This window comes from Dyadobacter sp. CY343, assembly GCF_021390335.1.
In the GTDB taxonomy this organism is placed as follows: Bacteria; Bacteroidota; Bacteroidia; order Cytophagales; family Spirosomataceae; genus Dyadobacter.
The window spans coordinates 115343-230685 of sequence record NZ_JAJUXK010000003.1 but is presented as its reverse complement, the minus strand read 5'-3'; the positions used below and the strand labels follow the sequence as shown (position 1 = coordinate 230685).

Sequence of the window (115343 nt, the reverse complement as noted above, 5' to 3'; positions counted from 1 at the left end):
CCGAAAATATTTCCGAATACACGGTAGGCTGTATTTGTATTCTTGCTTTCCCGCGCTAATGCAGCCGGGTTATCTGCGGTAAAAGTAAGGGCCGGATGGTTCATCAGATAGCTTCCGTCCGGATTGTAAACGGGCAGGATCGAAGGAAACTGCAGGGCGGCCATCGTAACAAGGCCCGCACTGCCCAGGTCACCATCTGTGCGCGACTGGTTAGTAACAGTACGGTTGACCGTGAGGCTGTTACCCACCTTGATTTTGTTGGTAAGCTTCCGGTCCAGGTTCACTCGGAAGGAGTAGCGATCAAAGTCCGAGTTGGTAACGATACCTTCCTGTTTATAATAGCCGCCTGAAAGCGCGTATTGCGTTTTGTCATCACCTCCACTCATCGAAAGCTGGTAGTTGTAGGTCGGTGCGCTGCGGAAAATCTCTTCCTGCCAGTCGGTACCCTCGCCGAATGCCTGGACTTGCTGGGGCGTATAAACCGGATTGCGTCCTTCATTGGTATTGGCATCGTTCACAAACTGTGCATATTCCCGTGCATTCAGTACAGGATACTTGCGACGGACTGTTTGCACACCATAGAAAGCATCCAGCGTAACTGTCGATCTGCCTGCTTTCCCTCTTTTTGTAGTGATAATAACCACACCATTTGCCCCTCTTGAACCATAAATGGCCGTAGAAGAGGCATCTTTTAAAATCGTCATCGACTCAATGTCGCTCGGGTTGAGCGTACTCAGCACGTTGAAGTTCGAGCCGCTGTTGGACACGTCATTTTTAAATGGGATACCATCGATCACATAAAGCGGCTCATTGTCACCCTGGATCGAGTTTCCTCCGCGTATACGGATAGTCGTTGCACCGCCTGGTGCGCCTGAATTTTGCGTGATCTGCACCCCGGCTGCCCGCCCCTGCAAAGCCTGGTCCATGGAAGTCACCGCTACTTTCTTGATCTCGTCGACCGGAATGGTCGATACTGAGCCGGTGAGATCACTTTTCTTTACCTGACCATAACCCACGACCACCACTTCCTGAAGGGACTGATCTTCCGGTGCCATACTTACATCGATTGCACTCTGACTGCCCACAGGCACTTCTTTGGTCACATAACCCACGAAACTGAGCACCAGTACCGCATCGTCGCTTTCAACATTCAGTTGAAAAGCGCCTTCCACATTGGTCGTTGTGCCGGTTTGCGTGCCTTTAATCACGACGCTTACGCCAGGTAGCGGTTGATTGTTTTCATCCGATATTTTCCCTGAAACCTGCCTTTTAACGCCTTTTGGCTCAGCCGGCGCTTCCATTCCCGGGGCTTCGATCCTTTTGAGGATAATGATTTTGCCCGAGATTTCGTATTGCAGGTCAAGCGGTGTCAGAATTTGATCCAGTACTTCGTAAAGTGGTTTGTCACTGGCATTAACAGTTACTCTTCGTGTGGATTTAATGATCGTCGAGCTGAACACAAATCGGACGTCGACCTGCTTTTCCAGCTGAGTAAGTACTTTCCTGATCTCACTGCCATTGGCGGAAACCGTAATTTTTTCAGAAAGAAGAGATTGCCCAAGACTATTGTGCGCATACCCTGCACCCATGAACAAGATCGCAAGCATCAGCTGTGTTATTGTTATTCGCATCGTCCAAAGTAATACCCAGCGGTATTTAAAGGGTTTTTTCATAGATTTGATTGTTTTGTTAGATTGAAAAATCCGGCAAAATAATCCCTGCCTCCTTTCGGGGAGGAAATGGCGACGAACCAATCGGGATATTTCGGAGCCGGTGATGCTCGAACATTGCCGGCTCTTTTTTATGGTTAACCTTTCTGTTTTCTGTTCGTTAAGAGGTTTATTATGTGATGAAATAGGTTAATTCTTGCACCCGTTGCTGTGAATGAGCACCTGTCCGTCGACGATCTCATAACTCGATTCGACTGCTTTGCAAATGATGTCCAGCTTGTCGTGTAGTGTCAGGCCTTCAAGAACAGCTGTGAGCAGGCAGTGTTTCAACAGCGTGGTATCATAAATGATATCAATGCCATAAGCCTTTCCCAAAGTGTTCAAAACGTCACTTGCCGGGGTATCTTCAAAAACAAATTTTGGAATTTCAGAGACAGAGACGACTATCTCGGGCTTTTCAACCAGTGTTTTTACCATTTTAACCTCATTGCCGGCGTAAATGATCTTCTGGTTCGGCTTCAAAATCATCCCTTGCAGTGATTTGTCTTCCAATTTCTTGAATACGTGCGGGTCAGCTTGCGCAAATACGGCCACCTTTCCCGTTTTGACCTCAACGGTGACTTCGCCTTTATCTCCGGACGCGTTTACCCGAAAGCTGGTGCCCAATACCTTCGTAATCAGTCCGTTTGCAAATACCAGGAATGGCTGGCCGGGATTTTTTCTGATATCAAAGAAAGCTTCGCCCGTAAGATAAACCTCCCGTCTTTCCTTGTTGAAGGGCTCGCTGTACCGCACTCGGCCTTTCGGGGCAAGACTAATATGGCTGCCATCACTCAGGATAAGCTCCATGGTGTGGGCAGTTGTATTGATTTTTTCAACAACGGAATAGCTTTTTCCCGGCGTGGTTTCCTGTTGTGCAAGTTGTGACTTTTCCTTTTTGCTGACTAATACAGAATAGGCCGTCCAACCCAGTAATGTGATAAGGATAATAGACGCCGCAAATCGCATCCAGGTCGTGAAAGGCAGTGATATATCCCGGTGCGGTAGTTTTTGAATGTTTGAATTTTCCTCGTTATAATGGGCGATAGTCCTTTTTACAATTTTATTGATCTCCTCATCACTGATCTCAGGCTCCTCGATCTGCATAGAAAGCAAAATAGCCCGGGCCCTTTCTACCTTCTCCACCATGTCGGGATGGGCGTTGATCCAGTTATTCCAAAAAATAGTATTGTTTTTATCAGGCGACAAAATCCACTGACGAAAATAATCGTCCCAGACGAAGTCATCAATAGAAAAATCGGAGTAACGGTCCATGCAAGTTGATTGTCTCTATATGTGTATAGACGATTTTCATGGCTGGATACCAATAAATTTTGAATTATTTCTAAAAAAATGGAAAAGGAATGCCTGATCGGGTAATAATCAGCGCATTAGGAGCAAATGCAGAAGACCAACCAGCATGTACGCTACTTTCCTGCCCTGTTTCAATTGCCGGATTGCAATTTGAAGAAGATTGGAAACTGTTTGGGGGGTTATAGCCATTACTTTGGCAATCTGCTCGCGGCTCAGTTCCTGGAAAAATTTGAGGTAAACCACTTCTTTCTGACGCTGGGGAAGTTTGCCAATCAGCTCCTGTATATGCCGGGTTCTGGCGATAGTCGTTTCCTCGGCGATAAACTGTTCCTCTACTGAGAATTCCACGCAGAAATCATACTCTACTTCCTGTAAAGTTTCCTCATCGCAGCTGCGGGCAGAAAGCCGCGTCCTGAACATCAGTCTTCGAAGCGACGCCATCAGATATGGCTTGACCGCGGCATCGGGATTCAGATTAGCTCTCCTCTCCCATAAAGCCATGAAAAGATCCTGAATGCTATCCTTTACAAACTCCTGGTCTCTGGAAAATTTGCATCCATATCTGAATAGCAGGCGGAAATTACCTGACATCAGCCTTTCGAATGCTTGCACGTCACCGTCCAAGAAATCCTGCCAAAGCAAAAGGTCTTCGGGATTAGTGGACGCTGATTTCATAATTGAGTGAAAAGATTACTAAATAAGCAAATCTTGATCGCAAACCCAATTTATGCTAAAAGAAAAGTTTTATTCAATCCGTATATCATCCAATTACGGAGTTCTGGTTGCGGAGCATGCCGGGCGTGAAATCATCTTGAACCAACGATTGTTCGTGAGCATTTGCTGCGTACAACCCCGTCACCGCCAAACCAAAGGTCCCCTATCCCGCCGGCGCACTTTGATTAATTAGTCAGGTTTGCACTTGTAGTTAAAGCGCGCCGGTGGAGATAAAAGATTTAATGATTGATGACGACTTTCTCTGTTTTGGAATGACCGTTTTTCATAAGTACTGTTACCAGGTAGATGCCGTTATTGAATTTAGCGACATCAATTTTTCCCGATGAAAGGTTCTCGGATTGATAAACCTGCTGTCCTGCGACATTGTGAATGGCTACCTGCTGCATTTTCTGAAATTCCACATCTTTGAAATGAAGCACGTCTGAAACCGGGTTTGGATACAGGGTCAAAAAGTTGTCTGCGGCTTCGATTTGCACGCTTTGGATCTTGCTGTATGCGAAAGTTTCATCGTTATCAACCATTTTCAGCCGGTAGTAATTGATTCCTGGCAACGGCGATACATCCGAAAAAACATATGTAAGAAGTGCCTTGCTTTCTCCCACAGCATTTTCCCTGCCGATCACCTTCCAACTAACCGCGTCAGAGCTCCGCTCGATTTGAAAATAATCTGCATTGACTTCCTCCGAAGTCCCCCAGTTCAGGCCAACCTGACCAGCTTCTTCCTTGGCCGTAAAGCTGATTAGCATCACCGGCATTGGGCTGCCTGAGACGGAACCAACTGTGACCGCGCTATACTCGGACATTGTGCTGGTTGTCAATGTGCCTGTCACAATGGCCCCTTCCGTATTGGTGGCCGGTGCAACATCGCCGCTTAGGTTTACCCAAGCTTCCGCTTTTGTGTTCCACCCTACGAGGCGAATGTTTGCAGGTGCATACCCTTCTATTTTCGAATGATCGGCAATAGAAACCTCAATGCGGATCTCGGATTCCTGGTCTGAATCAGTCAGGGGCAGCCAGTCCCAAAAACCTCTGTCAGAGACGGATGCGAGCTTAGTGACCCCTGTCACGCCTTCTTCGCTCATTGAATTAATATCGTGAGCACCACCAGTGGGATCAAGCTCTTTGCCAGGATTTCCCTCCCAGTAGGCCACTGCCAGCTTGATTGAGGAAGGTTCTTCCATTGAAATAGTCAAGGACCTTAGATCATTACCCTCCTGGCTGCCGACTGGAAATGTAAATGGCGCGCTGCCAATTTTGGTCACATATCCATTTACGTAACCTGCATCTGTTGTTTCATTTGTATACGCACCATCGGTGAACAACACTGAGCTGGACCCGTGATTACTGCGGGGAGTAACGATGTGAGCAGCAAGAGTCATTGGATCGGAATGTACCCGCAGGTTGCCTCCTGGAAAGCACTGGATTGTGCTGTACACTTTCCCCTTTACCTGTGCAAACGTCAATGTGGCGCTGCACAAAAAGGATAATAGCATGTAGAATTTGTTTTTCATCTCTATTTTTTGCGGTTAAGCCAGAAAAGGCTTCTATCGAAACCAACTGGCAAAGTGATAATGATATCTTAGCCAGCGGTTTCGATAAACATTAATTTATTTAATTATTTCAATGAATCCTCGAACAATTGAGCAATAACAGTTGGTTTCTCAGCAAAATCACTTTGGGGAGAGTTTGCAAATACAGCTACTTGAACATTCCCAAAATCCATAATAATATTTTCGCAGTTATAACCAAGTCCAGTTTTATAATAGTATAGACCCTTCGTACCTTTAAGTACCCCGTCAAAACCGAGAAGTTTACTTTTCATTGCTAAAAAATCAGTAGCGTTTATAATCTTATTTTGATTAACAGCAGACTGAATTTTAGCAAAATCTGATGCACTCAAATATAATCCCGTTGCACCACAACTTGTTGTTACAATGGCTTTATCAATCCCAGGCGCGTCCCCTAGTTTCTCCGGATATCCCTGTGTTGAAAGACTCGCAGCAATAGGGCCATTTTTATCCCATGCTTGCCAATCAATTACATCAGAGTTAGCAAGTCCGGCAGGAAGAAACACATTATTCCGAACAAGATTACGAAAATGAATACCACAAGCAGACAAGATCGCCACGTCCGAATTATGCTGTGAGAGGTTATTGAACTTACTTGCATCGCCCTGCTTTTTCAGCTCAACTGCCTCAACATAAGGAGCAATAACACCGAGCAAAATATAATTAATATCATTGTTCCTCCGGTCACCTGATATGAAGACACTCTCAGTTAGTTGGCCTTCAACAGTTTTCCTAACATTACCATAATTAATTAAGCCTGTTCTATGAGCAAGCAGTCTTTCAAAATTCAATTCTTTAAATTGCTTACTTGGTACCCAGCCCTTTGGAAGGTACAGCGACACTTTGGTTTTTAATGAAAGGTTGTACTTCTTAATGACCCGAAGTACTGCAAGCGCAGTAACATATTGTGTAGTTGCATTCGTTTCCTGTAACCTAACGGCACTATGCTTTGCAAAGCCTGTGCCTTCGCTGTGCTTTCTTGCGAATCCATCGCCACCATTTGACATAAAAGACTCTTCGCCATTAACGAATATGGAATAGCCGAACCCAACATTTCCCAAATAGTCTTCAATTCGCTCCGCAAAGATATCTACATCAAGCTTTGTGGGAATAACAAGCTTCGCATTGCTATCATCGCCGACATTCTGTTCTCCAATACTTTCTTGTAAAATTTGATCCTCTTTACAAGACGTCGCAAATAATACTGTGCAAAAAATAAGGCATGCGCCTGCTGATTTCAAAAATTGAATTTTCATTTCTTTTAAGAATTTGTGTTAATATTTTTAATCGAAGTGCTCTTACACTTGATAGAACAAAGGTATAGTGCAGGTCTAAACTGAACTTTTAACGTATGTAAATAAATATAAAAAAGTATAAAACCGCGTGAACAAATAACACCATCTTTAATTGATATTATTTAAACAATGTACTAAAATATATAAAAAAAGGTACGGCCGAATTCGACCATACCAACAAATATCTACACCTATTATTTTGAAATTCTTGCACTACTGACCGTCTTCTTTATTTGCAATAGCTCCTTAATTTCATTTATTTCATTTTCCTGTGCATTCAGTTTTACTGTCTGCGTATTTAACAAATCAGAATGCGTGGCACGTTCAGATAATAACTTCTCAATCTGGCTTTGCTGTTCCTGAATAGCTTTCGTTAAAATGGGAATAAGGGAATTGTAATCCAGCGCCAGCGTTTTATCCGCATCCTTGCCTTCACGCACAAGCTGTGGTAGTATTTTCTGTACCTCCTGTGCTATAAAACCGATTTCTGATTTATTATAAATACTGTCCGCAATAGTCGCTTTTTTCTCGTAGCTCACCGGTTTTAATTTGGAAACAATCCCCAGCCCATTTTGTAATGACTGAATGTTGCGTTTCAAGCGGGCATCTGAGGTTAAACTGGTGCCGCTGTTTCGAACCTCACCAGTTGCATTGATGTCCCCGAGTACATCCAGCTCATAATTAGGATTAGTTCTATTGATCCCTACGTAGCCGTTGCTGTTCAAAATAGTAATTGCATCTTTTAAATTCTGCCCTCTTACTCTGAACAAGAGCGCCCCCGCTGTACCAATATCATTGCTATACAATATTCTGGCGTTATAGGCTCCATTGTAATTGTCCTTGAAATCAACGTACCCGTTGTCTTCTTGATTCTGAGCGCCAAACAAAGTTATGCCTCCATTTCTAAGTATAACGGCCTGGGTACTCTCAATAACATCGGAGTTTACTTGATAAATAGGCCCATTTACGCGAAAACTAACTTGCGAAACATCAGGCATTCCCGGCGTACCTATTCCTACCGAGCCACCAGGAGTAATTCGCATCCGCTCAGTTGGCACATTATCGCTTCCTGTTGTGCGGAAGATCAATGGATGCTGTGTAGTCGTTTGGATGCCGGTCACTGCATTATTTTCAGGATGAGCATTTGGATTAATGTTGGCATTATATTCTGCGAACAAGCTGGTGGCAGCAGCTTGTGCCGTGCCGTGGCCTGCCACTGTCGTCGTGCGGACCGATTCGCCCGCTACAACAGTATTGCTCCTCACAGTAACTTCTTGGCTGCCAGCTCCGCCATGATAAATAGCAGATCCGATATCGGCAGGATCCGATGGCGTGGCGTTGTTGCTGGTTTTCAGCCAGTCAAAGTCACTGCCCGAGCCGGACTGACCTTTTTTAGAACTGACCCAGCCGCTACCATCCCAGTAATATACCCCGGTACCACCTTCGGCTATGGGATAAGAAGTAGATGTGGCTGTAACCCCAGCGTTCATGTTATAAACTTGCATTCCCGCAGCAGGCGTACCAGCCAATCCCCACGTGGTAGTATTCGCAAGCGATATCCTTGGAAGCAGTAAACCTTTATCAGAACTTTCTATTTCTAAAACCGATCCTGCATTAATTGTTTGTGGGTTTTCACCTACTTTCACTTGCGCAAAAGCACAATGGTTTCCGAGAAAAACAGCTGCGCCAAATGTACATGCGGAGAGCAGGATTTTGTGTTGTTTTGGTAAAATGTTCATATTTAATTTAAGTTTAAAAGTCGAGATTGTAATATTGAGAATCTGAATGGCTAAGTGTGTGGTGGGCTAATCACGGTTGGCATTTTTCAATGCGGTTTCAAAAGATTTACCTAACTCTATGATATATACGCCGAGGTATTAATTAATTAATTAAGTTTTCTCACGAGTTGGAGCGTTGTACTTGATCAGTCCCGTTATTTCTGCTTCTACAATTCCTAATATTGATAATGCAAAGCTAGACTACCGATTTGCGCCGTTCTTTAAACACTTATTAACATTTATAAAAAAATATAAAAATCCGGGAATTGTCATTTGTTGATCCTAAATCAAGAATCTTCGACTAGTTATCATTTGGATTTATACTAAGATTATTATCTACATTGCCTATTCCTTAAAAAGAAAGCTGTGCTCGTTCGCTATTCCGATAATAACCTAACAACAATCCGGCTCAGGTATCGCTTTCCCTCCTTTTGAGATTTCCAAAACCCCGAATTTATCTGGTAAATGAATACTTACTACTCACTTTGACAACAGCCATCTTTGCCAATAATTGCTTTTTTATCCTAGTCCCCTACAACGCCAAAATGTGTGTGCGCCTCTTACAACCGAAGCCTAACAAACTAATAGCCAATACAAAAACAAAATCTTCCCATACTCGATTGTATATATTTTATTAAGCATGATATATACCTCGCATATTGCAAAAGATACGGTACACGCGATTATTATTGCCAGTCTATATTTCTCTTCCAGTTTTTTAAACATATAAATGCAAGCTCAGAAACTCTTTAATCAGGTAGCTTTTCGGAATACTGCAATTCATAACATATTAATATATAAATAATACCTCTATCTGTTGTCGTAATTGTTGAGTCATTAGCCCTCGAACCAATCAGTACTAAGATCGGCATGATGGGTATCATACTACTATGAACTAGTAGTGTAACATCGTAATATTTATATAATTCTCCCGCCAGCGACTTCGGGGCGTTTGCCGGGCCAGATTAGATTGTAACACAATCTGACATCTGGCCGATTGCTTCTGGCAGCAGCGGAATGTGAGACTTGACATTCGTTTTCATCCGCTGGCTGAAATCCACTGCTCGCCGTCAATTCCCCGTGCTATATGGCTTTGTTGTAGTTTCTAAATGTCCGAGTATGCCAGGCCGGTGAAACAACAAAAGAGACAGGTATCGCGAACTTGTGCGAGACGATCACTAGCAAATTCTTTACTGCCCATTAAGTCCAGCTCAGCCCTGTTAAGCAGATAAATCGGTACTGACCCTTTTTGATAATTCTTCGGCTTCTTCAAATAGAAAAGCAGACTCAGTTTTGTTTTCATACCCATTTCAGGTTAAAAAGTTGAACAAAAGTAGTCTTGCAAGCCGTTACAGCACAAGATGTTTACGGCGTAAATAGGTTGTTACACAATGGGTTGTAGCGATTTTGGTGAGTAAAATTTGCAGATTCTTGAACTCACCGGATTACGCACCAAAAGTTTGTAGAAAATTGAATATTTTGGCATAATCCGGAAAACAAAAAAGCCTGCAATCGTTTGATTTGCAGGCTTTTGATGCTTTTTGTTATTTCTTGAAGTGATCCCGCTGGGATTCGAAACGCCCGGCGGCCCGGCCAGGACCCATACATTAAAAGTGTACGCTGCAAGCAAGAAAAGCGCCCTTTTGAGGCGCTTCAAGTGATCCCGCTGGGATTCGAACCCAGGACCCATACATTAAAAGTGTATTGCTCTACCAGCTGAGCTACGGAATCTTATTTTTTTGCTGCTATTACCTTGCGAACCCAGGCCCCATACATTAAAAGCGGACGCCGTGCGGTGTCGGTTCGCCGACGCGATTGCTCTACCAGCTGAGCTACGGAATCTTGTATTTTTCTTATTCTTTGCAACCTTGTATTAGCCGTAGCCTTTTCCGTAATTGCGATGCAAAAGTAGAATTCTAAAACGTATAATGCAAGCCCTAATCAAGAAATACCTGGCTTTCGGGATCGTGTTTTGTGCGGTTTTTATCTTTGAGCCGGCCTTTGCAGCGGATGCAAAAGAGTTAAAAACGGCTGATTCTCTGTTCGCTATGGGCAGGTATCCAGAGTCGCTCGTACTGTACCGGAAAAATTTTAACAGAGACGAAAAAAATAGTCAAAGCCTGCTGCTGAAACTTGCCTTCCTCGCTGAAAAGACCAATAATTACACCGATTGCCTCTATTACCTCAGCAAACTTGCCCTCGCCAATCCTTCCAGAAGACTGTTTGAAAAAATGGATAAACTGGCAGAAGAGCACAATCTCTCAGGGTATGAATTCGACGATTACAACTACTTCATCATATTTTATAGAAGATATGGTGACTATTTTCCACTTCTTTTATTGACACTGGGTACTTATATTGTAGTCATAATGGTTACAAAGACGCGGAGAAGAGAGCCGATCCTGCAAATTCACAAAATTTCCATTATTGTTTATTTACTGGTACTATTGGGAATACTAAATGTACCTTCCCTTTATCAAACGTGCATTGTGGTCAATGAGAACACCTTTCTGAGAGACGAGCCTTCTTCCGCTGCACCTGTGATTGAGCGAGTTGGAAAAGGGCACAAGCTGACGATTCTAGGGTCGGTGGACCATTGGAACCGCGTGATCTGGAACAACAGGATCGTCTACATCAGAAGGAATGACTTGTGGAATATATGAAAGGCTGATGGTATCATTTTTGCAGCGTATTACTTTGTATGTATATTTAAGGGTTAAATTTTTAAATTAAATTGTATGAAAAAGCCAATGAAACGTTTTTTACTATTGATCGCGGGGGTTATGATGTTGGGATTTGTGTCTTCCTGCAAAGAGGAAGGTCCTCATAAAGATGACATTGTAAGGTTCTCGGCAGTCATTAATAGTGCTCCAACTGTTCCGAAAGCTACTTCCTCAGCACAAGGAACCGGGGTTTTCGAGTACAACAAAACTACAATGGACCTTAAATACAATATTACTTATCAGAATATCACTCCTACCTCAGTGAATATACACAGCGCAAATCCAGCGTGGGAGGCAGGACCGATGGTTTTCCCGCTTTCTAATATGCCGGCAGGAAATCAGGTTCAGGGTAATGTGAAACTGAACGTTGAGCAACAAACTATGCTGATCACCGGAATGCTTTACGTGAATATTCCAACAGCAGAAAATATTTATGGTGAAATCCGCGGACAGATTCTGCCTGAGGAATCAAACGACTGAAAAATATATCTATCAGAATGAAAAATATATCTATCAGAATGAAAAATATATCTATCAGAATGAAAAAGAGCCGCTGCATGATGCAGCGGCTCTTTTTTTGTGGATTCCAATTTTTACTTCTTCTTCCCTTTCCGTGAACTCTGATACTCTTCTACTTCTTTCATCAGAGAATTCAGATCGTCATTTTGATCGGTCGTATATTCCAAAGTCGCGGAATAGTCAGTCTGGCTGATTTTCAGTACGTCGATCGGTTTGTCAAGATATTCCTGTATTTGATCCAAAACGGGTTTTTCTTCCGGGCTGCAAAATGAAACTGCAAGTCCCTTCTGCGTCCCGCGGCCCGTCCGCCCTACCCTGTGGACGTAATTTTCGGGCTGCTCGGGCATATCGTAGTTCACCACGTAGTCCACATTAGGGATATCGATCCCGCGCGCACTCACGTCCGTGGCGATCAATACTTTCGTTTCGCCGGTCTTGAACTGATTCAACGCTTTCACCCTCTCCGCCTGATCCTTATCTCCGTGAATGGTCAGACTTTTAATTTCCATTCTGTCCAGAGCCGCAAATACCCGCTCGGCGCGCACTTTTGTTCGTACAAAAACAAGGATCTTGCTGTCAGGATTTGACTTGATCGTTCTTTCGAGAAAGAAACGCTTATCATCCATATCCACAAAAGCTACCGAGTGATTGATATTGCGGGCGACAGGATTGTTGGGCGAAATCTGAATACGGATCGCGTTCCGGACCAGCGAGTACGCCAGTTTTTTAATGGTTTCATTAATAGTAGCCGAGAAAAAAAGCGTTTGCCTTTTCTTAGGCAGCAGCTTGATCAGATCCTGAATATCTTTAATAAAGCCCAGATCAAGCATGTGATCGGCTTCGTCCAGGATCAGTATATCAACCTTATCCAGCTTAATATGTCCCTGGCTCGCCAGGTCAAACATCCGCCCGGGTGTCGAAACCATGATATCAATGCCTTTTTCCAGCTGCGCGATCTGAGGCTCCTGCTCTACCCCGCCAAAAACACTGAAAACCTTGACTTTCGTGTGCTTTGCAAGCTTCGTAAACACGTCCGTAATCTGAATAGCCAGCTCCCGTGTCGGGACCATCACTACACACTTGATTCCGTCGGTACGGTTGGAAGTCTTGTCGCGCGCCAGCAAGTCAATCACCGGAATCGCGAAAGCGGCCGTTTTGCCGGTTCCCGTCTGCGCAATAGCAAGTACGTCCTCCCCTTTCAGGATCGCAGGTATCGCTTTAAATTGAATGTCCGTCGGTCGCTTGAACCCGGCAGTTTCCAGGTTTCGCTTGATTTCGGGCGAAATATGATAGTCTTCGAATTTCATATAAAAAGTATGACTAAGGCAGAAATCAGCTGCCTTAAATATGCATAAAGCATCAAAAGTAGGTTAAAACCACCGATTAACTCACAGGTCGCGCTCGTAAAACCTCAGCCGGTTTTTGAGCGTCAATATCTCCCGGCTTAGATTATCAACCCGATTAAGTAAATTATCTACGGCTTCAATTCCGGCTATATTAATGTCCAGATCGCGGTGCAGGCGGATCAGTCGCTCGATTTTACGTAACTGCGGAATTTGCAGAAACCGGCTTTCATTCACCTCCACCAACTCGATCAGATCGCTGTTTTGAAGTGATTCAACAAACGAATATTCCACCTCATAGTAAGTGCAGAATGTATCGATAGCTATCAATTGATCATTTTCCATAACAAAATGGATTTAGGATTTTGACAATTCGAGAAACAATTCTTTTTGACGCTCGGTCAGGTTCTTGGGAATCTTTACGTCAAATGTCACGTACAGATCTCCAAACTCACCTTCCTTTTTATACACAGGAAAACCTTTCCCTTTCAACCGGACCACACTTCCGTTCTGCGTTTCTGGCTTGACTGGCAGCTTCACTTTTCCGCTGAGAGTATCAAGAATCAATTCGCCTCCGAGCACCGCAGTATAAAGGTCCAGTTCAGCTTTAATGTGCAAGTCGTTTCCGGTCCGCCTGATCTTTTCGTCGTTTCTGATCTGAAAAGTAATGTAAAGATCTCCGTCGGGACCGCCGTTGCTGCCCTTCCCGCCATGCCCCGGAATTTTAATAGTCTGCCCGTTTTCAATACCGGCCGGAACAGTAATACGAATGTTCCTGCCATTTACAGTCAATGTCTGCTTGTGCGTTTCGTAAGCCTGCTGCAAATTGAGATTTACTTCGGCCTGATAATCCTGCCCCCGAAAACGAGCCTGCCGCCCGCCGCCGAAGCCGCTGCCTGATCCAAACATTGATTCAAAAAAATCTGAAAACTGATCACCGCCGCCGGAATATTGCTGTCCCTGGTAGCTGTTTGCATTACCTCTCGCCCGACGCGCACTTTCAAACTCGTCGCTATGCTGCCAGTCTTTTCCATACTGGTCATATTTCTTCCGCTTTTCAGGGTCACTCAGCACTTCATTCGCTTCGTTCAGCTCCTTGAATTTTTGCTCCGCCTCTTTATCGTCGGGATTAAGGTCGGGGTGGAATTTGCGTGCAAGCTTCCGGTAAGCGTTTTTAATTGCTTTCTCGTCGGCACTTTTGTCGACGCCGAGGATTTGATAATAATCTACAAATGGCATAATCAATACACTATATAATGTTGATTCATGAACAGCCTGCAAGTCCGAACCATTTATTTGCGTTCCAGCATTTCAAGATAAAGATCTTCTACCTTTTTCCTTGCCCAGGGTGTTTTCCGTAAAAATTTCAGGCTCGACTTGACGCTTGGTTCGTGGTTAAAGCTATTGATATTAATATGATAACCCAGTTGTTCCCACCCATAATATTCCACCAGCTCGTTTAAAATTGATTCAAGTGTTTTTCCATGGAGGGGATTATTGGGCTGATTATGCATTTCAAGCTCGGTTTTCATATAAGTTTTAAAGTAGATTTAACCTCCTAAATAATTATTAAGCCAATAGTTTAGTTCAAATCTTTTTTTCTTCTGATGGATCAAATCAAATGGGGGATCATTGGCTGCGGCAATGTGACCGAAGTGAAAAGCGGCCCCGCGTTCAATAAAGTAAAAAATTCGAAGCTCGTCGCCGTAATGCGCCGGAATGCCGAATTGGCTGAGGATTACGCAACCAGGCACAATGTACCAAAATGGTACGACGATGCCGACGAGCTGATCAATGATCCGGAAGTGAATGCGATTTACATTGCCACCCCACCCGACGCCCACGAAGAACTTGCTATCAAAGCAATGCAGGCGGGCAAACCGGTTTATATTGAAAAACCAATGGGCCGTACCTTCGCCGAATGCGAGCGGATCAATGAAGAAAGCAAACGTACAGGCATCCCCGTATTCGTAGCCTATTACCGTCGCGCGCTCGATTATTTCCTCAAAGTAAAAGAACTGATCGATAGCAAAGTGATCGGCGATATTCGTTTTGTCGACATTTACCTGCAATGGCAACCTTACGAAGAAGAAGTGGGCAGCAAACCAAAACCCCGCTGGCGGGTAGATCCCGAAGTTTCCGGCGGCGGTCACTTTCACGACCTCGCATCGCATCAGTTTGATTTACTGGAATATGTTCTCGGGCCGGTAAAATCGGCTTCCGGTATTGCGCGGAACCAGGCGGGACTTTATAGCGCCGACGATATTGTGGTCGCAACCTATGAATTTGAGTCGGGCGTTTTGGGAAAAGGAAGCTGGTGTTATACGGTCAATAAGGAGCAAAGAGCAGATCACGCGCAGATCGTGGGCTCAAAAGGCCGGATCAGCTTTTCTTTTTTTGAGAAATTTGATATTATGATTGAAACTGAAAAAGGAACGCAAACGCTGAATATCCCTTATCCAAAGCACGTACAGCAGCCACTTATCGACCTGATCGTTCAGGACTTACGGGGCGAGGGAAAATGTCCGAGCACCGGCGAGACAGGCGCGCGGGCCAACCTGATCATGGACTGGATCACGCAAAAGCAATAATTTTCGTTTTTGCTGATACAAAATTTTATACTAATTCTGTTATTTGTAAAACTCTAACTCAAAATCGACAGTCATGGCAAAAGGTAAGAATCTTGACAAAGGCAGCACCAAAAAGGAGGCCGAAAAATCTTTGAAGGAGAAACGCGCGGATAAGAAGGCGAAAAAAGATAGTAAGAAGGAATACTAAGAAAAGAGCTCCCGAAAGGAGCTCTTCTTTTTAATATATTTCCCGGTTGGTCTTGTACTTACCGAGTCTTTTCTTAGATCTGATTATTTTTGAATGGATCTTATTCTTCTCATCAGGTGTCATCATATCGTCGGCCATCGCTTTTTCAATGGCTAGTTTAATGATCTCCTGTTCGTTTTTAAGCTTGCGGTATTCATTTTCAGATAGTTTCTTGTTCTTATAATCCGCTTCGATCTGCCCGTCTAGCTTTTTCAGATCCGCTTTAAAATTCTGGGCAAATGCGCCGGTTGAACAAAGAAATGCAACTGCTAATGTGGCTGCCAATTTTCTAATTGAAGATGTTTTGCGATCGTTTTGTTTCATGGACTATTGAGCAAGTTTCAGGTTGAAGACGATAAAAATACATACCAGATTTGTATAACAAAACATTCATCCAATGGACCAGCAAACTTACAATTACGAGAAAATTGCAAAGGCGATTGAATTTATCGTCGCCAATGCAAAGGAACAACCGTCGCTTTTTGATGTGGCAGAGGAGGTTAACATTAGCCAGTTTCATTTCCAGCGCGTGTTCTCGGAATGGGCCGGCGTGAGTCCCAAAAAATTCCTCCAATATATTACAGCCGGTTATCTGAAAGAAAAAATCCGGGAATCAGCAAACCTGACAGAACTCGCCGAGCTCGCCGGCTTATCCAGCCAGAGCCGCGTTTACGACCATTTTACTTCCATCGAAGCAGTTACCCCACAGGAATTCCGGAGCTCGGGAAAGGGGCTGGCGATCCGCTACGGTTACCACGAAACACCGTTTGGAAATTGCTTCCTAGCTGTCACCGAACGCGGTATATGCGCGATGGCATTTGTTGACGCAGATTCGAAAGAAGACCAGCTGATCCGCCTGGCTAAAAAATGGCATTACGCCGAAATTACTGCGGATCAGGAAGTTACAGCGCCTTACATTCGAAGGATATTCAGTGCTGATAAAAAATCACTGGAAAAACTGCCGCTGCTTGTGCAGGGTACCAACTTTCAATTAAAAGTCTGGGAGGCATTATTGAATATTCCCAACGGCGCCGTGACAACCTACCAGCAAATTGCGAATAGCATTGGCCACCCGGGAGCAGTTCGAGCAGTAGGTACCGCTGTCGGTGACAACCCTATTGCGTACCTGATTCCCTGCCACCGCGTGATCCGAAAGGAAGGTATTTTGGGAGAATATCGCTGGGGTAGTCTGCGCAAAAAAGCTTTGATCGGCTGGGAGGCAGCCCACCACAATGAGGAATAATTTGCACAGCAACTATCGCTATCAAATAGCATAATAGCGCGCAAATGATATCCTAACCTCTTGTGTATTAGACCGTAATTTTTCTTTACAATTCAACTTTTTCATGATGGACTGATATTGGAGGGTATATAATCCATCAATCAACCAAATCATCAGACATGAAAAAGACCTTATTCCGCACACTGGCCATCGTGGCCTTCGTGTCCGCTCTTAGCTCGGCCAGCTACGCACAGTTTTCCATCGGACTTCAGGGTGGAATTGCAAAATCAAATGTGGAAGATTCCAAAACAGTAGCAGGCGGCGGAGTTAACCTGCGCGTGTTCACTTCGCCGCGGTTTGCAGTCGGCGTGGCTGGTAAAATTTACGCAGACGGAAGCGATTACACCATCGCCGGACAAACGCTGAGCTCCACCGGAACGTTGATGCCGGTAACTGGTACCCTCGATTATTTTTTCGCAGAGGGACTTATCCGTCCGTATGTAGGCGGTGACGCGGGTGTGTACTTCTCGAAATACAATGCAGAGTTTAACGGAAATACGATCGTGGAATCGTCTCGCCACAGCAATTTCGGTGCGGCGCCGCGTGCAGGTTTACTGTTTGCGTTCGGTAATTTGGGTATCCAGGTGGAAGGTATTTACCACTTTGTATTTGGAAATAAAAACCATAACTCAACCACTGGCGGGCCGAACAATGTTGATTTCGAATCGACTTCGAATTTTGGCGGCGTGAATGTGGGTGTTATTTTCGGTTTGGGAGGTAAGTAATCCACTTCTTGAACCTGGTTAAAAACGCGTCGAAAGGCGCGTTTTTTTTGTTCTGTCCATATTCGGCTCTAACTTTCCCGAAAAATAACGCCCCTTGAAAGCTTCAATCCCATTTAAAGATCAGATATCAGATTGGTTCTTATCAATGGGTTTTGAATGCAGGGAAGCGCAAAAGATCGCCGGCATTTTTACGGTATTTCATATTTTTAAAAATAACCAAAACAGACTTGCGCTGGTACTGATCGATCTGGATGTTTGGGCTAATGAAAATGCATTGGATAAGTGGCCTGCGTGTCTTCAATATGTTCAGCATGTTCGTGATAGCGGCTTGACGACCGTTGTTTTATGGGAGGATTTTTGGTTGAATAAAAAGAACATAGTCCAGTCGCGGCTTGCGGCAATTCTTGGACTAGCACATAAAATACCCGCGCGCCTCACCAAAGTTCGCCGCATCGACAAAGAAACGACCGACCGGTTCTTGGCAGAAAACCATTTAAATGGTCCGGTATCTGCTAAATACAAATACGGGCTCTACCTCCCGGCCAGCCACTATCGCGTTCTGAATGAAATGCTTACACCGGAAATAGGCTCTACTGAAATACTGGTAGCTGTTGCGACTTTCAGCTATCCACGTATTTTCAATAAAGAAACGAACCCACTCCGCTCGCACGAATTGATCCGGTTTGCCAGTTTGCGCGATTGCAATGTAGTCGGTGGGCTGGACAAACTTTTGCAGGCTTTTATCAGGGAAAAAGAGCCGGGAGATATTATGACTTATGCCGATGTAGAATGGTCTGCGGGAGCCAGTTACAACAAATTAGGGTTTAAAAAAATAGCTCAGACCCAGCCCGAAGCTTTTTATATTGACACAAAAACAATGCATCGGAAAACTGGGACCGGAACAGCCAATCAAGTGCGTGAAAACGATATAGAGATCCGGAATATGGGCAGCATTAAGTTTGTAAAACAGATCCTCAACTCCATTTAAATGTCGGGAATATGCAAATGAAAAAGCCACTTCTGGTTGTTCTCGGCCCTACTGCCTCAGGAAAAACACATTTGGCAGTGCAGGTTGCGGCGGAGCTCGACGGAGAAATTGTAAGCGCCGATTCGCGGCAGGTATACCGGGAAATGGATATCGGTACCGGCAAGGATCTTGGCGAATATCAGCTTGGCGGAAACCATGTCCCCTATCACCTGATCAATATTGCAGATGCGGGCACGCAATATAATGTGAACGATTTCCAGCACGATTTCGAGAAGGTACATCAGGATATTATCGCCAGAAACCGGGTACCGATTCTTTGCGGCGGCTCCGGGTTTTATATTTATGCATTACTGAAAGGCCACGCGTATTCGGCTATTCCGGTCAACGAGAGTTTGCGGGAAAAATTAGCAGAGGTTTCGAATGAACAGCTACTTACACATTTCAATTCATATAACACAGACTACCAGGAACTTGCAGATACTTCAACCAGGAAGCGCCTGATCCGTGCGATCGAAATTTCTGAATATCTGTCTGCCAACCCGGCGGCTGGTAATCAGTTTTCAAAGCCAGATCTCGCGCAGCAAAGTATCATTTTCGGACTGAACCCGGCCGTCGAGATCCGTCGCGAGCGTATCAGTACCAGACTGAACCAGCGACTTGAAAACGGTTTGGTTGAAGAAGTAGAGCAGCTTTTGAAAAAATTAGCGCCCGATCAACTGGTTTATTATGGTTTGGAATACAAATACATTACCCTGTACCTGACCGGCGAGCTGGACTTTGCGACTATGAAAAGCAAGCTCGAAACAGAAATCCATCGCTTCGCCAAGCGGCAAATGACGTTTTTCAGGAAAATGGAAAAGGACGGGCTGGCAATTCACTGGCTAAGCGACGACTGGAACGAGCGGCAGAAAATTGAATATATGGCGCAGCAATATCTTGGTTTTGAAGCACAGAGAAGTAAGAGTTAACACCTAAAAATGGCGTCATAAAAAGCAATGAACAGAAAAATAAGCAGCCTCCTGCTATTGTTGGTACTGACAATTACCGACGCCTACTTACTGGCGCACCCCAATCTGATCGGCAGGATTGGCATTTTTGTTTACAAACACACCTATATCCGCAATTTTCCGAGAGCGTTATTAACAGTAGCATTGACGGTCGGAATTGCATTGTCGCTCAGCGAGTTGGCTTACCGTTTTATGAAGAAGAAACCAGCGCTGATCACTTTCCTGTTTTTGGATGCTGTCGCCCTGGCCTGGTTCATGTATGTGTATGTCACTTTTTCCTCCTTCTCGTACCGACTTACCGGTAAGGCATTTATCTACGGCGCGCATTTGATGCCGGTGATTCTGATCGGCATTTTTAGCAGGTATTTGTTCAAAAGGATCCTCGCCGCGGAGGTAAACAGCAAGGGAATCAGTGCTGCTGGAAGTTCGGAAAATAGTGGCGTGAAGCCGCCCGATGGACCTATTTGAATGCAGATTAGCAGGCTCAATATAATATTGGTACTATTCCGCTCAATTATAAAATATTATTGTTTAGGACTTGATTTTTCACAAATTAAACATGGATAATAATAGAAAATACGCGGTTTTTTAGGATATTGCGGCTTGTCTTGGACGCGGAAATCGCCGATTCCCGGGCTATTTAACACAAAATTAATTTGTTGGATAAGTAAATCAGCGTCGGGCAAAATCTTTGGAATGCGTTGGCCTGATCCGGACCTGTCCCGTCATTAACCTTTTTAATTTTATTCTTAATTATATGTCCCAAATAGCTGAATTAACCCTTGATGGTCAAAAGTTTGAGTTCCCGGTAATTGAAGGAAGTGAGCAGGAAAAAGCGATTGATATTGCGAAGCTGCGGGACCAGACAGGGTATATTACTATTGACGCCGGCTATAAAAATACCGGTGCTACAAAAAGCGCTATCACATTTTTGGATGGTGAAGAAGGTATACTGAATTACAGAGGATATTCGATAGAGGATTTGGCCGAGAAGGCGTCGTTCCTGGAAGTAGCTTACCTGCTAATTTACGGAGAGCTGCCCACTGAAAAGCAATTTGCTGACTTCGAGCACGAAATCAGAACGCATACGCTGGTGAATGAGGATATGCGCAAGATTTTCGAAGGATTTCCGGTGAACGCGCACCCGATGGGTGTTTTGTCTTCGCTGGTAAGTGCCATGAGCTCTTTCTATCCTGACAGTGACCAATATAGCGAAGAAGTAACCCAGCTGCATATCATTCGGTTGCTTTCAAAACTGCCGACTATTGCGACCTGGTCTTACAAAAAATCGCAGGGACACCCGGTTAACTATCCGCAGAATGACCTGGATTATTGTTCCAATTTCCTGAATATGATGTTTTCGCTCCCGGTAGCGAAATATAATGTGGATCCAGTGGTTTCGGCTGCATTGAACAAGCTGCTGATCCTTCACGCTGACCACGAACAAAACTGCTCTACTTCTACCGTAAGGCTGGTTGGTTCATCCCATGCTAATATTTATTCGTCGATCTCGGCTGGTATCAGCGCATTGTGGGGGCCCCTTCACGGCGGTGCAAACCAGGAAGTGATCGAAATGCTGGAAGCAATTAAAAACGACGGCGGCGATACGCAGAAGTATATTGATATGGCAAAAGACAAAACGAGCGGTTTCCGTTTGTTCGGTTTTGGTCACCGGGTTTACAAGAACTTTGACCCACGTGCCCGCATCATCAAAAAAGCTGCCGACGACGTACTGAACAAGCTGGGTATCAATGATCCTGTATTGGAAATTGCCCAGAAATTGGAAAAAGCGGCTTTGGAGGACGATTATTTCGTACAAAGAAAGTTGTATCCGAATGTAGATTTTTACTCAGGAATCATTTACCGCGCGTTGGGTATTCCTACCAATATGTTTACGGTTATGTTTGCTATCGGCCGGCTTCCGGGCTGGATTGCGCAATGGAAAGAAATGCGGGCTAATAAAGAACCAATCGGCCGCCCGCGTCAGATTTACGTAGGCGCTCCCAAAAGAGACTTTGTTGCGATGAGCGAGAGATAACAATATGTTAAAGCAAAAAATGAGGCTGACGTTAATTCGTCAGCCTCATTTTTTTGTTAGCCTGCTTTGTTAGTGTGCCTCTGCCTTGTCAGTAAGTATTCGCTTTCTGCCTTGTCAGTAAGTATTTGCTTTCTGCCTTGTCAGTAAGTATTTGCTTTCTGCCTTGTCAGTAAGTATTTGCTTTCTGCCTTGTCAGCCTGAGCGTAGTCGAAGGCACGTGCCTTCGACTACGCTCAGGCTGACAATACAAGGACGATCTAGGACAAAAAAGCAACCTAGGGCGACAGCCTCTCGATCTTCCAATTACCGGACTTTCCTTTTTCAAAAACAAGCCGGTCGTGCAACCGGCTTGGCCTGCCTTGCCAAAACTCCATGCGTTCTGGGATTACACGGTAACCTCCCCAATGCGGCGGGCGAGGCACTTCGTGGCCTTCAAATCTATCCTCAAATTCTCTCGTTTTTTCCTCTAAAAAAGCCCGGTCCGGAATCACTTCACTTTGTTCCGAAACCCACGCGCCTATCTGACTTCCTCTCGGCCGGACAGCAAAGTATTCAGACGATTCTTCCGGGCTGGTTTTGACAACAATTCCTTCAATCCGGACCTGCCTTTCAAGCTCTTTCCAAAAGAAGGTAAGTGCCACCTGATTGTTCTCTTCCATGTCCCTGCCCTTTTTACTCTGGTAATTTGTAAAAAAGGAGAATCCGGTCTCGGTGAGGTCTTTCAGCAGCACGATCCGGGCCGACGGGCGGCCGTTGGAAACCGTGCTGAGCAGCATGGCATTTGCTTCGGAAACACCCGCCAGAACAGCCTCATCAAACCATAACTTAAACTGTTTCAGCGGATTTGTATCCAGATCTACTTCATTGAGACCTTTCAAACTATAATCGTAGCGAATTCCTGCAATTTTATGATCCATTTGGTGCTAATATATCAATGTTAGGACGTCAAAAGTAGCCATTTCAAGGGAAAGATTGTTAGATTTGTAATCCGAGAAGACGTACGTACGAAACTAGAATCACGATGGCACAAGAACAACAAGAAGGGGTCAAAAGCGAGGAGCAGGAAGACCTGACACAAAAGTCGATTGACACCCTTGAAATTGATCTTAACAATGAGTTAACGGAAGAGCATGAGGAGGTGGCGCCAGACGTTGATTACACCCAATTGTCGAAAGAACAGCTGATTGGCATATTAGAAAATGAGCTGGCTGCGATTCGTGAGGAGGGTGCAAAACCTGCCTTGCTCAAAAAGGCAGAAACTGTTTCCAGGGAAATACGTCCGGTACTTGATCAGATCAAATTGAGGGAAAGAGAAACTGCATTGCAGGCATATATTGCCGACAATGGCGGTGAAGAGGGTTTTGAATATAAATATGATGCCGATACCCAGAAAATAGATTCGCTGAGCCGCGAGATCAAGGGTTTGAAAAACTCTTATTATCAATCTCAGGAAAAAGAAAAAGAGAAGAATTTCAATGTAAAAACTTCCTTAATCCAGCGCCTGCGGTCACTACTGGAAGAGGAAGGCGGCCGCGAAACTGATGCGACGGGATTGAAGTCCAGCTGGGAAGAATTTAAAAAGATCCAGGACGAATGGAAATCCGCGGGTAACATTGCTTCGCCGCATAATGGTACGCTCTGGGCTACTTACAATGCATTGATCGACCGCTATTTCAGCAACAGAAATATCTATTTCGAATTAAAGGAACTGGACAGGCGCCGCAATGCAGAGTTGAAATCGGAGCTGTGCGAAAAGGTGGAAGAACTGGCCAAATCGCTCGAAAACCGGCCGATGACCAAGGAGATCCTGAACGAGGCTAACCACATTTTCGAAGATTATAAACACCTCGGCCCTGCTCCGAAAGAGGAACAGGAAAAACTTTGGCAACGCTTTAAAGAGGCTATGGACGTGCTTTATAATGCACAGAGAGGCCAGTTTGCGGAGCAGAAGAAGACAATGCAGGAAAACTACGAACAGAAGCTCGGAATCTACGAAGCTATTGTTCCTTTTACTACCTACAACTCTGGCAGCATAAAAGAATGGAATGCGAAAACCAAAGAGATCATGGCTTTCCAGGATCAATGGGTGGCGCTGAAAGGAATAATGCCGCGTGAGGAAGGAAAAGACCTGAGCAAGAAATTCTGGGCTGCGTTAAAGACTTTCTTTAATAACAAGGGTGAGTTTTTCCGTCAGCTGGAATCGAAAAGAGAGCAGAATCTTGATCTGAAAACGCAGTTGTGCGTGGAAGTGGAAGAGTTGCTGGCGGCAGGCGAAGATAATCCAGCTACTACACAGAAGGTCATTGAACTTCAAAAGAAGTGGAAAGGTATTGGTCAGGTTCCTGAAAAATATAAAGACACTATTTACGACCGGTTCAAGAAAGCTTGTGATGCATATTTTGACAAGAAACGGGAAAAGAACAAAGAAGTTGAAGAAGAGTTTGAAGGTAATCTGGCGAAGAAGCTGGATTTGATCGAGCGGATCGAAGCGGCAGCGAAAAGCAAGGACGAGTCGTCACTGAATTTGCTGAATGCTTTCAAATCCGAATGGAGCTCGATTGGTTTTGTACCTAAGAAGGATATGCAAACTGTCCAGAAACGCTACATTGCAGCAATTAATACCTATGTTGGAGCTATCGGGCAGCTTTCAAACAAAGAAAAAGAGCAGGCCGTACTTGAAAGTGAAGTGGAACTGGTGAGGGACAGCGATAACACGCGCACGCTTTACAGAAAAGAAAGCGACATCCGACGCAAGATCACCCAGCTTGAAAATGACATCGCACTTTGGCAAAATAACATTGAGTTCTTCGCGAAGTCTAAAACATCAGACAGACTGAAAGCAGAATTCGACAGAAAGATCAATAGTGCGCTTGGCCAGCTGGAAGAGCTGAAACACCAACTCATTATTATTCAGGAAGCTATCTGAAAGCTGTAAAAAATTTAGAAAAAAATTGGGCAAAATATTGCTTTGTATATTCCCTGAGCCTACTTTTGCACCATGATAACGGAATAAGAAACCGCAATCATAAATAATAAAAGCCTCCATAGCTCAGCTGGTAGAGCAACTGACTTGTAATCAGTAGGTCGTTGGTTCGATCCCGACTGGGGGCTCATCAGAAAGCACTTAACTTCATTGTTAAGTGCTTTTTTGTTGCGCTGCCGCATTTTGATAATAGTACGGATTTTGTGATTTTTGTAAAATCACACTTTACCCCGCCTCGATGAGTGACAATATTGTGCTTCTGGCTGATGATGACAGTGACGATCGCTTTTTTATACAACAAGCATTTAGATCCTGCGGGGTTTCTGCAAAAGTGATCGAAGCTGAGAATGGAGCAGAACTGATAAACTTCCTGAAAAAGCCTGATTTGAATGTCTCGCTCATCATTCTGGATATGAATATGCCAAAGATGAATGGTCTTGAGGCCATGACACAGATCAAAGCAATGCCCCACGTTGCTGAAATACCGGTTGTGATGATATCAACCTCCCCCAGCCAGGATCTTTACGAGAAAGCGTATAAGGCTGGCGTTCAAAGTTTTATGCCCAAGCCAAATACGTTCGATGAATTTAATGATCTGGTAGGACTGCTCAAACAGCGTTTTCTGCAATAACATCTTCCCCTGTAAACCGCCTCCCGGCGCTTTGGCGGCATGATATTTTTATCTGGGCTTTCGAACGCAAAAGTCTTGATCGCATTCCATAATACTTTAAGATGAGTACAGAATCCTCGAACTCAGAATCAGCAATGAAAGTTCTTCAAAAAACACCAACAGGCATTCGTGGCCTGGACGAAATTACGGCGGGCGGATTACCAATGGGCAGACCTACGCTGATATGCGGGGCAGCCGGATCAGGGAAGACCTTATTTTCAATGGAATTCCTTGTTCACGGAGCAAAGAAATACAACGAACCTGGCGTGTTCGTGGCATTCGAGGAGAAATCCGAAGAACTTGCTATCAATGTCGCTTCGCTTGGCTACGATCTCAATCAACTTCAGGAAGACAAGCTGATAAAGCTCGACCACGTACATATTGTACGCAGCGAAATAGAGGAAACCGGCGAGTATAACCTCGACGGACTTTTTATCAGACTGGGCTACGCAATAGATAGTCTAGGCGCCAAACGCGTTGTTCTCGATACGATCGAGAGCCTTTTCTCCGGTCTTACCAACCAGGCAATACTTCGTGCTGAGCTACGCAGGTTGTTTGAGTGGCTGAAAGAGAAGAAAGTTACAGCTATTATCACTGGTGAAAGAGGGGCCGAAACGCTTACCCGTCAGGGATTGGAAGAATATGTTTCCGACTGCGTGATCCTGCTCGACCACCGGGTAGAAAATAAGATATCCACCCGGATCCTGCGCATCGTCAAGTACCGGGGCTCCGTGCATGGAACCAACGAATATCCTTTTCTGATCGATGAAGAAGGGATTTCGGTGTTGCCGGTTACTTCGCTTCGGCTCGACCATCAAGTTTCCTCTTTACGTGTTTCATCCGGAATTCCGGCTCTGGATAAAATGCTGGGCGGCGAAGGCTTCTTCAAAGGTGGCAGTATCCTTGTTTCCGGTACAGCTGGAACCGGAAAAACGAGTATTGCGGGCAGCTTTATCAATGAAGCCTGTAAAAATGGAAAGCGCTGCATCTACTTCGCTTTTGAGGAGTCGCCGCAACAGATTGTCCGGAATATGCACTCGATCAATGTGAATCTGCAGGAGCATCTGGACAACGGACTTTTACAATTCAGCGCCTCGCGCCCTACGTTGAATGGTTTGGAAATGCATTTGCTATCGATCACCAAAATGGTAGACAAATTCAAACCGGACATCATCGTGCTCGACCCGATTACAAACCTGATCACGGTAGGTACCGCAAGTGAAGTTAAGAGTTTGCTTACCCGGCTAATCGACTACTTGCAGGCTGCGCAGATCACGGTGATGTTTACTGCACTTGCCTATAACGACAACAAAACCGAACAAACCGACGAAGGTATATCTTCTCTGGTCGATGCGTGGCTGCTTGTGCGGGATATTGAACTAAACGGTGAGCGAAACCGCGGACTATATGTGATGAAATCCCGTGGAATGAAGCATTCGAATCAGGTACGAGAATTTGTGATATCGGACGAAGGACTGAAACTGGTAGAAGTATTCCTTGGTCCGGAGGGCGTATTGACGGGTTCAGCGCGGGAGACCCAATTGCTTCTTGAAAAAACAAGCGTAGCCCTTCGTGATCACGCTGTGACTAGAAAGGATCGGGAAATAGAACGAAAACGACTGGTGCTGGAATCCAAGATTTCATCATTGAAAGAAGAATTCGAGTCGCTGCAAGACGAGCTTAACAAGAGTTATATCGAAGATGATCTTAAAAAGAACATCATGGAAGATAACCGCCGTCAAATGACTCAAAAGCGTGATGAATAATAAACCCTTCATAACCAATACAATATGGAAGAAATAGAACAGGAAGAATTATGGGAGCTGCGGCTATATGTTGCAGGAAAGACCGCACGGTCAGTGACCGCGCTTACTAATTTAAAAAGGTACTGCGAGGAACATCTGAAAGGCAAATATGTGATCGAGGTGATAGACTTGCTCGTTCACCCGCAACTGGCAGAAGGTGACCAGATACTGGCCATACCGACATTGGTTAAAAAAGTACCGGAACCGATCCGGAAGATTATAGGCGATCTTTCAAATGAAGAAAAAGTGCTGGTTGGACTTAATATCCGCCCAGCCGCTAAATTCGAATGAGCGAGGCTTTGCAACACTTTGGTGGCGAACACGAAGAAGAGGATGAACATTACGTCCTCCGGCTGTTTATTACCGGTGCCTCCATGAATTCAATTAGAGCCGTCATCAATCTGAAAGAGATTTGCGAGAAATATATTAAAGACAGATACACACTGGAAATTGTTGACGTGCACCAGGAGAAATGGCGCGCAGAAAAGGAACAACTGATCGCCCTGCCACTGCTGATCAAAATCAGCCCCTTGCCGGAGAGAAGACTGATAGGAGATATGTCGGATACTGAGAAGGTCCTTCGGGGACTTGGAATTCCACAAAATTGAAATGGGTACAGAAAAGAGTTACGAGGAACTGGTCAGAGAAAACCGCGAGCTTACAATGCGTCTCGAGGAAGCTACGGATACCATTACCGCCATTCGGACGGGACAGGTAGACGCGCTCGTGGTGAACGACGGTGAGCAGGGATTACAACTGTATACCCTCAAAACTGCCGATCAGACTTATAGGGTATTTATCGAGAAAATGAATGAAGGAGCCGTCACGCTCAATGAAGTTGGTGTTATCCTCTACTCCAATTCCATGTTCGCGACGATGGTCAACGAGCCGCTTTCGAAGGTAGTAGGTTCTTCTTTTGAGAATTTTTTGCCGGAAAGCGCCATGCAATTGTACCGGCAGCTATTTACAAATGGCTGGAAAGAGGATACCAAAATGGAGCTTCCAATCCGCAGGAATGACAAGCTGGTACCCTGCCAGGTTTCGGTTACTATGTTGCAGCTAGACGAAGGTCCCTCTTTAAGTATCATCGTTACAGATCTTACTTTTCAGAAAAATGTTCAGTACCTGCTGAAAGAAAACAACAGGCGGCTGGAAGAGATAAACGGTGAACTGGAAGCGAGCAATTATGACCTGCAACAATTCGCCTCAGTTGCATCCCACGATTTGCAGGAGCCTTTACGCAAGATCCTGATATTTTCGACGATGCTCAAAAACAACCATCAGATTGAGCTGCCTGAGGAAAGTCAAAAGCATCTGGAAAAGATCATAACTGCTTCTCAGCGGATGCGTACGATGATTGCAGATATACTCGATTATTCCAGGCTCTCTACGCATGCCGGCAATTTCGAGCTGATCAGTCTGAAAGATGTCGTCGAAGAGGTGCTGGAAGATTATGAAATACTTTTGAGTGAAAAGAAAGTACAGGTTAGAATCGACAATTTCCCGAAAATAGAGGCCAACCGACCACAAATCAAGCAGGTATTCCAAAATCTGATCAGCAACTCTATTAAATTTTCAAAAGAAGACGAGCCGCCGGTTATTGAAATCACCTGCGAAGCTGTAAATGAGCTGGAACGCGACAACGAACCCGACAAGGCAATATGTAAGATCGCGATTTCCGATAACGGGATCGGCTTTGACAAGCAATATCAGGAAAGGATATTCTCCCTTTTCGAACGCTTGAATACCAAAGAAAAATATGAAGGATCGGGTATCGGACTCGCGATTACAAAGAAGATATTGGACAAACATAACGGGTCTATTTCCGCAGAAAGTCGCGAGGGCCATGGTGCACGTTTCATCATCAGCTTACCTATCCATCAGGAAAAACGTGGTTCTATGGAAGCTTAATCAAATTGATCACTAAATTTTTTTGCGCCTAAATGTAATGCATAGTTGACATTAAGGAATGTTTAGATTACATTTGATTATTCCTAATTTAAACTATGTGCTATGAACAAATTATTCTTACTACCCACCGGCTTCAAGGCCAGTGGTTTGGCAATGATCTTTTTAGGTCTGCTTGGTTTGGCAGTTGCAAGCCAGGAAGGGTTGATTAATGTTTACAGGATTCTTGCTCCCGGCAATACCACCGCCGACGGCTCTTACCCCTACCCGGCCAACTTCTGGCAGATCAATGCAATCTTCGAATACACTTCTATCGCATTGGTAGCTGTTGGTTTATTATTCTTTTTCATGTCGCGCGAGCGGGACGAATTTTACTACAAGGTCCGGCTTGAATCTATTCAGTTTGCGATCCTGATGCAGCTTTGTGTCGGAGTTGTGACGTACTGCTTTTTCTATTTTTCCGGAAACTACCAAATGGAAAATACTTTTACCGCGATCCTATCTGTCAGTTTTGCAGGCTTTTGGATCGCCTATATTTCACGGTACTACTACATGATCCGATTAAGGTCCAACGAGGATTTAACTTTATAATATTGAATTTTGAAAAATACGCTTCGCGTCGAGAGGGCAATCCTGCGTATAACACAGGCTGAACTGGCCGAAAAAGTGGGAGTATCGCGTCAGGCGATCAATTCGATTGAGACAAGTAAATATGTCCCGTCTACGATCCTGGCTATCAAGCTCGCCCAGGTTTTCAACAAGCCTGTTGAAGAAATTTTCACATTGGAGCCACAGGATTGATTGTCTTTCCTGTGGCTCTAATAGGAGCTGGCTTTGTCTATTTCCCAGTCAAAACATATTCTTTACCTGCTTCCGTAGGGAAGTCGAACATCAATTTCTCCGCTTTTGCTTGTTCTGAGCCCGTATGCAGTGATTTATAAAAGGCATTTGCATTTTCACCGGTAGCAGCTTTCATTTTCTTTCCGCTGATTTTCAATGCATTCGGCACGCCGATCCGACAATTTCCACCCAGTTTTGAGCGGACAATCAGCTTTGTTATTGTACCTTTTTCCCAGGTAATATCTGCTTCGAATCCACCACGCGCACGCAATCCTTTTACTTCGCCACTCGCCCAGTCGTCGGGAATTGCAGCGAGTATATTCAAAAATCCGTCGTGGCTTTGCAACAGCATTTCCGTTATGCCAGAAGTGCCACCAAAATTCCCATCGATCTGAAAAGGCGGGTGCGCATCCAGCAAATTCGGATAGGTACCGCCTCCCTTCGCATAGTTAGTTCCTTCCACGCCCGTCAGCTTCAACTGCTCGCGGATAAGCTTATAAGCGTGGTTGCCGTCGAGCAGCCTTGCCCAGGTATTGATTTTCCAACCTTTACTCCAACCGGTACCCCCGTCGCCGCGCAACTCCATCGTTTTCCGGGCAGCCTGGGCGTATTGAGGCGTATAAATAGGCGAAATCTGCCGGCCGGGGAACAGTCCGAACAAATGCGAAATGTGCCGATGCTCAGGTTCTGCCTCTTCCCAATCCTTGTACCATTCCTGCAAATTCCCCTTTTTGCCGATCTGCAATGGAAAAAGCTTGCTGCGTCTTTCAATCAGCAATTTCCTGAATTCGGCATCAGTGCCGGTTCTTTCAGAAGCCTCGATCAGATTGGTGAACAGGTCCCAGATGATGGACATATCCATTGTAGTAGCGACTGAAACCGAACCTTTAAATCCTTTTTCATCAATAAAAATATTCTCCGGCGTCGTTGCAGGCGAAGTGACGAGCTTACCGTTTTTATCCTCAATCAGCCAGTCCAGGCAAAAAAGCGCAGCCGATTTCATCAGCGGATAGGCGGTTTTGGTCAAAAATTCCTTGTCACCCGTAAACTGGTAATGCTCCCACAAATGCTGGCAAAGCCACGCGCCGCCCATTGGCCAGTTGGCCCACGACGGGCTGCCGCTCACCGGATTGGTAGTAGCCCAGATATCCGAATTATGATGCAGCACCCAGCCTTTTGCCCGATAAAAATTCTTCGCAGCCTCCGTGCCCGTCACTTCCAGCTGGCTGATGAAGTCAAGTAACGGCGCGTGCAGCTCGGATAAGTTTGCACTTTCGACCATCCAGTAGTTCATCTGGGTATTGATATTTGTCGTAAAATTGCTGCTCCACGGCGGGCGGACCTGGTGGTTCCATATTCCCTGCAAATTGGCCGGGATACCACCCGGGCGCGAACTGGAAATCAGCAAATATCTCCCAAACTGAAAATAAAGAGCCTCCAATGCAGGATCTTTTGCACCTTCCGTATAATCTTTCAGGCGCTCGTCCATCGGCTTGTCGGCTGCCGGGTTTCCATTCAAGTTCAGACTAACGCGGTTGAAAAGCTTCTGGTAATCAGTAATATGAGCGGATTTTAAAACGTCGTAATTTTTTGCGTTAGCAGACTGCAAATACTTTTCAACAAGCGCAACCTCATTTTTTCCTTCCTTATCCGGGCATTTATCAAATCCATTAAAACTCGTAGCCGCTGATAGTAGCAGCACTACCTCGCTCGCATTGCGAATGTGAACGCCCGCACTATCGGTGGACACTTCCCCGTCGGATTCTTTCACTCTTACCCGCAACTCAAAACGCATTCCCTTGCATTTCGAAGGATCGTTGTAAGTCACAGGTATTTCCATCGTCTGCATATAGTTCGGGTCCGTGTGCGCGGGCGCCTGGCCTTTCATCGCGAGCTCGTCTTTGGCTATTACTACATTGTTGTAAACGAGCGGACTAGTTGTAGATGCAGTAAAATTGAGCGCACCTTTCTTACTGGTTTTGAGCTTCACAACCATTACTTGGTCGGCTGCCGAAATGAATATCTCCCGGCTATAATCCACGCCGTCAACCGTGAAAGTCGTAGTTGAAAGTGCATTCGAAATATCAAGTTCTCGCCGGTAGGCTGTGGGCGTACCGCTCAGTTCCTGCCTGATCATCAGGTCGCCGAGCGGCTCATAGGATTCTGTAAAAAGTCCCTGGATCTTCTTGGTAAGTTCCTCGGCAAGCTTGTAATCCTCATTTTCGAGCGCCTTCCTTACCTGCGGCAGGTATTGGTACGCGTGCGGATTAGGATTGTTGTTTACCGGCCCGCCCGACCACAATGTCTCCTCATTCAGCTGGATCAACTCCTCGTTCACCCGGCCAAATACCATCGCGCCGATCCACCCGTTTCCGATCGGTAAAGCTTCGTTCCAATTGCGCGCGGGCTGTTTGTACCAGAGCTTCAAATCTTGCTGCGCGCTGGCTTGACTTATATTAGCAAATGCAAAAAAGGCCACAATACCGACGATTAAAGGCACTTTGCATTTATTGAAAGGAAACAGTCTGATCATATTCTGGTTATTGTTAAAATGAAATAGTAAGCTTTTGTTAAAACTGCTGGTAGGTTTTTCCCGCATTTGCGCCTCTCAGATACTGACTCGTAATCGAACCTTTTGCATTCAGTAACTCCACTGGTGTGCCTTCAAATACTACTTTTCCGCCTTTTGTCCCACCATCGGGTCCCATATCTATAATCCAGTCCGCATTTTTGATCACGTCCAGATTATGTTCGATCACGATCATCGTATTACCCGAGTCTACCAGCCGGTTCATAATAGATAGCAGATGCGAGATATCCGACATGTGCAAGCCGGTAGTCGGTTCGTCCAGCACGTACACGCCGCTTTTCTTATGCAGCTCACTGGCCAGCTTGATCCGCTGGCACTCGCCGCCCGACAAAGTACTTAGCGGTTGTCCCAAAGTAAGATAATCGAGCCCGACGTCGCTCATTGCCTGCAATTTATTTCGGATATCTTTTTGTTTGAAATAATCAAGTGACTGCAAAACAGTGAGTTCCAAAACATCTGAGATAGACTTCCCGTCGAGTTTATAAGCCAGTACTTCTTCCTTGAAGCGTTTTCCTTCACAAACCTCACAAGGTGTTTTGATACCATCCAGAAATGCGAGATCGGTGTAAATGACGCCGAGTCCCTGGCAATTTTCGCAGGCGCCCTGCGAGTTGAAGCTGAAAAGCGACGCGCTAACCCCGTTTTCTTTGGCAAACGCTTTGCGCACATCATCCATTACCCCGGTATAAGTAGCCGGATTAGAACGCGTGGAAGTACCCACAGCCGACTGGTCGATAACGACCGCTTTGGGATGTTGTTTAAGAAAAACGTGGTTGATCAGCGAGCTTTTTCCCGAGCCTGCAACGCCCGTTACCACAGTAAGAACGCCCTCCGGAATATCCACACTTACATTGTGCAGGTTATTCACATTCGCTTTAAGTACCGATAATTTACCAGAAGCTTTCCTGGAATTTTCCTTGATCGGCAGTGACTGTTTGATATGCCGGCCTGTGAGGGTATCCGCATGGATCAGTTCGTCGAAAGTGCCTTCAAAAACGATATTTCCACCATTACTACCTGCATGCGGGCCCACGTCGACAATATGATCGGCGACTTTGATCACGTCCGGATCGTGCTCCACCACGATAACCGTATTGCCTTTATCCCTGAGTTTACCGAGCAGTTCGTTCAGCCTGTGCACGTCGCGCGGGTGCAGCCCCACACTGGGTTCGTCGAATATGTACATGACATCTATCAGACTGCTGCTCAAATGCTTGACCATTTTAACACGCTGAGATTCACCTCCCGACAAGGTACTCGTTTCGCGGTCGAGACTCAGGTAATCGAGGCCGATATCCACCAGGTGCTGCAACCTTTCGGACAACGTAGCCGCCATCGAGGCCGCAACCGGTTCTTTAATATCTTTAATGATCGCAAGCAATTCGGAAACTTCCAGCGCCGACATTTCAGCGATATTCTTCCCTTTGATCTTGCAGCCCAGCGCAGCCTGGCTTAGCCGCGCCCCCTTGCAAGCCGGGCAGGGTTTCAATGCAATGTAAGGTGCTACCGCTTTCTGGGTGCGCTCGCTGAGGGTTTTGAGATCCCTTTTAATGTAAGACCTTTCAAATTTCTCAATAATGCCCAGGTAACTCGCATTCATCGTGCCGCCGCCGACCTGCATCTTGAACTTCATATTTTTACCATAAAGCAGCAGGTCCATCTCCTCTTCGGTGAAGTCCGATAGTTTTTTATCATTATCAAAAAAACCTGAACTCGCGTAGCTGCTTTTCTCCCAGGTAGCAAAAACCGGAACCTGTACAGCGCCTTCGTTCAGCGACTTGTCCATATCAAGAAATGAATCAGCCAAAACCCCCATTTTCCGACCCAATCCATTGCATTCAGTGCACATACCCTGCGGATCGTTGAAAGAAAATGCATTTGAACCACCAATATGCGGCTCGCCTATTCTTGAAAATAAAAGACGGAGCACGGGAGAGATGTCCGTGATCGTGCCCATGGTGGAATGCGAATTGCCTCCCAGCCTTCTTTGATCAACGACGATCGCCATACTCAGATTCTCAATGGCGTCGGCATTTGGCTGGGCATATTTGGGTAGAAAATTCCGGATAAACATACTGAAATTCTCGTTGAGCTGCCGCTGGGCCTCGGTCGCGATGGTATCGAAAACGATGGAAGATTTGCCCGAACCCGATACCCCTGTGAAGATCGTGATCTTGCGCTTGGGTATCCTTAGTGATACGTTTTTGAGGTTATTCTCACGCGCGCCACGAATTTCGATGTACTCCTGAAATCTGTCCATTTAAATGACTGGTTGATGGTCGATAAATACTTGCAGACTGAAAAGGAAAGCCGGTGCCAAACTTCCTGAAAAATTTTCAAAATGATAGTTATCGGCTCAAATAGTGGGGAAATAAAAATTAAAAAAACTGATAAAAGCTGGAATCCGTAGCCCGGAAATTGCTGTTGCTTTAAAAAAGTAAGTAAAAAATTCGTTCAACACATCTATGAAATTAAGATTTTCCCTGCCAATCTGGTCACTACTAAGCCCGCTCATCGCGTGGGTTCTTTATTACCTGAATAAAGTTCTCCAAATCGGCGGCGCATACAATTTCCTCCTCGCCGCCGCGCTGATCTCGGTTGTTCTGGCCGCTGTACATCACGCCGAAGTAATCGCACACCGGGTCGGCGAGCCGGCCGGGACATTGGTACTCGCCGTCGCAATCACCATTATAGAAGTCGCATTGATCGTTTCCCTGATGCTCTCAGGCGGAGCGGAAACTGCTGCGCTGGCACGCGACACTGTTTTTGCGGCGATCATGATCATTCTAACGGGAATAATCGGTTTGTGCCTGCTCGTGGGCGGCGTCAAATATCAGGAACAGAAGTTCGGTAGGTTCGGCGTAAGTGCTGCATTGGTCACCCTTACTGCCATTTCAATCCTTACCCTGGTATTGCCCAACTACACCACCAGCGTACCTGGACCGCTTTACAATACCAGTCAGCTCATATTTGTGGCAGTGATTTCACTCGTTCTTTACGGCACATTTGTGATGGTGCAAACAATCACCCACCGCGCCTATTTCCTTCCCGACGACGGTACTCCTACGAACGAACTGGGCATAGAGCCGCCCGCCAATAAGGATGCGATTTTGAGTACGCTACTATTGCTCGTTTGCCTGGTGGCGGTAGTGTTACTTGCAAAAATGCTGGCCCCTGCCATTGAAAAGGGGGTTATTGACCTTGGTGCGCCGGAGTCACTTGTAGGTGTGATCGTGGCAGCTGTGATCCTATTGCCGGAAGGAACTGCGGCGGTTCGCGCTGCGCGGAAGAATAAGTTGCAGATCAGTCTGAATCTTGCATTGGGATCTGCATTGGCCAGCATCGGCCTCACGATTCCGGTTGTGGCCATGGTATCGATTTTTACGGGACTGAATATCACCCTCGGCATCGACACGAAATCGACATTGCTCCTGATCTTATCGCTTTTCACGGTGGTATTATCTTTTGGAACCGGCCGGACGACCATTATGCAGGGCGTTGTTCTGCTCGTACTGTTCGCCGTGTATCTGTTTACCACCATTGTTCCATAGCAGCAGATTTTCGTTAAGCAGTTACTTTACAGCTATTTAGATATTAAAATAGATTCACAAATTGAGCTTTTTTGGGAAAAGCATTTTTAATTTTGAAATTCATTTTTATACCTGTAAATTTACAACTGTAAAAATAAAAGTAGAAAATGACTTATATCAGCGCACAGCCTCTCTTCTCAGATCAATGGGATGATATATGTTACCCGGTCAATCCGGTGTGGCTTTCAGACCTGTTGCCTGAATATGATATTATGGCTACCGACCGACAGCAGCTGGTTGTAGGTGAGCCGGTGGGTGGTCGGAAAACGATATTCGGAATCCAGAGCGCCGACTATACGATCGTTCCCAATATTCTGATCCGCGAAGTGGTCGACAAGCTTTTTGGTAACAGGTATAGTGTCGAAATCAAGCATACGAAAACGGGTGAGTTCAGTATAAATATCATTCTGCCCGGCGAACTTTCAATAGGAAAGGAAAAATTGCAAAGGAGTCTGATTTTGACAAACAGCTATAATGGTAAAACCCCGTTCAGCGTGCAGGGACAGACTTTTACGGCGATGTTCAATCAGGATCTGACACCCGCAAGCAGCTTATACAGAGACATTTGCAAAAATGGACTGATGGGCTGGGCCGATTCTTTTGGCGAGCTGCCCGCCTACCAGGATTGGCTTTTAAAACCCCATACAAAGGATAAGAAGAAGCCTGCGAATGCAAAGAATGCACAGCCGAAAGACGCGCAGAAGAATCAGGAAGTCCGGAAAATGCATCATGCCAAGCAAACGCCCGAGCTTTTTCAGAAGCAGTTGTACGATTTGCTGTCGAAACAGATCAGGCCGGAAACGACTTTAACAGCAACCATTTACGAACATTTTCAACAAAAAACCGTAGGCAGAACGGATGAAAACTTGTTCAAAAAATTGCCGATACCCGTGCAGCTGGCCAAGCAGGCGCATGAAAGGTTGAGGCTCGAAGAACGGATGTTGGGCACGGATACTTCCTACTGGCTCATCTATAATGCAGTGAATTACGCATTATTCAACGCCCGCAGCAGCCTGACGCTGAATGACCGCTACAAGCTGGACGAGAAGGTTTTTCATCAGCTGGCTACCAGCTATTTTGCTTAAAATCAAAATATTAGTTAGTAAAAGACACAGACTAGATTCATCAACATAAATCTGATTTCCGATGCATTCAACACCTATATCTAAGGGCTTGGCTACGATTGTTAAAGCATTGTCCAAAGTCGACGACGTGTTCAGGAACAAGCAAATTTCTAACGCAGACGCGGATAATAGCATTGGTAAGCAGTCGGATCTGCCGGTATATGCGCATTTTATCCAGGAGAATATGATCATTCTCGGACAAACCCCAGGTCAGCAGTTGAGGCAGTCTGTTACGCTTAATGACCTGACCAAGAGGCGGTTCCTGAATATATTGAACCGCGTGGCAAAAGGACAGGAGGGTGTGTCACGTCAGGAAAGGCTCTTCGTTCAGCAAGTCTGGTCTGCAATAGGTTCTATGCATTAATTCTAACAACTCTTCTCGTTTACCTACCCTGCCCGCCCGGACGCGAGCCGGGGAATTTTTTGTTTTTTAAACAGTGAAAATCATGAATACTAACCAGAAAAACCACGTCATACTTTGTGAAGAAGATTTCCGGATGCTGAAACAGTTCGCCGAAAATTTTTCGGGGACCAATGTCAATGAAATGTCCCTATCCTACGAGCTCAACCGGGCTATTGTAGTAGAAAACGATGAGCTGCCCGCCAAAAGCATTCGACTGAATTCGCAGGTGACTGTGAAGGAACTGGTGACGAACAAGGTGATGGAATTCTCCATCGTCATGCCGGCTTATGCGGATATCCGGCAAAATAAAATCTCTGTGCTGACACCTATGGGCGCTGCGCTGATCGGGCTTTGTGAGGGAGAAACTGTGGAGTGGAAAATGCCCGCCGGGCTGAAAAGGTTTAAAGTACTGGATGTGATACAGAGTGCCGGGTGAGGCCGGGAGCCTCAGAGTGTATTAAACTAAACTACAAACCAATGGAAACCGTGGTAACAGAAAGTGACAAGGATAGACGCCGGAATAACTTGCTCTTCGTGATGCTTTGTGCCCTGGCGCTGATTTCAGTTTACATTGTATTCTGCGTATTGACAATTGCCTTATAATTAACCAAATGGAATTACTAAATCAAATAGCGGACATTTTCCTGCACCTGGACCAGCATCTCGGCCGGATCATTGAAGATTACGGCGCGTTAACGTACCTGGTCCTGTTTCTCATCATTTTTATTGAAACGGGTGTAGTGGTAATGCCCTTCCTTCCAGGTGATTCGCTGCTTTTCGCAGCTGGTATGATGGCCGCGAAGTACTCGGAGTCGCTCAATATCTGGCTGATCATCGGCCTGTTGTTGGTTGCTGCAATTCTGGGCGATACCTGTAATTACCTGTTGGGAAAACGTTTCGGTGCGCAGGCGCTCCGGACGAAGCTGTTTGGCAGGCCGGTGATCAAGCCGGAGCACGTTGCTCATACGCATAGCTTTTACGAAAAATACGGTCCGTCGACGATCGTGATCGCACGCTTCGTGCCAATTGTACGTACCCTGGCCCCATTTGTAGCAGGAATAGCTGTGATGGACTATCGCGTTTTCTTCAAGTACAACGTGGTCGGCGGATTGCTTTGGGTGATCGGACTTACGGTAGCAGGTTACTTTTTGGGCAGCATTCCGCTTGTGCGGGACAATTTCGAGAAAGTCATCATGGGCATTATCCTCCTGTCTGTATTGCCGATCATCTGGCAATTTTTCAGAAAAAATCTTAGCCCAGCATAAACAGATTTTTCTTATAAACCCTTACCCGACATCTGGTTCCGCTTTTGGACACCAGATGTTTTTTGTTTAACCCGGACATTTCGGCTTTATTCGATTACCTTATGCAATTAAAATCCGGACGCAGATGAAAAGATGGACCCTATTTTTTCTGGTATTTGCCGCTTTCACGCAAGGTTGCGGTTACAAAGAAAAGGAGCAAAAGTTAGCACAGCGGGAAGCGCAGATCACCAGAACAGAACAAAAACTGATGGAGTGGCAACAGCAGCTGACGTTGCTCGAAAAAGAACTGTTGGAAAAAAAGAAAAAGCAGCAGCAAGATTCCACGGTGACTATGGATTCTCTCCAGGCACAAGCGATTACGGGCAAGTGGGTCGTGAAAATGCGATGCACCGAAACCAGTTGCAGTGGCTCGGCCATAGGCGATTCCAAGACGGAAACCTGGGAAATTTCTTACCAAAACAATGCATTGGTCGTAAATGCTTTCACCGGCAGCGAACTCTCCCGCATCTACAACGGTTCTTTCTCCCAAATGAGGCTGGAAGCTTCAAATGGTCAGCCAGGCTCGGAATCGGTGATGCGATTGCGGCTGGAATTAAAAGACAAAAAGCTGGAAGGGACCCGCGAGGTGGATCGCACCGATTGCAAGATCCGCTATTCCCTGACTGCTGAAAGGCAGAAATGAATCTAAACATGTGCGTATGATTTCTTTACTGCTACTCGATCTCTCACTACCCCTTAAAAATCCGGTCATCATCTTTTCGGTGGTGCTCTTTATAATCCTCTTTGCACCGATCCTTTTTAACCGGATTAAGGTTCCGCACATTATCGGGCTGATTATTTCCGGGGTGATCGTGGGGCCTTACGGACTGAATGTGCTGAGCCGGGACAGCAGTATCGTGCTCTTTGGTACCGTCGGGCTGTTATATATTATGTTCCTCGCCGGACTGGAAATTGACCTGGCCGAATTCAGGAAAAACAAGAACAAGATCGCCGTTTTCGGACTGTTAACCTTTGTACTACCGCTCGTTTCCGGCACGCTGGCGAGTTACTATATACTGGGCTACGGATTTCTTTCGTCCCTTTTGCTGGCCAGTATGTTCTCTACGCACACGCTGGTCTCCTACCCGATTGCCAGTAAATACGGCGTAACCCGCAACCGGGCGATCAATATGACTGTCGGCGGCACGATGATCACCGATATTCTCGCACTCCTTATTCTCGCCGGTGTTGCCGGTATGTCGAAAGGGGACGTTTCGCCGGCATTCTGGTTTAGGCTTGGATTTTCATTTGTCGTTTTTCTTTTAGTTGTCTTGCTCCTGTTCCCAGTTATCTGCCGGTGGTTCTTCAGGCGTTTTGACGACAGTATATCCCAATACATTTTCGTGCTGGCGATGGTTTTTCTCGCCTCCTTTCTCGCTGAGCTGGCAGGAGTTGAAGCGATCATCGGCGCCTTTTTCTCAGGTTTGGTGCTGAATAGATTTGTCCCGCATTCCTCCGCATTGAACAATCGGATCGACTTTGTCGGCAATGCACTTTTTATTCCTTTCTTCCTGATCAGCGTGGGTATGTTGGTGGATGTCAGTGTGTTGGTAAAAGGCTGGGGTGCATTGAAAGTAGCGGGTATAATCCTGTTGATCGCGCTCGCAAGTAAGTACTTGGCAGCCTGGATCACCCAAAAAGTATTCAAACTCTCTTCCGACGAAGGGTTAATGATATTTGGGCTGAGTTCATCTCATGCAGCCGCAACCCTGGCGATTATCCTGGTTGGGTATAATATCATTGTTGGAGAAACTGCTCTTGGCGAGCCGATCCGCCTGCTGAATGAAGACGTGCTGAACGGAACGATCGTCCTGATCCTGGTCAGCTGCGGGGTAAGTTCGTTTGTGGTTGAAAAGGCTTCGAAAAAACTGGCGCTGGCCCAGGAGGAGGAAGCGTCGGCAGACACCGACGCATTAAGCGACGAGAAGATATTGGTATCCCTCTCCTACCCCGATATGATCGCGGATATGATCGATTTCGGGATCATGCTGAAACCCAAACACAGCGCGGTGCCACTCTACGGACTGCATATTGTGACGGACGAGGACCAGAAAAACGACTCCGCCTCTCACGGTAAAAAGATCCTGAACAAAGCCGTCGCCCACGCCAGCTCTTCCGAAAATCTGCTGGTGCCTTTGACGCGCTATGACACGAATATCAGCAATGGAATTACATATACTATTAAGGAACAGCACATTACCGATGTTGTAATCGGGCTGCATCAGGAAACCGACCACAAAACGTTCCTGGGTCCGAAGATCGAGAACATCGTGAAACGGGTATTTGAAACCATTTATATTTACAAACCGGCGCAGCCTTTCAATACGCTCAACCGGATCGTCGTGGCGATACCGCCTGCGGCCAGCAACGAGCCCGGCTTTTTACATTGGCTGGGCAAATTGGTAGCGTTGTCCAGGATGAGTTCCATGCCCATTCATTTCTACGCCTCCCCACAAACGATCAAATTTACCAGAAGTGCTATTGCGCGAAAAAGTGGCGCTATCGAGGCACATTTCACTGTTTTTACAGATTGGGACGATTTCCTGATCTTCTCCCGAGAACTCAGGATCGACGATCTTTTTGTTATTATTTCAGCACGAAAAGGCTCTCCGTCATACCTTTCTCAGCTCGAAAAGTTACCGTATTACCTTTCTACCAGATTTGACCAGCAAAGCCTGATCCTGATCTATCCGAAACAGCTTGAATCGGGCATTAATATGAATGATATCGAGCAGGCAGACAGCGCGCTGATCGATACTTTGTCAGAAAAATTAGGCTCCCTGGGCAAAGCAGCGAAATACCTCCGGCGAATGCTGGCTGATAAATAAGCTTTCTCCGCCTAATCCCGGATCAATAAACAACGTAGTTTGCAAAAACCTGCTGACTAGGGTCTTTGTAATACATCCACATCGGTTTTAGTGTGAAAGTATAGGTAACCTCGCCCAGCTTCGGATCATTTTCTTTGGAAATGAATTTCATGCTAGGAGGCACACCGCCGGAAGCTGGATTATAGGATTCAGTGAGGTTAAAGCTCTCTGTGTCGAGATAGGCGGTTTGATTGTCGCGCAGCATTGGAAAATAGCTGGAAACACCCGAGAATTTCAGGGATACCGTTCCCTTTTCATCATCCCATTTGTGGGTAATATTGGTAGGAAGTGAGATCCGGGAGTTTAATGTAAATGCGCGCGCTGTGGCAGGAATTGTGTCATTCTCAGTAGGCGTACCGGCATAAAAGTTGACATAATCTTCATAAAAAACGAAGAATACATTATTTTGGTAAATCCTGGACAACGTATCCAGCATCAGATCCTCCGTTCCGCTACTACTTTCCCTCGTTGCCGCTGACACATAAAAAGGGGTCCGGAGTAACATCAGGTTATAAACTTCTTCTTTATTCAGCTTCGTATTTTGAGTGCCAACTTCCCGCTCGGCACAGCCAAATACGAGCATCGCAAAAAACATAATACATGCAAAGGAAAAGTGTTTTTTCATGGGATGGAATGTTTGTAGTAAATAACCAGGGAACGTCTGACGAATAGACACTTATTTAAACCAATATGCTGCGTGCTCCTACTTTGCGCACTGCATTAATTTTAAATAGATAGCAAAAAAACGCTAATCAATAACAAGTTTGAAATAGGTCTGTCGCTATATTTAGCGCAATTTCGAAAGCATGGCAAACATTGATAATCCTTCGGGCAACTGGCTAAGACGTTTCAAGAATGCAAAATTTTCGCCGCTTGAATATCTCCTTGCATTTTTTGTCCTGGTATATCTGGCGCTCGAAATGCATTATTTGTATGCCAGGCACGGAAGCCATTTTACGGATCTAACATTGTATTATGGTGCCGCTTCCAAGATACTCGACGGGCAGGTTCCTTACCGGGATTTTCAAATTGAATATCCAATCCTGGCATTAATTCCGGTCATTATTCCAGAATTCCTGAACCGCATTTTCACCGGCACGTTAAATGGCTATATTTTTTGGTTCGCCGCACAGAATATAACACTCGGACTTGCAGCCGGATATTTGGTCGCTGAAATAGAAAAGAATAATCATAAAATCATTGCGTACAGATACCTGGGCGTATTGCTGCTATCACTGCCGATTTTCCTCTTCCGTTTTGATCCGTTTCCTTCTTTTTTAACTGCACTAACACTTTATTATTTAGCTGGAAATCCTTTTATCTCTGCCTCAGCTATGATGATTTCCATCGCCACGAAATTGTACGCATTGGTGATGATTCCTGTCCTGGGCCTATATTATTTATTTAACCGGCAATTCAAAAAACTATTCATTCATGCAGCCGGATTTACTTTTATTCTCCTGCTCATTGTAATTACATTCTTTTGGATAGGCAATAATGCGATTGATGATTTTCTGAGCAACCATTTACTGAGAGGTATTCATCTGGAAAGTGTAGCTGGTGGTATTTTATTACTATTTCAGAAAGCCGGAATTCTGGATATTCAAATCATCCATAATTACGGCGCCTTCCATTTAGAAAGCGCCTGGTCAGATTATGCTTTGCAAATTGTAAAGTTTCTAACGCCGGTTGCATTTATAGCAATGCTTTGCTTTATTATCTGGGTTTTTCTGCGGGAAACGAAACGTAGCGGACACGTAAAAATCAAGACATTAATCCAGGCACTTCTATTACAGACGCTACTTTTCATCCTGTTAAATAAAGTATTCTCTCCCCAATATCTTGTCTCGCTGTTGCCACTGATTCCTTTCTGTAATAAGAAAAGCTACCTGCTTTTCGCATTCGCGTTAATGCTAACCGTCATCATTTTCCCCGGTCAATATTACGGTCTGATTGAAATGAAGTTGCTCATGATCGTCATATTGAATTTCCGGAATTTTTTGCTGGTATGGTTGCTGGCTGAGGTAGTGAGGGATGTTACCCCCAACCCCCTGGGAGGGGGCTAATCGTTGTTCTTACTAGGAGAAACGCAAAAGTCCCTTTAGGGATTTAGGGTAAATGAAAGAAGTTACCCCCAACCCCCTGGGAGGGGGCTAATCTTGCTACTTGCAAGGAAAAACGAGAAAGTCCCTTTAGGGATTTAGGGCAAATGCTACCCCCAACCCCCTGGGAGGGGGCTACTCATTGTTCCTGCTAGGAAAAACGCAAAGTCCCTTCAGGGATTTAGGGTAAATGAAAAACGCTACCCCCAACCCCCTGGGAGGGGGCTAATCCTGTTACTTGCAAGGAGAAACGCAAAAGTCCCTTCAGGGATTTAGGGTAAATGAAAAACGCTACCCCCAACCCCCTGGGAGGGGGCTAATCTTGCTACTTGCAAGGAGAAACGCAAAAGTCCCTTCAGGGATTTAGGGTAAATGAAAAACGCTACCCCCAACCCCCTGGGAGGGGGCTAATTGCGGTAGCGGCACCAGCCAGGAAAAACGCAGAAGTCCCTTCAGGGATTTAGGGTAAATGCACATCGCCCTCAAAAAACTACCAAAAAAATTTGCGAAGTCAAATGACTACACATATATTCGTAGCCAAATAGCTACATAATGAATTTAAGACGAGACGTTTTTCAAGCGATTGCCGACCCTACGAGGCGGGCGATATTGATGTTGGTTGCTTCACAAGCGTTGACGGCCGGTGCAATTGCTTCCAATTTTGATACTGCCCGGCCTACGGTCTCCAAGCATTTACAGATACTGACCGAATGTGAATTGCTGCAACAGCACCAGAGCGGCCGAGAAGTGTATTACCACATCAATGCGAAAAAGATGAAAGAGGTAGCCGATTTTATAGAACCATTTCGCAATATGTGGGACGATCGATTCAATAAATTGGAAGCAATTATGAAGAATTATAAACCTGAAAAATAGCTAATGAATGGAAAGAAAAACCAGAGTTCACGCAGAAGACGGTCGACAGGAAATTATTATTACGCGGGAGTTTGACCTGCCTTTGGAGCTGCTATTCAAAGCGTACGAAGAGCCGGAAATTTTTGCGCAATGGATGGGAACAAATGTGCTGAAACTGGAAAGTAAAAAACACGGCGCTTACCAGTTCGAAACGTCTGATCCGCAGGGAAATGTTGTATTTCGCGCAAATGGTGTGTTTCCGGAATTTATTCGGAATGAGAAAATCACGCGCACGTTTGAAATGGAAAATACTTCCGGTTCGGGGATGCAATTTGCTGTACAACTTGAATTTCTGGAATTTGAAAAACTAACCGATCAAACAAGTAAATTGACTATGCAGATCATCTACAAATCAATCGAACTCCGGGACCAAATGCTGCAAATGCCTTTTGCAAAAGGTCTAAATATGGCGCATAATAGATTACAGGAAGTTGTAAACAATTTAAAATAGCCGGTTATGTCTAGAAGAAATAAGATCATCTATTGGGTCGCTACGGTTTGGCTATGTTTGGGTATGGTATCGAGCGGTATTGTTCAGTTGATCCACCTGAAAGAAGAAGTCGATCTGATGACACATTTGGGTTACCCGCTCTATTTCCTGACGATTCTCGGCGTTTGGAAAATGCTCGGCGTGGTCGCCGTGCTCGTGCCGAAATTTCCATTAGTGAAGGAATGGGCTTACGCAGGCTTTTTCATCGCGATGTCGGGAGCTATCTTTTCCCACTTTGCCGCAGGCGACGGTGCCAAAGAGTTTTTCGGGCCGGTATTATTACTGGTATTGACAGTGGTCTCCTGGTATTTCAGGCCCGCCGACCGGAAGTTGCTACCGGTTAACAGATAGTAATAGAAGGTAAAATCCAAACACAGTTGACTTGTAATTTAAATTCGTGTGTATTCGTGCATTCGTGGCAAAAATTCACGCCACGAATACACGAATTTGCACGAATATCTATCCGATCATGAAAAATAAGAAACAGTTATCTTCTGAACAGAGCGCGGAGCTTATTGAAACTCTGAAAATCCGTTTTGAGAAAAATAAGAATCGCCACAAAGGTATAGACTGGGCGAAGGTGCAGGAAAAGCTGGAAGCCAAGCCGGATAAGCTTTGGGCACTCGATGAAATGGAAGTCACTGGCGGTGAGCCTGATGTGATTGGATACGATGAAAAAACGGATGAATTCCTATTCTGCGATTGCTCTGCGGAGACGCCGAAGGAACGCAGAAGCTGGTGCTACGATCGCGCTGCCTGGGAATCCAGAAAAGCGAATAAGCCGGAAAATACTGCCATGGACGCAGCTGCCGAAATGGGGATTGAAATGTTGACAGAAGAACAATACATTGAATTGCAACAACTGGGCGAGTTCGACTTGAAAACGTCAAGCTGGCTTCAAACACCGGCTAATATCAGGAAATTGGGTGGCGCAATTTTCGGAGACCGTCGCTTCGGCAGAGTTTTCATTTACCACAACGGCGCCGACTCCTACTACGCTGCCCGGGGTTTCCGGGGTCTGCTAAAAGTGTAAGAATGCGTGGCAAATTAGCATTCATAGTTAACTGATAATCAGAATAAATAACACCCCAAAAACACCATGACCCTATCCGAAACCCTGACCCAACTTGAATCGCTCGGCAGTGAAAAGATGCGGGAGTTTAATACGAAACATGGTGCACGTTCGAATCAGTTCGGCCTCAAAATGGGTGATATCCGTACCGTCGCAAAAAAGATCAAAACGGATCACGCGCTCGCACTGGAACTTTGGAAAACAGATAATATCGACGCGCGCCTCCTGGCTACATTGATCATCAAACCGGCCAAACTATCGAAGGAAGAACTGACAAAAATGGTTGAATCTGAACCCTACACGCAGGTAGCGGATTGGCTATATTCCTACGTGGTAAAGGATTATGCTGATAATGAATCACTTCGGGAAGGCTGGATGAATTCGAAGAATGTAATGCTGGCCCGCGCCGGATGGAGCCTGACAAGCGGCTGCGTTTCCCGGAACCCCGACAGGCTGAACCTTCCCGCGCTGCTCGACAGACTGGAAGCCGAAATGCCCAAAGCGGCACCGGAAGTACAGTGGACTATGAACAATACACTCGCCAACATCGGCATCCATTTTCCCGAGCACCGCAGCCGCGCCATCGAGATCGGCGAGCGCCTCGGCATTTTCAGGGATTATCCCGTTTCAAAAGGCTGCACCTCTCCTTTTGCACCGATCTGGATCAGGGAAATTGTAAGCAGACAAGTCTGACCCGCATCAAATTTTTATTCAGGAATCAGAGACCGGATCACGCGGCAGGGGTTTCCGGCGGCAAATACGTCGGACGGAATATCTTTTGTTACCACGCTTCCGGCACCAATAATGGTACGGTCGCCGATGGTCACGCCGGGATTAATTACTGCGCTTCCTCCAACCCAAACATCCTCTCCAATCGTAATCGGTTTCGCAAATTCGACACCGGAAGCGCGGGTTACTGCGTCGATCGGATGTGTCGCAGTGTAGATCTGCACATTCGGCCCAAACAGCGTCCGGCTGCCTATTTTGACATAAGTAACATCAAGCACTACACAATTAAAATTAAAGAAAACCCGATCACCTACTATCATATTGGTGCCATAGTCGCAATAGAATGGCGGCTGCAACCAGAGGTCGGTGCCTGCGTTCGGAATCAGCTGCCTCAGAAGTTCGGCCCTTTTCTCCGGTTCATCTTCACGACCATTATTCAGTTCCAAAAGCAGCAGGCGCGTCCGCGTCCTTTCTTCGGTTAATTCTGGGTCGAGAGCGAGGTAGAGCTCTCCGTCAAGCATCTTTTCTTTTTCAGTTTTCATGCCTTAATAATAGCGATAATTCCCAAAGGATCGAAAAACTAACGAAAACGTCGCGATAAGAGCAGGTCATTTTTGAGGAGATTTTTATCTAAATGCCTTTCATTTGCATAAGACGTTTTTAATCACAGTTCCCAATTTTATGTATTGCAGGTATATGATGATAGCAAAAAAATTCTCCGTTTTCTTACTCATTCTGGTAGGTTTGGGAAATATCTCCGTCGCTCAAAAGTCGCCGCTTCGGGTTCTGATCGTTGACGGGCAAAACAACCATGAACAGTGGCCCAAGATCACGGCGATGATGAAATATGATCTCGAACAAACCAAAAAATTTACGGTTGATATTCAGCGGACGCGCTACACCTGGCAGGGCGACAAATGGGCTGCACAATATCCGGTAAAAGGCGGTCCGGAAACCCAGCCTTTGAAAGAGCCAAAAATGGATTCTGCATTTCATCCCAAATTTGCAAACTACGATGTGGTGATCTGCAATTTCGGCTGGAATGCCGCACCCTGGTCGGCGGCGGCTCAGCAGGATTTCGAGAAATTTATGAAGAACGGCGGCGGCCTGGTTGTCATTCACGCAGCTAATAATTCTTTCCCAAAATGGCCAGCCTATAATCAGATGATCGGATTAGGCGGCTGGGGCGACCGGACTGAAAAAGACGGTCCCTATGTATATTATGACCAAAATAATAAGCTGATCCGCGACATTAAGCCAGGAAATGCAGGCTCGCATGGTGCGCAGGCGGAGTTTGTCATCACTGTAAGAGACTCCAAACATCCGATCACAAAAGGGATGCCCGAAAAATGGCTGCACAGCAAAGACGAGTTATACGACCGCCTTCGTGGCCCTGCCGAAAACATGCAGGTACTGGCCACCGCTTTTTCACCAAAAACTAATAACGGTACCGACCGCAATGAGCCGATGCTGCTGACTGTCCAGTACGGAAAAGGCCGGATATTCCACATGGCGCTGGGTCACGCTGATTACTCAGTGGAATGCGTCGGTTTTATCACCTCTCTGCAACGAGGCACCCAATGGGCGGCTACCGGCAAAGTGGATATTCCGATACCGAAAGATTTCCCAACAGAAGATAAGGTCAGTCAGCGAAAATTCGATCAATAGCAGGAATGCAAAAAGAGGATCAGAACAAGTCAGATCCTCTTTTTTTGTGGGTGCAGTCGGCCACCTACCGGCGCGCGCCTGTTACAGTGAGGTAGCTGCTTAGTACGGCGATTAAATTGCTTTCTTCAAATGGTTTGGGCAAAATTTCGTCCATTCCTACTGCCCGGTAGCCGGCCAGTTTTTCTTCTTCCGTATAACCTGTAAAACCAATCACTGGCAATCCCGCCTTTGTGCTGCTTTGGTGCGAGCGAATGCGTTTGGTAAGCTCCACTCCGTCCATTACGGGCATATCAATATCTGTGATGACCAGATCGTACGTATTGATTTCGAATAGGTCAAATGCCTGCTGGCCGTTCTCGGCAAGATCATAAGTAGCGCCCAGCTTGTCCATTATGCGGCTGATCAGGATCAGATTCATTTTCGTATCGTCGGCGATCAGCAGTTTTTTGTCCCGGAGATCGGCTTGTAATTTTAATTTAGCCAGCGGTTTTGCCTCGATTCTGCTGCTATGTTCAGTTATTTTCAAAGGAATGCGGACCGTGAACTCCGATCCCACTCCGAGCACACTAGTTACACTGATCTTCCCGCCGTACAGGTCGACAATCCTTTTGCAAATCGACAATCCAAGTCCGGTACCGCCCTGCCGGGCCCTCGCGTCGCCGCTGCTCACCTGAATGAAATCGTCAAATATAGAACTGAGGTTTTCCCTGGCAATCCCAACACCCGAATCCTTTATGCTGATCACAAGTATCCCTTTTTCCTTAGTAGCATTCTCAAAACGAGCCTTCACATCTATACTGCCATTCTCCGGCGTAAACTTGATCGCGTTCGTCACCAGGTTGATGACGACCTGCCTGATACGAAAATTGTCACCGAGCAACGCGATACTATTGTCCATATCCAACTGCGTTTTCATGCCAATATGCTTCTCAGCTGCCAGCACAGACAACAGCGACACGGATTGCTGCACCAGTTCTGCCGGCTTGAAAGGCTCGTTGAACAGGCTGATAGTCCCGCTCTCAAACTTCGAAAAATCGAGGATTTCGTTCACCAGCGAGAGCATGATCTGGGATGCACTTTTAATAGAATTCACATTAACCTTCATATCCTCGTCCAACTTTTCAGGCTCGATCAGATTTGAAAAACCGATAATTGCATTCAAAGGCGTGCGCAGTTCGTGGGTGATCTGTGCGAGAAAATCTCCCTTACTTTTACTCGAATCCGCAGTCATTCTTGCGAATGAAAGGATCGTAGCGTCCTTCTTATAAAGTTTGACCAGATTGAAAATGATCACCACCGCCAGCAAGAACACCAGGGGCACCGCCGCCCACATCAGCAAATTCATTTCTTCCGATTTCACCTGGGTTGCAGTAAGCAGCGAGCTCCGCAAATCCTGCGTGTCCTGTTTCTCACGATTCTTTATATCCTGCAATGCTTTTTGAAGATTTGCAAACAGCAGGCTGTTGATTGCCAGCAATTGTTGTTCTGCCTTTCCCAGCTCCCTCCGCGCCTTTTCGATCGATGCCTGGTTTTTCAGAGGTGCAGGCACTACCACCACTTTCACAGAATCCTGCCTGATGATCGTGTTTGTATGCGTTTTCAGAATGGCCTTTTCGGCGGGCTGTTCGTCCCGGATCGCGTCCATAAGGCGCTTCACAAGTTTTCTCTTAGTTTTTCGCGGAGTTATTTCAGTGGAGTCAATCGCTTCTGCCCGGGTACTCGTCTGTACCTTTGCGGCTGGCCGGAGTTTATTTGAATGCGTTATTTCTTCGGGACTCAGTGAAAATGTGAGCAGACTGTCGACAATCAAACGGAGGTTCACAAACTCCTGATTTTTACGTTGTTTCTTTGATATCAGCCTGTAAAGCTTCTTTTCCCGATTTTCCCGCTCATTTTGATATTGTTGTAAAATGGCATTAACCGTTTGAAGCTGTCTGGTATAAGCTTTCAGGTAAGCCGAATCCTGTGTGACCACAAAAAACCGGCTGTTGTTCTCGGCGGAATAAAGTATGGAAATACAGGTGTCGATCTGGTGATAACTATCTTTTTCAAGCTGCAATGCCGCGATGTTCGTTTTGATCGACTCTGACTTGGATTGGGTAAGAACTGTAATGAAAGCAAATAGCGCGAGCAGGATCGTCAGCACCGCTGTCCATGCAAAAGTAGCCTTTGAGTTGGTGGGTAGGTTGTTCTTCATAGGCCAACTAATTTTATTTCATGAGGGAAGAGTAACCGTTGCCATCGGTGTCCGGGAAATAACATTACAAATGTAACTGATTTGAATTAGTTGTAACCAGCGATACCTTACTTATCGAATCCATTGAGACAATTTCTGCCCACTTTTTACAGATCGTTGCTGGCACAAATTTTTACAACGCGCAATCTTTTCAATATCAACAATCTATAAAAAACGCTTATGAAAAAGTTAAGATTAATCCTTTTGCTGGTGGCCGGTTCTTTCATGGCCGTATCTTGTAACGACGACGACGATGACAACGGCGGTACAATGCTACCTGAAGCCGACAGGACTTTTGTGATCAATGCAGCAGATGGTGGCATGTTTGAAGTGAGATCCGGAGAATTGGCAGTCGCAAAAGGCGACAGCACGCGCACGGGAATGGTAATGGGATCAGATTCAATGAGTATTAAATCATTTGGCCAAATGATGATCACTGATCATACCAAAGCAAACAATGAACTAAAATCTCTGGCCGACAAGAAAGATGTGGATGTACCGACCGCACTGAGCGCCACAAAGCAGAAGATGCTCGACAGTCTGACTGCCGCCACTGGACCTGCATTCAATATGTTGTATGCAAAAATGATGGTAGCATCGCACAAGGAAACGGTCGCTCTGTTTGAGAAACAAGCGGCTTCCGGCCAGGATGCAGAGCTGAAATCGTGGTCTACGCAAAAGCTGCCCGTATTGAAACACCACCTGGAAATGGCTGAAATGATGCACGAGGAAGTAAAGTAACTTTTTTAGTTACTGGTCAGGCATTGAATCAGATTACTTACACAATCGAAATGCCTGTGAAAAGCAAGAATTTGCTGGTCACAGGCTTCTCGTTTAGCGGCATTCTGCCTAAGGCTTAAATGTAAACTCAATGATCGCTCCCTCTTCGGTTGATTCTTCAGGATTTTCGCCGGAAGGGCCGGAGGTGACGGCGGATTTGTCGGTTATGGCATAAATTTTAAGTCCGTCGGCGGATACTGCCACGTCGCGATAGCGCACTTTACTTGCGAAATAATCCCTTTCTTCCTCAATACCTGTGTAGGTCGCATTGAGTTTCAGTCTGACTATTTTCCCTTGTTTAAGAGAAGAAACGAGCAACGAATTTTTCCATCCGGGTATCGCTCCCGACGTGTAAGCAGCAATTCCAGAAGGCGCCAGCGACGGCCACTCCGGGCTCTCTTTACCTGATCTGATCGTGTCAGCGAATGCAAGAAGCCGCCTGTTTTTGGTACCAAAGAAACTTTTGATCGGCGGCTCGAAGTTTTTGAGCTGCTTCGCATTTCGCTGTTCGTTTTCAATGAAAGGATAAGTTGTGTTCCACTTGCCCGGCAAACTGTCCCTGTTTGTAACACCCGCCGAAAGCCCGTTATAATTCCCGTCTGCAAAACCTATTACCAGCGGGTGACCGTAGTTCCGGCCGCGTTTGATGATATTGATCTCATCGTCGGAAAATGGTCCGTGTTCAGACGAAAAAATAACCGGCTTGCCATTCACGTTGATTTCAGCCAGCCCCTGCGCATTCCGGTGCCCCAGCGACCACACTGCGTTTTGTTTGGTTTTGTTAAATGGATTATCGTCGGGAATCCACGAATCTATCCGATCGGTATCCTTGTCGGGTTCTGTATTGAAACGCAGCATCTTACCTTCATACACATTCAAATCCTGCGCGTAATTAGTTCGGGCGGCGTTCTTAAACTGCCCGGAGCCCATATCTCCCACGGAATAAAACAAATAGGCGTTCCCATTGATCGCCGAAATCAGCAGCCTGCCTCCGTTATGATCATTGCTACCTGAGATCTGGTCACAAACGGTCTCTGGTTTTTCCAGCTTTTTACTTTCCACATTATAGGTGTAACGAACAATTTTTGTTTTAAAATGAAAACCTTGATCCTGAGGACCCTGTCCGTCGCCAGGCCTGTCTTTTCCCTCAAAATCGTAGACGAATGCCAGGTAAACAAACGGTTTTCCGTCCAGCAGATGAGGATGAAGCGCCATGCCCATCAGCCCGCCCTGAGGTGCGGGTTTGCCGCCGTCGATCGAGTCGCTGACTTTGTCGTAGTTGGGGAAAGTCTTCTCCGAACTCAGATCGGCAAGCACCTCCTTATTCCCCGTCGCGGGGTCGACCCGAAGCACGCGATACTCCTTCGATTCCGTAACCCACAAATGCGCATCGGGCCCGAAAACGATCTCCCAGGGATCTGAAATACCTTTTGCAATAACCCTTTTCTCAAATTTCTCTTGTCCCGGCTCCTGAGCGGGAACAACTTCTGCTGTCGCTAAAAAGCAAAATGCGAGCAGGTAAAATGGCAAGCCTTTATAAAGTGACATGGATCAATACGGAAATATCAATAGTAGGTTGAGACTTCCGGGCACCTTATGAAAAGCATGCCAAATTGCGGCGCGGGGGGGAGTGCATGTACCCCTAAATCCCCCGAGGGGGACTTGGCTTTGCAGTACGGCTTTTTCCTTAGCCCCATTGGCAGATCGCATATTACCCCTAAATCCCCCGAGGGGGACATTACTTTGCAGCACGCATTTTTTCTTAGCCCCCTTTAGGGGGTTGGGGGTAGGTTACCCCCAAATTCCCCTGAGGGGGACTTTACTTTGCAGTTCCGGCAAAATACCATGATGGAGTTTCGTAATGATCTCCTACGCGCGCGAATAATAGGCCCGAAATAAGCGGGCTACACGCAAGAACACTAAATCAGGAAGTTAGTACACTTTCAGTCTGTACGCTTTTCAAGATCTCATAACTATGGATGCGAGCGTCTTGGTCGTAAATGTGGCTGGTCACCATCAACTCATCGAGCTGGGTATGTTTTTGAAAATAAGCCAGACTCCTGCCGACTTTTTCCCGGTCGCCGATGAATGTATACTTCATCATTTCTCTCACTGCAGCTTCTTCATATTCTCCCCAAAGTCCGTCCATACTATCAACGGGTGGTTGCAAAGGCCGGCGCTTGCCAGTGATAATGCCCGTAGCCAATTGGTAGAAAGAGGTCGCAAGCCGCTCGGCTTCCGCGGTGGTATCTGCGGCGATCACATTCACACAAGCCATTACGTAAGGCTGCGCGAGATATTTCGACGGCTTGAAATTCCGGCGGTAGAGTTCGATTGCTGTCACAAATTGTGTGGGTGCGAAGTGGCTTGCAAATGCATATGGCAATCCTAAATGCGCCGCCAATCGCGCACTATCGGTACTCGAACCCAGGATCCATATCGGTATTTCAAGTCCTTCGCCGGGAATAGCGCGCACTTTGGAGTTGCTGTTCTCTGCTGAAAAATAGGTTTGCAATGCAACCACATCGTCTGGAAAATCCTGAGCCGATTCCATGTAATTACGTCTGAGTGCGCGGGCCGTAACCTGGTCAGTTCCCGGCGCCCGTCCAAGTCCCAGGTCAATGCGATCTGGATATAGCGACGCGAGGGTACCGAATTGTTCGGCAACGACCAGCGGCGCGTGATTAGGCAACATAATGCCGCCGCTGCCCACCCGGATCGTTTTTGTACCGCCGGCAATGTAACCGATCAGCACCGACGTCGCCGAACTGGCAACGCTTGCCATATTGTGGTGCTCAGCGAGCCAATATCTTTTATAGCCCAATTCTTCGACACGCTGCGCGAGCCGGAGGCTATTTTTGAAAGTTGTTGCTGCATTATTTCCATCCGTGATCGGTGCGAGATCAAGAATGGAAAACGGTATATCCTGAATAAGTTTGTCTGCCATGATGATTTACTAACTGTAAGAATGCTGTTAGTAAAAAACATTTTATTAGCGTCTGAGTTCCGCAGTTGCCAGGTGTTAAGTCACTTTTAAGCCGCGCATTTAAAGCGAGCTGAAATACCTGTACGAGTCACTGTGGCTGCCAGTGCCCGATCCAATGCTGGCAGACCTTTTCGTCCGTAAAAAACTGCTCGTTACTGCTGCTGTACAATGCCTGATATTTCTCTATCTTGGTGGCGTCATGATGACAATGCACGGCAGCGACGCACTGGACATTCCGTTTTTTCCTGATCACTATTTGCCCGGCTTCTTCCGGAAACATGGCGGTATACCCGACTTTCCAGCCGTATTCGGCGAGGGTAAGGGGAATAATGTTGCGGAAATATTTGTGCGCATCCAGGTTAGCCGCATTAAAACCGTTCAGATTGACGAAGATTTTAAATGTACCTGAGTCTTCAACCTTACTCAGGGCTATCTGTAAAGTTTGCTCCCACTGAATTACATCGTCTATTTCCATATCACCGCTAATCTGTGTAATGATCAGTCGGTGAGCGGGATACCATTCGCTGCATATAGTTTTAGATGCTATCATTCAGATTCAGTCTTGTAGTGTGAAGCTATAATTGCACCGATCCTATTTTCGTTCTGGATGGCGACAAAAAGCGCTAAATCGTCGACAAGTGAAGTTTGTTGACAAATCGGCGGATAGCTAAGGCATTTCATTACTCCCTTCTAAACCGCCGCCTCGTCCCCCACCCGTTTCTGGCTCAAACTCCTGTGCATATTTCCCCAATCCGACATCGAAGCAATCACCGATTGCATGGACAAGCCGAGTTCGGTCATTTCATATTCTACCCGCGGCGGCACCTCGGGGAATACCTGTCGCCGGATAATACCGTCACTTTCCAGTTCGCGGAGCTGGGCTACCAGCATTCTTTCTGAAATTCCTTCGATTGACTTTTTCAACTCGCCGTAACGCATCGTGCCGTGCATGAGCCGGCAGAGGATCGCGGGCTTCCAGCGGCCGCCCAGCACACCGAGTGTGTACGCCATACCGCAGCTGTCGCTTATCATTTTTTCGTTCAAAGCATTCGTGGATGTCTCTTTTCTCATTTCTTACTTTTTTGTTGGTACCTAACAATCTGCTGCTTGCTTACAAATATAAAGCAATCCCCTTAGGTTTGCATTGCATTTAAAAACAAAGTGTTTACATGAAAAAGTTAGAAAATAAAATAGCATTAGTAACCGGTGGAAGCCGTGGAATAGGCGCTGCGATTGTGCGCCGCCTTGCGGCCGAAGGTGCCAAAGTAGCATTCACTTATACAAGTTCCGCTGAAAAGTCAGAGGCGCTTGTCGCCGAAATAACAGGAGCAGGTGGCCAGGCAGTAGCCATTGCGGCAGACAATAAAAATTCCGAAGATGTAGCAGGCGCCGTGCGCAAAACGGTGGAGGCTTTTGGAGGACTGGATATTCTGGTAAACAATGCCGGCATTTACATCGGAAAAGATTTTGCCGAACATACTACTGATGAGTACGACCAGGTAATGGATGTGAATGTAAAGGCGGTTTTTGTAGCGGCCCTGGAAGCCGTAAAGCACCTACAAGCGGGCGGGCGTATCATCACAATCGGCAGCAACATTGCGGATAATGCACTCAAACCACAGACTACGTTGTATACGATGAGCAAATCGGCATTGCAGGGTTTCACCCGCGGGCTGGCGCGCGACCTAGGCCCAAAAGGAATTACGGTTACCCTCGTGCAACCCGGCCCGATCGACACGGATATGAACCCGGCGAGTGGAGACCTGGCCGACTTTCTGCGAAGCCAAATGGCTATCCCCAGCTATGGCACGGGCGAAGATATTGCGGGCTTGGTAGCGTTTCTGGCGAGTGAGGAAGGCAAATACATTACCGGCTCGTGGGTTACCGTCGACGGCGGGTTAAATGCCTGATGCAGAGTCAGGTTTAGCCCACTTCGAAGTTGAAATCACCGTTCATAACCAGCTTTGCATCCGTGGTTTCAGGATTTCCGGGAATTTGCAGGCCTTTTATTTTAGCCGTTTTTCCTTTACTCAGCAAGTCGTAAAAATGCTTGTCGGTAAGTTTTTTACCTAAAAATTCATACGGGATCTTGAAACCGCAAACCTGGAAATTGGAGCAACCGTAAGCTGTTTTTCCTTTTTTGAGTAAATGTTCCTTGCATTTGGGACAAGTCAGCGATTCGATGCTAATCTCTTCTTTTGGCTCCCTGGGTTTGGCCGGTTTTTTCTCTTTCACTTCTTTTTCAACCTCCACGGGCGGCGCTTCTTCGGCAATGCTGATCGCGCGCCCGCGGTTGTTTTTTACTTCCTGCGTCAGGTCAACCACCATTTGGATCAGCTCCTGCTTAAAGGTTTCCATCGAATATTCACCTTTTTCGATCAATCGCAACTTTCTCTCCCAGTTTCCAGTAAGTTCCGCACTTTTCAGCAACTCATTTTGAATGGTATCGATCAGGTCAATACCTGTTTGCGTAGCGAAAATATTTTTCTTTTTCTTCTCTATATACCGCCTTTTAAAAAGCGTTTCAATGATGTTCGCGCGTGTTGAGGGTCGACCTATTCCATTGTCTTTCAGCAACTCACGCATTTCTTCGTCTTCCACTTGCTTCCCTGCGGTTTCCATCGCGCGCAGCAAAGTTGCTTCGGTGTAGGCTTTGGGCGGTGTTGTTTTTCCCTGATGCACGCGCGGCTCGTGCGGGCCCCGTTCCCCTACTTCAAAGTTCGGCATCAGCTTCTCCTCTTCTGCGGCTTCTTTTTTGGCGCTGGCATCATTGGCATAAACCGCCCGCCAGCCCGGTTCAAGGATTTGTTTCCCGGTTGCTTTAAATTCCACCTGCCCGACTGTCCCCAAAACGGTAGTATTCGAAACTTTACATTCAGGATAAAATACAGCGATAAATCGGCGCACAATCAAATCATAAATGCGTTTTTCATCCTGACTAATATGGTTAGGCAGTACGCCGGTCGGGATAATGGCGTGGTGATCGGTTACTTTTTTATCGTCAAAAACCGCTTTGGATTTGGGGATCGGCTTTTCTAAAAGCGGCGCGGTATATTGGGCATAATAGGTCAATTCTCTTAAAATCCCCTCCATTTTCGGATGCAGATCTTCCGAAAGATAAGTGGTATCCACCCTGGGGTAAGTCACAAACTTCTTTTCGTAGAGATTTTGAATGTGTTTTAATGTATCCTCCGCCGAGTAGCCGTATTTTTTGTTCGCCTCAACCTGCAATGAAGTGAGGTCAAATAGCTTGGGGTTTCCTTCTTTTCCTTCTTTCTTTTCAAATGAGGTGATTTCAAAATCGTGCTGCACCAGATATGCGAGGCCTTTATTTGCTTTTTCCTCACTTCTGATCCGGTCAATGGTCGCTGTGAATTCTGTTTCGCGGTAAATTGTTTTCAACTCCCAATATTCTTCTGAAACGAATGCATTGATCTCCTTTTGCCGCTGCACGATCAGGGCGAGCGTCGGCGTTTGCACGCGACCGATGCTCAATACTACCTTTCCCTGCCCGAATTTTTTGGTAAAAAGCCGCGTCGCATTCATGCCGAGCAGCCAGTCGCCGATCGCGCGCGCACTGCCGGCTGCATATAAGTTGTTGTAAAGCGCGCTGTCTTTGAGTTTTTCAAATCCCTCGCGAATAGCCTGCTCGGTCAGGGAGGAAATCCACAGGCGTTTTACAGGTACGCTACATTTGGCTTTCAGCAATACCCAGCGCTGGATCAGCTCGCCCTCCTGCCCCGCATCGCCGCAATTAATCACTTCTTCACATTTGCTGATCAAGCTTTCAATCACGGCAAACTGCTTCATCGCGCCCGCATTATCAATAAGCTTGATGCCAAAGCTCGACGGGATCATCGGCAAGTCTTCCAGCCGCCACGATTTCCACCGCTCGGTGTAGTCGTGGGGCTCTTTTAAAGTACAAAAATGCCCGAACGTCCAGGTTACCTGATATCCATTTCCTTCATAATAACCGTCCCTGCGCTGATTGGCCCCGATAATTCCTGCAATGTCTTTGGCTACGCTTGGCTTTTCGGCAATACACACTTTCATGCTGCAAACTTACTCGATTGACCGGCAAAGTCGATAAAAACACATTAAAATTGGCCAGAGCCTTTTTGATTGAATCTTTAATATGCATGAAGTCGCTGCTCAGTCAAATCCGGCAGGTATATTTGGAAAAACTTGGCATACCTGCCGAACTGAGATCGTCGATGAAAAAAGCTTTTACTTCAATTCTTATCATAATAGTAACGATTGCCCTGGTCTGGGCGCTGATCCATTTTATTGGAATGAAGGGTTTTCTATTCGCATGGACGCTCAACTTCCTGTTGATGGGGTGTACATTTACTTTTACCGAAACCCTAAAAAGCCCGTTAGCTTCTCCCTATTTTAATGATCGAACATGGGAGCGAAAAGGGAAGATATACGAGTCTGTCGGTGTCAATCTGTACAGGAAATTATTGGTCTGGACTGGTTGGGAAAAATTGAACAAAAAAGCTAACCCAATCGAAAAAAACAACGCTGCCCTGACGCACCTGCATTACCAGACGAAAAAGTCCGAGTTGGGACATTTGATCATTCTGATTATCGTTCTGGGACTTAATATCTTCGTAGCATTCAAATACGGAGTTCGCGAATCGCTGTCGTTGCTGGTACTTAATATACTACTCAACCTCTACCCTATCCTACTCCAACGGTACAACCGGCCGCGGATAGAAAGAGCTATGGGACTGAGCAGGCGAAAATCAGGGTTTTGATTTTCCGTCACAACGGAGCGTTAAATGGTCAATCTGTTACTGCAACCGCGTTTCCGCTAAGATTGACACGTTTTCAAATGTATCTGCAACAAATTCAAATTCCGGTTTTGGTCTGATAGCCGAGCTTTGTGATAGTCTTAATCACAAAATTCGATACTGATGAAAAACGCTTTCACATGGCTGGGTTGCCTCGCTGTTCTTTTAACAATAGTCTCTTTCATAAGCGCCCAGGATCCTATTGTGGGACGCTGGCAGCGGATACAAAAATCGCCCGATGGCGACATTAACCTAATATTTGTTTTCCGTGCCGACAGTACGTACGACGGGATTGTGAATGGAAAAGCATTCACCACCGGGCGTTATTTTATTAAAAATGACATAATAAGCGTTTCCGACAATGGCTGTAATCTGGCTTACTACGGGACTTACAAGCTCAAATATTACGCTCAGGACTCGCTGCTCTTTACCGCCATTTCCGACACCTGCAAAGAGCGCTATCAGGGCGCAAACGGTTTAGCCTGCAAGAAGTTGCCTAAAAAGTAACCTCTCTATTCCCGTGAAAGCAAAAATAGTCTTTCTGATCTGCGCTGTTCCGCTGCTTTTCATCCGCAGTGTCATGCATGAACCTGAGCCGGCCACTTCCCTGGAATTAGGAAAACGGCTGTTCTTTGATCCCATCTTATCGGGAAATCGAACGATTAGCTGCGGCTCTTGTCATAAAGAAAATTTGGCATTTGCAGATTCCGTGGCGGTGAGTCCGGGCGTGAATGGTCGGCTAGGGACAAGGAATACGCCTTCGGCCATGAACATGCGTTTTCAGGAAAGTTTTTTCTGGGATGGAAGGGCTACTACCTTGGAACAGCAGGTGCTGATTCCTATTGAGAATCCGGTCGAGATGGATTTGCCGGTGGATTCGGCGATTGCCCGCCTAAACACCGATGCATTTTACCGGCAATCTTTTTTGCGCATATTCAAAGAGCTGCCGTCCAAAAGCAATTTGGCCAAAGCACTTTCTGATTTTGAACGCTCGCTGGAAACGAGTGACAGTCCGTTTGACGACTGGCGCGTTAACGACAATGAGGAAGCAGTGAGCGCGTCGGCAAAGAGAGGATTCAAGCTATTCAATACCAAAGCCAAATGCATTCAATGTCACTTCGGACCCGATTTCAATAATGTCGAGTTCAGGAATATTGGTCTATTCGATGGCAAAATGCACGTTGACAGCGGCCGGTCGGCAATTTCTCATCGTGCGTCCGATCTGGGTAAATTTAAGATCGGCTCTTTGAGAAACATTGCGATTACAGCGCCTTACATGCACAATGGGATGTTTAAGACATTAAAAGAAGTCATTGACTACTACGATAATCCCGAGGCTGTCATTCCCAACAGCATGAACCGGGATACGATATTGACTGGCACATTGCAGCTTACCGACGCTGAAAAAGCAGACATTGAGAGTTTCCTGATCTCTTTAACAGACAGGCGGTTTCTGAAATGAAAAGTAACGATTTTTCAACAGGCTGATGTCCAAGTGTTGAAATCAATCAAACCACAGAAATATAGAAGAATCGGGTATTATATGTTGACAGCGATTGGCGTGGCTGCCGTACGCTTTATACTACAAAGCGAATGAACCGATTGGAATCTCTCCATTGGCCTCAAAGGAAGTAATGATTACACCGGTCGTGGAAATTGCATGGCTGACAAGTTTGAAGTTAGATGGAACTGTCCCGTTCCCAAAAAGTCTCTTTCCTTTTCCAATAACAAGAGGATAGATCCAAATATTCATTTGATCAATTAGTCCGTGTTGTAACAAAGATTGTATCAGGTTTGAGCTACCATGAACTTGCAAGTCAATTCCATCGGTTGATTTGAGGCTTTTTATCTGGTCAATTGTATCTTGATTGAGCAACACTGTATTTTCCCAGCTTGCATTGGTTAAAGTATCTGTTGCCACATATTTGTTGATCCGATTAAACATGTCAGCCGTGGGATCATCTTTCAGCAGTGGCCAATGAGCTGCGAAAATCTCGTAGGTAACACGGCCCAATAAAAGATCATACGGATTTTTCATAGCTTCTATCATCGCGTCGTTCATAATATGATCCCATTGTGTGACCGACCAGCCGCCATATTCAAATCCGCTATCCGTATCTTCATCCGGGCCACCTGGCGCCTGCATTACACCATCCAAAGTCATGAAGGTGTTTGTAATAATTTTTCTCATTTCGCTATGTAATGTTATTGACGGAGCAATATTACGGCAGAAGCTTAAAGGACGCTGGGTGCAATAACGACTATTAAAAGGGGGTAATACGACAATACCAACGCATCATCCAAAATGAATCAATTCCATCTCTGAGTCAGCACTTTCCTTGTGACGAAACGCACAACGGGTTAAGCCACTATCAAACGTTAAGGAACCTTTCGAATACTGCCCAAATTGCGTCCTTAACGAAGGGTTTTGGAATAAAATCATCCATACCGGCAGCAAGACACTTTTCCTTTTCCCCCAACACATTTCCAGCAGTCAGCGCAACAATAGGCACCTTGCTTGCACCTGGCAGCTCTCTAATCAATGAAGTGGCTTCATATCCGTTCATCAGCGGCATTTGAATATCCATGAAGATTAAGTCTGGCAATTGCTGCTGACAGAGCTCAAGTGCCTCCTTCCCGTTGACAGCTTCCAGTACCGTTGCATTAATAGCCAGTTTTTTGATTACCGCTTTGGCCAGCAACATGTTGATAAGATGGTCTTCGGCAACAAGGATAGTTAGCTCCTTTGTGGTCAGCTGCTGTTCCGTGTGCCCGGTGGCGTCGGGGCTTTTGATTTCACTTTGTGAAAGATTGAACAGGGAATGCGAGATATCTGCCAATTTTATGGGCTTCATAAGCCGCGAATTGATCTGTAGTGCCTGACAAGCGTTCGAAACCGTTGCATCATCTGCGGAGCCGCTCAATAAAATGATGGGCAGATTTGTGCTGGAATAAGCTTTCCGGATTTTACCTGCCGCTTCGAGGCCGTCCAGGTCGGGCATATGGTAATCCATAAATACAGCATCATACGTGGCGCCGCCTGCAAGCTTTTCCAAAGCTTGCAGGCCACTTGCTGCCTGCTCTGATCTGATCCCCAGTTGGTCAAGCATTCGCTCCAATAGTTGCCGGCTTTTTTTGTTGTCATCCACGATGAGTACTTTATCCATGGCTACCAAGACCGGAGTGGCAACAGCCGCAGGTTGCTCGGATTTCATAGTCAGGTCAAAGTACAAGGTGCTGCCCACACCATGAACACTTTCCAGTTGTAAGCTACAGCCCATTAATGCGAGTAACTGGTTAGATATTGCCAGCCCTAGCCCGGTTCCTCCATATTTTTTTGTTGTCGAGCCATCTTCCTGCAGAAACGCCTGAAAAATCTTCGCCTTCTTTTCTTCGCGGATACCAATCCCTGTATCACGCACGATAAACCTGCACGTGATGGCATCACTATTGAGGGGTGCATAGTCTAAAATCTCTATTTTCAGTTCAATCTCCCCACTTTCAGTGAACTTGGCAGCGTTGCTAAGCAGATTAATAAGAACCTGTTTTAACCTGATATCGTCCACCCATACAAATTGGGGAAGGCATGCCGGGATATCCAGCAGCATTTCAAGTCCTTTGCTTTGCACCTGAAATGAAATCATGTCAACCGTTTGAGCGGCAATTTCATAGATATCATATTTATTGACGTCGAGTTCCAGCTTCCCTGCTTCAATCTTTGAAAAGTCCAGGATATCATTGATGATGCTCAGCAACGTGTTAGCAGACTGGTGTACAAATCCCAGATATTGCTTCTGGGTATCATTCAAATGTGTTTTAAGGACCAAGTCCGTAAAGCCGATCACACCATTCAACGGAGTCCGTATTTCATGGCTCATGTTGGCCAGAAACTCAGACTTGGCAACGTTAGCCTGCTCGGCCAGTTCCCTGGCTTGTTTTAGCTCCTGACGGTGAAGTTCTACTTCTGTTACATCATAAGTAAGTGTGATAATGCCGCCAATGCTGGCATCAAACTGGTACCACGGCCATACTTCCCATGACAGGTACCTGTCGTGCTCCCACCCCTCCGGCCTGAATACCCGGTCCCCTTTTTGCATTCCCTTGCCTGTGAGTGCATGCTGATGAATATCCTTCCACTGCTGGCTCATATCTGCGAACACTTCATACGGACTCATCCCTATAACCTCGCTGCTGGACAAGCCATATTCCTGTTCCCATTTGCGGCTGACAGCCAGGTACCGGACATCATTATCTAGCATCGCTACAACCGCTGGTATATGCTCAACGAAAGCCAGCAGCCGCCCTTGTTGTATGCTGAGTTGTTCTTTAGTATAAGCAATTTGAAGGTCTGCTTTTTTCTTTTCGTCAATATCCTGAACAATCCCGTAAAGCTTCATGCAACGGCCCTTGACAAACTCTGCATTCATAACAACCCTTATCCATCGCTCCTCCATATTACCGACAACGATCTGTACTTCAATGCTTTGGGCCGTACCATGCTCAATTGCATCACTCATAGCCTTTTCCACCTTTCGCCTGCTGTCGCCTGCTTTATAAAGCCTCATCACATTGCCGATAGATAGGCTCAGGTTAGGATCCTGCTGGTAAATTTGCATGGCTAATTCAGACCAGTAAAATTCCTTTTCGGCCAGGTTAAATTCCCATCCACCTGCTCCCGCTATCAGACTGGTTTGCATGAGCATCTGCTGCGTTCTTTGCAATTCCTTGGCCTGGTTATGACTTTGGGTGATGTCAATGCAGTTACCGACAACGTACCCGTAACCATTCTCATCCATAACCAATGCATTACGGTAACTCCATATAACATGATGCCCATCCTTGTGCGTGGTAGTCATCAAGCCACTAGATTTCCCTGTCTGCCTGATCTGCTGTAAATAAGCTTTTAAACCTTCCCGATGTTTAATCGGCGTTACATCCAGCAAATTCATTCCTAAAAACTGCTCAACGTCATAGCCTAAAAGTCCTGCTCCATCTGAATTGACTGCCGTGAAATTGCCATTCAAATCATGCGTACACATCAGCCCCTGTGAGCTCTCAAAAAACGATTTAAGCTTTTCTTCACTACTATTTGATATATCTGCGATGATATCACGGCTATGTTGGCTTTGATGATTTTGAAAGCCGTGATTAATCTTCTTGTTAGCCACCATCAATGTCATTACCTGCGAGGCAATAAGCTGAAGGGAATTATGCTGTAATAATGAAAGACTTCGAACTTTATGGTCCAGCACACAGACGGCACCTAGTGGTTGCCCCGCAGGATCAATCAATGGGTAACCCGCATAAGACCTCAGGCCAGGGTTCTCGGCCAGTAATTCATTCTTATTAAACCGTTCGTCGAGGCTAATATCTGCAATCTCAAAAATTGATCCGTGCAGCATCGTAAACTGGCAAATGGAGGTATTCCGTGCCATTTCACTTATGCGTGTGCCCCGGCTTGATAAAACCCATTGCTTGTTCTGGTCGATAATTGTAATCAGACAGACTGCCGCATCACACACCAAACGGGCCAGATCGGCCAAGCTATCAAACTCTTTCCGGCTAATCGCATCTGAAAACGAAAAGCTAAGCAATGCCTCTAACCTATCACTTTCCTGAAAAGCAAATTGTTCGGGTAACTTTATATCTACGTCGGAATTGTATTCACCATGCTCCATCTACTAAAATTACAATTAGTTTCTATCTAACTCAAAACTAATTGTATCCCGCCAGCGCGCCAATATTGTAGCCAGATGGTTACAAAAAACCCTAATGGTCAGGAGCTTACTCCAATAACACCCGGTTATGCCCGATAGTATTACCGGCACAGCGTTGGTGGTCTATCGAAAAGCAAACACCTCGCTTACACGGTAGCGGATAAACGCAAGCATTAATAGACGGTCCATTGAGAAACTCAGTTCTACCCCTCTCTGAATCGGACCGCCAGGCAGTAAAAACCGGGCTATTCCACTTTCTTTAATATCATATGCATTGCACTTGGGTTAGCCGTTTTTCCGCAGTTCGTTGCCTTCATAGCATGGCTGTCTCAAAGTGCTGATATGCAGCAGAAAATAGCCAATGCCCATATGCTTTTTAATATAACCGGTGTCTTGCTTTTCCTGCCTTTGATCCCTTTTGTGGAAAAGCTGTTGAACCGGTTTTTGCCAGAAAAAGAAAAAATTGCCCAACAGGCTCAGCCTTCTGCCTAAAGACCATACTCATGCTCCGTGCTATCGACCAATTCTTTTACGCTAAGTCAGAGCCGGCAAATAGTTGCCTAAATGCATTACGCGCATTTGTTCTAAATTTCAGCCCGAATATAAATGAGACCTGGCGATACGGTATGCCGTTTTATAATGATCATGGAAAAAGGATTTGTTATATCTGGGTCAATAAAAAGACTGGCTGGCCATACTTGGGTATCGTTCATGGTAATCTGGTAGATCATCCCGATTTAATCGCTGAAAATCGTTCAAAAATGAAGATCCTGCCCATTGATCCTAACGAAGATCTTCCAGTAACTACAATTACGGAAATCCTCAATTTGGCTTTAAGTAACGTTTAGACTTGTCGGGAAGGCCGGTTACCGTGACCATTAATGAAAACATTCTTCGTGTTCCTGTGCTCGCCCCACCAGGCTACCCAGTGGGCGCGGTATATCCCTGGTGGATTGCGTTTAACCAAAACCTAATAAATCATCCAGCCAAAGCACTGTATGCTCAGGTTGGATGATTTATAACCATACTACCTATTGCTATCGCCGGCTGGAAGACCTTTCCGGAATTCTGAAAAAGTCTTCCCGGTCTTGGACTTAAAAAATTTGCTGAACTGGGACGGGTCTTCAAAGCCAATTTGAAATGCAATTTCTTTCATACTCAACTGCGAAGTCATAGCAATCCGTTTAGCTTCCAGTATAACTCTTTGATGAATAAAATAACTGGCAGAAAAGCCGGAAGACCGCTTCACAACTTCACTTAAATAGTTGGGAGTGATGGCCAGCTCGTCAGCATATTGGCTAACCAGTTTATAGACAAGGAAACGCTTTTCTAAGAGTTCCTTGAAGCATTCAAAGATCACCTGGCAGTTTGTGGATGAAACGGGTAGCTGAGATAGTTCAGAATGCTTTGAAAAACAACCAATATAGACTTTTAGTAGGCCTTTTAGAATCGCGAATTTTAATAGCTGGTTATCATTATATTCCCAGATCATCTGCCGCACGATCAATTCCACTTCAATCTGAATTTCACCTTTTAGCTGCACAACGGGCACTTCTCTTGATAAATCTGCGGAACCAAATGCCAGGGCGCTATGGGTCTGCTTAAAATCAGGACCAAGAAAATCGGGAGCAAATGCAATTCGGTATCCGGTTATTTCATCGTCTGGATCAAAAATGTGAAGTTGTCCGGGAGACAAATAGTAGAGCGTGTCCTTGGTTATCGGGAAGGTATGCAAATCTACCCTGCAGGTTCCAGTACCTTTCTTTATCCAAATTACTTCGAAGAGTCCGGACTGGGCCTTACAAATCCCTTTTTCAGTGGTGGCTGCCCATTGCTGCCTCCCCAGAAAATTAGCTTCAAAGGGAGGCAGTGGTTGTTTCAGATCGCAGGATGCCATCAGACCATCAATTTTTTATAATCTGAAAAGTTTATCCCTGTCTGAGTACGGAAAAATTTGCTGAAATGCGCAATGTCGGTAAAGCCGACCTGATAGGCAACTTCCTTCATGCTTGCCCGCGAACCCGCAGCAGCCTTTTTGGCAGCCCGGATAACCCTTTGATGGATATGGAAGCTGGCTGTAAATCCGGAAACCCTTTTTATAGCATCACTTAGATAACCGGGAGATACGGCAAGCGCAATAGCATATTCGTTTACACTTTTTTTTGTGACGTAATTCACATCCAGCAATTTTATAAACTCCGAAAACAATTTCTCATCTCCACCTGGAATTGCCTGTGGACACGATGTTATTTCACCGTCACGCAAAAAATAAACGCTAAGAATTTGCAAAAATCCCTTGAAAACTTCCGTTGCATAGTTGAAGCGTGTCTCAATATTTCTGATCACAAGATTCATCACGTTTGCAATACTTTCCTGCATTTCGCCACCAGTCTTGATAACGGGGCATGCTACATGATGATAAGCATAATGCATGGAAAAAGGATACGTTTCTTGTCCGCCAGCGATCAGCACGAAATCTTCCGAAACGGATACCAGAAAGGCTTCAACTTTATGACCAGATAGTAGATCCAGTTGATGACCTGGCAAAAGGCAGAGAAGCCGACTTCCAGTGACAATCCTTTGGTGACCATGTTCTATAACACCCAAACTTCCAGACTTGACCCACACAATTGTAAACCTGCCTTGTAAGTCCGGAATTTGCCACGTGTCGCAAGCATCGGATCTGTAGTGAAATGTTATAGCCAGGGCGCTTTTTTGGGAATCTGATTGCGACCGTTGCAAGTTCCTGTTTCTAAGATGCAATCTTGATGGCGGAGTGAAAAGGTGTTCCATTTTTAAGGGATTTAGATGGTTTGATTAGAAGCTATTTCTTTACCATGTAGGGTAACGACAAGTTTCCTGAAAGCACGCCATACACCTGATAAACACCCAGAATGGGTTTGGAACCATGGTTTTTATGGTCTGCGCCATGGCTCATTTGCATGTAGCAGCTCACTGCGTCAAACTTAAAATCTTTCTGATGGTTCATTCGGAAAGCGGGAACAATTACCCGGATTGCAGCACCCTGCTTTAGGATATTAAAACCCGGTGAATCGAAAAACATGGGCATTCCCGGCGCAGTCTTAGGCAAGGTCACAGCTTTATCTCCCGCCTTAAACTCCTTAACACTGAGGCCACCTGGAACACGCGTGTCCTTACTGAGTACGACCCAATGCGCATGCCATATTATGCCATCATTGTCATACTTTCCGTCGTTGTTCTCATCCCACAGGGGCGTATCGTCCATGTCCGGGTGCGCTGTTATAGCCATTGCGACAATACCTTCAGTTGCGGAAAACCCAATGTCCGTTGATTTTAACGTAGTTGGAAATACGTAAGCAAGCACGGGCGCGCCATTCATGCTTCCCACGGGCGCGGGAACGGTCTTCCCTGCCTGACCTTCAACTTGGATCTCGAAGACCAGGGCGTCATAACGGCTCTCGTACGTTACTTCTGCCGCTTTTACCTTGAAATCAGGGTTATTGTACTTGTCTCCGGGTGCCTGCGCAAAAACGCCTGACATGCTAAAAAAGATTGCTGCGAACGAACTGATACTTTTTTTCATGATAACAATGTTTAACTGATTGGTTTGTCTATTCTTATTAGAATTACGTACCAAACACTAAACAGTTGAAGATCAGTTATTTAAAAAATAATAGATAAGCACAACGCTATCTATATTTCAACAAATCTTGACGCTGCTCATGAAATATCGCTAGCTCTTGCACGAGCCGGCAAATTGTCTGCATAAAATCAACGCTCTGACTTGGGCCAGAGCGTCGCATGAAAACAATAGGTTATGGTGTATTTTCTCAGGGTTTAAACATGATGTTTTTACCGATGCCCAACTTTTTGATGCGGGAATTGAGTGTGGATACATTGATGCCGAGCAGTTCCGCAGCACCATCTTTACCAGAAATCCGTCCGTTGCATCGCCTGAGGATCTCCGTAATATAATCTCTTTCGTTTTCGTCAATGGATTTGATCTTTGCCCCGCTGCCTTCCGCAGAACCGTGTGACCCGTTAACTTCTTCAAATCCGACACGGGAAATGGTATCGCCGGTACACATTAACACACTTCTTTCTACCAGATGCTGCAATTCACGGATATTACCTGGCCAGTCATAGCGTTGCATCTGCAAAGCAGCCTGATCAGAGAATCCAGAAATCCTTTTTTTGAATTTAGATGCGTACATTCTTAGGAAGTGCATCGCAAGGGCCGGAACATCTTCCTTCCGCTCCCTTAACGGCGGGATTCTGATAGGGAACACATTCAGCCTGTAATAAAGATCGATCCTGAATTTACCCTCGGCTACTTCTTTTTCCAGATTGCGGTTCGTTGCCGCAATGACCCTCACATTTACTTTGATGACCGCCTTTCCTCCCACCCGTTCAATTTCCCGCTCTTGAAGTACATGTAACAACTTTACCTGCATGTCCAATGGCATTTCCCCGATCTCGTCCAGAAAAATAGTGCCATTATTAGCGCGTTCAAATTTGCCGATCCGCCGATCAAGTGCGCCGGTGAAGGCGCCCTTCTCATGACCAAAAAGTTCAGACTCGATTAGTGAAGCAGGCAAAGCAGCGCAGTTGACCCTGATGTAAGGCTGCATTTTTCTCGGTGAGAGATTATGGATGCTTTCGGCAATCTTTTCTTTGCCCGTTCCGCTTTCGCCCAAAATCAGCACAGAGATATCAGATGGCGATGCGATAGCTACCTTATCCAAAGCTTCCGACAATGCGGGACTATTCCCAATGATAGATGGAAATGAGGTGCTATGAGGGACCTGGGGAGGTGCAACGGATACGATCGCAGCCATTTTTTGCTCATGCAAATACTGCGCAATATCCAGGGTCACCAGCACATCTTTCTCTCTGAATGGTTTAACAAGAAATCCATACGGCTGCGTACTTTTGGCCGCCTCAAGAATGTCCTTTGTAGAGTTAGCCGAAAGATAGACGAATGCAATATTCTTCTTCCTCAGTACGCGGGCAAGGTCAATTCCCGTCAGATTTCCTTTCAGATAAATGTCCAGCAGTACCAGGTCAGGCTGATCCTGCGAAATAACGTCCAACGCAACAGGCACACTATGGGCAATCGGAAGAACATGATAGCTAGCCCTTTCAAGGATCATTTGCAGGTTATTGGCCTCAATAAATTGGTCTTCAACAATCAGCACTTTAATTTTCATACTCCAAAACTGTCTCTTCTACCCCGATGTTAGTTGCTCTCCTGAATATCTTCTCAATCTCAAAAGTTACAGATACAGATGTCCCCTGATTGCTTACAATGTGCAACTTGCCACCGATCTCATTACTTAGTCCATACATTAATCTGATTCCTAATGAATTCAGTTTCTTCGTCTCGAAATCACTCGGCAGTCCTACGCCATTATCCTCGATTAATAGCTCAAAAAAACCGTCATTAGGCTCTTTTGTGGACACTCTGACCAATCCCTCCTTACCGTCAGGAAACGCGTATTTAATTGCATTGGTTATTGTTTCATTCAGGATCAATCCAATGGGAATTGCTTGGGTGATATCCAGATCAATATCTTCCAAACTAAATTGAAAACGGATCCGCTGCCGTGTGTCAAAGCTATCCTGTAAATAACTGATAACCTCGCGGATGTATGTCTGCATGTTGATCGTCGTGACATTGTCTGTAAGGTATAGCTTCTGATGGATAAGAGACATTGCCTGCACACGGTGCTGGCTGTCCTTTATCGCTGAAAGCGCATCGTTTTTCAGATAAGCTGATTGTGATTCAAGCAAGCTCATGACCGTTTGCAGATTGTTTTTCACCCGGTGATGAATTTCCTTAAGTAGCCATTCCTTTTCTCTGACTACCAGTTCCAGGAACTTGTTTTTCTCAGCGATGATGATACTGCTTTTACGGTTTGTTTGCCAGCGGTTGTACAAAAGAAAGATGAGTGCTAATAGCAATAATACTGCCGCAATTGTGATGTTGTTGGTGATTTTGGTCTTTGCTAACAGCACTTTGTTCAAATCGTTCTCTCTGGTTAGCAACCGGATATTTTCGGCTTTCAATTTAATGTCAGCATCCTTTTTCTCTACTTCAAAACGCACATTGAACATATCTATCTGCTTTTTTCTAGCGTACTCATAGATCGAGTCAGTAGTTGCCTTGTAAACAACATAATGATCTGCCGCTGATTTAAATTTCCCTTGTGCATAAGCGACTTCGTAAGCCATTAAATTGTATTTCTGAAGTTCCTCCCTCGTAACACAACGGCTTTTGAATTTTTCAGCATGTTTCTCAGCTAACGAATAATTCTTTTTCGCAAAATAGTAGTAATACGCGGCCTCGTTTACCCAGCGCTTATCCACCTCGGCAATTTCGTGTTCTTTCAAATAATTAAAAATTTTATCCAGATACAATTTACTTTTAAAGAGATCTCCTTGTCTGGCGTACAGTACACTAATCGTGGCAGGTATATATATTCTGTTTGGAGAAAGATCATTTATGACTGATTCCAAATATGTCAAATAAGTGATATGCTCCTTTAAGTTATTGTTTTGAAGTCTATGTAAGGTCTTTACCAAATTCACAGAAACTATCGCTATGGCAGCAGGATCTTTATTCCCGACAGCAATCGAAATAGACTTTTTAAAATATACATATGCGTTGATATAATCCTCTGCACGATAATATGTCAAACCAAGTCGATTATAGATTGCACAAAGCGCAGAGCTCGTATCGCCCACCGCTAATGCGGTTTTTACAGCCAGCAGCCCATTTTCAACCCCTTCCTCATACATGCCGTATTTACTGTAGAGCGCTCCTAACAAATCATAGACTCCGTGCAATCTCTTATATTTTGCTAACCTATATACCTCTAATGCGCGCTTTAAGTATTGAATTGAAGTTTGGTCTTCTCTCAATAGGCTGTAGAGATCGCCTAATTCCAGGTATCCGTCACCCTGCCATTTATTTTCACCTCCTTTCCTGAACAATTCTATGGCTTCAGCTACAACTTTGATACGGTCATTGATTTGTATCCCATCGTATGGGTCAAAATAATGTCTTTTTTCCATCAGGGCCTTGCCTTCATTTATTGGAGCCTTGACTTTTCTAAAAATGGCAATGGAATAATTTAGTAGTTGCAGTGCCTTCTTCTTGTTACCTCTTTCCTTGAAGATTTGTGAAATCAGAAGAATGGCTTCCCCGTTAAGCAGCTCCGAACGAATCCCTTTACTAATTTGCACAACCATATTAGCGTAATTACCCGCCTTCTGCATATCTGTTGAATCTGATCCGGGTTTCAACAGATAGTGATAACCCAATTGTATGAGGATATTAGCTTTAAGGGAGTCATTATTCTTAGTTTCCCGAAGTTGCTTTTCAAGAGTACTTAAGGGCACCTCTGCATCCTGAGCAACCGAATGAGTTGCAAACAAAATGGCAGTGATGAGACAGAATACAGAGCACAATTTAAAAACCGGCCTCATTTCAATCGTAGGTTAATGGTGGTGTTCGACACCTACGATTTGAGTCATGTCTTTCCGATAAATCGCCGGAAGCATTAAATGTCACAATCAAGGTGTAATATCATTTAAACATAGATACACCACTATTATGCCAAAAGTCAAACATCTGAATGTCAGCTATTTAATAGTATAAGATTTTCATAAATTATCTACATTTCAACAATTGTCGAAATATTTAATGAAATATAGACATTCATCACCGTTACACAGTTACGGATATCTATATACGCTATCCAAAATTAGTCCATCTCAGCATCTGTCTTCTTATAAATTATATGTTCTTTCTTGATAGCAAGCTTCTTTATTTTGGAATTAAGCGTTCCTACTTTCAGATTAAGAATTTGAGCGGCTCCTCCAACTCCGTAAATTTTTCCACCGCAACTATTTAACACCGCAATGATGTAATCTCTTTCATTTTCTTCGTGCGTTTTGTGGTAGATTTCTGCCAGTGCGGGTTGAGATTCGTGTGATTTTAATTTAGGCAAATACATTTGTCTGATTACGCCACCTGAGCTCATCAGCACGCTGCGTTCCACTAAATGTTCCAGTTCACGAACATTTCCCGGCCAGCCATAGGCCAGCAACTCTTTCATTGCACTGCTTGATATCTGACTGATCTTTTTGCCGTTGTTCTTGCAAAATTTATCAACGAAGTAAGATGCGAGCGCAGGTATGTCCTCTTTTCGCTTACGAAGTGGTGGCAATGTGATCGGAAAAACATTCAGCCGGTAATACAAATCGCTCCGAAACCGGCCCTCATTCACTTCGGTCAGCAGGTTCCTGTTCGTGGCGGCAATGATCCGCACATCTATCTTAATTGTTTCCCGCCCGCCTACTCGCTCAATTTCCCGCTCCTGGATTGCGCGTAATAACTTCACCTGCAGGTCCATTGGCATCTCCCCGATCTCATCCAAAAACAGTGTCCCGCGGTTTGCCAGTTCGAATTTACCAATACGCCTTTCCGTCGCGCCGGTAAAACTGCCGCGCTCATGCCCAAACAATTCACTTTCAATGAGATTGGCAGGAAGGGCGGCACAATTGACTTTGACCATCAACTTATCCTTTCGGGATGATGAGTTATGAATAGCCCTTGCCACAAGTTCTTTTCCAGTTCCGGTTTCTCCCAAAAGCAGTACAGTGCTGTTGGTGAAAGCGACCTGAGATAGCAGGTGAAAAACTTTCTGCATTTCAGGACTGCCGCCTACGATGTCGTTGTAAGTATAGCCCTCGTTCGCTTCCTCAATTAAGTATCCATTTTCTTCTTCGAGCTGCTCTTTGTATCTTCTGAATTCCTCTATTTGACGATTTAATTTTTGGTTGGCTATGATGTTTGACACGCCAGTTGCCAGCTGGTGCGAAAGCCGCTGAATAAGTTTTTGATCCTGATCTGAAAAGCCATTGCTCTTATCGGAGGTTAATACCAATGCGCCAATCACTTCATCGTTATTTACCAACCTCACACAAAGGCATTCTTTTACTCCGGACTGTATCATAAAATCAATGTGTGCCATTTTCATGGCCCTAAGCTTTTCAAAAGAAAACACGATAGGAATTTCCGAGGCCATCACGTTATTATGTATGCCGTCATGAATTGGAAATTCACCGGCCGGAACAAAATCAAAATCCGGATGCGCGCAGACCAGATCGCCGGAAAAGGAAAGTACTTTGTAATTATCTTTTGGATGATTGTATTGCGATACGCATATATCATTAAAATACACAACTGCCCCTAATCGGGAACTGATCACATCCATAATGTGATCTATGTTAGAATTCGAGGATATAGCCGAACTGACAGAAAGTAACACCTCATTTTCATGATCCCTGCGCGCAATCTCTTCTCTGGAAATCACATTTGCTATTGCTGCCGAAAGTTGTTCAGAAATTCCCTTTAAAATGGTATAGTTTACCAGCCTGAATGCGTCACGATCGGCAGAAAGTATATTTAAGAATCCAAGCGTTTGATTATTGTACGTGAGCTTAACCAGCAACATCTTTTTAATCCCGGAATCGAAAATAAACTGCGTGCCTGCATGCTTGTTGGGACTGCGCATGGCATCCTCTATATCAACGATCACAGGCGCACTTGCATGAAGAGCAACCTCATGAATCCCGTCTTCGACCGGATAATGCGGTTCTATTACCTTCAAAAATTTGGGATGTCCGCCCATTTTTTCAGCCACCTGATGTGCAAATACCTGAAAAGTCCTCGTGTCGGGTTTGTAAATCGTGAGGGCTATATCAGTAAAAGATATCAGTTCCGCAAGTTCAGTCCTTATTACATGAACCAGGCCATTTCTGTCCTTCACTTTATCTAATGCCGCACTGAAAGACAGCAATATTCGAGATTCTTTTTCCCGCTGCCCCACTTGTTCATACGCAATGATATTTGCTGTTGCAATAGCGATCTGGCTCGCGACGTCTTGGACAAGATCGATGTGATGTCGACTGAAATTATTCTTCCGGTCTGAGTAAAAGTTGACAATTCCGAAGGCCCCATTCTCATCGAACAAAGGAGCGGTAATGATTCCCTCAATACCTAAGTCACGGAAGGAACGCAACTGATCAGACAATTCTCCTGCTTGGGATAACGCATTTAGGTCAAACAAAACCGGTGCCGAATTTTCATCGACGGGTGCCCATACAAAAAAAGGGTCATACTGTTTTTGATATAAGGATTTCAATCCGGCAACATGGTCTGAAACAAAATGTTCATAACCACTTTCATTCTCGGTAAAAACCAGAATGTCATAATTTGAGAAATAAAATAGCTTACCTAGCTCCCTCCGCATTGCATCCTGTAATCCCTCACGATTGCGCGCCTGCGCAGTATAATTACTGAATGATAGTATGTTGCGTAGCACTTCTACTTCAATATCAGAGTTATCCTTTGAAATGTTAAATTGACTCATTACAAACTTGATTAGTCATCTAACGCATGCGGTCAAATTACCAAGCAGCGCATTGTTGAAATATAGACAATTTATCCTTTACAATACGATATGTGTTCCGACTTTTTATTTTGTGCTTACGTTCTCCTATTTGGTAAACATAGGTAAGGGTTTCAATGGGTTTTTAAAGAAGTTAGTCACGAGCTTTTTAGCCAAAAAGATGTGAAATCCGTTATTTGGAAGCATCTTTCTATTATGTAATAATTTTCGAGAGTCTAAACCGAAAGCAATAACACCAAATGTGATATCGGCCCAGTCAGCACGTCGAAAAACCTCAGTAGAAAGCTCAAATTTGCCCCGATAGCGGCTCACTTTATGGTGCCAATATATCATCGATGAAATTTCATCCGCCAAGCCGGCCTTGCCTCGCGCGGTCAGATAATGTCTCATTTCAATTATGGACGGACGCAAATAATCGATCGAATGATCTGTCCAAATGCCTATGTCATGAAAAACGGCTGCAATGGCATATTTCTCAGCATTCTCGGGAGCTTCGTCCAACAAAATACAATTGAGAAATACCCGATATACATGATTCCGGTATTTCACAAAGTCATTTCCGATTGTCTGCCGAAAGTCTTGCATTAACTCCTCAATAACAGCATTAGGATAGTTCATTGGCTTGTTAAATGGCAGTTAAATATCTGACTATCTTAACTGTTATGACTCTTCGCTGAACGCGAGGCCGGTTTCGAAAACACCGGCCTTGCGTTCAGCGATATCAAAGATACTTTTTTAGCTCCTGAGCTGCTTGACTAAACAGCGCTTTCGTCTGCGGGATTTCGGCGAGTCCATTTAAAAGGCCGAAATCATGAATGACATCGTTATACCGCACCGTCGTAACAACTACGCCGGCCTCACTTAACTTACGCCCATATCCTTCTCCTTCATCGCGTAGAATATCATTTTCAGCAACCTGGATCAATGTTGGCGGCAAGTCTTTCAGTTCTTCAAGAGTTGCCTGCAAAGGTGAAGCATAGATTTCCTGTCTCCGTTCTTTATCAATGTACTGATCCCACATCCATTGCATCAGTGAAGACGTCAGGAATCGTTGTTTTCCGTACAAGATGTATGATTCTGTTTCAAAATCAGCATTGGTAACTGGCCAGAATAGGATTTGCAGAACGAAATTTACACCTCCTCTTTTCCTTGCCATCAACACAGCGGCAGTGGCCAGGTTACCGCCCGCACTATTACCGACAATCGCAATCCTGGAACCGTCAACACCAATTGCCTCCCCATTTGATGTTACCCACTTCGATGCTGCATATACTTCATTAACAGGTCGTGGATACTTTCCTTCCGGAGCCCTGGTATAATTAACAAAAACGCCGGAGAAGCCAGTCAGAACAACTAAATCTCGAACCATTCGCTTATGGGTAGGATAATCTCCCAAAATCCACCCACCGCCATGAATAAATAGAAAAACAGGTATTATCCCCTCCGCATTTGCAGGCCGCACGATGTTCAGTACAATCTCATAATCGTCCTGAAAAATTGTCATCTCGGTCTCGGTAACTCCTGAAAGGTCGACCTCGAAAGCAGCCTGCGCTCCGACGAGTACATTGCGGGCATCTTTTGTCGCCAGGCTCTCGAGTGGCGGGCCTCCTTGATTTAAGGGCATTAAAAAAGTTTTAACTGCAGGCGACAGGTGTTCATCCTCCGCAAAATCTACGGGTGACAATAAAGTGGTTGCATTCATAACCATGTTGATTGATGTTGATTAAAATAGTAAGGCTCTCCTCATATGGAGGTTACACAAAACTAGATAGTGCTGCGGGCAGCTTCAATGACAACTGAATGGTTTGACTTGTACAAAATAAATTGTATATGTCCTTTAAATCCGCATTGGGCTGATTTGTACAACACAATGCTGTGAAATGCAATTGTCTTCTGCCATCAAACAAAGGACCTTTAACTCATTAGAATCCGGAGATTCAAGACGCTACGATAGCTCGTACATGTCCCATGATTAACAAGCTGCTCAATGGAAAAATCAAAGAGTAACCCCACCAGCAAGCGTCCTCAGGAGCATTGTGCAGAAATAGAAAAAATCGCTCAGCCTTTTACAAAATCTGCTGAGTTGCAATTGGAGTCAGACATTAGTGAAGACAAATCCAGTACCACCGAGGCATCAAGAATCAAAAATGCGATTCTTGATTACAATGACATCCTTTTCGGCAATTTCAAATATTGACACTACACGGAAATCTCCTTAATAGCTCTGTCAATTAAGTAGTAGAATTCCAATTTCGTAATCGTAGTACACGTAGCTGATATTTCTAGTTTCGCCATAGACGTGGCAGATGTTGGCCAAAGTGCGACTGTCCGCTCAGTGATGGCACCAGCACGGTTCCATTGCAAATAGTGATGCTTCCTTTTGCATTTGAATCATTTGTTGAGTACACTTCAATCATTGCTATATCAGGTTAAAACACCGCTCCAAATCTGGAACGGTGTCGTGTACACATATTTGTTTTAGCTTAATTATTGGCCATCAAAAGCTCAGTTATAACATCTGGTTTAGTCAGAAATGGACTGTGATCGGAATCAATGGTGGTCGTTTTCGTAATTTTCGCAGCTGCGACCATCCTCTTTTGTAAACCAGGCCCTACTGTATTGTCTCTTTTTGTGAAAATGTAATATTTATCGACTTTGGCCCAATTAGCAGCGGTGACGGTCGCTTTATCCGGAAAAATTTTGGAGGGTTCAGCTCTGCGTTTGTCCAGAAGCAATTTTTTAACCTCCTCATTTGCATCCTGAGCGAATATAGGAACAATGTTTTCCGGTTTAATATCTTGCGTCAAACCGTCAGCCGAAGGAATGAGCGCAGGAAATAACTTGGAGGTACTGTCGGTAGATGCTAAGTCCAGCAAGGATTGTCCATTTGCAGGAATAAAGGCGGCTATGTAGATCAGCTTTTCAATTTTATCTGGAATTTTTTCTGCCGTAGCAGTAATGACCATTCCCCCCATGCTGTGCCCAACAAGGATAACCTTGCCGCTCAGTCCGGAAATTGCACCAACTACCTTATCCCTATATACGTTAAGTGAAATATCTGCTGGCGGAGTTTTATCTTCACCATGAGCAGGCAGTTCGACCGCTACTACTTTATGCCCTTTCTTTTCCAGCTGGGCCTTCACATACTGCCAGGCATAAGCGCCCTGGAATGCACCATGCACAAGAACATAGGTCTTCGAGGGTGCGGATTGCACCTCGTCGTCGCCATCGCAGCCTGTAATAAAAATACACATGATCAGCAAGGAGCCGATCAGTTTTGAGATTAATGTTTTCATGTTAGTCAATTTTGAATTTGTAAGGAATGAGCTGATTTGTTCCTCTTTGGAACACTACAAAATTGTAGCTTATTGAAATTCGAGGAAATGGCCTTTTAGCGACATTAGTCGTACTTTTTCAGCTGATATTAGATTTTCACTTAAGAAAGATCAGATAAACAAAGGCTGGTATCAATTCATAAAAAAGCAGCCGTAGTGTGACAATGATTGTCGCACCGACAGCTGCAAACGCACTAACCCTTTCCCTAATTTCTTGCTAGCCAATCAAGAATGTAATCAGCATCCTCCTGCCAGGTAGGAAGACCCAATATGTAGTGATTTCTGTTGATGTCCAGGTGGTAATCAAGAACCGACCCGTTGTTTTTATATGCTTTATAATTGCGTTGGTTCAAATGCGCGGGCATGATATGGTCAGTATCACCAGCCGTGAAAAGTAAAGGTGGATGTGGTTTTTCGAAGTCAACGTATGCCGCCCGAGTCAGGGCATCACGGGCTATCGTTTTAGATTCCGGAATGGTCAGGCTTTCATAGGCGGCACGCTGTTGTTCCAGGGGCATTCCGTTCACAAATGCATACTGCCAGTCTTCAAACGACATCATGTAGGTTTCTTCGATTGAAGTAAATAATCCAAGAGATTTCCAACCGGCTTTCAGAAAAGAAAATTCATAGGCAAACACACCTTGCGGTGGCACCGAATGAATGGCAACACCCGCCGCTGTTATACCGCGGTTCACCATAATCTGGGTCAGCAATCCGCCATAGGAATGCCCTATTACGATAGGTTTTTCTGGTAGAGACTTGATAATTGCTATGTGATACTCAACCAGTTCATTGAGCGTAAGCAGCGCTAACTCCTTGTCATGATGGGGATGACGGCCACGAAGTTCTTCCACGGATGCATCCTTATATGGCCAGGGCGGCGCAATGGTGGAATAACCCTTGCTTCGAAAATAGGTTTGCCATTCGTCCCAGCAGCTGTTGCTGACAAATGCACCGGTGATAAATACGACTGTTTTGGATTGGATGGGCATAGTTTAGAAAGATTGAATTGTTGGACATTGCTTTTTCATTTCATAGCCTTCAAAGTCATTTACAAGCTGCATGGAAAGCCCAAGTGCATGTGCTATCCCCCTACCATATTCAGGGTCAGCCTTATAACAGTTTCGGATATGGCGGATCTGAATAAACTGCTGCGCTCCACCTACAGCGGCTGCTGTGTTTTTAAACAGAAGTTCTCTTTGTACAGGTGACATTAACCGGAAAAGGTTTCCTGGCTGGCTGTAATAATCATCGTCTTCCCGATGGTCCCAGTGTGCTGCATCACCTGTGATCTTTAAAGGTGGCTCGGAGAAATCGGGTTGTTGCCGCCATTGTCCAAAGCTGTTTGGCTCGTAAGACGTTGTCCCGCCATAGTTACCGTCGGTCCGCATCGCCCCATCCCTATGATAGGCATGATAGGGGCATTTGGGCGCATTTACCGGAATTTGATGGTGGTTCACACCCAGCCTGTAACGTTGCGCATCACCATAGCTAAACAACCGGCCCTGCAACATTTTGTCTGGCGAGAAGCCGATCCCCGGTACAACCTGCGCCGGATTGAATGCGGCCTGCTCCACTTCTGCAAAATAGTTTTCAGGATTACGGTTTAAAACCAATTCGCCAACTTGTATCAGTGGAAAGTCTCCATGTGGCCACACTTTGGTAAGGTCGAATGGGTTAAGATGATAACTGTCTGCAACATGTTCTTCCATAATCTGAACATACATGATCCATTTTGGGAAATCACCGTTTTCAATGCTATCAAACAGATCACGCTGGTGGCTCTCCCGATCCAGGCCAATTACTTCTCCTGCTTCTTCATTAGTCAGGTTTTGAATCCCCTGAGCAGTCTTGAAATGAAATTTAACCCAGTAGCGGGTTTGGTTGTTGTTGATGAAGCTGAACGTATGGCTACCAAATCCATCCATATGACGATACGACTTTGGCAGACCGCGATCACTCATGACAATCGTGACCTGATGCAGTGCCTCTGGAAGCAATGTCCAGAAATCCCAGTTGTTATCGGCACTCCGCAAATTGGTGCGTGGATCTCTCTTCACGACATGATTCAGATCCGGGAATTTCATGGGGTCACGCAAAAAGAAAACAGGCGTGTTATTTCCGACAAGATCCCAAATTCCCTCTTCTGTATAAAATTTAATAGCAAACCCACGGATGTCCCTTTCCGCGTCGGCTGCCCCTCTCTCGCCCGCGACTGTTGAAAACCGAACGAAAAGCGGAGTTTCTTTACCAATTTCTGCAAACAATTTTGCTTTGGTATAGCTGGTTATATCATGGGTCACTTTAAATACCCCAAATGCACCGGAGCCTTTTTCATGCATACGTCTCTCTGGTATGACTTCCCGGTCAAAATGAGCCATCTTTTCTAAAAACCAGGCATCTTGAATCAATGCTGGGCCGCGTTTTCCAGCAGTCATTATATTTTGATTATCAACAACTGGCGCGCCTGAACGGCTGGTTAACTTGTTCTCTTCCATTGGGAAAATTCTAGTATTTATAATTGTTTTATCCGGACGCTAGCATAAATCTGCAATAGCCAAAACTAGCGGGGAAGAACTATTGCAACAATGTCAGATTAACTGAACCTATTGTACTTATTAAACCTGGAGATATAAATCTATATCTCTATTGCACCCTGCCTAAGTGTAGGAATTCAACTTCTATTTTTCCAATAATCATTGGCTGCTGCAATGGTAGCAAATTCCAGCGCGACTGTTTGGCCTATTGCAATGAGCATTGCAGCATCCGCTGCGTAAACTGGCCTCAATTTTTCTCGAACCAAAGCGTCGGGCTGTGTCACCTTTATAATTAGTCTGGAAATTTTTATCGCCAACGCTCGCCCTTCTTCCGGCGTGTTGGTTATGAGGCTATTACCGGGAACTAACGTTACCTGTTCTGACATATGTTAGTGCATTTAGTTGTAAATTTTCGTTCACGAAATACAGATAAATTAGCATGGCCCTCAATGTTCAATTCAGGGCTGCATTTGTATATTTTTTGCATATACGAATACTCAAAATCACAATAAGTGGCTTGGGAGACTATTAATGAAACATTTACCAGTCGTTTTACTTCGGCCTTTCAGAAGGTTGTCTCCAACTGATCTTATTGCATATTTGGCTGTATTGAAGTTGGCTTTCAGAAAGCTTTCCGTGTGACGTCTCAAAACCTCGTACCTTTTGAAGGTTCCGATTGCGTATTCTTGCCAACTAGCGACTGCATCCGTAGATTGTGTCCTGCAATCACCCCCTCCTTGTTACCCAGCACACGACCTGCCGTCGCTTTCCAAGTCTTAGGCTCACACTCAGCTTTGTTTTCATAACCATTTACAGGTTTATTAGTTGAACAAAGTAGTCTTGCAAGCCTAGTCAGCACAAGATGCCCATCGCGTGGACATATTGATTTTCAACTGGTTACGCGATTTCTGGTGAGTAAAATTTGCAGATCTTCGAACTCACCGAATTACTCACCAAAAATTTGTAGCAAATTGAATGTTTTGGCATATCTGGCAAAGAAAAAAGCCTGCTAATCTGTTGATTGGCAGGCTTTGATGCTTTTTGTTATTTCTTCAAGTGATCCCGCTGGGATTCGAACCGCCCGGCGGCCCGGCCAGGACCCATACATTAAAAGTGTACGTTGCAAGCAAGAAAAGCGCCCTTTTGAGGCGCTTCAAGTGATCCCGCTGGGATCATACTTTTTGAGATAACAAATTGCTTATCAAGCATTTATATCCTGCAAAATCCTGTACTCACCGCGTCACTCACCAATTTGTCGTGGTCGGCTTGCAATTAGGGTAAAGATAAAATTATTTGTAAAAGATCCCGCTCACGACTTGCAAGCTTTTCGGTGGCTCGGAAGGGAAGAAGCTAAATTGTCGTCAAACTGGATCATAACAATGACCTACAAAAGACTTTCCTAGTCCGACCCCAGGTCCAGTGCCTTCATCTTAAAATAGCATCCCTCGCACACAACTCTATACTGCGCAAATTTCATCGCATTGCGGCTCCATCCATCTTCTGCAACCCTTATAGTTTCACATTCGTCACACCATGCTTGAAAGTCATCCTCGTCCGACAGCTCCATTCCTTCAATGGTTTCGAAAGATTCTTCAAAACCAACTTTGGTATCGAAATTCAGGTGTTGACACACAAACGCAACTCTTCTATATTCGTGATCGCCGCATTCTATGTACTTGTTCTTAATGTTCTTCGCTGTTTCATTGTCAACAAATTCGGTTATGACCAGAAAGATCATTAATCCTTCGTCGTTGACGGGCCGGTAGACACCAATCCCTTTTATAAGTTTAACCGAGATAGCTGTGAATTCCCAAGCTTCAAACTCATCGCTGGCGAAGTGCCCCTCGGTTAGTTTGGCGAAATTGAAACTCTCTCCAAAATCCCTTATCTGACTCGCGGGTTCCTTAACATTTTCCAAAGTATTTTCATTGTGCCATGACCACATCCATGTTTCGGATTTTGACGAGAAGCTCCCTACTTGAAAATATTTAAAATTGAGTTCTGTGTCATCGGTGGAGAAAGTCAGTAAACCGGTTGCTTGATTGTAGAACCAGTTTGCCTGAGCGATGTCAAAAGTTTCTTTGAATTGGTCCTGCAAAGCTTTCAGTTCGTCAATACAATCGCCGGCAAAAGCGTTGTAGTCAGTTATCTCCATACGGTTTAATTTTTAGAAGGTCCGAATAGTCATGCAGGTGTAAGAAGCTAGTACAACATGCAGGGTAACTTCGTATTGCAATCGGCTACTCTTGGAAACAAATATAGCCAAATCCATAATCTACTTATTTTCCACTCTTCCAGGAATATTTATAAAACTCTCCCGCCAGCGACTCCGGAGCGTTTGGGCGGCCAGATTAGATTGTGACACAATCTGACATCTGGCCGATTGCGGTTAAGAGGCAATCGTTAACAAATCCGGACGGAATATGCCAACAAATGATGAATGAATAAGTACAATTTATCTGCGTGCGAATGAAAGAATATTAATAGCGACTTAGACTAAAACCAAGCTCAAATGATGTGAATGTCGTGAGCGAAAATCACATTACAAACAGGGCTCATCATGCAGCTTACCGTATACTGTTCCATGGATTTCCCTACCACTTTTTCCATATTCAAGTCTTACAATTTTGTAACAGTGAACTTGAAGGACAAACGCAAAATCCTCCATTGTTGCTGTTATGTTTGCGTTGCCATCATTCATATATGTTAAGTAGCCGGGTAAAGATCTTCTTAGCGGTTCAAAATCGTCGCCAACCTTGTATTTCGGGATTGTCTTGCGAATTATATCGTCTCTGATCGCGTCGGGCATATAACGAAACACTAATGAAGGAGCGACAGTCGGTAAAAACCAAAGAAAAAAGAAAAGCGAGAGGGCAGGTGAAAGAAAGAAAATACCTTTCCGGAGTGGCTGATTGTTTAGAAAATTGATCAGCCTTGATGAGGTAATTAGCTGGGAGTATGCGAACCCAAAAATAAAGCCAGCCAATAAGGCTAGTGGTCAAAACATAGTCACTAAGTCGAGACTACGAAATAACCCGCCCACGAGGATTGCATATACGAATCCACCATAAGCGCCTGTGATGAAAGGCAGGGTTGTAGGCCGAAACGTTCGCTTTGTATGGTCAAGTTTACTAATGGGGTAGATTATGAATATTGCCCATGCGAGAGTCATGAACAGTGCCGACCAGAAAATAACAACCTCGCTGTCATCTGCCTTACCATGTGCCGAAACTTGATAAAGCGAGTTAAGTACATTCATCAATGTCCAGGCAATTGACATTGCGAAAAAACCTAAAGTTTGCTTTACTGTATTGAGCTTCTGTATTGTCATGTGACATTTATGAATGCCAACTTGATGGGCCATTCTCACACAAAAATATACAAAGAGCAGGTTATATTTTCGACTCACTTTTTGCCCCATGTATTTAGTAGCTATTTCATTTGTGATTTTTCCAATCCCTTTTTTCACCTTCTCTCTCGCGATCCCCTCTCACAAACAGGAGGGGTCGTGAGAGAGAAGGTGCAGCGCTAACCTTCTGTGCCAGACCTCTTGGAAAGCCGCCCTTTCAAAGCCTGCATATCCTCGCTAACCTTCGTATCGAGAATTTTCGCATAAATCTGAGTAGTGCGAATGTTCGTATGCCCGAGCATTTTAGAAACACTCTCAATCGGAACACCATTCTGCAATGTAATAGTCGTGGCAAACGTATGCCCGGCTACGTGTGAAGTAAGAACTTTATTAATTCCGCAGATCACAGCGATCTCTTTCAAATAGTCATTCATCTTCTGATTACTCGGCACAGGCAACACCAGCCCGCGAGACTCGCAAAGCGGATGATCTTTATATCTGTTGATTATTTGAAGCGCCTCTGGCAAAAGCGGAATATGCGATTTTACATTCGTTTTAGTCCGCTGGCTGAATATCCACTGCTCGCCGTCAATTCCACGAGCGATCTGGCTTTTTTCGAGCTTCTGGACGTCAGAGTAGGCCAGGCCGGTGAAACAACAAAAGAGAAAAGTGTCCCGCACCTGGGCGAGCCGATCGCTGGCGAACTCTTTATTTGCCATCAAATCAAGTTCGGCGCGGGTAAGGATCGCTTTATCGACCTTTTTAAACTTGCCTTTGAAGTTCAAGTACGGATCGAGATTCATCCAGCCATTCCCTAAGCAGATATTGACAATCTTGCGGAACATCTTCATATGCTTCACAACGGCATGATTGCCCATCTTGCGAACAGAGCGCAGATAGAACTCATAGTCGGCGATGAAAGCGAAATCGATCCGGCTGATGTCACAATCGCTCGTGTTGAAGTTGCCTTTCAGAAATGCTAGCGTGTGACGTTCGAGTACTTTGTAGCGGTTGAATGTGCCTATCGCATATTCCTGGCCGACCAATGCCTTCATCCGTTCGTTATGGTCAGCAATCACTGAGATTAGTAACCGCTGCTTAGGGCCGACGCCTAAAAATTTGTTCTTGACCGTTTCCGCTGTTATCAATGCTCCGTCACGAACCAGGGCGGCGTGGGCATCTAACAATTGCTGTTCGAGATTACCGAGATAGGCGTTAACAGACTTCACAGCCTCTTTCACACCAGTCACTCTTCCCGCAATTGCATTCCACCGGCTGGGTTCACATTCTCGCCCGGTCGTAAATTCTGCTCTTTTGCTTTCAACCGTAATCCGCAGGTAAATGGGCACAGTTCCATTTTGATAATTTTTCGGCTTCTTCAAATAGAAAAGCAGACTGATCTTTGTTTTCATACCTTTTTCCAGGTTAAAAAGTTGAACAAAAGTAGTCTTGCAAGCCGTTACAGCACAAGATGTTTACGTGGTAAACATCTTGTTATACAATAAGTTACAGCAATTCTGGTGAGTAAAATTTGCAGATCCTTGCACTCACCGAATTACTCACCAAAAATTTGTGAAAAATTGAATATTTTGGCATGATCCGAAAAGAAAAAAGCCTGCTAATCTGTTGATTTGCAGGCTTTGATGCTTTTTGTTATTTCTTCAAGTGATCCCGCTGGGATTCGAACCCAGGACCCATACATTAAAAGTGTATTGCTCTACCAGCTGAGCTACGGAATCATTCACAGCCAACTATGTTTCTTGTACAAACCCAAGACTTGTCGTTGATTGTGGTGCAAAAGTATTAGTTAAATTGTACGAAACAAATTTTTCAAAATAGATTTATGAAGAAATTATTAAGATTTAAGGTAAGCGCTTGTTTTCGTGGGAATTAATGGAAATCGAAAACTGATTTATTTTTTCCTGCCACTTCCGATCAGTTCTGATTTGTTGTTTGCCCGGCGAAAAATAAGTCGTGAACTGAATGCAATTGGCATAAAATTAGCCTGAAAAGTACCTATTGGCTATATTAGCTGAAAAGGATTCAACCTGATACTGACTTAAAACCGCTTTCCTGAATGTTTGCTCTGGCTGCTAGGTGTTTCATTTCTCTGCTTTTCATACTAAATTTTAATCTTCTGCTGGCGCAAACCGGAGCCGGCAATGCAAAGTCCTGGCTTAATGCGTATACCGAACATCGTGAATACGATGGCGTTTACGTTGTCAAGAAAGTGTCTGTGCCCTGCCGGACCTATGAAACCTATCTCACCGATCCGAATGGACGGAAACTGACGCCGGCATTCCGGGATATTGGTGATTTTTCTGATGGGCTTGCTGAGTTTGTGCCTATGGAACTGGGTCCCGACGGAAATGGGCTGCACGGGTTTATCAACAGGCAAGGCGAAATTGTCGTGCAGCCGATCTATGCGGGTACTGATAAGTTTATAAATGGCAAAACATGGGTTATTTATCCCGTAGGCAAACAATTTGGCCTTTCTTATATTGATACAAAAGGAAATACGCTGTACAAAATCCCGATTGAAAATTATAAAAATGACTTCCTGATCGCCGCGGCGGAGCAAAATCACGTGTGTAACCGGGATACCCGCGAGGATATTATCTGGTGGAAAAAACGGGATATGTTTATCCTCAACTGGAATTTCAGCAAGTTCAACGAGCGCGAGATCAAGAAGTCGAAGTACATCTATCACTTCAACTTTGGTGGGAAATATGGGATCATTGATAAGAATATGATCCTGCGCGTACCGGTTGCGCTGGATGATATTGACCCTACCTACAAATTTTCCGGCCAGGGATTGGAGCGCGTTCAATATGGCGATAAGTTCGGCTATATCAGTCCATTCACCGGCGACCTGATCGTGCCGTTTGAGTACACCGACACCCGCAAGCCGACTGCCGGTTTATTCTGGGTAAAAAAGAATAATAAATGGGGTTGTATTGACAAAACGGGCAAAGTCAGGATCAATTTTCTTTACGACGAAGCAACCGGTTTCACTGCCGAAGACCGCTCCGCAGTAGCTATTGATGGAAAATTCGGACACATTGATAAGAAAGGCAGGATTAGAACGCCGCTGAAATACGATTTCGCTTCCTACTATAACCACGGCATCTCAATGGTGCGGGTGGACGATAAATACGGGTACATTGACACAACCGGCAAATTCATCACGGAGGTTATATACGACGAGGCGTTACCGTTTGACAAAACCACAACAACAGCAGAGCGCACGTGGCTGCGGTACGAGCTGGCCATGGACGGAACAGAGAAATTCGTAGGGTTTTCTTATAAATTAAATGCCGTTTTTATATTAATCGCATTGCTACTTTTCGTCCGTATCAACAGCTATCTTTTCAGGAAGTTCGAGGGCAAAGAATGGCTTAGCAGATTAAAAAGTAAGAAAGCTTCCTAGTCGTTTTTGGAGTTAGCCTTATCAATAATCACCGCGAGCAATATCACCAAACCTTTCACGACCTGCTGCCAGAAAGGCGACACATTGAGCAGCACCAGTCCGTTGTTCAAAACCCCGATGATCAGTGCGCCCTGAACGGTGCCGAGCACACTACCCCGGCCTCCTGAAAGAGAAGTCCCTCCTATTACCACGGCCGCGATCGAATCAAGCTCGTAGCTGACACCTGCATTGGGCTGCGCCGAATCAAGCCGGGAAGTAACCAGCAAGCCGCCTACCGCCGCGAGCGCCCCGCCTATGGTATACACGATAATTTTAACCCTATTCACCTGAATACCAGATAGTCGTGAAGCACTCTCATTCCCTCCGATCGCATAAATATACTTTCCCAATCTGGTTTTGGTAGTAATAAAAACAGCGAGCACCACGATCAGCGCAGAGATCCATACTGGTACTGGAACGCCCAAAAACCAGCCGGTACCCAGGAACAAAAACGTGTCACCCAAGCCGCTGATCGGGAAACCTTTGGTCCATAACATGGTGAAACCGCGCGCGACAGTGAGCATAGCCAGCGTCGCTACAAACGGTGGAACTTTGAATTTCGTAATCGTCCAGCCATTCAACGCACCCAGCGCAGAGCCCGTTAATATCCCGGCCAGAGAAGCGCCCAGCACTGTGAAACCGATGTACAAATTATCACTCGGAATCTCAATGCCGCTTTTGAGCAGCCCGGCTGTGATCGCGCCGCAAAGTGCCAGTACCGAGCCGACAGATAAATCGATCCCCGCCGTTAATACAATCAAAGTCATCCCCGTCGAAATGCAGATATTGACTGAGATCTGCCGCATTACATTCCATAGATTGGAAACGCTGAGAAACTTGTCCGACAGAATACTCAGTCCGACACAAAGTAAAAAAAGCGCGATAAGCGACTGAAAACGAAGTAATTTATCTTTATCTAATGCCAGGTTCATAATTGCTTTTCATAAATGGAATGCGGTATCGCCGCTTTCAGGATCAGGTCCTCGGTTGCCTCGGCGGAAGTAAATTCAGCAGTGAGCTCGCCTTCCGCCATTACCAGAACGCGATCGGAGACAGCCAGTATCTCGGGCAATTCCGAGGATACTACAATGATTCCCAGACCATTATCTGCCAGTTGAATGATCAGTTTGTAAATTTCGCTTTTCGCATGAATATCAATTCCCCGCGTCGGTTCGTCCAGCAATAGCAGCTTCGGTTTGGTCGCCAGCCATTTTGCCAATACGATTTTCTGCTGGTTGCCGCCGCTCAGGTTTTTAGCTTGCTGCTTTCCCGACGGCGTTTTGATTTTTAATTCTCCTATATATTTTTCGGTCAGAGCGAGCTCTTTATTTTCGCTCGAAATACCCATAATTTCCAGCTCAGCGAGGGTAGTCAGGCAGATATTCGTTTTTACATCCATTCCTAAAACCAGCCCGTCCTTTTTTCTATCCTCCGGCACCAGCGCCAGGCCCGCGGCGATTGCCTGTGCGGGTTTCGAGATAGACAATGCTTTTCCTTCCACCCGAATAGTACCTTGCGACCGCGCCGCGTGCAAACCGAAAATTGTTTCCAATAACTCCGTCCGCCCGGCCCCCATTAACCCAAATATTCCCACGATTTCGCCGCGGCGCACTTCAAAATTAATATCCTTCAATATCCGCTCATTCTTGCGCAATGCGTGCTGCAAAGTGAGATTTTCAATTTGTAGTAAAACCTCAGTCGCGCCTTGTGATAGCTTTTTTCGCATCACTTCAATCTTCCGGCCCACCATTTTCGTGATCAGCTGATCCTGGTCAATATCCTGCATTTTACCCGAATCAACAGACTTTCCGTCCCGCAAAACCACAAAATGATCTGCGATCCGGAACAGTTCGTCCAGCTTGTGCGACACGTACACGATCGCTTTGTTCTCAACTTTCAGTTCCTCGATAATCCCGAACAATACCTCCACCTCGCTGCCGGTAATCGCCGAAGTAGGCTCGTCCATAATGATAAGCTCCGCCTCTGTGAGTAGTGCTTTTGCAATTTCCACGATCTGCTGCTGGCCCACTTTCAGGTTCACAACGCGCGTTTCCGGGGCGACTTTCAGTTTCAATCTGTCGAGCAGCTCCTGCGTTTTGCGGCGCATTTTGTTCTTATCCAGCGTTCCATACTGGCTCAGCATTTCGCGACCGAGGAATATGTTTTCGGTGATCGTCAGGTAAGGTATCAGGTTGAGTTCCTGATGAATGATCGCGATGCCGTGTTGCTGCGCTTCTTTCGGGTTATTGAATTTGACAAGATTGTCTTTCCAGAAAATCTGTCCCTCGTAGTCTACATAAACGCCCGACAATATCTTCATCAGCGTCGATTTACCTGCGCCATTTTCCCCTATTAAGGCAGTGACTTTTCCGGCATCGAGCGTCAGGTTCACGTTATCCAGAGCCACTACTCCCGGAAATCTTTTGGTAATATTCTCTGCGGTCAGCATGATTATTCCGGTTTGGTTTCTGATGGATCGTCTATCGAAAGTCGGATCGGGATAATCTCAATTTTGGCAAGATCAGGGTATTTCTGGTTGAGTTCGAGTGCGCCGGAAAAGGTAATTTCATCGCCGTTTTTTACTTTGGCAAGAAACGATGGCAGCACCTTATCGCGGATAATCTGGTTCAGTTCGGCGGAAATGGCATTGAGATCCGAAGAATTGCCGAAATCATTGATATCGATCTGCCCGGAAGCGTCGCGGACTGCATTCCCAAAAATGTACTCCGTAGCTAAAACCATACGTTTGCTCCCAGCCTTTGTATTTACATCAAGAATCACCTGATTTTCCTCCACCGACCGAACGATACCCCGCCCATTTACCAGAAAATATTTGATATTTCCAATGCTCATCGACTTCCCATATTTGGAAAATGCCTGGTCCGAATCCGTTTTTAAAAAATCAAAAAGCAGCGCTGCATCAGGAGCAGCAGCGAGCGCCGGCGTCAGCTTTTGAGACCAGAAACTAGCAGCGAACTTTCTGCCATTAAATAAATCGGTGCCCGCCTTTATCTCATCCAGTTTTTTGAAATAAACCGAATTATAGGCTACGAATGCAATCACCAGTAAAAACAACAGGTATCTGAGCGTCTTTTTCATAGTCAATCCTCTTTCCCGTAAGCGGCGTAATTCTCGATATTGTCACGCTTCACCAGCTCCACTGCCACCGGCATTTTCTTCGGAAACTTTCGCTCGCCTTTGAAATACTGATCCGCAAAAGTGGCGGCAGTTTGTGCCATTACTACCGGAAACTGCATCCCCGTCGCCATAATTTTTCCATCCTGGATCGACTTCACCACATCCTCGGCGCCATCAAAACCAAATACCTTCACATGATCCGCCTTTCCCGCAGCCACCAAAGCCTGGTAAGCGCCCATCGCCATCGCATCATTCCCGCAAAAAACGGCATCAATATCGGGCTGCGCTTGCAATATCGATTCCAGGACTTCCATGGCCTTATTACGGTCAAAATCAGCGCTTTGCTGAGCAACCATTTTCAAATCAGGATACTGGTCGACCACGCTGTGAAAGCCTTTCGAACGGTTCCATGTATTGTTGTCTCCCACCATCCCAAGTATCTCGACGTATTTGCCCTTTTTATTCAAAGTCTCCACAAAATACTTCCCAATCGCCACACAACCGGAATAGCTGTCCGATAAGATCTGTGAAGTGGCAGCACCGTTTGCATTCACTTCCCTATCCATACAAAAAACCGGCACACCGGCCGCAGTCGCATTTTTTACATTCACGATCGAACCATCGGCATCGGTAGGATTGAACAGGATCGCGTCGTAGCCCGAAGCGATCGCATTCTCGAAATGGTCGGTTTCCTGTGATGTATTGTTTTGGGAATCAAACACTTTCGATTCATAACCCAGCTCTTTCGCCTTGGCCTGCGCCTGCTCGGCCAGGAACACAAACCAGGGATTGTTGAGCGTGGAAACGACAATCGCCATTTTCTTGGGCTCCTCTTCGCTTTGTCTTGTTTTACAACCAATTAATCCAAGTCCAAAAAGGGCGCAGATCAACAGGGATTTATATGGATTCAATAATTTCATAGGAATTGGTTTTACGGGTATACCGTAACGATCACCCGCTGGTACCGCGTGAGTGCAGGTTTTCCATTGTCTGTTACCGCCAGAATAACGTGGACCGTCTCGGGCTGCGTTACTTTCGGGGCTGGAAATGATGTAGTAGCCGCTTTGGCGTCAACGATCCCCAAAGGCTCTTTTACATTGTAGCTACCCGGCTCGGGGTAATAAATCCATTCATAGCTCAGCGCATTTCCGTCGGGATCCTGCGAACCTTCGGCGCTCAGCGTCACCTTCTCGCCACTTTTTGCCTTAATTGCATTTCCATTGTTTGAAACAGCTTTCGGCGGGTGATTGACTTCTTTAAAAGGCTTGACCGTCCAGTCCATACGAGCAGCAAAATCGTTCTGAAATGCCTCCCGCCAGCGCCATAGCGTGGCTTTGTTGCTGGTATGAAAATTCCCGTCCACCCCTTTTACTTCGTCCATGGCGTCGGTATAAATAGGTCGGGTTTCTGGCTCGTAGAAATATTTTAAGGTCCTTGGTTTATAGAGTTCGTACCTGCCGCCCCAGCCGCCATATTCGGGATGCTCGGGCACATTCAGGCCATTTTCTATCAAACCTAAAAAAGACGGCGTGTCGCCCTCCATTAAAAATTTGGTAAAAGGATATTCAGCGCCCAGCGGCCCGTGACTTCTTACGTGCTCATCGAGCCAGGGATTATCGACTATCTCAAAATTGGCGCCCACAAAGCGACCATGAAATTTATCGCCGCTAATACCTGACCAGGTAGCATAATGGTAAGCCCCGGCAGCGTGGTAGCCCGGACTGCCTACATAAAAAAGTTCAGGGAAATTCTTGCGGATCCACGGCCCGGTATCGTCCTGATCCGAGATCGTGTACATGCGGATTTTGGAAACAAATTGCTTTAAATCTTCCGGAGAACGCGTTTTACGAACCTTCCATAATGCCTGCGCCAGACAGTTAGCCCCTCCCCAAACGGGAATCCAGACCGGCCTGTCGTCCTTTTTATCAATCACTTTAATAATCCATTCCGACCCTTCCGAATCTTTACCCTCCCCGATCGCCTGCATACCAAACTCAGGAATACTCGGCTTGGTAATGCTCAACAGATATTCAGTGGTAGGATATCCTTTTTCGTGCAGTAAAAGATTATTTCTCACTTTCCCATAAGCTTGTATCAGCTGCCTGATCTTCTCCGGCGCGACGCGATTCGGCTGGTGAATCGAGGTAGTTGCTACCAAACCTTCAATATCCCATTGATTGGAATAGGTCAGAAAACGGATCAGCGACTGCGTATCATCGGGTTCATTTTCAATATCCGTCAATACGAGTATCCGCGTTTTTACGGCAGGAACCTGAGCAAAACCGGGAACTGACAGGGCCAGCAGCGAAAAAATGAAAAGCTTTTTGATCCGTTTCATAGGACAGGAAAACGGTGAAAGAATAGACTGGTAAATTTCAGACAGCGCCCGGTAGCATTAACCCTGACAAAGTTTCCGCGCCGTGGCCGCAATACCTTCTTCGGAAATACCGTAATGTGCAAATATTTCCTGCTGAGAACCGGTAACGGTATATTCATCAGGTATAGCGATAATTTTAAATGCATTCCTGTGGCCGGCTTGTAACAGATAGGATGCACAAGCTTCTCCGAGGCCGCCGTAAATGCTATGTTCTTCGACAGTCAAAATTGGCTTGCCGGACAATGCGATTTCATCTAAAAGATTGTAATCCAAAGGCTTGATTGTGTGCATACTCACTACGGTAGCTGTTAAGCGTGACTCTTTTTCCAGTTTTTCAGCAGCCTGCAACGCCGGTGCGACGGTTTCTCCGGTTGCAATAATAGTCAGGTCCGCACCTTCGCGAACAATGCGTCCTTTGCCAAATTCAAATGTCTTTTCATCCTCCGAAAGCAACTCCATCGCTTTTTTCCCAAATCTTAAATAAACCGGAAAATCCGCTTCGGCAGCGAGCCTGATCGCCTGTTCTGTTTCGAAATTATCGGCCGGCGCTACGATCACGAGGTTATTGATTGTTCTTAAAACCGCAAAATCGTGCAAACTATGATGCGTCGATCCCAATGCGCCGTAGCTCACGCCCGCACTGATACCGATCAGCTTGACCGGATTGTCGGAATAGGCTACGTCGTTTTTGATCTGTTCCAATGCACGCGCAGTTAGAAAACAGGCAGGGGAAACTGCGAAAACTTTCTTTCCGGTAGAAGCCAGCCCGGCCGATACGCCGACCAGATTTTGCTCGGCAATACCCACTTCAACGATCTGATCAGGGAATTTCTGACTGAACGGAACCAGCTTACCCGAGCCGCGCGAGTCGCTTGTGACCACAATAATATCCCGGTCGTGTTCGGCCAGCATTTGTAATGTTTTGGAAAAAACTTCCAGATTGGCCTGGTGCTTCAAAGCAATGTTTTCAATAGTCGCTTCCACTCCTTGTTCATTTAGTGTCCCGGTCAGACCGGAATATGATTAGGCAAGACTTTCCTCCGCTACGTCCAGTTCCTGCAATGCGTCTGAATATTGTTCCTGGCTGGGAACGCCGTGGTGCCACTTCAACTGACTTTCCATATAGCTAATTCCCTTACCTTTAATCGTATGCGCAATTACCAGGCTCGGTTTTCCTATTTCAAATGGTATTGCGTCAAATGCTGCTTTCAACTGTTCAAAATCATGACCGTCCACGTGCCGCACTGACCAGCCAAATGCTTCAAACTTCGCATCGACAGGATCCGTATTGCAGACATCGCTCGTGGCGCCGCTGATCTGTAAGTTGTTTTTATCAATGATTGCGCAAAGGTTATCGAGCTTGTAATGCGCGGCCGACAATGCGGCTTCCCAGTTGGAACCTTCCGGCAGCTCGCCGTCGCCCAGCAATGTGAAGACGCGGTAGTCTTTTTTATCAAGTTTGCCCGCGATCGCGGTACCCACACTCAGCGAAAGTCCGTGACCTAATGCGCCCGTATTTTGCTCCACACCACGCACTTTGCGCGTCGGGTGACCAATGTAGTGCGATTGATACGTGCACAATGTTTCAAGATCCGACTCCGGAAAAAAGCCTTTTGAAGCCAATACCACATAAAGCGCCTCCACGGTATGCCCCTTACTTTGAATGTAACGGTCTCGGTCGGGCGACGAAAAATCCGCCGCATTCACATTCAGAACGTGATTATAAAGCACATTCAGAATGTCGATACAAGAGAGACTTCCTCCGGTATGGCCCGCCTTCGCCAGGTAGATGTACTTGAGTATTTTGCGCCGGTACTCCACCGACTTCCGTGCAAGCTCCTTTTCTGACATTGTTATGAATATTGAGAAACCAATTCTCTGCTTGTGTGGCCGTTTTGCACTGAATCGCGAATAGGCTCGTCAAAAAGCTGCACTTCCCAGCCCATATAATTGCCCAGCGCCTCTTTCAAGATCCCGGCCGTTTTGGATGCATTCATTACCACGTGGTGTTCGAAACCGTTGTTACAGATGTAATGCATCAACTTTTGCAGGTTCGGAATTTCGGCCACTGCGCGGTTTCCAAAGGTTTTCAGTGAATCGTCAGTTAGTCTGCCTTCGCCTACATAAGCCTTCATAATTCCTTTCGGATCGTCGGTACTGATGCGGCCGAAAGTCAGCGGCATAGCTGGCGTGCGGCCGGATAATGCGCCGTAGGTATTTTCCTCGCCTACCGAAGTGCCCAGGATCGGCGCGGTGCTGATTTCAATATCCGGTAAAAACGATTTGGCCCAATTTCCGCAGTGAAAAAGCACGCATTTGTTATCGTCGTCGGCGTAATTGTTATTCCAATCCACGAGCGCACTCGGTGTCCCGGAGGCGAGTTGCAGCGCGTACATGCTCAGCGTACCCGTCACATCCACTTCGCAGCCGCTCGGCGACATACTTTCGCTCATAATGCTCATGGAAGTACACACGTTGCAGCCGTAATTCTGCTGAATCGAAGTCCAGCATTGGATCGCGGTCGCGTCGAGTGCATTTTCCGCCACGAATTCTGCCAGAACCACATCGAATTTTGCCATTTGAAACAAAGCCTCGTCCGGCGTGCGACCTACGGCGGCGTAATCTCTTATTTTTTGTAAATGCTGCTGCACGCTGGTATCGTGCTGGGTCAGTTTATTAGCTCTGCCAAGAATTTCGGAGAGATCCACTGTGACCACTGAGATACCGTTTCGCTGCAATATCTTTTCACTATACCGAACTGTATTAAAACCGCCCGGCCTCGCTCCTATTGCGCCAATTCTTACATTCCGCAAACCTTTGGTAACGCGACAAACCGCCACAAAATCCTGTAAATCCTTGATAAAAGTAGCGTCCTGCGGGTGCACGACGTGTTTGGTCGTAAGCGTGTATTTGATCCCGAACTGGTAGAGGTTATTGCAGGCCGAAATCTTCCCGCACCACGAATCTCTCCTGCGCGCTACGTCAAGTTTGTTCAAATCATCGGGGTATCCCTGCACTAAAACAGGCACATTCAATCCAGCCAGTTTGAGCGTTTCGGCAATACCGCGCTCGTCGCCAAAATTGGGCAATACGACCAGCACACCTATTATTTCATCCCGGTGCGCCCTGAACAATGCAGCACATTTTTGCGCATCCTGAAAAGTCTCAACGCCGCCTAACTTAGTCGTCTCTGTATCCAGCATCACCGCCGGAATCGCAAGCTTATTAAAAAGCTCAATAATCTCAACCCGAGCTTCCGCAACCAGCCGATCCGGAAAAAAATCCCGGTTCCCAATTATCACCCCAATACTCCCATTCATTTTCATAATCCAAAAAAAATAAAAATTCACTGCCTACAAAGGCGCTTTACTCTATCCTCCCCACGCGGGCCGCCCTCCTCCCTTTCCTCCCTTCCTCCCTTCCTCCATCCTCCCTAAAACTCACCCCGCTATTATCAACTCAATCTCATTATCATGAAACAACTGCTTATGCTTATCTTCCACGCCAGCGTCCGTAATGATATAATCTATCAATGAAAGCGCGCCCAGACTCGCAAATGCGCTTTTTCCAACTTTGGTAGAATCGGCCACAAGGTAAGTTGTGTCTGCTGCATCTATCATCGCCTTTTTTACTACTAAATCGCTGATACTCGGATAAGTAAGCCCCGATTTCAGGGATAATCCAGCGGTAGCGAGAAACAGTTTCTGCACATTCAGACCTTTGAAAAAGTCAGCCGCTTTCTGGCCTGTGAGCGACAAGGTTGGCGGCTTGAATTCGCCTCCCGTCATGATCACTTCAATCCACGTTTCGGCACCGAGCAGCAATGCGATATTCAGTGCATTGGTTATCACAGTTAAATGCCGGTTACTGCCTCGCAACTTTTTAGCTATTTCAGTTGTCGTCGAGCCAGAATCCAGAATAATCGTATCGCCGTTGTCAATGTATTCCAGGCATTTAGAAGCGATCAGCTCTTTCTTGTCCAGATTTTCCTGATTACCAAGAGAAAAATTGCGAACCTGATCTTCCACATTTTTTAAAAAAGCGCCGCCGTGTTCCTTGATCACCAGACCATCCTTTTCGAGCTTGTCAAGGTCCTGCCGGATCGTTACTTCCGTGACTTTGAAAAGCTTGGCCAGGTTGATCACTTTTGCGGAGCCGTCTTCCTTTAACAATTCGAGTATCTTATCCCTTCTTTGATTTGCAAGCATTGTTCCCATTGTTATTTTGGTTTCCTTTTTCAGCTAAAATAGAAGGAAAACAAACACTTACCCGATAAAAAAGGAAAATTTACTCTTAACAACTATTATTACCTTCAATTAAACCTACAAAAGCAAATTTACGAAAATAAAAGAAAATAAAAAGTAATAACTGAAAATTTAGCAACACAATTATGCTACTAATTCTTAAATTGTGAATAATCAATATGCCGCTTATGAAATACAAAATCCTTTCCAAATATTTGCTGTTTACGCTCGCCATCAATGCCGGAACTACCACTTTCGGTCAGACTGCTAAAAAAGATACCCTGCCGCCCCCTGCCGCGACCGAAGATTGGTCTGTAAAACCGCCGCTGGTCACACCCGGCCAGCATGATGCGCCGCCTTCCGACGCTATTGTACTCTTTGGAAATGAAAATGACGCTGGAAAATGGCAGCACGCCGATGGTTCAGCAGTAAAATGGAAGGTTGGAAACGGAGAAATGACGATTGTACCGAAGTCGACAGATATCCAGTCAAAGCAAAAATTCGGGAATATTCAATTACATCTGGAATGGAAAACGCCTGATCCTTCGGAAGATCAGGGAATGAACCGCGGCAATAGCGGCGTACTTTTAATGGGGCTGTACGAATTGCAGATCTACGAATCTTATCAATATCTTACCAAAATCTATTACAACGGCCAGGCTGGGAGCATTTACAAACAACACGCCCCGCTTGTAAACGCCGCCAACAAGCCGCAAACCTGGCAAACCTACGACGTAGTATTTGAAGCCCCCGTTTTTAATGCCGACAAAACGCTGAAAACCCCAGCTTACATGACCGTATTCCACAACAACGTACTCATTCTCAACCACGTCCAACTAAAAGGGCCTATGGTTTACCAGGGTTATCCCAATTATAAATACCATGAAAACAAGCTGCCACTGCGGTTGCAAGAGCATGGCAGCCGGGTTAGTTTTCGGAATATTTGGGTTCGGGAGTTGTGATTGCCGGTTGTAATGCACCGTTTAAAAAATAAATGTCTGCGTATGAAAACATAACTCGTTCTAAATCGGATGGATTTATCACATTGAAGCATTAACTTCAAATATAATATAGTGGTAATTGTCTCTCACCGAGCTATCAGCACGTTTTGCCTGAGTAATCCGGAACTAAAAATTGCGCTAAATAAATGGTATAGGGAAACACAACTTGCCAACTGGTCTAATTTCTCGGATGTGAGACAAACATTCAATTCTGTCAACTCTGTTGGTAATTCTCTGTTCATGTTTAACATAGGAGGAAATAAATGTCGGCTAATTGCCAGGATCCTTTTCAGGAAACGAACTGTATTTGTTCGCTTCATTGGAACGCATAAACAATACGATGAAGTCAATTTATCAACACTTTAAGACTTGCGCGATGAAAACTTTAAAATCAGAAAAACAATACGAGTCCGCATTGGAAGAGCTTAATGAGCTAATGAAAAAGGGCGAAGAAGGTATCTCAGACTCGGAAGCTGAACGCGTCGAGCTGCTTGCACTGGCTATTCAGGCATACGAAAAAATATACTACCCATTTCCAATGCCGAAAAGCAGTCTTAAAGCAGTTGCGTACTAAAAATTTAAATTCACCGCACCAGCGGAAGCCAAACCGACATTTCCCCATGCCCACGGTTACCCCAGGCGTAATAGGGTACCAGTTTTACAGGGATCGTTTTTGGTGCGGCGTTTCTTACTTCGCGGTATAATTTTTTACTCCAATCGGTATTATCAAGCAGCACCGCGTCGCCTTGCAATGCGGTGATCGGGCTGTTTTCGATCATTATTGGAGTGGGTTTGAAATTATTATTCACCGAGACTGCCACATCGAAAATCGTTTTTCCTTTTGGAAGATCCATTGATTCGACGCAATACACAATTGGCCCCCGTTTCACAGCAACCTGATTCCGCGTTTCCTCCACCAACGGATTCGATTCGATTAATTTAACCGGCATAGGAAGCAGCAACTCAACCTTATCACCTTTTTTCCAGGCTCTTTTTACTTCAGCATAAGTGCCTGCATTCAAAGAAACGGTGTGCTTTTTCCCGTTCACAGCCAACGTAGCGCCAGAGCACCAGCCTGGAATTCTGAAAAACATCGAGAATACCTTAAACGGAGCTTCCTCAACTTGAATTGATACTTTACCGTCCCAAGGATAATCCGTTGTTTGTGAAAGTTTTAATGCACCATTTTTAAAACGGGTATCCAGTTTATTTCCTCCATACAGATTAAAGAAAACACCCGCATCCGACACGCTGTAAACGTACTGATTTACCTCAGAAACCGTCCGTACGGTATTCGGCGGACAGCAATTTGACTTGGAAATGTAAGGCTGCCTCTCTTTCTCCCAGCGCTGCTTGAAAGGAAGTGCGTCCGAATAAGCTAGCGGATTAGTATAGAGAAACTTATCTCCTTGCAAATTGATACCCGACAAAACGCTGTTGTAAAGCGCCAGTTCTACGATATCCGCATACTTAGCGTCGCCGGTAATTTGCAGCATCCGCCAGTTCCACAGCACATTGCCGATATTGGCGCAGGTTTCGTTGTGAGCGGTGAAGTTCGGGAGCTGGTAATCGCGCCCGTAAGCCTGGTGGATTTTCTGTACTTCGTCAGGTTTATAGGAAGTCCCATCAGGAGAAACACCGTCGTAAAGTGCCCCGCAACCGCCTGTGACATACATTTTGTGATTTGTCACATCTTCCCACATCACATTCAGCTGATCCATCAATGCCTGGTCGCCGGTTTCTGCGTATACATCGGCAACACCTGCGTACAGGTAATTGGCACGTACCGCGTGGCCCATTACTTTGGTTTGCTTTAAAAACGGGATCCGGTCCTGGTTGTCGTCAGTACCCTCCGTCGCACCTTTGATCGCGATCAGGTGCTTGACCAGTTTCAGATATTTCTCTTCCCGCGTGGTGCGGTACATTTCCGACAAACCCATATAATGCGACGGACAAATCGCATTTCTGGATTGTTCCGGCGTTGCATTTGCGTAAAAACTGATCAGGAAGTCAGATGCTTTTCTGGCGACATTCATTAAGGTAGATTTCCCGGTCGCGCGGTAATGTACGCAGGCGGCGGTCATCAAATGGCCGAAATTGTAAGCTTCAAAATTCAGCCGGTCGTCGAACATTTTCGCCTCCCCGCTCTGCTTTTGCTGGATGATCGATTTGGTATATATGTAGCCGTCAGCACGTTGCGCCTTCGCCATTACCTCAATCGCGTGATCCATGATCTCGTCGAGTTTTGGATCTTTGGTCACGGCGTACATACCTGCAACCGCCTCAAACGTTTTGTAAAAATCCCCATCGTGAAATGACGGACCTTTAAAATTGCCTTCTTTTAAACCCGCCGCGATCTCGAAATTCCTAAAAGAGTGGCTGAGCTCGGGGTCGGTATAAACTTTCCAAAGATTTGGTACCATTGTTTCCCGGCAAACCTTAAAACGATCTGCCCAGAATCCGGTCGTCCAATGCACTGCATTCATGTCGGTTCCGTGCAGTTTCGCGTGGGTACTCTGGGAGGTATTTACCAATGAATTGTTCTGAGCATTAGCCGCATGAAAAAAGGCGAGACCAGCTGCGGGAATCAATAGTAATCTTCTAAAATTCTTCATTTTATATCTTTTAAAATTCCTTTGATGTCAAATCCTTAATCCTGAAAACGGCCTCAGGATCTCTTCTACCTGCATCCGGCAGGTCGTACATCTGGTCAGTCGGGGTATCTGCATTGGGGAATCTGCGTGTATCGCCGGTGCGAAAGGTAATCCGCTCTACTGCTTCCATCGGAGCGAAAAGAATCTGATTACCAAGATCTTTACCGTTAATACTAACAGTGTACAATCTTGTTTCAGTGTTCAATTTAATGGACAGCTTGTATGTTTTATCCTTTTCATATTCAACCAGATTCTTGTTCCGATACCCTGCCTTCACCCGAATATACCCCGTCGAATCAAACGAAACACGGAAGCCCGGATTGCCCAGCGCATTTTGTAGTTCAATATCCAGCAACCCGTTTCGATCCTGGCCGGGCGTGACCGAAAATTCAACTAATAATTTCTTTGTAGCAGGAATAACCCGCTCCGCTTTTGCATAATCAAACGGATCAAAATCCTTTAAAACAAGCTCCTTGTCGCCTTTCCTATCCTTTTCGATTTTCACCGGAGCCCATAGCGGACTGTAAATATTCCATTCACTCAATTCCGCACCCTCTTTTGTTTCGTTAAAGTTCGCTTTAACGTGATCAACTGCCTTTTCAGTAAGTGGCACCGAAACCGACGAAACCCAGATATCTTCCTTATTCATACTATAAGTAACCCACATTTTCCCGTCGCCCGGCGAACCGTCGGGAGGAGTTCCGTCGCCCTCCGAAATGCCCTGCACATATTGCGGACCGTAGGATTTGTAGTTACCTCCATAGCGCATGGACGTAATCTCGCCATTTACCAAAAGCAAATTTTTATATTCAACGCCGTCATCACTCACTGAAACCGCAAGCGGCCAGCGGAATTCGGCCGGGTTATAGACCGTCGCATATTTCCCGTCAGCCGTTTTTTGCCCCCAGATCTTCGCATTGCTATTTACAAATCCAGGCGCCCGTTTCGGTTTGTATAGCCAGGTTTTGCCATTGTCGTTGCTCATGCTCGTCAACGCATTCTTCCATAACCCTACCACCCTACCATCAGGCAAATGATAGGAACTGAATGCCTTATATTCCCCTTTAAGCGGAATCAACGGATCGTTGCGATCTGCCTCCTCTACCCACTGTTGCACTACTAACTGATTAGCAAGCAGCTCCTTACAAGCTGCCACAAATGCTTTATCCTTGCTTGTTTCGTAAAAGGGATAGTCGGATTTCTGTTTCCAGGAAGCATTATTACGGATAAAATAGATCGGCCCGAGCGAACCGTCTTCCTTGATTTCCCGCACAACCCGGCCGATTCCATTACCATCGTTCGGATCATCTTTTGCATCGAGTGCAATTCCGTAGTAGCCCAGTGTCAGCAACTTACCGTTTTTAGAAACATAAAATCCCATGCGCTGATGCATTACCGCATACAAGTTTTTGGCAACACCAGGATATTCCTCTTTCGTTGTTCCGTCCGGAATTTTGTAGGGTGGAAAAATGACTTCGGGCGAAGTCCAGCTCACACCGTCTTTCGAAGTTTGCAGCAAAGTCTGCCCCGGCGGAATATGTTCGCCGACCGGATTACTCAGATAATTCAGGTAAAAACTACCCTTCCAGTAAGCCAGCATCGGCGCGTGGTTGTAAGTCCAGCTCAATGCAGAATCGCTTCCAAAATCCGTCCGGTTTGCCCTGAAAGTTTGGTAAGAATGCGCCCCGATCACCGGCCGCAATTGACCGTGGTGATAGTCAATGTTGGAAAGCGTTTTGCCCGTATAACTAATCGTATCCTGCGCCAAAAGCCCAGGATACGAGGATGTTAACATTAAAAGACTTAATAATACCTTCTTCATTCCAAATTGTTTAGTACCCGGCATTCTGCGTGATTTTAGCATTCTGGTCGCGCACGATATTCGGGATCGGCAGGAGCAGTTTCGCTTCGGTCACCGGCTTTCCTTTTTGTATCAGAACAGGTATCGCCCTCGCCGTTCTTTTCAGGTCAAACCACCTATGAAATTCAAACGCCAGCTCTACGCGCCGCTCGTGCTCCACTGCCAGTGCGACCGTATTGTATTTGGCCGGATAGCCCGGCGCACCATACAGAGGAAGATTGGATCTCTTGCGCACTTCATTCAGGTAAGTCACGTCGCCGGTCGCTTCTGTCAGCAACAAAAGCAGGTCAGCGTACCGGAAAACGATAAAATTGTTATTTGCAGCAATACTCTGATTGATCAGCGGCGCTGTTTTATCAGCCCATTTCTTAGGGAAGAATGCCGGCGTAAAAACACCTTTCGCATCGGTGTATCCCGTATCAACTGACGCCAATCTACGCCCGTCACCCTGCTCATATTCCGCCAAAACATCATTCACTACCTGGTTCATCCCGGCTCCATAAAAGCCCAATGCATTGGAATTAGGAAAAAATTCGAGGTAATAGTTGCTGTAAGGGTTCGTCGGCGCGCCGCCCAGGTATTGAATTTCGAAAATCGACTCTTTCGTATTTTTATTTTTTACATCCCATAAAGCGGCATACGAAGGAAGGAGCTCAAATTTCTTGCTATCATAAATTTCTTTCAGCTCTTTGGTTGCATTCGCTTTGTCTCCTGCCAGTAGATACACTTTCCCCAGCAGCATTTGCGCAGCACCTTTGGTAGTACGGCCCGCAATAGCCGCAGTGGCAGGCAGTTTCAACTTCGCATCGGCCAGATCCTTGATGATCTGCGCATGGATCTCAGCAGTCGGCGACCGGAGGATATCGTAGCTTTCAGCGGCAGAAAGTGGCGTCAGTACCAGCGGCACATCACCCCAAATTTGTACCATATTGTAATAGTAAAGCGAGCGAAGAAAAAGCATTTCACCCTGCGTCTGCGCCTTGTAAGCAGGGTCAATATCAGCAGTTTCGATCTTGCTCAGAATGATATTGATATTGTAAAGCGACTTGTAGAAATCCTGCCAGAATTGGTAAACCATCGTATTTGCAGGTGCAAGTGAATAGTCGCGAAACTGCCATTTATCAGCCTGATTTCCCGAAATATTCAAGATCGTCACATTGTCCGCCATCAGTTCCCCGGTGTAAGAAACCGGCCCCTGCGGGTGATAAACGGTATAAAGCGTATTGTAAGCCGCATTCACAGCGAGGTCAAAATCCGAGCGGGTTCTGTAAAAATTCTCCGCGTTAGGATTGGAGATCGGCGCGAGTTCGAGAAACGATTCCTTGCAGCCCGACAATGTGGCTACGAAGGTGATCAGTGTCAAAATGAATATGTTCTTTTTCATAACAGATTTGGCGAATGGATTAAAAATCAGCTTTGATACCTACTGTGATTACTCTCGGCAATGGATAAGATCCATAATCAACCCCCGAAAATGCACCTGGTACTGGCGCATTTCCGCTCGTGTAAGAACCCGCAGTTTCCATGCTGCTGCTGTAAGATGTGGTGCCGTAAGTAGTGTTTTCAGGATCGTAACCGGTGTATTTGCTAAACAAATGCACGTTTTCAGCATTGATATAAACCCGCGCGTCACGAATCTTCAACTTGCTCGTCACCGACGACGGTAATGCGTAGGAAACGCGGATATTTTTGACCCGTATAAAACTCGCATCCTCTACCCAATAGGACGAAAACTGCTTCTGCAAGCCCAGGTAATTGACCGAAGGCTTGAAGTGCTTCCCATCGCCAGGCTGACTTTCCGACCGCCAGTAATTGTACATACTCTCGTAAAAATTGCGTCCATTATCCCAGGTACCAAGGTATCTGACATTGTTATTTGCAATCTCACCACCGAAAGAGCCCTGCAACAAAAACGAGAATTCAAATCCTTTGTACCCAACTGTATTTGTGATCCCAGCGATAAAATCGGGTTGATAATTCCCGAGAATAGTACGGTCCGCGTCTGAAATTTTTCCGTCACCATTCACATCACGCGCTTTCGGATCGCCCGGCGTTGTACTTACGTGATGTGGGTAAGCGTCTATTTCTGCCTGATTTTTGAAAACTCCATCGAAAATATAACCGAAGAAATTCGAAACCGGCTGCCCGACTTCCGTCCGCACCGTCACCACATTATCTACATATTGAATAGGCGCATTGCCCGGCCCGAGTTGCAAAACTTTGTTACGGTTGCGGGAAATGTTGAAATCCGTATTCCAATAGAAGTCGCCTGCAAAGTTTTTGGTAGAAATATTCAACTCTACACCGCGGTTACGCATTTTACCAATGTTCGTCAACTGCGATGAAAAGCCGGTAATATCAGGAATTGGCACAAAAAGCAACATATCCCGCGTAATCGAATTATAATACTCAGCAGAGAGGTTGATCCTATTATTAAACAGACCCAGATCCACGCCGATATTAAATTGATTGGTCTTCTCCCACTTCAATCCCGGATTAGCCAAACCACTCACTTTCAAACCATTGGCAAGCGTGGCACCATTCACATAAGGCGCGCCGGCCAGTAAACTGATCGGGCCATAATTGGGAATCTGGTTGTTTCCGGTCACACCGTAACTGGCACGTAATTTCAGGTTGTTGATCACCGGTACAGAACTCAGGAAGCTCTCATCCGAAATCAACCAACCGGCTGAAACAGAAGGGAAATAGCCCCACTTGTTGTCACTTCCAAACCGCGACATACCATCGCGGCGAATCGCGCCAGCCAGGAAATATTTGTTTTTGAAATTGTATTGAACCCGGGCCAGGTACGACAGCAGCGACCACTCACTCGCAGTTGTATTGCCCGCTGTCACCGTTCCTGCATTCAATGTATGTACGAGATCGTTCGGGAAATTATTCGAAGCCACGTACATCGTTTCATCCCGCTGCTTCTGAATTGTGTAGCCTAATAAACCCGTAAATGCGTGCTCACCAATCTTCTTATCATAGTTCAACGTATTCTCGATCAGCCAGTTGAGCATATATGCATCGCCGGCATTTCCCTGTGCCGCGAGTACAGCCGAGTAGCCATATTTCTGTTTATCATTCCAGTAAAAACTGTTTCTGGTGTTGTATAAATTGCCGCTTAAACTCGTTCGGAAACGCAGGTCTTTCACCACTTCATATTCCAAAAACCCGGTTGCGAGCGTATTGAATGACTTTCTCGCTTTATCAACCTCCCGCGTCAGCGAGTAAGGATGCCACAGGTTCATATCAGCATAAGAAGTAAATCGGAACCAGGTAGAATTCGGGTCGCGAAAGCCAAGATTGCCGTTTTCGTTGTAAACAGGAAAGTGCGGGTTGCTTTGCAGACCAAGGCTGATCACGTCGCTCTTTCCCTGCGTTCCTTCCGTCCGGTCAAATATGGAAGTAATGCCAAGATTCAATCCAACCGTCAGCCGACTATTGATCGCAGTTTTCACATTGGATCTGATCGACAGTCTCTTATAGTAATTTTCATCCAGAACCGCTGTCTGATCCAGGTAAGCCGCCGAGAACAGATACTGCGTTTTTTCCGTCCCGCCCGACACGCTGAACTGCGCATTGAACGAAGGAGCTGTGCGGAACATCACATCCTGCCAGTCGGTCCCTTTTCCGAATTGTTCCGGATTGTTTCTAAAATCATCGGGTATCCTCAATGTAGCCGGACGAACATCATTCAAATCACTCGCATTTCCACCCTGCGCGATCCAGGCATTGTTTTTTGCATCTTTATAGGTTTCGATAAATTGCTGCGCATCCATCATTTTCACCCGACGAACCACCTTTTGCGTTCCGTATTCAATATTTGCGCTCACATTCACTTTACCAGCCTTACCCATTTTAGTCGTAACCAAAATCACGCCGCTCGACCCTCTTGAACCGTAAATAGCCGCAGAAGAAGCGTCTTTCAATACCTCAATAGACTCAATATCCTGCGGATTGATCAGGTTTAAATTAAAATTTTCCAATGGAACCCCGTCGACGACGATCAGCGGATTGGTACCCGCAGTAATAGAGCTCACGCCCCTTATCTTGATCACCGGCGAAGCGCCCGGCGCACCTTGCGACTGCGAAATATTGACACCCGGCATCGTACCCGCCAGCGACTGGGTCACGTTGCTGAAGGATCTGTCTTTAAACTTATCATAGTTCACCGAAATCACCGAACCCGTCACCGCACGCTTGCTCTGCGTTCCATAGCCTACCACAACCACCTCTTCCAGCGCCTTGTTTTCAGAGGACAGTTTCACAGCCACTTCATTCCGTGAGCCTACGGATTCTTCAACCGTTTTATAACCTACAAAGCTGAAAACCAATACCGTATTTCCGTCTGGAACATCAATGCTGTAAGCTCCTTCGGCGTCGGTAGTCGTACCTCTTTGGGTTCCTTTAATGATCACACTGACACCCGGAAGCGGGTCTGTATCACTGATCCCCGTGACCCTGCCTTTGACTGTAATCGTCTGCGCATCAGCAGCCGTAACAGCCAGCAGGAATGCCAGAATAATTGGTAAGATGTTTTTCATAGATAAGAAGCAGCGTTGAACTTGGTGACAGGATTTTCCTTATTTTTCTTTTATATTCTATTTTTTACGAAAATTAGAAATAAAAAGAAACAGAAAAAATAATTCGAAGAGATTTTATGTCTTTTCCTATAAAAATTTGTGAAATAGACGCTTGCAGGGAAGGAAATTCTTTAAAAAGTAAAAAAACCGGTCACAAATCGGCGTTTTACGAAAACCAATTCGTAAGTCGCGATTCTGAAATAGATAAGAAAGAAGCCGCTAGTTTAAATCACTCCACAGCCCGAATCCGCAACGCTAAGTAGGGCTTCATCGGTAACCTGATCGTTTTGCGGTCTTTGTCAAATATCCGATATTCCACGGGGGCGCCGGCTTCGAATACTTCCGGAAGTTTTGTGATTGTCATATTCCAGGTATCGATCACTTCCACCCGGAATTTCGTTTTGGCAGCCGGACCGGCTTTTTTGGGAAGATTGAAGGCCCATTCCTGCTGCATTTTCTTGCCAAAATAGATTAAATAATAGCTGCTGTCTGCGGTTGTAGCGGTATGATGGTCTTTCCAGGGATCGGCCATTTCGAGCGGGCCAGGGGCTTCTTCGAGGATCTTTTTCAGAAACCCGATCCGCGCCGGGCTGCTTCCGATCAGTCGGCCGCCTTTCGCCCAGTTGATGGTATCTCCCGCATTCTTGTAAGTCTCACCGTGCGTCACATACGTTCCCGCAATTGTACCCTGCCAAAAAGCTTCCGTCATTTCTTCGCCACTCAAATGTCCCCAGCGCTGCGGCAAATCGCCTTCATAGCAAACTTCGTCGTAGACCATAGGCTTGAAAAACACGTCCCGCAGCAGCACAGCGCGCCCGAAATCTTCCACCGTCGATCCATTTTGAATGCTCACATGCGTGAACTCCGGCTTCCAGTTATCGTAATAAACACTCCCATTGTGAATCGAGCACAAATGCTGATAAGGATCCGAATCGACCACAGCTTTTGTGTAAATATCCCAATCCTCGCGCGGCTTTGTTTTAATATAATCAAACTCATTTGCCAGCGACCACCATACGTTTCTAAAAGATGAAAGCCTGGCTGTGAGGTACTTAATGTACTTGACATCGTTATCCCGGCCCATGCTATCAAAACCCCAGCGACCTTTATCATAAGGGTGAAAAATGATCACATCCGCCTCAATCCCAAGCGCTTTCAGGTCATCGATACGCTTTTCCAGGTGCTCAAAGAAAGCGGGTTCAAATCGGGTGAAGTCCCATTCTAATTTCACTCGTCCGGTACTCGTTTTACTTTCGCCTTTTTTCACAAATGGATAAAAAAGCGGCTCGTTTTCAACATTGGCGTAGTATTTCGGAAAAACGCACATGCGCACTTTATTAAAAGGCGCGGTCGACAGAGTCTTCAAAGTAATTTCTTCCAATGCAGTCGGCTGGTGCGTCCAGGCGTACAAAGTCGTCCCGAAAGGATAGTACCGTTTTCCGTCTGCATATTTAAAGTGGTAGGTGTCAGCCACTTTCACCGGCCCGTGATTTTCACCGGTGGCGTCGACGCAGGTAAAACTGCCAGACTTCCCGCTCAGTACCTTATTGTTACTGAATGTTTTATATCTCCAATCCCCGACAGACTGCGGCATAAAACGCACTTTATAAACACCTTTTCCATCATAAAATCCCGCAGCTTTTATCTTCTCTTTTCCATTACTGAACTCCGCGCCCAGTGTAATTTCTTCAAACGGATTTCCATTTTCAGGACCTTTCAGACTGATCTCAAACCGGTCCCAGCGTTCAATTTTCGTTTGAGAGAATACTTGATGAAAAGTAGCGGTAAAAAGTAAAGTAAACAGCAGAATGGATTTCATGAAAGGTATTTAAGTGGTTCAGTTTTGTTCAGATGGAATCAGTACCGGGCGCGAACCAACAGCTTCCTGCCAGCCCTGGTAGCTCTTTTTTACAAGACCATTTTGCGGGGAAGGTACCGTTGTTTCGTTGCTTTTTTTAAGTTGTTTCAAATGGTCTACACTGGCGTAAACTCCTGATTGTAAACCAGAAAGAAAAGCTGCACCTAGTGCGGACACTTCCTGCAAGCCGGGATTCACAACCGGCTTTTCGAGCAGATCGGCCAGAAATTGCACTACAAAACCATTGGAAGTAAGCCCGCCGTCGACCATCAGTTGCTCCAAAACGATATCCGAATCAGCTTCCATCGCCGTGATCACATCCTTAATCTGATAAGCCACCGATTCCAGCGCGGCGCGGACAATGTGGTTTTTGGTATGGTCAAAAGTCAGTCCAGTAATCGAGGCTTTGCGGTTCATATCCCAATGCGGCGCGCCGAGTCCGCTGAATGCCGGAACGAGGTAAACGCCGCCATTATCGCTCACACTTTTCGCCATTTCCTCCGTCTCCCGGCTGTTTTCAAACAATCCAAGGTTATTTTTCAACCACTCTATCGTCGCTCCGCAGGTTACGATTACGCCTTCCAACGCATATTCCACGTGCGATCCCGTACTGTATCCCATCGTCGTCACCATGCCCTGCGTGGATATTTTGGGCGCATTTCCAATGTTCATCAATATCGACGATCCCGTGCCCAGCGTTGCCTTGGCAATACCCGGCTCAAAACAACCTTCTCCAAAAGCAGCCGCGTGCGAGTCGCCGATCATCGCTGTAATAGGTAGGGGTTTTTCAAACAATCCACCGAAGTAAGATTCGCCGAATTGGCTCGCAGAAGGCTGAATAGCAGGTAAATGCAAGCCAGAAAGTCCAAGTTCACTCAAAATTTCTCCGTCCCAATTCAGCGTTTCCAGATTAAAAAAAAGCGTACGGGAAGCGTTGGTATGGTCCGTCAGATAGCGTTTTCCGCCCGTCAGCTTATAAAGCAGCCACGTGTCGATGGTTCCGAAATAGGCTTGTCCGGCCTGAATCGCGTCCCTGACCCTGTTATTATTTTCAAGAAGCCAGCAAACTTTGGTTCCTGAAAAATAGGGATCGATCAGCAAACCCGTTTTAGATCTGATCAGATCGGAATACCCTTCCGAAATCAGCTTTTCACAGATCCCTGTCGACCGCTTGCATTGCCACACGACCGCATTATAGATTGGTTTGCCCGATTCGCCCCAGATCACGAAAGTCTCCCGCTGGTTGGAAATGCCACAAGAGACAATATCCCCGGGCGACCCACCTTTTTCAGCGAAATCTTCCAAACACTTTTTTACGGAAACAAGCACATTTGCATAAATCTCTTGCGGTTCCTGTTCCACAAATCCACCTTTCAGATAAAAGGTTTTAAGCGGCTCAACCGCTCTTGCGACCGGTTCTCCCAAGCTATTGAATATGACCGATTTGGTGCTACTTGTGCCCTGATCGATCGCTAAAACAAATGGACCTTGCATAGCTTATATGAAGAATAACGAGTAAATAATGAGTCGGACCTTATTAAAACAAAGAAAAGAAAAATAAACGAAAACAAAGAAAGATATCATTTATTTCCTCTAATTTAAACTTCACAAAGTATCATTTTCCAGTTGCTGTTATGCTTACCTACATGGGCCAATTTCGTTTGGGGGAGACGATAATTAAATCCCTTCTACTGTTTATAATTTGCTCAAACGCGCGCGCACAATCGAGTGAAATCGACAGGTATAACGTAATCTGGACAACCCAAAGCAAGAACTCTGGCGAATCTATGCCTTGCGGTGGCGGAGATATTGGTTTAAATGTGTGGGTTGAAAATGGCGACGTACTATTCTATATGGCACGAAGCGGAACATTTGACGAGAACAATCAGATGCTCAAACCTGGCCGAATGCGATTCCGCCTCTCCCCTAACCCGTTCACAGCAAACGATTCCAAACAGGAACTGCGCCTTTCCGAAGGTAGCGTGCGCATCTCGGCAGGCGGGACGGTATTGGATATTTGGGTTGATGTATTCCGTCCGGTGATCCACGTAGCAATCAAAAGCGCCCAACCGACGCAACTGAATGCATTTTACGAATCCTGGCGTATTGACGATCATGTTGTAACGGGCCCCGAGCTCCGCGCCAATTCGTACAAGGCACCGCAGACTTTTGAGGTAAAGACCTTGAAAGATGAAGTTGCATTTCAGGGAAATGAGATTCTTTTCTACCATAAAAATCGGGCAGACCAGGAGAATATATTTGACTTTACAGTCAGGAAAGAACAAATGGAAGCAGTTAAGAATCAGCTATTTAACCCTGTAAAAAACAACACTTTCGGAGGGATTGTGAGAGGTAAAAACCTGCGTGCAGCCGGGAACGCCGAAGGTGTTTATGCGAGTTCAAAATTCCGCGCCTGGAAGTTGGAAAGCATGAAAAACGCCCGGTCGCATGAACTCGAAATCGGCTTGCATGTGGCGCAGACTGAGACTTTGGTAGAATGGAAAGCGGGCTTGGCAGCGGTTTTCAGAGATGCAGATTCGAACAAAAAAACAGCACTTATAAAAACTCAGGCCTGGTGGAGACAGTTCTGGGACAGGAGTTACATTACGATCGAGGGTAAGGACAGTACCATTTCCCGGAACTACCAGCTTTTCAGATATCAGCTGGCCTGCAATGCATTCGGAAAGTGGCCTACCAAATTTAATGGAGGCTTATTCGCATTTGACCCAGAGTTTGTAGATAAGAAATACAGCTATTCGCCGGACTTTCTGCTTTGGGGTGGCGGCACTTTTACCGCCCAGAATCAGCGGCTCGTTTATTTCCCGATGTTCAAAAACGGCGATTTCGACCTTTTAAAGCCGCAATTTGATTTTTACTTAAATAATCTACGGAATGCAGAACTCCGCAGCGAGCATTACTGGAAGCACAAAGGCGCAAGTTTTACCGAACAGATTGAAAATTTTGGCTTACCTAATGTGACCGAATACGGAATGAAGCGACCCGCCGGTTATGACCCGGGTATGGAACACAATGCCTGGCTGGAATACCAGTGGGAAACGGTGTTTGAATTTTGCCTGATGATGCTGGAAACCGAGCGATATGAAGGGCGGGATATCAGTGCTTACATTCCATTTATAGAAAGCTGCCTGACATTTTACGATGAACATTACCAAATGCTGGCCAGACAGCGCGGGGCAAAAACGCTGGACGAAAACGGGCATTATATCCTCTACCCGACCACAGCCGCAGAAACTTTCAAGATGACCTACAATTCCACGACCGTCATTTCCGCTCTGAAAGTGATCCTGGAAAGGCTGCTCGCACTACCCGAAAAATACCTGGAAAAACCGCAACGCGAGCAGTGGTCGACCATGTTGAAGAAAGTCCCGCCGATTCCATTCGCCGAATTTGAAGGACATAAAACGCTGGCGCCGGCCTTAGCGTGGGCGCGGGTGCAAAATTCCGAGACTCCTCAATTGTATCCTGTTTTTCCGTGGGGCATTTACGGCGTCGGGAAGCCGGGGTTGGAAATCGCGATCAATACCTACAAATATGACCCGCATGCGGTGAAGTTCAGGAGTCACGTCGGCTGGCGGCAATACAGCATTTTTGCGGCCCGACTAGGTTTGACCGAAGAAGCCGCTGCGCTCACGCGCGAAAAATTCAAAGATTCCAATCACCGCTTCCCGACATTCTGGGGCCCGGGTTTCGACTGGACACCCGACCACAACTGGGGCGGCTCGGCGATGATCGGCTTACAGGAAATGCTCTTGCAAACGGACGACCGCAAACTATTTCTCCTGCCTGCCTGGCCGAAGGAATGGAATGGAAAGTTCAAGCTGCACGCACCTTACCAGACCATTTTGGAAGGAGATATTAGGGAAGGAAAGGTTGAAAATCTGAAAGTTACGCCAGCATCACGCGCCGCGGATGTGACAATTTTACCGCTTTAAACGCGCGTTCCAAGCCGCTCTTTCCTTTTGCAGATCGTACCCGCGCTTGGCGAGATAGTTGTTGATCCGACCTTTGTATTTGCCAAAAATCTGATGCTTTTCCTCCGACGAGCCGGCGTCCATCGCCAGTTCGCGGGCCTCAACCAGCCAGGTATTGATCTGCGTTTTTTCATCTGGCTGAAGCGATGGGATCATATCTTGATAAGCTTTATTTGTGACAGCTAACACATTGAAGGTCATACCATTTTTTACCGCAGCGACCTGCTCGCTGGTCAGCTCGACAGACAGTTTTTTCAGATATTCGCTATGAAGCAATGTAAGCCGATTTGCCGCAGTTTCCTCAGTTCCCACTTTGGCTTTTTTGCCCTCGTGAATCTCGTTGAGTCCACGATATTGGTTCACGATCAACGACTTAACGCGTTTATATTTTGCTGAGTCTGCAATTTCCAATGTATTCACAATCTTCGAGGAGCGCTGATCGAGCGTTTTAGCATAATTCAATTCCTCCTGCGCAGAATTCTGTGAATATGCCTTCAAACTCACAAAAAGCATTACCAAATAAAAAATGGGAGTTCTTGTATTCATCTTGATCTTATTTTGTTTGGAAAACAGATTTCATGTAGGCAGTGTTAGCGGCATAGTTACCTTTCACATTTTGGGGCTGGGCAGCGTCGCGCGAACGTTCAATAACCAGCCAGCCTTTCCAGCCCATTTGATCCAGCGTTTTTTTGACTTTATGCATATCGAGCCGGGTGTTATTTTCCAACCAAACGCCGTCTTTATCTGTACAATGAATCTGGCAAATGCGATTTTTACCCAAAATCCGCAACTCTTCGCTCACATCCCTTCCCGCTTCTAATGCATTTGAGAAGTTGAAATAGATCTGAATGGCTTTCGAACCCACATCCTTTAAGAGTTTCACTTCCTCCGCAGCGCTCAGCGCCGTTTCTATTCCGATAATAACGCCCGTTTTTTCGGCCAGTGGCGCCACCAATTTCAGCCTTTCAACGATCAGGGGCCGCAATTCAGGATTTTTGGTTAAATCACCCTGAATACCCAGCGGCAGAAAAGCGACTTTGATATTCATTTGCTGCATTAT

General features: G+C 45.7%; 99 protein-coding genes and 3 tRNA genes (2 of these 102 running past the window's edge). 44 read left to right on the top strand and 58 right to left on the bottom strand.

Annotated elements, in window-relative coordinates:
- The 8 genes from LZG94_RS09340 to LZG94_RS09305 all read right to left on the bottom strand — a co-directional run.
- Positions 1–1673, bottom strand: partial view of a TonB-dependent receptor gene (locus LZG94_RS09340; protein WP_233791639.1) — the 5' portion only. 1720 nt of this gene lie to the left of the window's left edge; only the first 1673 of its 3393 coding nucleotides appear in the window; the start codon lies at positions 1671–1673; its stop codon lies off the left edge, out of view.
- A gap of 186 nt (positions 1674–1859) precedes the next feature.
- Positions 1860–2984 (bottom strand): FecR family protein, encoded by a 1125-nt coding sequence (locus tag LZG94_RS09335; RefSeq protein ID WP_233791638.1) that lies wholly within the window; start codon positions 2982–2984, stop codon positions 1860–1862.
- A gap of 108 nt (positions 2985–3092) precedes the next feature.
- Positions 3093–3698: an RNA polymerase sigma factor gene (locus LZG94_RS09330; protein ID WP_233791637.1), complete on the bottom strand. Its 606-nt coding sequence runs from the start codon at positions 3696–3698 to the stop codon at positions 3093–3095.
- A 278-nt stretch (positions 3699–3976) separates the two neighbouring features.
- On the bottom strand, positions 3977–5269 hold the full coding sequence (locus LZG94_RS09325) for a T9SS type A sorting domain-containing protein (RefSeq protein ID WP_233791636.1): 1293 nt from the start codon (positions 5267–5269) through the stop codon (positions 3977–3979).
- A gap of 104 nt (positions 5270–5373) precedes the next feature.
- A complete protein-coding gene (locus LZG94_RS09320; protein ID WP_233791635.1) occupies positions 5374–6582 on the bottom strand; it encodes a serine hydrolase in 1209 nt (402 codons plus the stop codon).
- A 233-nt stretch (positions 6583–6815) separates the two neighbouring features.
- Positions 6816–8360, bottom strand: coding sequence for a tail fiber domain-containing protein (locus LZG94_RS09315; RefSeq protein ID WP_233791634.1), 1545 nt, complete (start codon positions 8358–8360; stop codon positions 6816–6818).
- Positions 8361–9504: 1144 nt separating this feature from the next.
- On the bottom strand, positions 9505–9702 hold the full coding sequence (locus LZG94_RS09310) for a hypothetical protein (protein WP_233791633.1): 198 nt from the start codon (positions 9700–9702) through the stop codon (positions 9505–9507).
- A gap of 355 nt (positions 9703–10057) precedes the next feature.
- Positions 10058–10130: transfer RNA gene (locus LZG94_RS09305), tRNA-Lys, on the bottom strand.
- A gap of 197 nt (positions 10131–10327) precedes the next feature.
- Between LZG94_RS09305 and LZG94_RS09300 the strand changes: the two genes are divergently transcribed.
- Positions 10328–11062 carry an SH3 domain-containing protein gene (locus LZG94_RS09300; protein WP_233791632.1) on the top strand — a complete coding sequence of 245 codons (735 nt, stop codon included), beginning with the start codon at positions 10328–10330 and terminating at the stop codon, positions 11060–11062.
- Positions 11063–11137: 75 nt separating this feature from the next.
- Positions 11138–11602, top strand: coding sequence for a CHRD domain-containing protein (locus tag LZG94_RS09295; protein WP_215236785.1), 465 nt, complete (start codon positions 11138–11140; stop codon positions 11600–11602).
- A gap of 113 nt (positions 11603–11715) precedes the next feature.
- On the opposite strand, the gene LZG94_RS09290 is transcribed toward LZG94_RS09295, so the two are convergent.
- The 4 genes from LZG94_RS09290 to LZG94_RS09275 form a co-directional block, all read right to left on the bottom strand.
- Positions 11716–12948: a DEAD/DEAH box helicase gene (locus LZG94_RS09290; protein ID WP_233791631.1), complete on the bottom strand. Its 1233-nt coding sequence runs from the start codon at positions 12946–12948 to the stop codon at positions 11716–11718.
- A gap of 81 nt (positions 12949–13029) precedes the next feature.
- A complete protein-coding gene (locus tag LZG94_RS09285; RefSeq protein ID WP_233791630.1) occupies positions 13030–13329 on the bottom strand; it encodes a chaperone modulator CbpM in 300 nt (99 codons plus the stop codon).
- Between the two features lie 12 nt (positions 13330–13341).
- Positions 13342–14223, bottom strand: coding sequence for a DnaJ C-terminal domain-containing protein (locus tag LZG94_RS09280; RefSeq protein WP_233791629.1), 882 nt, complete (start codon positions 14221–14223; stop codon positions 13342–13344).
- Between the two features lie 53 nt (positions 14224–14276).
- Entirely contained in the window at positions 14277–14498 is a 222-nt protein-coding gene (locus LZG94_RS09275) for a VF530 family DNA-binding protein (protein WP_233792091.1), read from the bottom strand.
- A gap of 93 nt (positions 14499–14591) precedes the next feature.
- Here LZG94_RS09275 and LZG94_RS09270 point away from each other — a divergent pair, with 93 nt between their 5' ends.
- Positions 14592–15575 (top strand): Gfo/Idh/MocA family protein, encoded by a 984-nt coding sequence (locus tag LZG94_RS09270; protein WP_233791628.1) that lies wholly within the window; start codon positions 14592–14594, stop codon positions 15573–15575.
- A gap of 217 nt (positions 15576–15792) precedes the next feature.
- Here the strand turns inward: LZG94_RS09270 and LZG94_RS09265 are convergent, their stop codons facing one another.
- Entirely contained in the window at positions 15793–16125 is a 333-nt protein-coding gene (locus LZG94_RS09265) for a hypothetical protein (protein WP_233791627.1), read from the bottom strand.
- Between the two features lie 73 nt (positions 16126–16198).
- Here LZG94_RS09265 and LZG94_RS09260 point away from each other — a divergent pair, with 73 nt between their 5' ends.
- From LZG94_RS09260 to LZG94_RS09235, 6 genes are all read left to right on the top strand, one after another.
- Positions 16199–17044, top strand: a complete 846-nt coding sequence (locus LZG94_RS09260; protein ID WP_233791626.1) for a methylated-DNA--[protein]-cysteine S-methyltransferase — start codon at positions 16199–16201, stop codon at positions 17042–17044.
- 158 nt (positions 17045–17202) lie between these two features.
- The gene (locus LZG94_RS09255; RefSeq protein ID WP_215236602.1) at positions 17203–17808 is read left to right on the top strand and encodes an outer membrane beta-barrel protein; all 606 of its coding nucleotides are present in this window, start codon (positions 17203–17205) and stop codon (positions 17806–17808) included.
- 94 nt (positions 17809–17902) lie between these two features.
- Positions 17903–18796, top strand: a complete 894-nt coding sequence (locus tag LZG94_RS09250) for a hypothetical protein (RefSeq protein WP_233791625.1) — start codon at positions 17903–17905, stop codon at positions 18794–18796.
- An 11-nt stretch (positions 18797–18807) separates the two neighbouring features.
- The gene (miaA, locus tag LZG94_RS09245; protein WP_233791624.1) at positions 18808–19764 is read left to right on the top strand and encodes a tRNA (adenosine(37)-N6)-dimethylallyltransferase MiaA; all 957 of its coding nucleotides are present in this window, start codon (positions 18808–18810) and stop codon (positions 19762–19764) included.
- A 27-nt stretch (positions 19765–19791) separates the two neighbouring features.
- Positions 19792–20271, top strand: coding sequence for a hypothetical protein (locus LZG94_RS09240; protein WP_233791623.1), 480 nt, complete (start codon positions 19792–19794; stop codon positions 20269–20271).
- A gap of 289 nt (positions 20272–20560) precedes the next feature.
- Entirely contained in the window at positions 20561–21841 is a 1281-nt protein-coding gene (locus tag LZG94_RS09235; protein ID WP_215236605.1) for a citrate synthase, read from the top strand.
- Between the two features lie 275 nt (positions 21842–22116).
- Here LZG94_RS09235 and pdxH read toward each other — a convergent pair whose 3' ends face one another.
- Positions 22117–22758: a pyridoxamine 5'-phosphate oxidase gene (pdxH, locus tag LZG94_RS09230; RefSeq protein WP_233791622.1), complete on the bottom strand. Its 642-nt coding sequence runs from the start codon at positions 22756–22758 to the stop codon at positions 22117–22119.
- 104 nt (positions 22759–22862) lie between these two features.
- Here pdxH and LZG94_RS09225 point away from each other — a divergent pair, with 104 nt between their 5' ends.
- The 9 genes from LZG94_RS09225 to LZG94_RS09185 all read left to right on the top strand — a co-directional run bounded on the left by LZG94_RS09225 (position 22863) and on the right by LZG94_RS09185 (position 30008).
- Positions 22863–24767: a DUF349 domain-containing protein gene (locus LZG94_RS09225; RefSeq protein ID WP_233791621.1), complete on the top strand. Its 1905-nt coding sequence runs from the start codon at positions 22863–22865 to the stop codon at positions 24765–24767.
- A gap of 112 nt (positions 24768–24879) precedes the next feature.
- Positions 24880–24952, top strand: a tRNA-Thr gene (locus tag LZG94_RS09220).
- Positions 24953–25062: 110 nt separating this feature from the next.
- Positions 25063–25455: a response regulator gene (locus LZG94_RS09215; RefSeq protein WP_233791620.1), complete on the top strand. Its 393-nt coding sequence runs from the start codon at positions 25063–25065 to the stop codon at positions 25453–25455.
- A gap of 134 nt (positions 25456–25589) precedes the next feature.
- Positions 25590–27260 (top strand): circadian clock protein KaiC, encoded by a 1671-nt coding sequence (gene kaiC / locus LZG94_RS09210; protein WP_233791619.1) that lies wholly within the window; start codon positions 25590–25592, stop codon positions 27258–27260.
- A gap of 24 nt (positions 27261–27284) precedes the next feature.
- Positions 27285–27590, top strand: a complete 306-nt coding sequence (locus LZG94_RS09205) for a circadian clock KaiB family protein (RefSeq protein ID WP_215236610.1) — start codon at positions 27285–27287, stop codon at positions 27588–27590.
- The gene (locus tag LZG94_RS09200; protein WP_233791618.1) at positions 27587–27907 is read left to right on the top strand and encodes a circadian clock KaiB family protein; all 321 of its coding nucleotides are present in this window, start codon (positions 27587–27589) and stop codon (positions 27905–27907) included. Before LZG94_RS09205 ends, LZG94_RS09200 begins: the two co-directional genes overlap by 4 nt.
- 1 nt (position 27908) lies before the next feature.
- Complete coding sequence (locus LZG94_RS09195) at positions 27909–29210, top strand: ATP-binding protein (RefSeq protein ID WP_233791617.1); 1302 nt, start codon at positions 27909–27911, stop codon at positions 29208–29210.
- Positions 29211–29312: 102 nt separating this feature from the next.
- Positions 29313–29798 carry a hypothetical protein gene (locus LZG94_RS09190; protein ID WP_233791616.1) on the top strand — a complete coding sequence of 162 codons (486 nt, stop codon included), beginning with the start codon at positions 29313–29315 and terminating at the stop codon, positions 29796–29798.
- 9 nt (positions 29799–29807) lie between these two features.
- The gene (locus LZG94_RS09185; protein WP_215236614.1) at positions 29808–30008 is read left to right on the top strand and encodes a helix-turn-helix transcriptional regulator; all 201 of its coding nucleotides are present in this window, start codon (positions 29808–29810) and stop codon (positions 30006–30008) included.
- A gap of 37 nt (positions 30009–30045) precedes the next feature.
- Here the strand turns inward: LZG94_RS09185 and LZG94_RS09180 are convergent, their stop codons facing one another.
- Together LZG94_RS09180 and LZG94_RS09175 are read right to left on the bottom strand one after the other, a co-directional pair.
- A complete protein-coding gene (locus LZG94_RS09180; RefSeq protein ID WP_233791615.1) occupies positions 30046–32580 on the bottom strand; it encodes a glycosyl hydrolase family 95 catalytic domain-containing protein in 2535 nt (844 codons plus the stop codon).
- Between the two features lie 37 nt (positions 32581–32617).
- Complete coding sequence (locus LZG94_RS09175) at positions 32618–34897, bottom strand: excinuclease ABC subunit UvrA (protein WP_233791614.1); 2280 nt, start codon at positions 34895–34897, stop codon at positions 32618–32620.
- A gap of 205 nt (positions 34898–35102) precedes the next feature.
- On the opposite strand from LZG94_RS09175, the gene LZG94_RS09170 reads away from it, so the two are divergent.
- The 7 genes from LZG94_RS09170 (at position 35103) to LZG94_RS09140 (ending at position 41886) form a co-directional block, all read left to right on the top strand.
- Entirely contained in the window at positions 35103–36188 is a 1086-nt protein-coding gene (locus tag LZG94_RS09170; RefSeq protein WP_233791613.1) for a calcium:proton antiporter, read from the top strand.
- 146 nt (positions 36189–36334) lie between these two features.
- Positions 36335–37312, top strand: a complete 978-nt coding sequence (locus LZG94_RS09165; RefSeq protein WP_215236618.1) for a hypothetical protein — start codon at positions 36335–36337, stop codon at positions 37310–37312.
- Positions 37313–37373: 61 nt separating this feature from the next.
- Entirely contained in the window at positions 37374–37715 is a 342-nt protein-coding gene (locus LZG94_RS09160) for a hypothetical protein (RefSeq protein WP_233791612.1), read from the top strand.
- A gap of 82 nt (positions 37716–37797) precedes the next feature.
- Positions 37798–38190, top strand: a complete 393-nt coding sequence (locus LZG94_RS09155) for a GreA/GreB family elongation factor (RefSeq protein WP_233791611.1) — start codon at positions 37798–37800, stop codon at positions 38188–38190.
- Between the two features lie 175 nt (positions 38191–38365).
- Positions 38366–39019 (top strand): VTT domain-containing protein, encoded by a 654-nt coding sequence (locus LZG94_RS09150; protein ID WP_233791610.1) that lies wholly within the window; start codon positions 38366–38368, stop codon positions 39017–39019.
- Positions 39020–39143: 124 nt separating this feature from the next.
- The gene (locus LZG94_RS09145; protein WP_233791609.1) at positions 39144–39701 is read left to right on the top strand and encodes a hypothetical protein; all 558 of its coding nucleotides are present in this window, start codon (positions 39144–39146) and stop codon (positions 39699–39701) included.
- Between the two features lie 16 nt (positions 39702–39717).
- Positions 39718–41886 (top strand): cation:proton antiporter, encoded by a 2169-nt coding sequence (locus LZG94_RS09140; protein ID WP_233791608.1) that lies wholly within the window; start codon positions 39718–39720, stop codon positions 41884–41886.
- A 22-nt stretch (positions 41887–41908) separates the two neighbouring features.
- Here the strand turns inward: LZG94_RS09140 and LZG94_RS09135 are convergent, their stop codons facing one another.
- Positions 41909–42550, bottom strand: a complete 642-nt coding sequence (locus LZG94_RS09135; RefSeq protein WP_233791607.1) for a hypothetical protein — start codon at positions 42548–42550, stop codon at positions 41909–41911.
- A gap of 181 nt (positions 42551–42731) precedes the next feature.
- Here LZG94_RS09135 and LZG94_RS09130 point away from each other — a divergent pair, with 181 nt between their 5' ends.
- The 6 genes from LZG94_RS09130 (at position 42732) to LZG94_RS09105 (ending at position 47197) form a co-directional block, all read left to right on the top strand.
- On the top strand, positions 42732–43991 hold the full coding sequence (locus tag LZG94_RS09130) for a hypothetical protein (RefSeq protein WP_233791606.1): 1260 nt from the start codon (positions 42732–42734) through the stop codon (positions 43989–43991).
- 588 nt (positions 43992–44579) lie between these two features.
- Entirely contained in the window at positions 44580–44903 is a 324-nt protein-coding gene (locus LZG94_RS09125; protein WP_233791605.1) for a helix-turn-helix transcriptional regulator, read from the top strand.
- A gap of 7 nt (positions 44904–44910) precedes the next feature.
- On the top strand, positions 44911–45393 hold the full coding sequence (locus LZG94_RS09120; RefSeq protein WP_233791604.1) for an SRPBCC domain-containing protein: 483 nt from the start codon (positions 44911–44913) through the stop codon (positions 45391–45393).
- A gap of 6 nt (positions 45394–45399) precedes the next feature.
- Positions 45400–45783 (top strand): DoxX family protein, encoded by a 384-nt coding sequence (locus LZG94_RS09115; RefSeq protein ID WP_233791603.1) that lies wholly within the window; start codon positions 45400–45402, stop codon positions 45781–45783.
- A 118-nt stretch (positions 45784–45901) separates the two neighbouring features.
- The gene (locus tag LZG94_RS09110) at positions 45902–46465 is read left to right on the top strand and encodes a DUF4256 domain-containing protein (protein ID WP_233791602.1); all 564 of its coding nucleotides are present in this window, start codon (positions 45902–45904) and stop codon (positions 46463–46465) included.
- A 66-nt stretch (positions 46466–46531) separates the two neighbouring features.
- Positions 46532–47197, top strand: coding sequence for a DNA alkylation repair protein (locus tag LZG94_RS09105; RefSeq protein WP_233791601.1), 666 nt, complete (start codon positions 46532–46534; stop codon positions 47195–47197).
- Between the two features lie 14 nt (positions 47198–47211).
- Here LZG94_RS09105 and LZG94_RS09100 read toward each other — a convergent pair whose 3' ends face one another.
- Positions 47212–47775, bottom strand: coding sequence for a maltose acetyltransferase domain-containing protein (locus LZG94_RS09100; RefSeq protein WP_233791600.1), 564 nt, complete (start codon positions 47773–47775; stop codon positions 47212–47214).
- Between the two features lie 157 nt (positions 47776–47932).
- On the opposite strand from LZG94_RS09100, the gene LZG94_RS09095 reads away from it, so the two are divergent.
- On the top strand, positions 47933–48901 hold the full coding sequence (locus LZG94_RS09095; protein ID WP_233792090.1) for a ThuA domain-containing protein: 969 nt from the start codon (positions 47933–47935) through the stop codon (positions 48899–48901).
- Positions 48902–48965: 64 nt separating this feature from the next.
- Here LZG94_RS09095 and LZG94_RS09090 read toward each other — a convergent pair whose 3' ends face one another.
- The gene (locus LZG94_RS09090; RefSeq protein ID WP_233791599.1) at positions 48966–51098 is read right to left on the bottom strand and encodes an ATP-binding protein; all 2133 of its coding nucleotides are present in this window, start codon (positions 51096–51098) and stop codon (positions 48966–48968) included.
- Positions 51099–51317: 219 nt separating this feature from the next.
- Between LZG94_RS09090 and LZG94_RS09085 the strand changes: the two genes are divergently transcribed.
- Positions 51318–51878 carry a DUF4142 domain-containing protein gene (locus LZG94_RS09085; protein WP_233791598.1) on the top strand — a complete coding sequence of 187 codons (561 nt, stop codon included), beginning with the start codon at positions 51318–51320 and terminating at the stop codon, positions 51876–51878.
- 108 nt (positions 51879–51986) lie between these two features.
- Here the strand turns inward: LZG94_RS09085 and LZG94_RS09080 are convergent, their stop codons facing one another.
- From LZG94_RS09080 to LZG94_RS09065, 4 genes are all read right to left on the bottom strand, one after another.
- Positions 51987–53465: a PQQ-dependent sugar dehydrogenase gene (locus LZG94_RS09080; RefSeq protein WP_233791597.1), complete on the bottom strand. Its 1479-nt coding sequence runs from the start codon at positions 53463–53465 to the stop codon at positions 51987–51989.
- A 376-nt stretch (positions 53466–53841) separates the two neighbouring features.
- Entirely contained in the window at positions 53842–54864 is a 1023-nt protein-coding gene (locus LZG94_RS09075; RefSeq protein ID WP_233791596.1) for an LLM class flavin-dependent oxidoreductase, read from the bottom strand.
- Between the two features lie 127 nt (positions 54865–54991).
- Entirely contained in the window at positions 54992–55453 is a 462-nt protein-coding gene (locus LZG94_RS09070; RefSeq protein ID WP_233791595.1) for a hypothetical protein, read from the bottom strand.
- Positions 55454–55593: 140 nt separating this feature from the next.
- On the bottom strand, positions 55594–55974 hold the full coding sequence (locus tag LZG94_RS09065) for a helix-turn-helix domain-containing protein (RefSeq protein ID WP_233791594.1): 381 nt from the start codon (positions 55972–55974) through the stop codon (positions 55594–55596).
- Positions 55975–56072: 98 nt separating this feature from the next.
- Here LZG94_RS09065 and LZG94_RS09060 point away from each other — a divergent pair, with 98 nt between their 5' ends.
- Complete coding sequence (locus LZG94_RS09060; protein WP_233791593.1) at positions 56073–56813, top strand: 3-oxoacyl-ACP reductase family protein; 741 nt, start codon at positions 56073–56075, stop codon at positions 56811–56813.
- Between the two features lie 13 nt (positions 56814–56826).
- Here LZG94_RS09060 and LZG94_RS09055 read toward each other — a convergent pair whose 3' ends face one another.
- Complete coding sequence (locus LZG94_RS09055; protein WP_233791592.1) at positions 56827–58956, bottom strand: type IA DNA topoisomerase; 2130 nt, start codon at positions 58954–58956, stop codon at positions 56827–56829.
- Between the two features lie 86 nt (positions 58957–59042).
- Here LZG94_RS09055 and LZG94_RS09050 point away from each other — a divergent pair, with 86 nt between their 5' ends.
- From LZG94_RS09050 to LZG94_RS09040, 3 genes are all read left to right on the top strand, one after another.
- Entirely contained in the window at positions 59043–59663 is a 621-nt protein-coding gene (locus LZG94_RS09050; protein ID WP_233791591.1) for a hypothetical protein, read from the top strand.
- A 159-nt stretch (positions 59664–59822) separates the two neighbouring features.
- Entirely contained in the window at positions 59823–60206 is a 384-nt protein-coding gene (locus LZG94_RS09045) for a hypothetical protein (protein WP_233791590.1), read from the top strand.
- Between the two features lie 13 nt (positions 60207–60219).
- Positions 60220–61161: a cytochrome-c peroxidase gene (locus tag LZG94_RS09040; RefSeq protein ID WP_233791589.1), complete on the top strand. Its 942-nt coding sequence runs from the start codon at positions 60220–60222 to the stop codon at positions 61159–61161.
- Positions 61162–61281: 120 nt separating this feature from the next.
- Here LZG94_RS09040 and LZG94_RS09035 read toward each other — a convergent pair whose 3' ends face one another.
- Both LZG94_RS09035 and LZG94_RS09030 read right to left on the bottom strand, forming a co-directional pair.
- Positions 61282–61890, bottom strand: coding sequence for a dihydrofolate reductase family protein (locus LZG94_RS09035; RefSeq protein ID WP_233791588.1), 609 nt, complete (start codon positions 61888–61890; stop codon positions 61282–61284).
- Positions 61891–62071: 181 nt separating this feature from the next.
- Entirely contained in the window at positions 62072–65377 is a 3306-nt protein-coding gene (locus LZG94_RS09030) for a response regulator (RefSeq protein ID WP_233791587.1), read from the bottom strand.
- A 542-nt stretch (positions 65378–65919) separates the two neighbouring features.
- Between LZG94_RS09030 and LZG94_RS09025 the strand changes: the two genes are divergently transcribed.
- Positions 65920–66264: a DUF1801 domain-containing protein gene (locus LZG94_RS09025; protein WP_233791586.1), complete on the top strand. Its 345-nt coding sequence runs from the start codon at positions 65920–65922 to the stop codon at positions 66262–66264.
- 179 nt (positions 66265–66443) lie between these two features.
- On the opposite strand, the gene LZG94_RS09020 is transcribed toward LZG94_RS09025, so the two are convergent.
- The 8 genes from LZG94_RS09020 to LZG94_RS08985 form a co-directional block, all read right to left on the bottom strand.
- The gene (locus tag LZG94_RS09020) at positions 66444–67313 is read right to left on the bottom strand and encodes an AraC family transcriptional regulator (RefSeq protein WP_233791585.1); all 870 of its coding nucleotides are present in this window, start codon (positions 67311–67313) and stop codon (positions 66444–66446) included.
- A complete protein-coding gene (locus LZG94_RS09015; protein WP_233791584.1) occupies positions 67313–68209 on the bottom strand; it encodes a helix-turn-helix domain-containing protein in 897 nt (298 codons plus the stop codon). The genes LZG94_RS09020 and LZG94_RS09015 overlap by 1 nt, the downstream gene beginning before the upstream one ends.
- A gap of 31 nt (positions 68210–68240) precedes the next feature.
- Positions 68241–68939 (bottom strand): hypothetical protein, encoded by a 699-nt coding sequence (locus tag LZG94_RS09010; RefSeq protein WP_233791583.1) that lies wholly within the window; start codon positions 68937–68939, stop codon positions 68241–68243.
- 289 nt (positions 68940–69228) lie between these two features.
- Positions 69229–70608 carry a sigma-54 dependent transcriptional regulator gene (locus LZG94_RS09005; RefSeq protein WP_233791582.1) on the bottom strand — a complete coding sequence of 460 codons (1380 nt, stop codon included), beginning with the start codon at positions 70606–70608 and terminating at the stop codon, positions 69229–69231.
- Positions 70598–72889: a histidine kinase dimerization/phosphoacceptor domain -containing protein gene (locus LZG94_RS09000; RefSeq protein ID WP_233791581.1), complete on the bottom strand. Its 2292-nt coding sequence runs from the start codon at positions 72887–72889 to the stop codon at positions 70598–70600. Before LZG94_RS09000 ends, LZG94_RS09005 begins: the two co-directional genes overlap by 11 nt.
- Before the next feature lie 278 nt (positions 72890–73167).
- Positions 73168–75840: a sigma 54-interacting transcriptional regulator gene (locus LZG94_RS08995; RefSeq protein ID WP_233791580.1), complete on the bottom strand. Its 2673-nt coding sequence runs from the start codon at positions 75838–75840 to the stop codon at positions 73168–73170.
- A gap of 126 nt (positions 75841–75966) precedes the next feature.
- A complete protein-coding gene (locus LZG94_RS08990; RefSeq protein WP_233791579.1) occupies positions 75967–76497 on the bottom strand; it encodes an HD domain-containing protein in 531 nt (176 codons plus the stop codon).
- A gap of 103 nt (positions 76498–76600) precedes the next feature.
- The gene (locus LZG94_RS08985; protein ID WP_409013250.1) at positions 76601–77581 is read right to left on the bottom strand and encodes an alpha/beta hydrolase; all 981 of its coding nucleotides are present in this window, start codon (positions 77579–77581) and stop codon (positions 76601–76603) included.
- A gap of 285 nt (positions 77582–77866) precedes the next feature.
- Between LZG94_RS08985 and LZG94_RS08980 the strand changes: the two genes are divergently transcribed.
- Positions 77867–78076 (top strand): hypothetical protein, encoded by a 210-nt coding sequence (locus LZG94_RS08980; RefSeq protein ID WP_233791577.1) that lies wholly within the window; start codon positions 77867–77869, stop codon positions 78074–78076.
- A 286-nt stretch (positions 78077–78362) separates the two neighbouring features.
- Here the strand turns inward: LZG94_RS08980 and LZG94_RS08975 are convergent, their stop codons facing one another.
- The 7 genes from LZG94_RS08975 to LZG94_RS08945 all read right to left on the bottom strand — a co-directional run bounded on the left by LZG94_RS08975 (position 78363) and on the right by LZG94_RS08945 (position 86839).
- On the bottom strand, positions 78363–79175 hold the full coding sequence (locus LZG94_RS08975; protein WP_233791576.1) for an alpha/beta fold hydrolase: 813 nt from the start codon (positions 79173–79175) through the stop codon (positions 78363–78365).
- 245 nt (positions 79176–79420) lie between these two features.
- Positions 79421–80206 carry an alpha/beta hydrolase gene (locus tag LZG94_RS08970; protein ID WP_233791575.1) on the bottom strand — a complete coding sequence of 262 codons (786 nt, stop codon included), beginning with the start codon at positions 80204–80206 and terminating at the stop codon, positions 79421–79423.
- Positions 80207–80209: 3 nt separating this feature from the next.
- On the bottom strand, positions 80210–81712 hold the full coding sequence (locus tag LZG94_RS08965; RefSeq protein WP_233791574.1) for a catalase: 1503 nt from the start codon (positions 81710–81712) through the stop codon (positions 80210–80212).
- Between the two features lie 176 nt (positions 81713–81888).
- Positions 81889–82137, bottom strand: coding sequence for a hexameric tyrosine-coordinated heme protein (locus LZG94_RS08960; RefSeq protein WP_233791573.1), 249 nt, complete (start codon positions 82135–82137; stop codon positions 81889–81891).
- Positions 82138–83150: 1013 nt separating this feature from the next.
- Complete coding sequence (locus LZG94_RS08955; RefSeq protein ID WP_233791572.1) at positions 83151–83906, bottom strand: DUF6882 domain-containing protein; 756 nt, start codon at positions 83904–83906, stop codon at positions 83151–83153.
- A 1373-nt stretch (positions 83907–85279) separates the two neighbouring features.
- Positions 85280–86512 (bottom strand): site-specific integrase, encoded by a 1233-nt coding sequence (locus tag LZG94_RS08950; RefSeq protein WP_233791571.1) that lies wholly within the window; start codon positions 86510–86512, stop codon positions 85280–85282.
- A gap of 254 nt (positions 86513–86766) precedes the next feature.
- Positions 86767–86839, bottom strand: a tRNA-Lys gene (locus LZG94_RS08945).
- 338 nt (positions 86840–87177) lie between these two features.
- On the opposite strand from LZG94_RS08945, the gene LZG94_RS08940 reads away from it, so the two are divergent.
- Positions 87178–88530: a WG repeat-containing protein gene (locus LZG94_RS08940; RefSeq protein WP_233791570.1), complete on the top strand. Its 1353-nt coding sequence runs from the start codon at positions 87178–87180 to the stop codon at positions 88528–88530.
- On the opposite strand, the gene LZG94_RS08935 is transcribed toward LZG94_RS08940, so the two are convergent.
- The 9 genes from LZG94_RS08935 to LZG94_RS08895 form a co-directional block, all read right to left on the bottom strand.
- The gene (locus LZG94_RS08935; RefSeq protein ID WP_233791569.1) at positions 88527–89501 is read right to left on the bottom strand and encodes an ABC transporter permease; all 975 of its coding nucleotides are present in this window, start codon (positions 89499–89501) and stop codon (positions 88527–88529) included. The genes LZG94_RS08940 and LZG94_RS08935 overlap by 4 nt on opposite strands.
- Positions 89498–91018, bottom strand: a complete 1521-nt coding sequence (locus LZG94_RS08930) for a sugar ABC transporter ATP-binding protein (protein ID WP_233791568.1) — start codon at positions 91016–91018, stop codon at positions 89498–89500. Before LZG94_RS08930 ends, LZG94_RS08935 begins: the two co-directional genes overlap by 4 nt.
- A gap of 2 nt (positions 91019–91020) precedes the next feature.
- On the bottom strand, positions 91021–91668 hold the full coding sequence (locus LZG94_RS08925; RefSeq protein ID WP_233791567.1) for a DUF2291 domain-containing protein: 648 nt from the start codon (positions 91666–91668) through the stop codon (positions 91021–91023).
- 2 nt (positions 91669–91670) lie between these two features.
- Positions 91671–92627, bottom strand: coding sequence for a D-ribose ABC transporter substrate-binding protein (locus LZG94_RS08920; RefSeq protein WP_233791566.1), 957 nt, complete (start codon positions 92625–92627; stop codon positions 91671–91673).
- A gap of 11 nt (positions 92628–92638) precedes the next feature.
- Positions 92639–94045, bottom strand: a complete 1407-nt coding sequence (locus LZG94_RS08915) for a DUF1593 domain-containing protein (RefSeq protein ID WP_233791565.1) — start codon at positions 94043–94045, stop codon at positions 92639–92641.
- A gap of 57 nt (positions 94046–94102) precedes the next feature.
- Positions 94103–95068, bottom strand: a complete 966-nt coding sequence (locus tag LZG94_RS08910) for a transketolase family protein (protein ID WP_233791564.1) — start codon at positions 95066–95068, stop codon at positions 94103–94105.
- Positions 95069–95107: 39 nt separating this feature from the next.
- The gene (locus tag LZG94_RS08905; protein WP_233791563.1) at positions 95108–95935 is read right to left on the bottom strand and encodes a transketolase; all 828 of its coding nucleotides are present in this window, start codon (positions 95933–95935) and stop codon (positions 95108–95110) included.
- A 2-nt stretch (positions 95936–95937) separates the two neighbouring features.
- The gene (locus LZG94_RS08900) at positions 95938–97410 is read right to left on the bottom strand and encodes an L-fucose/L-arabinose isomerase family protein (protein ID WP_233791562.1); all 1473 of its coding nucleotides are present in this window, start codon (positions 97408–97410) and stop codon (positions 95938–95940) included.
- 114 nt (positions 97411–97524) lie between these two features.
- Complete coding sequence (locus tag LZG94_RS08895; RefSeq protein WP_233791561.1) at positions 97525–98292, bottom strand: DeoR/GlpR family DNA-binding transcription regulator; 768 nt, start codon at positions 98290–98292, stop codon at positions 97525–97527.
- A 224-nt stretch (positions 98293–98516) separates the two neighbouring features.
- On the opposite strand from LZG94_RS08895, the gene LZG94_RS08890 reads away from it, so the two are divergent.
- The 3 genes from LZG94_RS08890 (at position 98517) to LZG94_RS08880 (ending at position 99903) form a co-directional block, all read left to right on the top strand.
- Positions 98517–99290 carry a DUF1080 domain-containing protein gene (locus LZG94_RS08890; RefSeq protein ID WP_233791560.1) on the top strand — a complete coding sequence of 258 codons (774 nt, stop codon included), beginning with the start codon at positions 98517–98519 and terminating at the stop codon, positions 99288–99290.
- Positions 99291–99401: 111 nt separating this feature from the next.
- Positions 99402–99695: a type II toxin-antitoxin system HigB family toxin gene (locus LZG94_RS08885; protein WP_310589858.1), complete on the top strand. Its 294-nt coding sequence runs from the start codon at positions 99402–99404 to the stop codon at positions 99693–99695.
- 10 nt (positions 99696–99705) lie between these two features.
- Positions 99706–99903, top strand: a complete 198-nt coding sequence (locus LZG94_RS08880; RefSeq protein WP_233791558.1) for a hypothetical protein — start codon at positions 99706–99708, stop codon at positions 99901–99903.
- Positions 99904–99913: 10 nt separating this feature from the next.
- On the opposite strand, the gene LZG94_RS08875 is transcribed toward LZG94_RS08880, so the two are convergent.
- From LZG94_RS08875 to LZG94_RS08850, 6 genes are all read right to left on the bottom strand, one after another.
- The gene (locus LZG94_RS08875) at positions 99914–101944 is read right to left on the bottom strand and encodes a glycoside hydrolase family 127 protein (RefSeq protein ID WP_233791557.1); all 2031 of its coding nucleotides are present in this window, start codon (positions 101942–101944) and stop codon (positions 99914–99916) included.
- 10 nt (positions 101945–101954) lie between these two features.
- A complete protein-coding gene (locus LZG94_RS08870; RefSeq protein ID WP_233791556.1) occupies positions 101955–103805 on the bottom strand; it encodes an exo-alpha-sialidase in 1851 nt (616 codons plus the stop codon).
- Between the two features lie 10 nt (positions 103806–103815).
- Entirely contained in the window at positions 103816–105228 is a 1413-nt protein-coding gene (locus LZG94_RS08865) for a RagB/SusD family nutrient uptake outer membrane protein (RefSeq protein ID WP_233791555.1), read from the bottom strand.
- Between the two features lie 19 nt (positions 105229–105247).
- Positions 105248–108394, bottom strand: coding sequence for a TonB-dependent receptor (locus tag LZG94_RS08860; protein ID WP_233791554.1), 3147 nt, complete (start codon positions 108392–108394; stop codon positions 105248–105250).
- A 268-nt stretch (positions 108395–108662) separates the two neighbouring features.
- Positions 108663–110252 (bottom strand): DUF5060 domain-containing protein, encoded by a 1590-nt coding sequence (locus LZG94_RS08855; RefSeq protein WP_233791553.1) that lies wholly within the window; start codon positions 110250–110252, stop codon positions 108663–108665.
- 18 nt (positions 110253–110270) lie between these two features.
- Entirely contained in the window at positions 110271–111785 is a 1515-nt protein-coding gene (locus LZG94_RS08850; RefSeq protein ID WP_233791552.1) for a glycerol kinase GlpK, read from the bottom strand.
- Between the two features lie 140 nt (positions 111786–111925).
- On the opposite strand from LZG94_RS08850, the gene LZG94_RS08845 reads away from it, so the two are divergent.
- The gene (locus tag LZG94_RS08845) at positions 111926–114244 is read left to right on the top strand and encodes a DUF5703 domain-containing protein (protein ID WP_233791551.1); all 2319 of its coding nucleotides are present in this window, start codon (positions 111926–111928) and stop codon (positions 114242–114244) included.
- Here the strand turns inward: LZG94_RS08845 and LZG94_RS08840 are convergent.
- Together LZG94_RS08840 and LZG94_RS08835 are read right to left on the bottom strand one after the other, a co-directional pair.
- Positions 114233–114829: a DUF3826 domain-containing protein gene (locus LZG94_RS08840; RefSeq protein WP_233791550.1), complete on the bottom strand. Its 597-nt coding sequence runs from the start codon at positions 114827–114829 to the stop codon at positions 114233–114235. The two genes, LZG94_RS08845 and LZG94_RS08840, sit on opposite strands and share 12 nt — an antisense overlap.
- Positions 114830–114836: 7 nt before the next feature.
- On the bottom strand, positions 114837–115343 hold the 3' portion of the coding sequence (locus tag LZG94_RS08835; RefSeq protein ID WP_233791549.1) for a sugar phosphate isomerase/epimerase. Its footprint extends 387 nt past the window's final position; 507 of the gene's 894 nt are visible here — the last part of the coding sequence; its start codon lies off the right edge, out of view; the stop codon is at positions 114837–114839.

Bases quoted from the DNA above. Each gene is read 5' to 3' on its own strand.
- LZG94_RS09335 (WP_233791638.1), bottom strand. From the start codon at position 2,984: ATGGACCGTTACTCCGATTTTTCTATTGATGACTTCGTCTGGGACGAT.
- LZG94_RS09330 (WP_233791637.1), bottom strand. From the start codon at position 3,698: ATGAAATCAGCGTCCACTAATCCCGAAGACCTTTTGCTTTGGCAGGAT.
- LZG94_RS09325 (WP_233791636.1), bottom strand. From the start codon at position 5,269: ATGAAAAACAAATTCTACATGCTATTATCCTTTTTGTGCAGCGCCACA.
- LZG94_RS09320 (WP_233791635.1), bottom strand. From the start codon at position 6,582: ATGAAAATTCAATTTTTGAAATCAGCAGGCGCATGCCTTATTTTTTGC.
- LZG94_RS09315 (WP_233791634.1), bottom strand. From the start codon at position 8,360: ATGAACATTTTACCAAAACAACACAAAATCCTGCTCTCCGCATGTACA.
- LZG94_RS09310 (WP_233791633.1), bottom strand. From the start codon at position 9,702: ATGAAAACAAAACTGAGTCTGCTTTTCTATTTGAAGAAGCCGAAGAAT.
- LZG94_RS09300 (WP_233791632.1), top strand. From the start codon at position 10,328: ATGCAAGCCCTAATCAAGAAATACCTGGCTTTCGGGATCGTGTTTTGT.
- LZG94_RS09295 (WP_215236785.1), top strand. From the start codon at position 11,138: ATGAAAAAGCCAATGAAACGTTTTTTACTATTGATCGCGGGGGTTATG.
- LZG94_RS09290 (WP_233791631.1), bottom strand. From the start codon at position 12,948: ATGAAATTCGAAGACTATCATATTTCGCCCGAAATCAAGCGAAACCTG.
- LZG94_RS09285 (WP_233791630.1), bottom strand. From the start codon at position 13,329: ATGGAAAATGATCAATTGATAGCTATCGATACATTCTGCACTTACTAT.
- LZG94_RS09280 (WP_233791629.1), bottom strand. From the start codon at position 14,223: ATGCCATTTGTAGATTATTATCAAATCCTCGGCGTCGACAAAAGTGCC.
- LZG94_RS09275 (WP_233792091.1), bottom strand. From the start codon at position 14,498: ATGCATAATCAGCCCAATAATCCCCTCCATGGAAAAACACTTGAATCA.
- LZG94_RS09270 (WP_233791628.1), top strand. From the start codon at position 14,592: ATGGATCAAATCAAATGGGGGATCATTGGCTGCGGCAATGTGACCGAA.
- LZG94_RS09265 (WP_233791627.1), bottom strand. From the start codon at position 16,125: ATGAAACAAAACGATCGCAAAACATCTTCAATTAGAAAATTGGCAGCC.
- LZG94_RS09260 (WP_233791626.1), top strand. From the start codon at position 16,199: ATGGACCAGCAAACTTACAATTACGAGAAAATTGCAAAGGCGATTGAA.
- LZG94_RS09255 (WP_215236602.1), top strand. From the start codon at position 17,203: ATGAAAAAGACCTTATTCCGCACACTGGCCATCGTGGCCTTCGTGTCC.
- miaA (WP_233791624.1), top strand. From the start codon at position 18,808: ATGCAAATGAAAAAGCCACTTCTGGTTGTTCTCGGCCCTACTGCCTCA.
- LZG94_RS09240 (WP_233791623.1), top strand. From the start codon at position 19,792: ATGAACAGAAAAATAAGCAGCCTCCTGCTATTGTTGGTACTGACAATT.
- LZG94_RS09235 (WP_215236605.1), top strand. From the start codon at position 20,561: ATGTCCCAAATAGCTGAATTAACCCTTGATGGTCAAAAGTTTGAGTTC.
- pdxH (WP_233791622.1), bottom strand. From the start codon at position 22,758: ATGGATCATAAAATTGCAGGAATTCGCTACGATTATAGTTTGAAAGGT.
- LZG94_RS09225 (WP_233791621.1), top strand. From the start codon at position 22,863: ATGGCACAAGAACAACAAGAAGGGGTCAAAAGCGAGGAGCAGGAAGAC.
- LZG94_RS09215 (WP_233791620.1), top strand. From the start codon at position 25,063: ATGAGTGACAATATTGTGCTTCTGGCTGATGATGACAGTGACGATCGC.
- kaiC (WP_233791619.1), top strand. From the start codon at position 25,590: ATGAAAGTTCTTCAAAAAACACCAACAGGCATTCGTGGCCTGGACGAA.
- LZG94_RS09205 (WP_215236610.1), top strand. From the start codon at position 27,285: ATGGAAGAAATAGAACAGGAAGAATTATGGGAGCTGCGGCTATATGTT.
- LZG94_RS09200 (WP_233791618.1), top strand. From the start codon at position 27,587: ATGAGCGAGGCTTTGCAACACTTTGGTGGCGAACACGAAGAAGAGGAT.
- LZG94_RS09195 (WP_233791617.1), top strand. From the start codon at position 27,909: ATGGGTACAGAAAAGAGTTACGAGGAACTGGTCAGAGAAAACCGCGAG.
- LZG94_RS09190 (WP_233791616.1), top strand. From the start codon at position 29,313: ATGAACAAATTATTCTTACTACCCACCGGCTTCAAGGCCAGTGGTTTG.
- LZG94_RS09180 (WP_233791615.1), bottom strand. From the start codon at position 32,580: ATGATCAGACTGTTTCCTTTCAATAAATGCAAAGTGCCTTTAATCGTC.
- LZG94_RS09175 (WP_233791614.1), bottom strand. From the start codon at position 34,897: ATGGACAGATTTCAGGAGTACATCGAAATTCGTGGCGCGCGTGAGAAT.
- LZG94_RS09170 (WP_233791613.1), top strand. From the start codon at position 35,103: ATGAAATTAAGATTTTCCCTGCCAATCTGGTCACTACTAAGCCCGCTC.
- LZG94_RS09165 (WP_215236618.1), top strand. From the start codon at position 36,335: ATGACTTATATCAGCGCACAGCCTCTCTTCTCAGATCAATGGGATGAT.
- LZG94_RS09160 (WP_233791612.1), top strand. From the start codon at position 37,374: ATGCATTCAACACCTATATCTAAGGGCTTGGCTACGATTGTTAAAGCA.
- LZG94_RS09155 (WP_233791611.1), top strand. From the start codon at position 37,798: ATGAATACTAACCAGAAAAACCACGTCATACTTTGTGAAGAAGATTTC.
- LZG94_RS09150 (WP_233791610.1), top strand. From the start codon at position 38,366: ATGGAATTACTAAATCAAATAGCGGACATTTTCCTGCACCTGGACCAG.
- LZG94_RS09145 (WP_233791609.1), top strand. From the start codon at position 39,144: ATGAAAAGATGGACCCTATTTTTTCTGGTATTTGCCGCTTTCACGCAA.
- LZG94_RS09140 (WP_233791608.1), top strand. From the start codon at position 39,718: ATGATTTCTTTACTGCTACTCGATCTCTCACTACCCCTTAAAAATCCG.
- LZG94_RS09135 (WP_233791607.1), bottom strand. From the start codon at position 42,550: ATGAAAAAACACTTTTCCTTTGCATGTATTATGTTTTTTGCGATGCTC.
- LZG94_RS09130 (WP_233791606.1), top strand. From the start codon at position 42,732: ATGGCAAACATTGATAATCCTTCGGGCAACTGGCTAAGACGTTTCAAG.
- LZG94_RS09125 (WP_233791605.1), top strand. From the start codon at position 44,580: ATGAATTTAAGACGAGACGTTTTTCAAGCGATTGCCGACCCTACGAGG.
- LZG94_RS09120 (WP_233791604.1), top strand. From the start codon at position 44,911: ATGGAAAGAAAAACCAGAGTTCACGCAGAAGACGGTCGACAGGAAATT.
- LZG94_RS09115 (WP_233791603.1), top strand. From the start codon at position 45,400: ATGTCTAGAAGAAATAAGATCATCTATTGGGTCGCTACGGTTTGGCTA.
- LZG94_RS09110 (WP_233791602.1), top strand. From the start codon at position 45,902: ATGAAAAATAAGAAACAGTTATCTTCTGAACAGAGCGCGGAGCTTATT.
- LZG94_RS09105 (WP_233791601.1), top strand. From the start codon at position 46,532: ATGACCCTATCCGAAACCCTGACCCAACTTGAATCGCTCGGCAGTGAA.
- LZG94_RS09100 (WP_233791600.1), bottom strand. From the start codon at position 47,775: ATGAAAACTGAAAAAGAAAAGATGCTTGACGGAGAGCTCTACCTCGCT.
- LZG94_RS09095 (WP_233792090.1), top strand. From the start codon at position 47,933: ATGATAGCAAAAAAATTCTCCGTTTTCTTACTCATTCTGGTAGGTTTG.
- LZG94_RS09090 (WP_233791599.1), bottom strand. From the start codon at position 51,098: ATGAAGAACAACCTACCCACCAACTCAAAGGCTACTTTTGCATGGACA.
- LZG94_RS09085 (WP_233791598.1), top strand. From the start codon at position 51,318: ATGAAAAAGTTAAGATTAATCCTTTTGCTGGTGGCCGGTTCTTTCATG.
- LZG94_RS09080 (WP_233791597.1), bottom strand. From the start codon at position 53,465: ATGTCACTTTATAAAGGCTTGCCATTTTACCTGCTCGCATTTTGCTTT.
- LZG94_RS09075 (WP_233791596.1), bottom strand. From the start codon at position 54,864: ATGGCAGACAAACTTATTCAGGATATACCGTTTTCCATTCTTGATCTC.
- LZG94_RS09070 (WP_233791595.1), bottom strand. From the start codon at position 55,453: ATGATAGCATCTAAAACTATATGCAGCGAATGGTATCCCGCTCACCGA.
- LZG94_RS09065 (WP_233791594.1), bottom strand. From the start codon at position 55,974: ATGAGAAAAGAGACATCCACGAATGCTTTGAACGAAAAAATGATAAGC.
- LZG94_RS09060 (WP_233791593.1), top strand. From the start codon at position 56,073: ATGAAAAAGTTAGAAAATAAAATAGCATTAGTAACCGGTGGAAGCCGT.
- LZG94_RS09055 (WP_233791592.1), bottom strand. From the start codon at position 58,956: ATGAAAGTGTGTATTGCCGAAAAGCCAAGCGTAGCCAAAGACATTGCA.
- LZG94_RS09050 (WP_233791591.1), top strand. From the start codon at position 59,043: ATGAAGTCGCTGCTCAGTCAAATCCGGCAGGTATATTTGGAAAAACTT.
- LZG94_RS09045 (WP_233791590.1), top strand. From the start codon at position 59,823: ATGAAAAACGCTTTCACATGGCTGGGTTGCCTCGCTGTTCTTTTAACA.
- LZG94_RS09035 (WP_233791588.1), bottom strand. From the start codon at position 61,890: ATGAGAAAAATTATTACAAACACCTTCATGACTTTGGATGGTGTAATG.
- LZG94_RS09030 (WP_233791587.1), bottom strand. From the start codon at position 65,377: ATGGAGCATGGTGAATACAATTCCGACGTAGATATAAAGTTACCCGAA.
- LZG94_RS09025 (WP_233791586.1), top strand. From the start codon at position 65,920: ATGCTCCGTGCTATCGACCAATTCTTTTACGCTAAGTCAGAGCCGGCA.
- LZG94_RS09020 (WP_233791585.1), bottom strand. From the start codon at position 67,313: ATGGCATCCTGCGATCTGAAACAACCACTGCCTCCCTTTGAAGCTAAT.
- LZG94_RS09015 (WP_233791584.1), bottom strand. From the start codon at position 68,209: ATGGAACACCTTTTCACTCCGCCATCAAGATTGCATCTTAGAAACAGG.
- LZG94_RS09010 (WP_233791583.1), bottom strand. From the start codon at position 68,939: ATGTCAGGCGTTTTTGCGCAGGCACCCGGAGACAAGTACAATAACCCT.
- LZG94_RS09005 (WP_233791582.1), bottom strand. From the start codon at position 70,608: ATGAAAATTAAAGTGCTGATTGTTGAAGACCAATTTATTGAGGCCAAT.
- LZG94_RS09000 (WP_233791581.1), bottom strand. From the start codon at position 72,889: ATGAGGCCGGTTTTTAAATTGTGCTCTGTATTCTGTCTCATCACTGCC.
- LZG94_RS08995 (WP_233791580.1), bottom strand. From the start codon at position 75,840: ATGAGTCAATTTAACATTTCAAAGGATAACTCTGATATTGAAGTAGAA.
- LZG94_RS08990 (WP_233791579.1), bottom strand. From the start codon at position 76,497: ATGAACTATCCTAATGCTGTTATTGAGGAGTTAATGCAAGACTTTCGG.
- LZG94_RS08985 (WP_409013250.1), bottom strand. From the start codon at position 77,581: ATGAATGCAACCACTTTATTGTCACCCGTAGATTTTGCGGAGGATGAA.
- LZG94_RS08980 (WP_233791577.1), top strand. From the start codon at position 77,867: ATGGAAAAATCAAAGAGTAACCCCACCAGCAAGCGTCCTCAGGAGCAT.
- LZG94_RS08975 (WP_233791576.1), bottom strand. From the start codon at position 79,175: ATGAAAACATTAATCTCAAAACTGATCGGCTCCTTGCTGATCATGTGT.
- LZG94_RS08970 (WP_233791575.1), bottom strand. From the start codon at position 80,206: ATGCCCATCCAATCCAAAACAGTCGTATTTATCACCGGTGCATTTGTC.
- LZG94_RS08965 (WP_233791574.1), bottom strand. From the start codon at position 81,712: ATGGAAGAGAACAAGTTAACCAGCCGTTCAGGCGCGCCAGTTGTTGAT.
- LZG94_RS08960 (WP_233791573.1), bottom strand. From the start codon at position 82,137: ATGTCAGAACAGGTAACGTTAGTTCCCGGTAATAGCCTCATAACCAAC.
- LZG94_RS08955 (WP_233791572.1), bottom strand. From the start codon at position 83,906: ATGGAGATAACTGACTACAACGCTTTTGCCGGCGATTGTATTGACGAA.
- LZG94_RS08950 (WP_233791571.1), bottom strand. From the start codon at position 86,512: ATGAAAACAAAGATCAGTCTGCTTTTCTATTTGAAGAAGCCGAAAAAT.
- LZG94_RS08940 (WP_233791570.1), top strand. From the start codon at position 87,178: ATGTTTGCTCTGGCTGCTAGGTGTTTCATTTCTCTGCTTTTCATACTA.
- LZG94_RS08935 (WP_233791569.1), bottom strand. From the start codon at position 89,501: ATGAACCTGGCATTAGATAAAGATAAATTACTTCGTTTTCAGTCGCTT.
- LZG94_RS08930 (WP_233791568.1), bottom strand. From the start codon at position 91,018: ATGCTGACCGCAGAGAATATTACCAAAAGATTTCCGGGAGTAGTGGCT.
- LZG94_RS08925 (WP_233791567.1), bottom strand. From the start codon at position 91,668: ATGAAAAAGACGCTCAGATACCTGTTGTTTTTACTGGTGATTGCATTC.
- LZG94_RS08920 (WP_233791566.1), bottom strand. From the start codon at position 92,627: ATGAAATTATTGAATCCATATAAATCCCTGTTGATCTGCGCCCTTTTT.
- LZG94_RS08915 (WP_233791565.1), bottom strand. From the start codon at position 94,045: ATGAAACGGATCAAAAAGCTTTTCATTTTTTCGCTGCTGGCCCTGTCA.
- LZG94_RS08905 (WP_233791563.1), bottom strand. From the start codon at position 95,935: ATGTCAGAAAAGGAGCTTGCACGGAAGTCGGTGGAGTACCGGCGCAAA.
- LZG94_RS08900 (WP_233791562.1), bottom strand. From the start codon at position 97,410: ATGAAAATGAATGGGAGTATTGGGGTGATAATTGGGAACCGGGATTTT.
- LZG94_RS08895 (WP_233791561.1), bottom strand. From the start codon at position 98,292: ATGCTTGCAAATCAAAGAAGGGATAAGATACTCGAATTGTTAAAGGAA.
- LZG94_RS08890 (WP_233791560.1), top strand. From the start codon at position 98,517: ATGAAATACAAAATCCTTTCCAAATATTTGCTGTTTACGCTCGCCATC.
- LZG94_RS08880 (WP_233791558.1), top strand. From the start codon at position 99,706: ATGAAAACTTTAAAATCAGAAAAACAATACGAGTCCGCATTGGAAGAG.
- LZG94_RS08875 (WP_233791557.1), bottom strand. From the start codon at position 101,944: ATGAAGAATTTTAGAAGATTACTATTGATTCCCGCAGCTGGTCTCGCC.
- LZG94_RS08870 (WP_233791556.1), bottom strand. From the start codon at position 103,805: ATGAAGAAGGTATTATTAAGTCTTTTAATGTTAACATCCTCGTATCCT.
- LZG94_RS08865 (WP_233791555.1), bottom strand. From the start codon at position 105,228: ATGAAAAAGAACATATTCATTTTGACACTGATCACCTTCGTAGCCACA.
- LZG94_RS08860 (WP_233791554.1), bottom strand. From the start codon at position 108,394: ATGAAAAACATCTTACCAATTATTCTGGCATTCCTGCTGGCTGTTACG.
- LZG94_RS08855 (WP_233791553.1), bottom strand. From the start codon at position 110,252: ATGAAATCCATTCTGCTGTTTACTTTACTTTTTACCGCTACTTTTCAT.
- LZG94_RS08850 (WP_233791552.1), bottom strand. From the start codon at position 111,785: ATGCAAGGTCCATTTGTTTTAGCGATCGATCAGGGCACAAGTAGCACC.
- LZG94_RS08845 (WP_233791551.1), top strand. From the start codon at position 111,926: ATGCTTACCTACATGGGCCAATTTCGTTTGGGGGAGACGATAATTAAA.
- LZG94_RS08840 (WP_233791550.1), bottom strand. From the start codon at position 114,829: ATGAATACAAGAACTCCCATTTTTTATTTGGTAATGCTTTTTGTGAGT.